This is a genomic window from Lentzea sp. NPDC055074 (assembly GCF_053608005.1).
The window spans coordinates 193739-307376 of sequence record NZ_JBSGUQ010000008.1 but is presented as its reverse complement, the minus strand read 5'-3'; the positions used below and the strand labels follow the sequence as shown (position 1 = coordinate 307376).

The 113638-nt window shown below is 69.0% G+C and carries 108 protein-coding genes, 4 tRNA genes and 1 pseudogene (2 of these 113 cut by a window edge); 68 read left to right on the top strand and 45 right to left on the bottom strand.

The features are described 5' to 3' along the window. The 3 genes from ACWF7A_RS21150 to ACWF7A_RS21140 form a co-directional block, all read right to left on the bottom strand. A protein-coding gene (locus ACWF7A_RS21150) for an aldehyde dehydrogenase family protein (RefSeq protein WP_452252156.1) crosses the window boundary here: on the bottom strand, window positions 1–1001 show its 5' portion. It extends 352 nt beyond the left edge of the window; only the first 1001 of its 1353 coding nucleotides appear in the window; the start codon lies at window positions 999–1001; its stop codon lies beyond the left edge, outside the window. A 542-nt stretch (window positions 1002–1543) separates the two neighbouring features. Continuing rightward, window positions 1544–2380 carry a DNA-3-methyladenine glycosylase family protein gene (locus ACWF7A_RS21145; protein WP_452252155.1) on the bottom strand — a complete coding sequence of 279 codons (837 nt, stop codon included), beginning with the start codon at window positions 2378–2380 and terminating at the stop codon, window positions 1544–1546. Between the two features lie 56 nt (window positions 2381–2436). Beyond that, window positions 2437–3045, bottom strand: coding sequence for a mycothiol-dependent nitroreductase Rv2466c family protein (locus ACWF7A_RS21140; protein WP_452252154.1), 609 nt, complete (start codon window positions 3043–3045; stop codon window positions 2437–2439). Window positions 3046–3206: 161 nt separating this feature from the next. On the opposite strand from ACWF7A_RS21140, the gene pepN reads away from it, so the two are divergent. From pepN to ACWF7A_RS21120, 4 genes are all read left to right on the top strand, one after another. Continuing rightward, window positions 3207–5768 carry an aminopeptidase N gene (gene pepN / locus ACWF7A_RS21135; RefSeq protein WP_452252153.1) on the top strand — a complete coding sequence of 854 codons (2562 nt, stop codon included), beginning with the start codon at window positions 3207–3209 and terminating at the stop codon, window positions 5766–5768. 75 nt (window positions 5769–5843) lie between these two features. Next, a complete protein-coding gene (locus ACWF7A_RS21130) occupies window positions 5844–7139 on the top strand; it encodes a hypothetical protein (protein WP_452252152.1) in 1296 nt (431 codons plus the stop codon). Then, window positions 7136–7552 (top strand): GNAT family N-acetyltransferase, encoded by a 417-nt coding sequence (locus ACWF7A_RS21125; RefSeq protein WP_452252151.1) that lies wholly within the window; start codon window positions 7136–7138, stop codon window positions 7550–7552. The genes ACWF7A_RS21130 and ACWF7A_RS21125 overlap by 4 nt, the downstream gene beginning before the upstream one ends. Further along, window positions 7549–8184, top strand: a complete 636-nt coding sequence (locus ACWF7A_RS21120) for a GNAT family N-acetyltransferase (protein ID WP_452252150.1) — start codon at window positions 7549–7551, stop codon at window positions 8182–8184. Before ACWF7A_RS21125 ends, ACWF7A_RS21120 begins: the two co-directional genes overlap by 4 nt. 41 nt (window positions 8185–8225) lie before the next feature. Here ACWF7A_RS21120 and ACWF7A_RS21115 read toward each other — a convergent pair whose 3' ends face one another. Genes ACWF7A_RS21115 through ACWF7A_RS21105 form a run of 3 tightly spaced genes read right to left on the bottom strand, consistent with a single transcriptional unit; the run spans window position 8226 to window position 10121 of the window. Beyond that, window positions 8226–8699 carry a DUF5130 family protein gene (locus ACWF7A_RS21115; RefSeq protein WP_452252149.1) on the bottom strand — a complete coding sequence of 158 codons (474 nt, stop codon included), beginning with the start codon at window positions 8697–8699 and terminating at the stop codon, window positions 8226–8228. Then, the gene (ctaJ, locus tag ACWF7A_RS21110) at window positions 8686–8931 is read right to left on the bottom strand and encodes an aa3-type cytochrome oxidase subunit CtaJ (RefSeq protein ID WP_319986738.1); all 246 of its coding nucleotides are present in this window, start codon (window positions 8929–8931) and stop codon (window positions 8686–8688) included. Before ctaJ ends, ACWF7A_RS21115 begins: the two co-directional genes overlap by 14 nt. Before the next feature lie 20 nt (window positions 8932–8951). Further along, on the bottom strand, window positions 8952–10121 hold the full coding sequence (locus ACWF7A_RS21105; protein ID WP_452252148.1) for an MFS transporter: 1170 nt from the start codon (window positions 10119–10121) through the stop codon (window positions 8952–8954). Between the two features lie 303 nt (window positions 10122–10424). Here ACWF7A_RS21105 and ACWF7A_RS21100 point away from each other — a divergent pair, with 303 nt between their 5' ends. Beyond that, window positions 10425–10796, top strand: a complete 372-nt coding sequence (locus ACWF7A_RS21100; protein WP_452252147.1) for a DUF2345 domain-containing protein — start codon at window positions 10425–10427, stop codon at window positions 10794–10796. A gap of 17 nt (window positions 10797–10813) precedes the next feature. On the opposite strand, the gene ACWF7A_RS21095 is transcribed toward ACWF7A_RS21100, so the two are convergent. After that, a complete protein-coding gene (locus tag ACWF7A_RS21095) occupies window positions 10814–11386 on the bottom strand; it encodes an HNH endonuclease (protein WP_229693928.1) in 573 nt (190 codons plus the stop codon). A gap of 247 nt (window positions 11387–11633) precedes the next feature. Between ACWF7A_RS21095 and ACWF7A_RS21090 the strand changes: the two genes are divergently transcribed. The 4 genes from ACWF7A_RS21090 to ACWF7A_RS21075 all read left to right on the top strand — a co-directional run bounded on the left by ACWF7A_RS21090 (window position 11634) and on the right by ACWF7A_RS21075 (window position 16820). Continuing rightward, window positions 11634–13730: a prolyl oligopeptidase family serine peptidase gene (locus tag ACWF7A_RS21090; protein ID WP_452252146.1), complete on the top strand. Its 2097-nt coding sequence runs from the start codon at window positions 11634–11636 to the stop codon at window positions 13728–13730. A gap of 35 nt (window positions 13731–13765) precedes the next feature. Then, window positions 13766–14647: a mechanosensitive ion channel family protein gene (locus ACWF7A_RS21085; protein WP_452252196.1), complete on the top strand. Its 882-nt coding sequence runs from the start codon at window positions 13766–13768 to the stop codon at window positions 14645–14647. Window positions 14648–14786: 139 nt separating this feature from the next. Next, complete coding sequence (locus ACWF7A_RS21080; RefSeq protein WP_452252145.1) at window positions 14787–15170, top strand: globin; 384 nt, start codon at window positions 14787–14789, stop codon at window positions 15168–15170. 57 nt (window positions 15171–15227) lie between these two features. Then, entirely contained in the window at window positions 15228–16820 is a 1593-nt protein-coding gene (locus ACWF7A_RS21075) for a glycoside hydrolase family 13 protein (protein WP_452252144.1), read from the top strand. A 57-nt stretch (window positions 16821–16877) separates the two neighbouring features. Here the strand turns inward: ACWF7A_RS21075 and ACWF7A_RS21070 are convergent, their stop codons facing one another. Further along, window positions 16878–17504 (bottom strand): hypothetical protein, encoded by a 627-nt coding sequence (locus ACWF7A_RS21070; RefSeq protein WP_452252143.1) that lies wholly within the window; start codon window positions 17502–17504, stop codon window positions 16878–16880. Next, the gene (locus ACWF7A_RS21065) at window positions 17497–17928 is read right to left on the bottom strand and encodes an acyl-CoA thioesterase (protein WP_452252142.1); all 432 of its coding nucleotides are present in this window, start codon (window positions 17926–17928) and stop codon (window positions 17497–17499) included. The genes ACWF7A_RS21070 and ACWF7A_RS21065 overlap by 8 nt, the downstream gene beginning before the upstream one ends. Window positions 17929–18013: 85 nt before the next feature. On the opposite strand from ACWF7A_RS21065, the gene ACWF7A_RS21060 reads away from it, so the two are divergent. Beyond that, window positions 18014–18511 carry a DUF2975 domain-containing protein gene (locus ACWF7A_RS21060; protein ID WP_452252141.1) on the top strand — a complete coding sequence of 166 codons (498 nt, stop codon included), beginning with the start codon at window positions 18014–18016 and terminating at the stop codon, window positions 18509–18511. A 58-nt stretch (window positions 18512–18569) separates the two neighbouring features. Here ACWF7A_RS21060 and ACWF7A_RS21055 read toward each other — a convergent pair whose 3' ends face one another. From ACWF7A_RS21055 to ssb, 4 genes are all read right to left on the bottom strand, one after another. Then, window positions 18570–23513 (bottom strand): NAD-glutamate dehydrogenase, encoded by a 4944-nt coding sequence (locus ACWF7A_RS21055; protein WP_452252140.1) that lies wholly within the window; start codon window positions 23511–23513, stop codon window positions 18570–18572. 392 nt (window positions 23514–23905) lie between these two features. Beyond that, entirely contained in the window at window positions 23906–28027 is a 4122-nt protein-coding gene (locus ACWF7A_RS21050; protein WP_452252139.1) for a histone H1-like repetitive region-containing protein, read from the bottom strand. Between the two features lie 18 nt (window positions 28028–28045). After that, a complete protein-coding gene (gene ettA, locus ACWF7A_RS21045) occupies window positions 28046–29722 on the bottom strand; it encodes an energy-dependent translational throttle protein EttA (protein WP_191302106.1) in 1677 nt (558 codons plus the stop codon). A gap of 273 nt (window positions 29723–29995) precedes the next feature. Next, complete coding sequence (ssb, locus tag ACWF7A_RS21040) at window positions 29996–30391, bottom strand: single-stranded DNA-binding protein (RefSeq protein WP_452252138.1); 396 nt, start codon at window positions 30389–30391, stop codon at window positions 29996–29998. A 251-nt stretch (window positions 30392–30642) separates the two neighbouring features. Between ssb and ACWF7A_RS21035 the strand changes: the two genes are divergently transcribed. Genes ACWF7A_RS21035 through ACWF7A_RS21025 form a run of 3 tightly spaced genes read left to right on the top strand, consistent with a single transcriptional unit; the run spans window position 30643 to window position 32974 of the window. Next, window positions 30643–31251 (top strand): TetR/AcrR family transcriptional regulator, encoded by a 609-nt coding sequence (locus ACWF7A_RS21035; protein WP_452252137.1) that lies wholly within the window; start codon window positions 30643–30645, stop codon window positions 31249–31251. Beyond that, the gene (locus tag ACWF7A_RS21030) at window positions 31244–32167 is read left to right on the top strand and encodes an ATP-binding cassette domain-containing protein (RefSeq protein ID WP_452252136.1); all 924 of its coding nucleotides are present in this window, start codon (window positions 31244–31246) and stop codon (window positions 32165–32167) included. Before ACWF7A_RS21035 ends, ACWF7A_RS21030 begins: the two co-directional genes overlap by 8 nt. Before the next feature lie 9 nt (window positions 32168–32176). Further along, a complete protein-coding gene (locus ACWF7A_RS21025; protein ID WP_452252135.1) occupies window positions 32177–32974 on the top strand; it encodes an ABC transporter permease in 798 nt (265 codons plus the stop codon). Here the strand turns inward: ACWF7A_RS21025 and ACWF7A_RS21020 are convergent. Further along, window positions 32971–34902, bottom strand: a complete 1932-nt coding sequence (locus ACWF7A_RS21020; protein WP_452252134.1) for a cytochrome c oxidase assembly protein — start codon at window positions 34900–34902, stop codon at window positions 32971–32973. The two genes, ACWF7A_RS21025 and ACWF7A_RS21020, sit on opposite strands and share 4 nt — an antisense overlap. A 35-nt stretch (window positions 34903–34937) precedes the next feature. Between ACWF7A_RS21020 and ACWF7A_RS21015 the strand changes: the two genes are divergently transcribed. Next, window positions 34938–35462 (top strand): hypothetical protein, encoded by a 525-nt coding sequence (locus ACWF7A_RS21015; RefSeq protein ID WP_452252133.1) that lies wholly within the window; start codon window positions 34938–34940, stop codon window positions 35460–35462. Here the strand turns inward: ACWF7A_RS21015 and ACWF7A_RS21010 are convergent. Beyond that, complete coding sequence (locus ACWF7A_RS21010) at window positions 35440–36603, bottom strand: MFS transporter (RefSeq protein WP_452252132.1); 1164 nt, start codon at window positions 36601–36603, stop codon at window positions 35440–35442. The two genes, ACWF7A_RS21015 and ACWF7A_RS21010, sit on opposite strands and share 23 nt — an antisense overlap. Window positions 36604–36675: 72 nt before the next feature. On the opposite strand from ACWF7A_RS21010, the gene ACWF7A_RS21005 reads away from it, so the two are divergent. Both ACWF7A_RS21005 and ACWF7A_RS21000 read left to right on the top strand, forming a co-directional pair. Continuing rightward, entirely contained in the window at window positions 36676–37755 is a 1080-nt protein-coding gene (locus ACWF7A_RS21005; RefSeq protein WP_452252131.1) for a LacI family DNA-binding transcriptional regulator, read from the top strand. A 129-nt stretch (window positions 37756–37884) separates the two neighbouring features. Further along, window positions 37885–37957: transfer RNA gene (locus ACWF7A_RS21000), tRNA-Arg, on the top strand. Window positions 37958–38025: 68 nt separating this feature from the next. Here the strand turns inward: ACWF7A_RS21000 and ACWF7A_RS20995 are convergent. The 6 genes from ACWF7A_RS20995 to ACWF7A_RS20970 form a co-directional block, all read right to left on the bottom strand. Continuing rightward, window positions 38026–38988, bottom strand: coding sequence for a site-specific integrase (locus tag ACWF7A_RS20995; protein WP_452252130.1), 963 nt, complete (start codon window positions 38986–38988; stop codon window positions 38026–38028). 189 nt (window positions 38989–39177) lie between these two features. Beyond that, entirely contained in the window at window positions 39178–39357 is a 180-nt protein-coding gene (locus ACWF7A_RS20990; protein ID WP_452252129.1) for a helix-turn-helix transcriptional regulator, read from the bottom strand. Next, on the bottom strand, window positions 39354–39677 hold the full coding sequence (locus ACWF7A_RS20985; protein ID WP_452252195.1) for a replication initiator: 324 nt from the start codon (window positions 39675–39677) through the stop codon (window positions 39354–39356). Before ACWF7A_RS20985 ends, ACWF7A_RS20990 begins: the two co-directional genes overlap by 4 nt. A 10-nt stretch (window positions 39678–39687) precedes the next feature. Further along, on the bottom strand, window positions 39688–39900 hold the full coding sequence (locus ACWF7A_RS20980; RefSeq protein WP_452252128.1) for a hypothetical protein: 213 nt from the start codon (window positions 39898–39900) through the stop codon (window positions 39688–39690). A 16-nt stretch (window positions 39901–39916) separates the two neighbouring features. Beyond that, the gene (locus tag ACWF7A_RS20975; protein ID WP_452252127.1) at window positions 39917–40192 is read right to left on the bottom strand and encodes a replication initiator; all 276 of its coding nucleotides are present in this window, start codon (window positions 40190–40192) and stop codon (window positions 39917–39919) included. Beyond that, window positions 40125–40328 (bottom strand): replication initiator, encoded by a 204-nt coding sequence (locus tag ACWF7A_RS20970; protein ID WP_452252194.1) that lies wholly within the window; start codon window positions 40326–40328, stop codon window positions 40125–40127. Before ACWF7A_RS20970 ends, ACWF7A_RS20975 begins: the two co-directional genes overlap by 68 nt. A gap of 5 nt (window positions 40329–40333) precedes the next feature. On the opposite strand from ACWF7A_RS20970, the pseudogene ACWF7A_RS20965 reads away from it, so the two are divergent. From ACWF7A_RS20965 to ACWF7A_RS20915, 11 genes and pseudogenes are all read left to right on the top strand, one after another. Continuing rightward, window positions 40334–41272 (top strand): annotated as a pseudogene (locus ACWF7A_RS20965) (IS3 family transposase); the annotation flags it as partial. A 369-nt stretch (window positions 41273–41641) separates the two neighbouring features. Next, window positions 41642–42349 (top strand): 7-cyano-7-deazaguanine synthase QueC, encoded by a 708-nt coding sequence (queC, locus tag ACWF7A_RS20960; RefSeq protein WP_452252126.1) that lies wholly within the window; start codon window positions 41642–41644, stop codon window positions 42347–42349. After that, window positions 42346–42987, top strand: coding sequence for a 7-carboxy-7-deazaguanine synthase (gene queE, locus ACWF7A_RS20955; protein ID WP_452252125.1), 642 nt, complete (start codon window positions 42346–42348; stop codon window positions 42985–42987). Before queC ends, queE begins: the two co-directional genes overlap by 4 nt. Further along, window positions 42987–43346, top strand: a complete 360-nt coding sequence (queD, locus tag ACWF7A_RS20950; RefSeq protein ID WP_452252124.1) for a 6-carboxytetrahydropterin synthase QueD — start codon at window positions 42987–42989, stop codon at window positions 43344–43346. Before queE ends, queD begins: the two co-directional genes overlap by 1 nt. Next, window positions 43343–44164: a GTP cyclohydrolase FolE2 gene (folE2, locus tag ACWF7A_RS20945; RefSeq protein ID WP_452252123.1), complete on the top strand. Its 822-nt coding sequence runs from the start codon at window positions 43343–43345 to the stop codon at window positions 44162–44164. The genes queD and folE2 overlap by 4 nt, the downstream gene beginning before the upstream one ends. Window positions 44165–44295: 131 nt before the next feature. Next, window positions 44296–45078, top strand: coding sequence for a hypothetical protein (locus ACWF7A_RS20940; protein WP_452252122.1), 783 nt, complete (start codon window positions 44296–44298; stop codon window positions 45076–45078). After that, window positions 45078–46217, top strand: a complete 1140-nt coding sequence (dbpB, locus tag ACWF7A_RS20935) for a DGQHR domain-containing protein DpdB (protein ID WP_452252121.1) — start codon at window positions 45078–45080, stop codon at window positions 46215–46217. The genes ACWF7A_RS20940 and dbpB (ACWF7A_RS20935) overlap by 1 nt, the downstream gene beginning before the upstream one ends. Continuing rightward, the gene (gene dpdA, locus ACWF7A_RS20930) at window positions 46214–47452 is read left to right on the top strand and encodes a tRNA-guanine transglycosylase DpdA (protein ID WP_452252120.1); all 1239 of its coding nucleotides are present in this window, start codon (window positions 46214–46216) and stop codon (window positions 47450–47452) included. Before dbpB (ACWF7A_RS20935) ends, dpdA begins: the two co-directional genes overlap by 4 nt. Beyond that, the gene (gene dbpB, locus ACWF7A_RS20925; protein WP_452252119.1) at window positions 47449–48612 is read left to right on the top strand and encodes a DGQHR domain-containing protein DpdB; all 1164 of its coding nucleotides are present in this window, start codon (window positions 47449–47451) and stop codon (window positions 48610–48612) included. The genes dpdA and dbpB (ACWF7A_RS20925) overlap by 4 nt, the downstream gene beginning before the upstream one ends. Continuing rightward, on the top strand, window positions 48609–49148 hold the full coding sequence (locus tag ACWF7A_RS20920) for a VUT family protein (RefSeq protein WP_452252118.1): 540 nt from the start codon (window positions 48609–48611) through the stop codon (window positions 49146–49148). Before dbpB (ACWF7A_RS20925) ends, ACWF7A_RS20920 begins: the two co-directional genes overlap by 4 nt. Before the next feature lie 100 nt (window positions 49149–49248). Then, on the top strand, window positions 49249–49632 hold the full coding sequence (locus ACWF7A_RS20915) for a hypothetical protein (protein WP_452252117.1): 384 nt from the start codon (window positions 49249–49251) through the stop codon (window positions 49630–49632). Here the strand turns inward: ACWF7A_RS20915 and ACWF7A_RS20910 are convergent. After that, the gene (locus tag ACWF7A_RS20910) at window positions 49608–50411 is read right to left on the bottom strand and encodes an NmrA family NAD(P)-binding protein (RefSeq protein ID WP_452252116.1); all 804 of its coding nucleotides are present in this window, start codon (window positions 50409–50411) and stop codon (window positions 49608–49610) included. The genes ACWF7A_RS20915 and ACWF7A_RS20910 overlap by 25 nt on opposite strands. 89 nt (window positions 50412–50500) lie before the next feature. Here ACWF7A_RS20910 and ACWF7A_RS20905 point away from each other — a divergent pair, with 89 nt between their 5' ends. Beyond that, entirely contained in the window at window positions 50501–51262 is a 762-nt protein-coding gene (locus ACWF7A_RS20905) for an AraC family transcriptional regulator (protein ID WP_452252115.1), read from the top strand. Here ACWF7A_RS20905 and ACWF7A_RS20900 read toward each other — a convergent pair. Continuing rightward, window positions 51219–52124, bottom strand: a complete 906-nt coding sequence (locus tag ACWF7A_RS20900) for a LysR family transcriptional regulator (protein WP_452252114.1) — start codon at window positions 52122–52124, stop codon at window positions 51219–51221. The genes ACWF7A_RS20905 and ACWF7A_RS20900 overlap by 44 nt on opposite strands. A gap of 52 nt (window positions 52125–52176) precedes the next feature. Continuing rightward, complete coding sequence (locus tag ACWF7A_RS20895; RefSeq protein ID WP_452252113.1) at window positions 52177–52968, bottom strand: DUF3152 domain-containing protein; 792 nt, start codon at window positions 52966–52968, stop codon at window positions 52177–52179. An 80-nt stretch (window positions 52969–53048) separates the two neighbouring features. Between ACWF7A_RS20895 and ACWF7A_RS20890 the strand changes: the two genes are divergently transcribed. Both ACWF7A_RS20890 and ACWF7A_RS20885 read left to right on the top strand, forming a co-directional pair. Then, a complete protein-coding gene (locus tag ACWF7A_RS20890; protein ID WP_452252112.1) occupies window positions 53049–53714 on the top strand; it encodes a response regulator in 666 nt (221 codons plus the stop codon). After that, window positions 53711–55423, top strand: coding sequence for a sensor histidine kinase (locus ACWF7A_RS20885; protein ID WP_452252111.1), 1713 nt, complete (start codon window positions 53711–53713; stop codon window positions 55421–55423). Before ACWF7A_RS20890 ends, ACWF7A_RS20885 begins: the two co-directional genes overlap by 4 nt. Here ACWF7A_RS20885 and ACWF7A_RS20880 read toward each other — a convergent pair. After that, the gene (locus ACWF7A_RS20880; protein WP_452252110.1) at window positions 55404–56219 is read right to left on the bottom strand and encodes an NAD(P)/FAD-dependent oxidoreductase; all 816 of its coding nucleotides are present in this window, start codon (window positions 56217–56219) and stop codon (window positions 55404–55406) included. The genes ACWF7A_RS20885 and ACWF7A_RS20880 overlap by 20 nt on opposite strands. A 50-nt stretch (window positions 56220–56269) precedes the next feature. Here ACWF7A_RS20880 and ACWF7A_RS20875 point away from each other — a divergent pair, with 50 nt between their 5' ends. Together ACWF7A_RS20875 and ACWF7A_RS20870 are read left to right on the top strand one after the other, a co-directional pair. Beyond that, a complete protein-coding gene (locus tag ACWF7A_RS20875; RefSeq protein ID WP_452252109.1) occupies window positions 56270–56830 on the top strand; it encodes a helix-turn-helix domain-containing protein in 561 nt (186 codons plus the stop codon). Between the two features lie 7 nt (window positions 56831–56837). Then, window positions 56838–57107, top strand: coding sequence for a DUF2277 domain-containing protein (locus ACWF7A_RS20870; protein WP_452252108.1), 270 nt, complete (start codon window positions 56838–56840; stop codon window positions 57105–57107). On the opposite strand, the gene ACWF7A_RS20865 is transcribed toward ACWF7A_RS20870, so the two are convergent. Then, window positions 57104–57361 (bottom strand): hypothetical protein, encoded by a 258-nt coding sequence (locus tag ACWF7A_RS20865; RefSeq protein ID WP_452252107.1) that lies wholly within the window; start codon window positions 57359–57361, stop codon window positions 57104–57106. The genes ACWF7A_RS20870 and ACWF7A_RS20865 overlap by 4 nt on opposite strands. A gap of 316 nt (window positions 57362–57677) precedes the next feature. Between ACWF7A_RS20865 and ACWF7A_RS20860 the strand changes: the two genes are divergently transcribed. Then, a complete protein-coding gene (locus ACWF7A_RS20860; protein WP_452252106.1) occupies window positions 57678–58328 on the top strand; it encodes a hypothetical protein in 651 nt (216 codons plus the stop codon). A gap of 193 nt (window positions 58329–58521) precedes the next feature. On the opposite strand, the gene ACWF7A_RS20855 is transcribed toward ACWF7A_RS20860, so the two are convergent. Further along, window positions 58522–59172, bottom strand: coding sequence for an HNH endonuclease family protein (locus ACWF7A_RS20855; protein WP_452252105.1), 651 nt, complete (start codon window positions 59170–59172; stop codon window positions 58522–58524). 403 nt (window positions 59173–59575) lie between these two features. On the opposite strand from ACWF7A_RS20855, the gene ACWF7A_RS20850 reads away from it, so the two are divergent. Further along, window positions 59576–61111 carry an amidohydrolase gene (locus tag ACWF7A_RS20850; RefSeq protein WP_452252104.1) on the top strand — a complete coding sequence of 512 codons (1536 nt, stop codon included), beginning with the start codon at window positions 59576–59578 and terminating at the stop codon, window positions 61109–61111. Here the strand turns inward: ACWF7A_RS20850 and ACWF7A_RS20845 are convergent. Both ACWF7A_RS20845 and ACWF7A_RS20840 read right to left on the bottom strand, forming a co-directional pair. Continuing rightward, window positions 61089–61400: an ArsR/SmtB family transcription factor gene (locus tag ACWF7A_RS20845; RefSeq protein WP_452252103.1), complete on the bottom strand. Its 312-nt coding sequence runs from the start codon at window positions 61398–61400 to the stop codon at window positions 61089–61091. The genes ACWF7A_RS20850 and ACWF7A_RS20845 overlap by 23 nt on opposite strands. A gap of 39 nt (window positions 61401–61439) precedes the next feature. Further along, window positions 61440–62249 (bottom strand): hypothetical protein, encoded by an 810-nt coding sequence (locus ACWF7A_RS20840; protein WP_452252102.1) that lies wholly within the window; start codon window positions 62247–62249, stop codon window positions 61440–61442. Window positions 62250–62399: 150 nt separating this feature from the next. Here ACWF7A_RS20840 and ACWF7A_RS20835 point away from each other — a divergent pair, with 150 nt between their 5' ends. After that, a complete protein-coding gene (locus tag ACWF7A_RS20835; RefSeq protein WP_452252101.1) occupies window positions 62400–63872 on the top strand; it encodes a CYTH and CHAD domain-containing protein in 1473 nt (490 codons plus the stop codon). Window positions 63873–63993: 121 nt separating this feature from the next. Next, window positions 63994–65559: a beta-N-acetylhexosaminidase gene (locus tag ACWF7A_RS20830; RefSeq protein WP_452252100.1), complete on the top strand. Its 1566-nt coding sequence runs from the start codon at window positions 63994–63996 to the stop codon at window positions 65557–65559. Here ACWF7A_RS20830 and ACWF7A_RS20825 read toward each other — a convergent pair. Next, entirely contained in the window at window positions 65556–66893 is a 1338-nt protein-coding gene (locus tag ACWF7A_RS20825; RefSeq protein WP_452252099.1) for an aldehyde dehydrogenase family protein, read from the bottom strand. The genes ACWF7A_RS20830 and ACWF7A_RS20825 overlap by 4 nt on opposite strands. Before the next feature lie 198 nt (window positions 66894–67091). On the opposite strand from ACWF7A_RS20825, the gene ACWF7A_RS20820 reads away from it, so the two are divergent. The 8 genes from ACWF7A_RS20820 to ACWF7A_RS20785 all read left to right on the top strand — a co-directional run bounded on the left by ACWF7A_RS20820 (window position 67092) and on the right by ACWF7A_RS20785 (window position 73150). Continuing rightward, complete coding sequence (locus ACWF7A_RS20820; RefSeq protein WP_452252098.1) at window positions 67092–68447, top strand: GAF domain-containing protein; 1356 nt, start codon at window positions 67092–67094, stop codon at window positions 68445–68447. 61 nt (window positions 68448–68508) lie between these two features. Then, complete coding sequence (locus tag ACWF7A_RS20815) at window positions 68509–69783, top strand: FAD-dependent oxidoreductase (RefSeq protein ID WP_452252097.1); 1275 nt, start codon at window positions 68509–68511, stop codon at window positions 69781–69783. Further along, window positions 69761–70303: a DUF402 domain-containing protein gene (locus ACWF7A_RS20810; protein ID WP_452252096.1), complete on the top strand. Its 543-nt coding sequence runs from the start codon at window positions 69761–69763 to the stop codon at window positions 70301–70303. The genes ACWF7A_RS20815 and ACWF7A_RS20810 overlap by 23 nt, the downstream gene beginning before the upstream one ends. Then, window positions 70300–70887 (top strand): uridine kinase, encoded by a 588-nt coding sequence (locus ACWF7A_RS20805; RefSeq protein ID WP_452252193.1) that lies wholly within the window; start codon window positions 70300–70302, stop codon window positions 70885–70887. The genes ACWF7A_RS20810 and ACWF7A_RS20805 overlap by 4 nt, the downstream gene beginning before the upstream one ends. A gap of 46 nt (window positions 70888–70933) precedes the next feature. Further along, a complete protein-coding gene (locus ACWF7A_RS20800) occupies window positions 70934–71479 on the top strand; it encodes an RNA polymerase sigma factor (RefSeq protein ID WP_452252095.1) in 546 nt (181 codons plus the stop codon). Continuing rightward, a complete protein-coding gene (locus ACWF7A_RS20795; protein WP_452252094.1) occupies window positions 71476–72198 on the top strand; it encodes a hypothetical protein in 723 nt (240 codons plus the stop codon). The genes ACWF7A_RS20800 and ACWF7A_RS20795 overlap by 4 nt, the downstream gene beginning before the upstream one ends. A gap of 10 nt (window positions 72199–72208) precedes the next feature. Then, window positions 72209–72493, top strand: coding sequence for a DUF6412 domain-containing protein (locus ACWF7A_RS20790; RefSeq protein WP_452252093.1), 285 nt, complete (start codon window positions 72209–72211; stop codon window positions 72491–72493). A gap of 39 nt (window positions 72494–72532) precedes the next feature. Beyond that, window positions 72533–73150 carry a YidC/Oxa1 family membrane protein insertase gene (locus ACWF7A_RS20785; RefSeq protein ID WP_452252092.1) on the top strand — a complete coding sequence of 206 codons (618 nt, stop codon included), beginning with the start codon at window positions 72533–72535 and terminating at the stop codon, window positions 73148–73150. Here the strand turns inward: ACWF7A_RS20785 and ACWF7A_RS20780 are convergent. Beyond that, entirely contained in the window at window positions 73132–74658 is a 1527-nt protein-coding gene (locus ACWF7A_RS20780; RefSeq protein WP_452252091.1) for a PucR family transcriptional regulator, read from the bottom strand. The genes ACWF7A_RS20785 and ACWF7A_RS20780 overlap by 19 nt on opposite strands. Window positions 74659–74752: 94 nt before the next feature. On the opposite strand from ACWF7A_RS20780, the gene pruA reads away from it, so the two are divergent. Then, on the top strand, window positions 74753–76378 hold the full coding sequence (gene pruA / locus ACWF7A_RS20775; RefSeq protein ID WP_452252090.1) for an L-glutamate gamma-semialdehyde dehydrogenase: 1626 nt from the start codon (window positions 74753–74755) through the stop codon (window positions 76376–76378). An 88-nt stretch (window positions 76379–76466) separates the two neighbouring features. Continuing rightward, window positions 76467–77390 (top strand): proline dehydrogenase family protein, encoded by a 924-nt coding sequence (locus ACWF7A_RS20770; protein WP_452252089.1) that lies wholly within the window; start codon window positions 76467–76469, stop codon window positions 77388–77390. Here ACWF7A_RS20770 and ACWF7A_RS20765 read toward each other — a convergent pair. Further along, the gene (locus tag ACWF7A_RS20765) at window positions 77377–79701 is read right to left on the bottom strand and encodes a hypothetical protein (protein WP_452252088.1); all 2325 of its coding nucleotides are present in this window, start codon (window positions 79699–79701) and stop codon (window positions 77377–77379) included. The genes ACWF7A_RS20770 and ACWF7A_RS20765 overlap by 14 nt on opposite strands. Before the next feature lie 268 nt (window positions 79702–79969). Between ACWF7A_RS20765 and ACWF7A_RS20760 the strand changes: the two genes are divergently transcribed. From ACWF7A_RS20760 to ACWF7A_RS20745, 4 genes are all read left to right on the top strand, one after another. Further along, window positions 79970–81613 (top strand): bifunctional 3'-5' exonuclease/DNA polymerase, encoded by a 1644-nt coding sequence (locus tag ACWF7A_RS20760; RefSeq protein WP_452252087.1) that lies wholly within the window; start codon window positions 79970–79972, stop codon window positions 81611–81613. 112 nt (window positions 81614–81725) lie between these two features. Beyond that, a complete protein-coding gene (locus tag ACWF7A_RS20755; protein WP_452252086.1) occupies window positions 81726–83105 on the top strand; it encodes a carbohydrate-binding protein in 1380 nt (459 codons plus the stop codon). 56 nt (window positions 83106–83161) lie between these two features. Then, window positions 83162–83233 (top strand) — tRNA-Val (locus ACWF7A_RS20750). Window positions 83234–83459: 226 nt separating this feature from the next. Further along, window positions 83460–84101 carry a helix-turn-helix domain-containing protein gene (locus tag ACWF7A_RS20745; protein WP_452252085.1) on the top strand — a complete coding sequence of 214 codons (642 nt, stop codon included), beginning with the start codon at window positions 83460–83462 and terminating at the stop codon, window positions 84099–84101. Here ACWF7A_RS20745 and ACWF7A_RS20740 read toward each other — a convergent pair. Next, on the bottom strand, window positions 84083–84910 hold the full coding sequence (locus ACWF7A_RS20740; protein ID WP_452252084.1) for a hypothetical protein: 828 nt from the start codon (window positions 84908–84910) through the stop codon (window positions 84083–84085). The two genes, ACWF7A_RS20745 and ACWF7A_RS20740, sit on opposite strands and share 19 nt — an antisense overlap. Window positions 84911–85057: 147 nt before the next feature. Here ACWF7A_RS20740 and ACWF7A_RS20735 point away from each other — a divergent pair, with 147 nt between their 5' ends. Genes ACWF7A_RS20735 through ACWF7A_RS20720 form a run of 4 tightly spaced genes read left to right on the top strand, consistent with a single transcriptional unit; the run spans window position 85058 to window position 88200 of the window. Further along, window positions 85058–85483: a hypothetical protein gene (locus ACWF7A_RS20735; RefSeq protein ID WP_452252083.1), complete on the top strand. Its 426-nt coding sequence runs from the start codon at window positions 85058–85060 to the stop codon at window positions 85481–85483. 16 nt (window positions 85484–85499) lie between these two features. Beyond that, window positions 85500–86075, top strand: coding sequence for a DUF3558 domain-containing protein (locus tag ACWF7A_RS20730; protein ID WP_452252082.1), 576 nt, complete (start codon window positions 85500–85502; stop codon window positions 86073–86075). Window positions 86076–86079: 4 nt separating this feature from the next. Then, entirely contained in the window at window positions 86080–87411 is a 1332-nt protein-coding gene (locus tag ACWF7A_RS20725; protein WP_452252081.1) for a PPE domain-containing protein, read from the top strand. Window positions 87412–87420: 9 nt separating this feature from the next. Next, complete coding sequence (locus ACWF7A_RS20720) at window positions 87421–88200, top strand: ESX secretion-associated protein EspG (protein WP_452252080.1); 780 nt, start codon at window positions 87421–87423, stop codon at window positions 88198–88200. A gap of 51 nt (window positions 88201–88251) precedes the next feature. Here the strand turns inward: ACWF7A_RS20720 and ACWF7A_RS20715 are convergent, their stop codons facing one another. The 5 genes from ACWF7A_RS20715 to rox form a co-directional block, all read right to left on the bottom strand. Continuing rightward, window positions 88252–89412, bottom strand: coding sequence for a lactate 2-monooxygenase (locus ACWF7A_RS20715; RefSeq protein WP_452252079.1), 1161 nt, complete (start codon window positions 89410–89412; stop codon window positions 88252–88254). Window positions 89413–89416: 4 nt separating this feature from the next. Next, window positions 89417–91582 (bottom strand): protein translocase subunit SecD, encoded by a 2166-nt coding sequence (gene secD, locus ACWF7A_RS20710; protein WP_452252078.1) that lies wholly within the window; start codon window positions 91580–91582, stop codon window positions 89417–89419. A 43-nt stretch (window positions 91583–91625) separates the two neighbouring features. Beyond that, window positions 91626–91949, bottom strand: a complete 324-nt coding sequence (locus ACWF7A_RS20705; RefSeq protein ID WP_452252077.1) for a hypothetical protein — start codon at window positions 91947–91949, stop codon at window positions 91626–91628. Next, entirely contained in the window at window positions 91949–92899 is a 951-nt protein-coding gene (locus ACWF7A_RS20700; RefSeq protein WP_452252076.1) for a tetratricopeptide repeat protein, read from the bottom strand. Before ACWF7A_RS20700 ends, ACWF7A_RS20705 begins: the two co-directional genes overlap by 1 nt. 65 nt (window positions 92900–92964) lie before the next feature. Then, entirely contained in the window at window positions 92965–94395 is a 1431-nt protein-coding gene (rox, locus tag ACWF7A_RS20695; RefSeq protein ID WP_452252075.1) for a rifampin monooxygenase, read from the bottom strand. A gap of 148 nt (window positions 94396–94543) precedes the next feature. On the opposite strand from rox, the gene ACWF7A_RS20690 reads away from it, so the two are divergent. After that, complete coding sequence (locus ACWF7A_RS20690; protein ID WP_452252074.1) at window positions 94544–95689, top strand: MFS transporter; 1146 nt, start codon at window positions 94544–94546, stop codon at window positions 95687–95689. On the opposite strand, the gene ACWF7A_RS20685 is transcribed toward ACWF7A_RS20690, so the two are convergent. Beyond that, a complete protein-coding gene (locus ACWF7A_RS20685; RefSeq protein ID WP_452252073.1) occupies window positions 95633–96025 on the bottom strand; it encodes an NUDIX hydrolase in 393 nt (130 codons plus the stop codon). The two genes, ACWF7A_RS20690 and ACWF7A_RS20685, sit on opposite strands and share 57 nt — an antisense overlap. Window positions 96026–96035: 10 nt before the next feature. Beyond that, a complete protein-coding gene (locus ACWF7A_RS20680) occupies window positions 96036–96617 on the bottom strand; it encodes an FMN-dependent NADH-azoreductase (RefSeq protein ID WP_452252072.1) in 582 nt (193 codons plus the stop codon). 82 nt (window positions 96618–96699) lie between these two features. On the opposite strand from ACWF7A_RS20680, the gene ACWF7A_RS20675 reads away from it, so the two are divergent. Beyond that, on the top strand, window positions 96700–97173 hold the full coding sequence (locus ACWF7A_RS20675; RefSeq protein WP_452252071.1) for a MarR family winged helix-turn-helix transcriptional regulator: 474 nt from the start codon (window positions 96700–96702) through the stop codon (window positions 97171–97173). Window positions 97174–97333: 160 nt separating this feature from the next. Here ACWF7A_RS20675 and ACWF7A_RS20670 read toward each other — a convergent pair whose 3' ends face one another. Continuing rightward, window positions 97334–98521 carry an NAD(P)/FAD-dependent oxidoreductase gene (locus ACWF7A_RS20670; protein WP_452252070.1) on the bottom strand — a complete coding sequence of 396 codons (1188 nt, stop codon included), beginning with the start codon at window positions 98519–98521 and terminating at the stop codon, window positions 97334–97336. A 92-nt stretch (window positions 98522–98613) separates the two neighbouring features. Here ACWF7A_RS20670 and ACWF7A_RS20665 point away from each other — a divergent pair, with 92 nt between their 5' ends. The 3 genes from ACWF7A_RS20665 to ACWF7A_RS20655 are packed head-to-tail and all read left to right on the top strand — an operon-like array spanning window position 98614 to window position 101792. Next, the gene (locus tag ACWF7A_RS20665; protein ID WP_452252197.1) at window positions 98614–98898 is read left to right on the top strand and encodes a hypothetical protein; all 285 of its coding nucleotides are present in this window, start codon (window positions 98614–98616) and stop codon (window positions 98896–98898) included. A gap of 53 nt (window positions 98899–98951) precedes the next feature. Next, window positions 98952–100451, top strand: coding sequence for an AMP-binding protein (locus ACWF7A_RS20660; protein WP_452252069.1), 1500 nt, complete (start codon window positions 98952–98954; stop codon window positions 100449–100451). Window positions 100452–100481: 30 nt separating this feature from the next. Then, window positions 100482–101792, top strand: a complete 1311-nt coding sequence (locus tag ACWF7A_RS20655) for a response regulator transcription factor (RefSeq protein WP_452252068.1) — start codon at window positions 100482–100484, stop codon at window positions 101790–101792. 234 nt (window positions 101793–102026) lie between these two features. Here the strand turns inward: ACWF7A_RS20655 and ACWF7A_RS20650 are convergent, their stop codons facing one another. Continuing rightward, a complete protein-coding gene (locus ACWF7A_RS20650) occupies window positions 102027–103265 on the bottom strand; it encodes a helix-turn-helix domain-containing protein (RefSeq protein ID WP_452252067.1) in 1239 nt (412 codons plus the stop codon). A gap of 28 nt (window positions 103266–103293) precedes the next feature. Between ACWF7A_RS20650 and ACWF7A_RS20645 the strand changes: the two genes are divergently transcribed. The 3 genes from ACWF7A_RS20645 to ACWF7A_RS20635 all read left to right on the top strand — a co-directional run bounded on the left by ACWF7A_RS20645 (window position 103294) and on the right by ACWF7A_RS20635 (window position 105582). Then, a complete protein-coding gene (locus ACWF7A_RS20645) occupies window positions 103294–103425 on the top strand; it encodes a hypothetical protein (protein WP_452252066.1) in 132 nt (43 codons plus the stop codon). 127 nt (window positions 103426–103552) lie between these two features. Then, window positions 103553–104035, top strand: a complete 483-nt coding sequence (locus tag ACWF7A_RS20640) for a PH domain-containing protein (protein WP_452252192.1) — start codon at window positions 103553–103555, stop codon at window positions 104033–104035. Continuing rightward, window positions 104032–105582, top strand: a complete 1551-nt coding sequence (locus ACWF7A_RS20635) for a PH domain-containing protein (RefSeq protein ID WP_452252065.1) — start codon at window positions 104032–104034, stop codon at window positions 105580–105582. The genes ACWF7A_RS20640 and ACWF7A_RS20635 overlap by 4 nt, the downstream gene beginning before the upstream one ends. On the opposite strand, the gene ACWF7A_RS20630 is transcribed toward ACWF7A_RS20635, so the two are convergent. After that, window positions 105561–106496, bottom strand: a complete 936-nt coding sequence (locus ACWF7A_RS20630) for a GlxA family transcriptional regulator (RefSeq protein WP_452252064.1) — start codon at window positions 106494–106496, stop codon at window positions 105561–105563. The two genes, ACWF7A_RS20635 and ACWF7A_RS20630, sit on opposite strands and share 22 nt — an antisense overlap. A 71-nt stretch (window positions 106497–106567) precedes the next feature. On the opposite strand from ACWF7A_RS20630, the gene ACWF7A_RS20625 reads away from it, so the two are divergent. Then, the gene (locus tag ACWF7A_RS20625; protein WP_452252063.1) at window positions 106568–107833 is read left to right on the top strand and encodes an MFS transporter; all 1266 of its coding nucleotides are present in this window, start codon (window positions 106568–106570) and stop codon (window positions 107831–107833) included. On the opposite strand, the gene ACWF7A_RS20620 is transcribed toward ACWF7A_RS20625, so the two are convergent. Further along, window positions 107765–109285: a helicase HerA-like domain-containing protein gene (locus ACWF7A_RS20620; RefSeq protein WP_452252062.1), complete on the bottom strand. Its 1521-nt coding sequence runs from the start codon at window positions 109283–109285 to the stop codon at window positions 107765–107767. The two genes, ACWF7A_RS20625 and ACWF7A_RS20620, sit on opposite strands and share 69 nt — an antisense overlap. Before the next feature lie 72 nt (window positions 109286–109357). On the opposite strand from ACWF7A_RS20620, the gene orn reads away from it, so the two are divergent. The 3 genes from orn (at window position 109358) to ACWF7A_RS20605 (ending at window position 111786) form a co-directional block, all read left to right on the top strand. After that, complete coding sequence (gene orn / locus ACWF7A_RS20615; protein ID WP_452252061.1) at window positions 109358–109963, top strand: oligoribonuclease; 606 nt, start codon at window positions 109358–109360, stop codon at window positions 109961–109963. Between the two features lie 66 nt (window positions 109964–110029). Beyond that, window positions 110030–110102 (top strand) — tRNA-His (locus ACWF7A_RS20610). Between the two features lie 58 nt (window positions 110103–110160). Next, window positions 110161–111786 (top strand): ABC-F family ATP-binding cassette domain-containing protein, encoded by a 1626-nt coding sequence (locus ACWF7A_RS20605; RefSeq protein WP_452252060.1) that lies wholly within the window; start codon window positions 110161–110163, stop codon window positions 111784–111786. Window positions 111787–111790: 4 nt separating this feature from the next. On the opposite strand, the gene ACWF7A_RS20600 is transcribed toward ACWF7A_RS20605, so the two are convergent. Beyond that, entirely contained in the window at window positions 111791–112924 is a 1134-nt protein-coding gene (locus ACWF7A_RS20600; protein ID WP_452252191.1) for a L,D-transpeptidase, read from the bottom strand. A 285-nt stretch (window positions 112925–113209) separates the two neighbouring features. On the opposite strand from ACWF7A_RS20600, the gene ACWF7A_RS20595 reads away from it, so the two are divergent. Together ACWF7A_RS20595 and ACWF7A_RS20590 are read left to right on the top strand one after the other, a co-directional pair. After that, window positions 113210–113283: transfer RNA gene (locus tag ACWF7A_RS20595), tRNA-Lys, on the top strand. 156 nt (window positions 113284–113439) lie between these two features. Beyond that, window positions 113440–113638, top strand: the start of a protein-coding gene (locus tag ACWF7A_RS20590) for a maleylpyruvate isomerase family mycothiol-dependent enzyme (protein WP_452252059.1). 575 nt of this gene lie beyond the right edge of the window; 199 of the gene's 774 nt are visible here — the first part of the coding sequence; its start codon is at window positions 113440–113442; its stop codon lies off the right edge, out of view.

The window sequence follows — 113638 nt, the reverse complement described above, 5'->3', positions numbered from 1 at the left end:
GGCAACGGCGCGTCCGGACCACCGGCCGCCAGCGTCGCGCCCTCCTCGACACCCTTGCGGATGTACCCGACGACCCGATCGCGCTGCGCCTTGGACACGGCCGGTCCGATTCGCGTGGACGGCTCCCCCGGATCAGCCGAGGTGTACTTCTTCGCGGCCTGGGCGGCGAGCTCGACGGCCTCGTCGTGCCGCTCGCGCGGGACGAGCAGCCGAGTCCACGCGCTGCACGCCTGCCCGTTGTTCATGAACGAGTTGGCGACCGCGATCTTCACCGCCCGCCCGAGGTCGGCGTCGTCGAGCACGATGCACGCGGACTTCCCGCCCAGCTCGAGCGCGACCCGCTTGACCGTCTCGGCGGCCACCGCCGACACCCGGCGCCCGGCCTTGGTGGACCCGGTGAACGACACCATGTCGACGTCCGAGTGCTTCGCGAGCGCCTCGCCGACCGTCGGCCCCGTGCCGTGCACCAGCTGGAACACGCCGTCGGGCGTGGCCTTCGCGACGATCCCGGCCAGCAGGTCGGCGGTGTGCGGGGCGAGCTCGCTCGGCTTGAGCACCACGGTGTTGCCCGCGGCCAGGGCCGGAATGACCTTCGCGACCATCTGTTGCAACGGGAAGTTCCACGGCGTGATGGCCGCGACCACCCCGATCGGCTCGCGGAAGATCAGCGAGTTGCCGATCTCCTCGGGCTCGAAGTAGCCGGCCTCGATCACCGTCGCGACACCCTCGGCGATGGCGATGGGGTTCGCCACCTGCACCTTCTGACTGAAGGTGAGAGGGGTGCCCATCTCGCGGGTCATGGTGGCGGCCAGCTCGGCCGCCTGCTCCTTCAGGCCGTCGATGATCGCCCGGACGGTCTTCGCCCGTTCCTCTGGCGAGGTCTCCGACCAGGCCGGGAAGGCTTCGACCGCCTTGGCCACGGCGGCGTCCACGTCGGCCGGGGTGGACTCGGCGAGAGTGCCGATCACTTCCTCGGTGGCGGGGTTGACGACCTCGAGCACGAGCCCTCCTAGCGGATGTGACACCACTTCGCTTACAGCGGGTCAGCCTGTCACATCTGGGGGCGGGGGTCACGTCGAGGAGGTGGTGGTGCTGGTGGGGGCGGGAGGTGCTGCTGGAGGTGCGGTGGGGTGTGAGAGCGGGTGGCGATGGATTGGTGGGCCGTGGGTTGGCGGGCCGAAGGTCGGTAACCGAGGGCCGCGGGTCGGTGGCCGGTGGCCGAGGGCCGAGGGCCGAGGGCCGCAGGCTGCGGGCGGTGAGGGGTGGGCCGCGGGGCGGTGAGGACGGGTGGCGGTGGGCTGGTGGGCGGCGAGTTGGCACAGCAGTGCGGTACCAGGAGCTGGGCTGGCGGCAAGTCGAGTCGAGGCGTGTCGTGTCGAGGCGAGTCGAGGCGTGGCGTGGCGTGGCGTGGCGAGTCGAGGCATGGCGAGTCGAGGTGAGGCGAGGCAAGGCGTGTCGAGGCGAGGCGTGTCGAGGCGAGGCGAGGCGAGGCGTGTCGAGGCGAGGCGAGGCGAGGCGAGTCGAGTCGAGGCGAAGCCGACGCTCAAGCCGACGCCAGCTCACCTCCCAGCCGCCGCTCCCGCAGCACCCGGAGATGCACCGCCGCCCAGGTCCGGAAGGGCCGCCAAGCCTCCGACACCTCGGCCAACGGCCGTCCGTACCGCTCCGCGACCTCGTCGGTCAGCCGGGACTCGTTGTGCGGCACCGCATCCGGGGCGTTGGCCCCGCGCAGCACCACCAGCTCGGCCGCGAACGGACCCAGCCCCTTGACCTGCTGCACCGCCAGCACCGCGGCGGCGGGCTTCATCGCGCGCAGCGTCACGCAGTCCAGCAGTCCGTCCAGGGCCGCCTCGGCCACCGCCCGCAGGTACTCGGGTTTGCGGCCTGGCAGGTCGAGGTCCAGGGCCAGGAGCTCCGCGGGTGTGGGGAAGACTCCGTCGCGCAGCAGCGAGGCCTTCAACGCGGAGGCTTGTGACATGCGGATTCGCTGCGCCAGCACCGACCACGCCGCCGCCTCGTACGGCGAGTAGAAGCCGCACGGCCGCAAGCCGGGTAAGGCAGCCTGGGCCGCTGCGATGACCGGGTCGCGCAAGCCGACTTCCGGCCAGGCTCGGCCGTCCACGTCCAGCGACAGGAAGCGGCACACCTGGGCTGCCGCCCGGTCCAGGTCGCCGGGGCCGGACAGGGACAGAACGGCAGTGGCGCCGCGCTGGGTCACGGAGACCTCGGCACGGCGCCACTCGCCCTCGACCAGGAACGTCGCCCGCAGCGCCCCTCCCTCGCGCGCGGGCAGTGCGGAGGGCGTGAAGCCCTCCCAGAACGCCCTGGACGTCGCCAACGACCAGGGGCCCTGAACTGCGATTTCGACTCGGTGTGCCACGCGGATGACGCTAGTGGGCACCCCTGACAGAAAACCGAGGCGAAGGCGCCAGGGCCTCAGCTGAAGTCGAGTTCACCCGTCCGGGTCCGCTTGAGCTCGAAGAAGTACGGGTAGCTCGCGAGCAGCTGCGCGCCGTCGTAGATCTTGCCGGCTTCCTCGCCCCGCGGGATCTTCGTCAGCACCGGGCCGAAGAAGGCGACGCCGTCGATGTGGATGGTCGGGGTGCCGACCTCCATGCCGACCGGGTCCATGCCGCGGTGGTGCGACGCCCTGAGCTCCTCGTCGTACTCGGTCGAGGTGGCGGCCTCGGCGAGCTCGGCCGGCAGGTCGGCGTCGGCCAGGGCCAGCTTGATGACCTCGTCGAAGTCCTGGTTCTTCTCGTTGTGGATGCGCGTGCCCAGCGCCGTGTACAGCTTCGGCAGCACCTCGTTGCCGAACTTCTGCTCCGCGGCGATCGCCACCCGGACCGGGCCCCAGCCCTTGGTCATGAGCTCCTTGTACTGCTCGGGCAGGTCACGGCCCTCGTTCAGCACCGCGAGGCTCATCACGTGGAAGCTCAGGTCGATGTCGCGGACCTTCTCCACTTCGAGGATCCAGCGGGAGGAGATCCAGGCGAACGGGCAGAGAGGGTCGAAGTAGAAGTCGACCTTCGCCTTGTCGGTCATGCGTGCCCCTTAAGTCACTGTGAGCGGTTATCGCCCCATCAGCCCAACGAGATCACCCTGTCATCTCTTCCCGCACGCCGGTTCCGTGATTGGATGCGGGAGTCATAACCATTCCCGACGACGTCAGCGCGTAACCACACGCGTGGCAGACGAGGTGACCAGTGGCCGCGCCCAACCTCACCCGCGACCAGGCTCAGGACCGTGCTGAGCTGCTGGAAGTGGAGTCCTACCGGATCGAGCTGGACCTGACCGACGGCGGCGGAAAGCCGGGTACGGACACGTTCCGCTCCACCACCACCGTGGTGTTCCGCAGCCGGACTCCGGGTGCTTCCTCGTGGATCGACATCGTGGCGGCGACCGTGCACCGCGCTGTGCTCAACGGAAGCGAACTCGACGTCTCCGGGTACCGCGAGGAGGACGGCGTACCCCTGCCGGACCTCGCGGAGACCAACGAGCTCACCATCGAGGCCGACTGCCGGTACATGAACACCGGCGAGGGCCTGCACCGCTTCGTCGACCCGGTCGACGGCGGTGTGTACCTGTACTCCCAGTTCGAGACCGCGGACGCCAAGCGCATGTTCGCGTGCTTCGACCAGCCCGACCTCAAGTCCGTCTACTCGATGAAGGTGACGGCGCCGCACGACTGGAAGGTCATCTCGAACGGCGAGATCACCGCCACCGAGGACGGCGAGGGCGGTTCGGACGTGCACACGTTCGCCACCACCAAGCCGATGTCGACCTACATCGTGGCCCTGGTCGCCGGCCCGTACGCCGAGTGGCGCGACGAGTTCGTCGAGGGTGACTTCAAGATCCCGCTCGGCATCTACTGCCGCGCCTCGCTCGCTCCTCACATGGACCACGAGCGGCTGTTCACGGAGACCAAGCAGGGCTTCGGGTTCTTCCACAAGGCGTTCGGCGTGCAGTACCCGTTCGGCAAGTACGACCAGTGCTTCGTTCCGGAGTTCAACGCGGGTGCGATGGAGAACGCGGGCTGCGTCACGTTCCTCGAGGACTACGTCTTCCGCAGCCGCGTCACCCGCTACCTCTACGAGCGCCGCGCCGAGACCGTGCTGCACGAGATGGCGCACATGTGGTTCGGCGACCTGGTGACCATGCGCTGGTGGGACGACCTGTGGCTGAACGAGTCGTTCGCCACCTGGGCGTCCGTGCTCGCGCAGGCCGAGGCCACCGAGTACCGCCAGGCCTGGACGACGTTCGCGAAGATCGAGAAGTCGTGGGCGTACAGGCAAGACCAGCTGCCGTCCACGCATCCCGTCGCCGCCGACATCTCGGACGTGCAGGCGGTCGAGGTCAACTTCGACGGCATCACGTACGCCAAGGGCGCGTCGGTGCTCAAGCAGCTCGTCGCGTACGTCGGGCTGGAGAACTTCCTGGCGGGCCTGCGGGTCTACTTCGCCAAGCACGCCTGGGGCAACGCCACGCTGGCCGACCTGCTCGGTGCGCTGGAGGAGGCGTCGGGCCGCGACCTGTCGTGGTGGAGCGCGCAGTGGCTGGAGACGACGGGCCTGAACCTGTTGCGCCCCAAGTTCACCGTGGACGCGCAGGGCAGGTTCACCGAGTTCGCCGTGCTGCAGGGCGGCGCGCGTCCGGGTGCCGGCGAGCTGCGCACGCACCGCATCGCGATCGGCGTCTACGACGACGACGGCTCGGGCAAGCTCGTCCGCACGCACCGCCACGAGCTGGACGTGACGGGTGACCGCACCGAGGTCCCCGAACTCGTCGGCGTGCACCGCGGCAAGATCGTGCTGGTTAACGACGACGACCTGACGTACTGCACGATGCGCCTCGACCCGGACTCGCTGGCCGCGCTGATCGACCACATCTCCGACATCGCCGAGCCGCTGCCGCGCACGCTGTGCTGGTCGGCCGCGTGGGAGATGACGCGCGAGGCCGAGCTGAAGGCCCGCGACTTCGTGAACCTCGTGCTCGGCGGCCTCGGCTCCGAGACCGAGGTCGGTGTGGTGCAACGGCTTCTGCTGCAGGCGCAGACCTCGCTGTCGTCCTACGCGGACGACTCGTGGCGCGCCGAGGGCTGGCGCCGGTTCGTCGCGAAGGCGCTGGAGCTGGCGCAGGCGGCCGAGCCGGGCTCCGACCACCAGCTGGCGTTCGTGAACGCGCTGGCGTCGTCGGTGCTCGACGACTCCACTGTGGACGTCCTGCGCGGCTGGTACGACGGTTCCGCAGGCCTCGAGGGCCTGGAGGTCGACACCGACCTGCGCTGGCGTCTGCTGCAGGCTCTCGTCGCGCACGGCAAGGCGGACCTGGCGGAGATCACGGCCGAGGAGGAGCGCGACCCGACCTCCACCGGTCACCGCCGCGCCCAGTCCACCCGCGCGCTGCGCCCGACGACCGAGGCCAAGGACGAGGCCTGGGACCGGGCGGTGAACGACGACGACCTGCCCAACGCGGTCAGCGAGGCGATCATCGCGGGCATCTCGCACCCCGGCCAGAAGGAGCTGCTCGCGCCGTACGTCGAGCGCTACTTCCGCGACGTGAAGGGCGTGTGGGACCGCCGCACCTCCGAACGCGCGCAGTCGATGGTCGTGGGCATGTTCCCGGCGTGGTCGATCGCGAGGTCCACTGTGGATGCCGCCGACGCGTGGCTGGCCGACGAGCACCCGCCCGCCCTGCGCCGCCTGGTGTCCGAGGGTCGCGCGGGCATCGTGCGGGCCTTGGCCGCGCAGGAGTTCGACCGCTCCTGACGTAGTGCTCGTGAAGCCCCGCAATGTGTTCGCGCGTTGCGGGGCTTTCGCGTTAGCGTCTCCTGGGGAGGTCCCGTGAGGTTTCGCTACGAGGTCGTGCGCTGGTGGCTCGTGGACGGCGAGTTCGTCGACGAGGTGCTGGCCCGGGTCGTGGACGTCGACGGTCTGTTCGCCGACCCCGTGGCGCCCGAGCGCGAACGGCTGGTGCTGCGCGGCTGCACGGCCGCGGTGACCGAGCTCACGGGCGACTTCCACCTCGGCATCTCCGGCTCGCAGTGGTGGCTCCTGGCCGATCTGGTCGTGCACGCCGAACTGCCCGGCGGTGATCTCGTCGCCAGCGCCTGCGTGACCCAGCTGATCGACGGCGACTTCCGCACCGCACCGACCTACACTCTCTACAAGGACCTTCGCGAAACCGGCACATGCCGTGTCGTGGAAGGGTTTCCGCGTTCTTTCGAGAACGTCTGGCCGCCGGTGACGCTCATCGGCTGCGACAACCCCGGCCGCATCCGCCCTGCCGAGCCCGATGCCGAACGAGGACCGTACGTGGGGCTGCGCGCGCTGGACCGCGACGGACGGGTCGTGACGCACGCCGGTGTCGCGCTGGACGTCGCGTCGGTGTGCGAGTCCGCTGCCGGTGAAGGCCTCTTCGACGTCGTGCTCGACCAGTCCCGCTACAGCGACGACTGGGTGGTGGGCCAACGCCCCACCCCGGCCGCGCGAGGTGCGTGGCGCGTCTGGATGGAAGGCGTTCCGGCGGAACGGAACCTGTGGGCGCCGCTGAGCCCCGAGGGCCGCATGTGGTGGAACGAGATCGCCGCAAAAGCACCGCGCACGCGTCCCACGGCCGGAGTGCACCACGTCGACGGCAGCCACGCCACGGACGAGTTCGGCCTGCACCTCGCGCTGAGCGAGGCGCTGGTGGGGCCCGGCCGGTTCCTGGGCAGCGTCTACGCCATCACCGGGATGTACGAGGAGTGGTGGTTCGTGCCGGGCATCACGCTCGTGTGGCACGAACCGGGCGTGGCGTTCCAGGCGATGCCCGGCTACTTCCTCGGACTGCTGAAGAACCTGCGGCGCAACGGGGTCGACGTGGTGCTGGAATCGTCCACACCGGACCTGGCCGACCGCCTCGACCGGTGCGTGGAGCTCGGCGCGTTCGTCGACCGCTGGATCGCCGGCTGGGCCAGGGCGGAGCAGGTCGAACCCCACGACCTGCTGGACAACTGGCACGTCTGGGCCGATCTGCCCGGCCGGGAGGAGGAACGGATCCTCGCCGGTGACGCGAACGTGTCGCAGCACGCCGAGGACGTCGAGCTCCAGTCCGTGCCGACCTGGCTGACGGTGGCGACGGACTCGCCGGACGGGTGACCCATGTGGTCGAGCAGGCCGGACTGGTCGCGCGCGGACGGGAGACGTTCATGCGACGCGGCCTCTTCGACCACCCCGCACCGAAACCTCCCGACGGCTACTCGGTGCGCGTGAGGCCGGAGGACGACGTGATCGAGGTCGTGGTGACCTTCGAGGGCGAGGAGGCGGCGAGCGGCCTGATCGCCGTGGTGGGCGAAGACGCTGTGCCGCACCGGATCGCGACGAGACCCGAGCACCGGCGGCGTGGGCTAGGCAGCGTCGTGATGGGTGTGCTGGCGAGGGAGGCGGTCAAGGCCGGGGCGAGCGAAGGGCTGCTGTTCGCCACCCCGGACGGCCTGCACCTGTACCGGAAACTGGGCTGGGACACGATCTCCGACGTCGTGATCGCGGCCAACGGCGAGAGGAAAGCATGATCGGTGAACTGGTGGAGCGCTGGCACCGCGGCTGGATCACGGCCGACGGGCTGACGTCCCAGTGGCGTGACGGCCACCTGGTCGTCCACGTGAACCGGTCGAAGCGGATGTTCGAGTGGATCGCCACGGACGACGCGGAGGTCGCCGCGCTGGCCGGGATCGTCGCCGCCACCGCGGAACCGAGCTGGCTCAGCGTTCCCACGCACTCGCCGCGGAAGGTGGCCGAGGAGGTCGAGGCGGCCGGGCTCGTCGTGGCACGCCCGGACGAGACGTTCATGCGGCGCCCGCTCGCCGGCCACCCGTTCCCCGAACCACCCGCCGGCTACTCGGTGGAGGTGACCAGAGACCCGGTGATCAGCGTCCGCGTGCTCGCGAACGGCGAGGTGGCGGCCAGCGGGCTAATGGCCGTCGTCGGGCAGGACGCCGTCGCGCATCGCATCGAGACCGCGGAGGCGCACCGGCGGCGCGGGCTCGGCAGCGTCGTGATGGGCACTCTCGTGCGCGAGGCGGTGGCCGACGGCGCGACGACGGGGTTGCTGTTCTCGTCGACGGACGGCATCCACCTCTACCGCAGCCTCGGCTGGGAGAAGATCTCGGACCTCGTGGTGGCCCGCAACGACGTCAGCGCGTGAAAAACGCCCCCGGCGGCGTGCCGGGGGCGTTCAGAAGAAGATCAGGAACGGTTGCCCGCCTGGTCGGTCAGCATGCGCAGGCCCGACACGAGGCCGCCCGCGAGGTCGCCCTCCTTGAAGGACGCCACCATGCTCATCACCGCGAGCTTGGCACCTCGGTCGGCGAGACGGCGGTGCGACTCCTCGCCCGTCACGATCTCGACGACGCGCTCGCCCGGCGACACGGCCACGAGGACGTGGTGCGACGGACGCTCGGTGGAGCCGTGCAGCTCCTGCGCGCGCTCGTGCGCGTTCGCCCCGAGCTCACCCAGGTACACGCTGAAGTCGAGGCCCGTGCTGCGGCTGGAGAGCGTCAGCGCCTCGTCCAGCTGCGCGAGCTGGGAGGGCGTGAACGGCAGGTCCGGCGCGTGCGGCTCGTACATCTTCGCCGCGGACACACGACCGCTGTTCGTCACGACAGCACCGAGCGGCAGCGTCGACGGGTCGACGGCCTCGATCGCCTTACCAGTTGCCACGTGCGCCTCCCTTGGCGGTCGAGCCCGAGGTACCGGACTCGGCGGCGCTGTGGTGCTCCGCGCTCAACCCAGCCGGGTTCGCGCTCCACCACACCGGGGCGTAGCCCCACTCCTGGCCGGGCCGGTACCGGGGAATCCGGGTGGCCTTTGGCCTCACCGTCAGCAGCGTGATCACGCCGTAAATGGCCAGCGGGATCAGCGCGAAGACGAGAACGGTCTCCACGATGGTCACGGCGGGTACGGTAGCCGAACTCAGCCGCGCACGAGCGGCCGGGCCAGCAAGATCGCGGTCATTCCCACTATCGAGCCCGCCACGACGTAGACGGTGCCGAGCGACGTCGCGTCCGCGAGCGGTCCGGCGAGCCCCGCGCCCAGGGGCGACAGGCCCCAGGCGAGCACCCGGTAAGCGCTGGTCACGCGGCCCATCATCGGGCCGGGCGTGAGCCGTTGCCGCCGGGTCGCGGACAGCACGTTCCAGCCTGCGGACGCCAGGCCGAAGACCGCGCACGCGAACAACGCCAAGGTCAGCCACGATGTGAGGCCGAACACCGCGAATCCGGCGCCGAGCAGCAGCAGGAACGCGGCCATGACCCGGCCGGCACCCCAGCGCGCCGCGAGTCTGGGGGACGCCCAGGCGCCTAGCAGAGCACCCGCCGCCATGCACACGACGAGCAGCGGAACCACCGGTTCGGCGAGGCCGAGTACCTGGATGGAGTAGAGCGCCAGCATGGCGTTGATCGCGGCCGCGCAGATCGCTGTGATTGCAACGGCAACTACCAGTGACCGCAGGCCAGGGGTCCGCACGAGGAACCGCGCGCCCTGGGCGAGCTGTCCGCGAAGATCACCTCCGGAGCGTTCGGGAGCGACGTCCGGCACACGCGAGACGAACACCGCCGCGACGACGAACGAGAGCGCGTCGAGGACGAAGCAGGCCGCCGGGGCCCACCAGAAGAGCGCCGCGGCGGCCAGCGGGCCGGCCAGGTCCATGCCGACGGTCTCGACCGCCACGAACCGGCCGTTGGCCGCCTCCAGGTCGCCGGGCCCCGCGAGTTCCACGAGCAGCACCTGGGAGGCCGAGTCCGCGAACGTCTCCGCGGAGGTCAGCACGAAAGCCGTGGCGCACAAGACGACGACCGTGGCGTGTCCGGTGTGGACGGCCAGGGCGAGCGAACCGGTCACCCCGGCGCGCACCCAATGTGCCACGACGACAACGGTTCGTGGTCTCCAGCGGTCCACAAGGGCCCCAGCGGGCAGCGCGACGAGCAACCAGGGCAACGTGAGCGCGACGGCGACGGCCGAGACGGCGAGCGGGCTGCGGGTGCTCGCGGCCGCGAACAAGGGCAACGCGACGACGCGCACGCCGTCGCCCACGAGCGACACCGCCCAAGCCCTGGTGAGCGCTCGGAAACCCCGTCCGTGCACGCCTTTTGCCGTATGACGCATGTCACGTTCCATCGGATTGCACGCTACAGAGCGTGTCCATACCGGCCAGTAAGGCCAACGAGTGCTCTCGTGCGGCGCAGCGGTTACACCCGGTCAGGCCTCACCCGGTCGGCGGCGAACGGGTGCCGGTTTGGGGTCTTGTTCCCGGAACACCCACCTCTTAGCTTTTCACCTATACGGGTCTTGCGCACCCGCCCCGAGCGAGCTGGAGGACACAAAATGTTCACGATGACCCGCCCCCAGGCCGTGACCTTCACTCTTCCGAAGTACAAGGACGATTCAGTGCGTATCACCGCCAGTGACTCCGTCCGGATCACGATGGACGACTCCGTTCGGATCACCGCGTCCGATTCGGTGCGCATCACCGCCCGCGACTCCGTGCGCATCACGATGGACGACAGCGTCCGCATCACGGCGCACGACGACAGCGTCCGCATCACGGCGCACGACGACAGCGTCCGCATCACGATGGACGACTCGGTGCGCATCACCGCGCACGACGACTCGGTGCGCATCACGATGGACGACAGCGTCCGCATCACGGCGCACGACGACAGCGTCCGCATCACCATGGACGACTCCGTGCGCATCACGGCGCACGACGACAGCGTCCGCATCACGGCACGCCGGAACGACTTCTCCCTCGCGGCCTGAACCCTCCGAAAGCCGGCTCAGGCCGCCGGTTCACCCAGGTACGGCAACCACTGCGGATCAGCCTCGGCCACCCCGGCGAGCAACCGCCAGTGCGGGCCCCGCGGCGCCGCCGGAACAACGCGCAGCCGCCAGCCCAGCTCGGACAGCAGCTTGTCCGCCTTGCGGTGGTTGCACTTCGCACAGCAGGCGACGCAGTTGGTCCAGGTGTGAGGTCCGCCACGCGAGCGCGGCACGACGTGGTCGATCGTCTCGGCCCGCCCGCCGCAGTAGGCGCAGCGATAACGGTCGCGGTGCATGAGCCCGGCACGGGTCATCGGCACGCGGCCGCGATAAGGAACTCGCACGTAGGAGCTCAGCCGGATCACGGACGGCACGAGCACCTCGGACTTCGACGAGTGCAGCACCAGCCCGGAGGCGTCTCCGTGCACGACTTCGGCTTTCCCGCAGACCACGAGGACGACCGCCCGGCGCAGTGACAACGCCGTGAGCGGCTCGAACGTGGCGTTCAGCAGCAGGACCTTGCGTCTTCCCCAGGGGAAAACAGCCGGCGTCGGACCGGGCCCTCCCCCATCTCGATCCCCATCCGGCACGACCCGCAGCTCGGGCTGATTTCGGCATGGGGGGACCGTCGGCGCAGCCTCGCCGTGCAGCGAGCCGCCGATAGGGGTCGGTTGTCGGTCTGGCACGCGACCACCTCCACCGGTTCAGCCATAGGAGACCACACTTACCAGGAAAAAATCACGTGTGATAAGTGACGTGTCACGGATGCGTGATCCAACCTGGGGTGAACGAACGCCTATCGGAGATGGTTTTCAAGAGCCCGCTACCCTTGACAAGGTGACAGAGGCACCCTCCACCCCACTGCCTGCGACGATCACCTACCCGATCGCCGAGCGGCTAAACCTCACCGAGCAGCTCCACGGGCGCGACGTCGCCGATCCCTACCGCTGGCTCGAGGACACGGCAGACCCCCGCACCGCGGAGTGGTCGCAGGCGCAGGACGTGCTCGCACGCTCCTGGTTGGACGCGATGCCCGGCCGCGCACGCCTGGGCGACCGTCTCGAGGAGCTGATGCGGACGGGTTCGGTGTCCACGCCGGCCTGGCGCGCGGGCAGGGCGTTCTTCACCCGCCGCGGCCCCGAGCAGGACCACCCCGTCGTCGTGGTGCGCGAGACCGACGGCACCGAACGCGTGCTGCTCGACGTGAGCGCGCTCGACCCGTCCGGCGCGACCACCCTGGACGGCTGGTCCCCCAGCCTCGAAGGCGAGCGCCTCGCCTACCAGGTGTCCGTGGGCGGCAACGAGCACTCGCTGCTGCACGTCCTGGACGTGACGACGGGCGAGCTCGTCGAGGGCCCGATCGACCGGTGCCGCTACTCCTCCATCGGCTGGCTTCCGGGCGGCGACGAGTTCTACTACGTGCGCCAGCTCGACCCGGCGCTGCTGCCCGAGGACGAGAAGCTGTTCCACCGGCGCGTGTGGCGTCACCGAGTCGGCACGGACCCGGAGACCGACCTCAACGTGCACGGCGACGCCGAGGCGCCCACCTTCTACTACTCGCTGAACGTCTCGCACGACGGCCGCTGGCTGGTCGTGAGCGGCGCGCCCAGCACGCTCAAGCACGACTCCGTCTGGATCGCGGACCTGCACGGCGACAGCGAGCTCAAGCCGGTGGTCCTGACCGAGGCGGGCGTGCAGTGCTCGGCGTCGGTCGCCCGCGACGGCAGGCTCTACCTGCACACCAACCACGGCGCGCCCCGGCAGCGGCTCTGCGTGGCCGACCCCGAGCGCCCCACCGAGTGGACCGAGCTCATCGCCGAGGAGCCGGACTCGGTCCTCGACGGCGTGCGCTGGCTGAACGGCGACCTGGTCGTCCTGCGCACCCGGCACGCGGTGTCCGAGCTGCACCTGCACGACGCCGCGACGGGCGCGCACCAGCGGGAGATCCCGCTGCCGGGCACGGGTTCGCTGCACGGCATGTCCGTTGTGGACGCGCTGACCACCCACGACCAGGACACGCTGTGGTTCGGGTGGACGGACTTCGTGACGCCGCAGTCGGTGTTCCGGTACTCGAAGGCCACCGGGGAGACGGTGCTGCACGAGGCCGCGCCGGGCCGGGTCGAGCTGCCGACCGTGACGACGCAGCAGATCGCGTACGAGTCCAAGGACGGCACGACGGTCCGGATGTTCGTCGTCAGCGGGGAGCAGAAGCCCGACCTGCCCCGTCCGGCGCTGCTCACCGGCTACGGCGGTTTCGCGATCGGCCGCGGCCCCGGCTACAGCGCGACCACGCTCGCATGGGTCGAGGCGGGCGGCGTGTGGGTGCACGTGTCGTTGCGCGGCGGCGACGAGGAGGGCGAGGACTGGCACGTCGGCGGCATGCGCGCCAACAAGCAGAACGTGTTCGACGACTTCCACGCCGCGGCGGAGCGCCTGGTGCGCGACGGGTGGACGACGCCGCAGCAGCTGTCGATCATGGGAGGCTCCAACGGAGGCCTGCTCGTGGGCGCCGCGCTGACCCAGCGCCCGGAGCTCTACGCGGCCGTGGTGTGCTCAGCGCCACTGCTCGACATGGTGCGCTACGAGAAGTTCCTGCTCGGACGGTTGTGGGCCGACGAGTACGGCAGCGCAAGCGTTTCCGAGGAACTGGGCTGGCTGCTCTCCTACTCGCCTTATCACCGAGTGGTAACGGACGTTGAGTACCCTTCGGTCTTGTTCACGGTGTTCGAGTCGGATTCTCGTGTGGACCCCAACCACGCCAGGAAGATGTGCGCAGCTCTGCAGCACGCTTCGTCAAGTGATCCGACCAAGCACCCCGTGCTGATCCGCCGCGAGACCGAGGTCGGTCACGCGGGCCGGTCGGTCAGCCGGACGGTGGCTCTCGCCGTGGACCAGCTGACGTTTCTCGCGAATGCCACCGGCATGGAGTTGTAGGAGGGCACGACCACGTGACCAGTCCCGTGGATGACATCGAGAACAGGACCGCCCAGGCGGTCGGCTTCTTCGAGAAGTACGGCCCCGACATCATCGCGGGCGGCATCAAGATCGTCCTGATCCTGATCGCCGCGTTCGTGATCAGGGCCATGCTCCGCAAGGTCATCGACCGGATCACGACGCCCGGCAAGGAAGGCAAGAAGCCGGGCCTGCTCAAGCCGTTGCGGGAACGCGCTCCGCAGGCGCTCGGGAACCTCATCTCCGAGCGCCGCGAGCAGCGCGCCCGCACGATCGGCTCGGTGCTGAAGTCGATCGTCACGATCCTGATCTTCGGAATCGCGTTCCTCGAGGTCCTGATCGTGGTGAAGCTCGACATCACGCCGGTGCTGACCTCCGCGGGCATCCTGGGCGTCGCCATCGGTTTCGGCGCCCAGAACCTGGTGAAGGACTTCCTCGCCGGCATGTTCATGCTGCTGGAGGACCAGTACGGCGTCGGCGACGTCGTCGACCTGGGTCCCGCGACCGGCACCGTCGAGGCCGTCGCGCTGCGCACCACCACGATCCGGGACACGGGCGGCACCGTCTGGTACGTCCGCAACGGCGAGATCCTGCGCGTCGGCAACTCGTCGCAGGGCTTCGCGGTCGCCGTCGTCGACCTGCCGCTGAGCTACGGCGCGAACCTCGCCGAGGCCACCCAGGTGCTCGACCGCACGGTCCGCGAGGTCGCCGACAAGGACCCGCTGAAGGCGGACATCACGGCGAAGCCCGAGGTGCTCGGCGTCGAGAAGTTCACGCCGGAGGGCATCACCCTGCGGGTCACCGTGAAGACGCGCCCCGGCCGTCAGTGGGCGGTCCAGCGCAACCTGCGCGCCCAACTGATGCCGGCCCTCGAGGAAGCCGGCTTCACCGCGAAGTAGCTCAAACGCGGGCGCCGGGTGAGTTAGAACACCCATTCGAGACAGTGATCATCCGGCGTCCTGCCAGTTCACACCCCTATGACCCCCCAACAGCCGGGGCGGCCTGCGCGCGGTGGCCCGCGTGAGTCAGGATGGGTGTGTGGGAAACCCCGTGAGCTTCTTCGAACAGGTCGGTGGCGAGGAGACGTTCCACCGCATCGTCGCGCGCTTCTACAAAGAGGTGAAGTCCGACGAGATCCTCCTCCCCCTGTACCCCGAAGAGGACCTCGGACCTGCGGAGGAGCGGCTGCGGCTGTTCCTGATGCAGTACTGGGGCGGCCCCCACACCTACTCGGACAACCGGGGCCACCCGAGGCTGCGGATGCGCCACGTGCCGTTCAAGATCGGTCCGATCGAGCGGGACGCGTGGCTGCGCTGCATGAGGATCGCCGTCGACGAGGCCGGCTTGGACGAGGCTCACCGCAAGCAGCTCTGGGACTACATGGAGATGGCGGCGAACAGTCTGATGAACAGCCTGTCCTGACCGACCATCACCCGATCGGGTCCTTTAGCAGCGAGACGAATGGCAGGATGACCCCCCGTGCGACGATCCTCCGACCTCAGCCCCGAGATCGCCGAAGAGTCCGCCTGGTGGCGTGACGCCGTCTTCTACCAGGTGTACGTGCGCTCCTTCGCCGACTCCAACGGCGACGGCGTCGGCGACCTGGACGGCATCCGCTCCCGCCTCGGCTACCTGGAGCTGCTCGGGGTGGACGCCCTGTGGCTCACCCCGTTCTACCGCTCGCCGATGGCCGACCACGGCTACGACGTGGCCGACCCGCGTGACGTGGACCCGTTGTTCGGCGACCTGGCCGCGTTCGACCGGCTGGTCGCGGACGCGCACGAGCACAACATCCGGGTGACGGTCGACCTGGTCCCGAACCACTCGAGCGACCTCCACGTGTGGTTCCAGGAGGCCCTTCAGGCCGGTCCCGGGAGCATGGAGCGCGCCCGCTACATCTTCCGCGAGGGCCGCGGCTTCGACGGCTCGCAGCCGCCGAACAACTGGGTGTCCGTCTTCGGCGGCCCCGCGTGGACCCGCGTGCCGGACGGCCAGTGGTACCTGCACCTGTTCGCGCCGGAGCAGCCCGACCTCAACTGGGAGCACCCGGAGGTCCGCGCCGACCTGGAGCAGACGCTGCGGTTCTGGCTCGACCGCGGTGTCGACGGCTTCCGCATCGACGTGGCGCACGGCATGGCCAAGCCGGAAGGCCTGCCGGACATGGAGATCCGCACGCAGGTCCCCGGTGTGCTGAGCGACGACGTGCACGACCCGCGGTTCGACAACGACGGCGTGCACGAGATCCACCGCATGATCCGCAAGGTCATGGACGGCTACCCCGGCACCATGGCCGTCGGCGAGATCTGGGTGAAGGACGACGAGCGCTTCGCCGCCTACGTCCGTCCCGACGAGCTGCACCTGGGCTTCAACTTCCGGCTGGTCGAGGCGGGCTTCGACGCAGACGCCGTCCGCACGGCCATCGAGCACTCGCTCGGCGCCGTAGCCCTGACCGGCACCCCCGCCACCTGGACGCTGTCCAACCACGACGTGGTGCGCCACGTGACGCGGTACGGCGGCGGTGCGGCGGGCGAGCAGCGGGCCCGCGCGATGACGCTGGTCGAGCTGGCGCTGCCGGGTGTCATCTACCTCTACAACGGCGAAGAGCTCGGCCTGCCGAACGTGGAGCTGCCGGACTGGGCCCTGCAGGACCCGACCTGGGAGCGTTCCGGGCACACCGAGCGCGGCCGTGACGGCTGCCGCGTGCCGATCCCGTGGGAGGGCACCAGCCCGCCGTTCGGGTTCTCGACGGCCGTGAACACCTGGCTGCCGCAGCCGAACGAGTGGGACCACCTCACGGCCGAGGCGCAGCTGGAGGACCCGGGCTCGATGCTCTCGCTCTACCGCGAGGCGCTGGAGCACCGGAAGTCCAACGCGGGCTTCGCCGGTGAGGAGCTGGAGTGGTACGGCGCCCCGGCCGGCTGCTTCGCGTTCCGGCGCAAGGGTGGCGGGCTGATCTGCGCCCTCAACACCTCGGGCGCGTCCGTGCCGTTGCCGCCCGGCCAGGTGCTGCTGTCGTCCGGTCCGATGGACGGCGACCAGCTGCCACCCGACACGGCCGTCTGGCTCGTCTGAGCCGCTCTGAAGTCGCTCTGAGGGGCGGTCACCACCCGGTGGCCGCCCCTCAGCGCGTCAGACGATCAGCGGCAGCATGGAGTGGCGGCGGCGGACCACCGCGCCGAAGCGGGCGTCGATGCGCAGCCACGAGTCCGTGGCGGTCACCCGCACCTCGCCGTCGTCGCCGAGGAAACCCATGCCCGACAACGCGAACAGGACCCTCAGCGGGATCTTGACGTCCAGTCCGGACCCGCTGACGGTCAGCACCGTCTGGTCCAGCAACGAGGCCGGCGGCGTGCCCTGCGGACCGGTGTTCTCCCGCGCCACCTCGACGCCCTCGTCCGCGAGCTTCGCGACGACCTCGACCGGCAGCAGGTCGACCATCAGCCAGCCCTCGGCGGGCGGCAGGGCCGTGCGCCACATCAGGTCCTTCGCGGGGCCCGGGTCGATGCGTTCGTCGCGCATGACCGCGAGGCCCGTCAGCAGCTCCGAGCCGGACACCGTGACGTCCGCCGGAGTCGCTTGTCCCGCAACGGTTCGCGTCGCGAGCGCGTCGAACGGCGTGGCCACCCACGCGTCGAGCCGTTCGGAGTCGCGGTTGCGCAGCCGCACGACGCTCTGCGCGTCGAGCCGCACCGCCCGCGCGGCGAACGCCCCCAGGTCGTCTCTCTCGGCCGCGTCGGCCAACACCAGCTCAGGCACCATTTCCCCCTGCACGCCACCCGGCGAGAAAGTCGCGCTCGGCCTCGGTCAGCCTGCGCGGTCGTGCTGTCGTCACGTTGTAGGGCGCCAGAAGCGTCTCCGCCCTGACCGCCACCGGGCTGTTCACGTCGCGGCCGGTGCGCACCACGTAGTCGAGCGTCAGCGAGGCCGCTTTCAGCTCCCGCACCGACATCTCCACCTGGACCTGCTCGCCGGTGAACACGATCGGCGCGAGGTACTCGACCACGAGCTTCGCCACGACCATGCCCTCGGCCAGTTCCTTGACCCCGTGGCGGGCCGCCTCGGTGAACAGCAGCTCGATCCGGGCGTCTTCCAGCAACGTCACCGTGTTCGCGTGGTTGACGTGGCCGAACGCATCCATGTCCGACCATCGAGGCCGCACACCCGTGACGAAGACTCCCATGCAGGGACCCTACCGTTCACGGACCTTCACAGGACCTCCACACCAGCCGATTGAAAATCGATAGGCAGCTCTCGATACTCGATTCATGTCTCGCGTAGTGGTGTTCTTCCTGCAGGCCCTGCTCGCCATGGCGTTCCTCGGCGGGGTGTTCGCGCAGGTCGCGATCATCCCGGGGACCGCCGCGAACGAGGTCGAGAACTTCCCGCCGTACGAGTCGGTGAGAGTGCCGTTCGTGGTGTCCGCGATCGTTTTCGTGGCGTGCCTTCAGGTTCTGGCGGTCGCGCTGGGCGGGATGCTGCACCGGGCAGGAGAGGGCACGGTGTTCGAGTCCGGTGCCCTCACTTGGACGAACGTCGCGATCGGCGCCATCGCCGCGGGAGCCCTGGTGCTCGCCTGGTTGTTCGTCTACGTCACGTTCACCGAGATCCCCTCCCCCGCGGACGGCATGGAGGTCCTGGGGCTGTGGATGGGGTCCGCCGTCGGCACGGTCGCGGCGGTCGGCGTCGCGCTGCTGGTCTACGTCGGACGGCAGTGGCTCGGCCGTGCGATCGCCCAGCGCGCCGAACTGGAGCAGGTCGTCTGAGAAGACGCCGGGGCGCCGCGGAGGGGATTCCGCGGCGCCCCGGTTCTCGTTGCTCGTTCTACCTGACCATGCTCCGCACCTGACGGGCGGCGACGGAGAGGGTCGCGAGGTCCAGCTGGTGGACCCGGTTGATCTCCTCCAGCGCGCCGCGCGCACGGGCCAGGCGGGAGGCGTTGGCCTGCTCCCACTTGGCGATCTTCTCGGTCGCCGTGTCATCCTCGTCGCTCGCCCGCAGCACGTCGACCGAGATGGCCCGCAGCGACGAGTAGAAGTCGTCGCGCAGTGCCAGCCGGGCCAGGGCGTGCCAGCGGTTGCCGCGCTCCAGGCTCGTCACCGAGTCCAGCATGTGGTCGATGTCGAGGTGGTCGGACAGCGAGAAGTACAGCTCGGCCGTCTCGCGGTGCGTGCGCTCCGGACCCGCTCCGCCGGCCGGACCGAACTCGCGCTCGGCCAGCTCGGCGATCTCGGTGACGTCGAGCAGGCCGTACATGTACAGCAGCGCGGCCACCTTGCGGGCGAGCTCGGCCGGGACGCCCTGTTCGACGTACCGCTCCGCCTTGCCCGCGACGACGGCCAGTTCCTTGCCCTGCAACAGTTCGAAGGCGAAGGGGCTGAGCTCCTCGACCACGCCGCGGAAGCGGTTGATCGTGGAGCCGACCGCGAGCGGCTGCGGGCGGTTGGAGAGCAGCCAGCGGGACGCGCGGTCCAGCAGACGGCGGGTCTCCAGCACCATGCTGTCCTGGACGTCCGTCGCCACCACGGTGTCGAGCGCCTGGATCTCGCGCCAGATCCGCGGCAGGTCGAAGACCTGGGTGACGACGGCGTACGCGCGGACCGCGTCCGTCGCCGACGCGCTCATCTCCTCGGCCAGGCGGAAGGCGTAGGAGATGCCGCCGCCGTCGACGACCTCGTTGACGACGACCGTCGTGATGATCTGCCGCGCCAGCGGGTGGTTCGGAATCGCGGCGCCGAAGCGTTCGCGCAGCAGGCTCGGGAAGTAGTCCGGGAGCTTGCGGGTGAACGTGTCGATCGTCGGGATGTCGCTCGCGAGCAGCTCTTCCTTCAGCGTGAGCTTGGTGAACGCGAGCAGCGTGCAGAGCTCCGGTGAGGTGAGACCCTCGCCGGCCTTCTCCAGCGCCTTGAACTCCGCGGCGCTCGGCATCGCCTCCAGCTTGCGGTTGAGCGCGCCGCGAGCTTCGAGGTCGGCCGTGAGACGCGCGTGCACCGAAAGCATCGGCGCGGCGTGCGCCCGGCTGACGCCGAGGACGTTGTTCTGCGAGTAGTTGTCCGCCAGCACGAGCTCGCCGACCTCGTCGGTCATCTCGGCGAGGACCTCGTTGCGCTGCTGCTGCTCGACCGACCCCTCCCGGACCAGGTGGTCCAGCAGGATCTTGATGTTGACCTCGTGGTCGGAGCAGTCGACGCCCGCGGAGTTGTCGAGCGCGTCGGTGTTGACCTTGCCGTTGTTGCGGGCGAACTCGATGCGGCCGCGCTGGGTCAGACCCAGGTTGCCGCCCTCGCCGACCACCTTGACGCGCAGCTCGTTGCCGTCGACGCGGATCGAGTCGTTCGCCTTGTCGCCGACGTCGGCGTGCGACTCGGTCGACGCCTTGACGTACGTGCCGATGCCGCCGTTCCACAGCAGGTCGACCGGAGCGAGCAGGATCGCCTTCTTGAGCTCCGGCGGGGACATCTTCACGACGCCCTCGGGCAGGCCCAGCGCGACGCGGGCCTGCTCGGAGATCGGGATCGACTTCGAGGTGAGCGGGAAGATGCCGCCGCCCTCGCTGATCAGCGAGCGGTCGTAGTCGTCCCACGACGAACGCGGCACGGTGAAGAGGCGCACGCGCTCGGCGAACGAGCTCGCCGCGACCGGGTCCGGGTCGATGAAGATGTGCCGGTGGTCGAACGCGGCCACGAGCCGGATGTGCTCGGACAGCATCATGCCGTTCCCGAACACGTCACCGGACATGTCGCCGATGCCGACGACGGTGAACTCCTGGGTCTGCGTGTCCACACCGAGCTCGCGGAACGAGCGCTTCACGCTCTCCCACGCACCCTTGGCCGTGATGCCCATGGCCTTGTGGTCGTAGCCGATCGAGCCACCGGACGCGAACGCGTCGCCCAGCCAGAAGCCGTAGCTCTGGCTCACGCCGTTCGCGATGTCGGAGAACGTCGCCGTTCCCTTGTCCGCGGCCACGACGAGGTACGTGTCGTCGCCGTCGTAGCGCACGACCTGCGACGCGGGCACGACCTCGTTGTTGATCAGGTTGTCGGTGAGGTCGAGCAGGCCCGAGATGAACATCTTGTAGCAGGCGATGCCCTCGGACATGAAGTTCTCGCGGTCGATGCCGGGGTCGCCGGTGGGGGCGATCGGCTTCTTGACGACGAAGCCGCCCTTGGCGCCGACCGGCACGATCACGGCGTTCTTCACGGCCTGCGCCTTGACCAGGCCGAGCACCTCCGTGCGGAAGTCCTCGCGGCGGTCCGACCAGCGCAGGCCACCGCGCGCAACGCTGCCGAAGCGCAGGTGCACGCCCTCGACCCGCGGCGAGTACACGAAGATCTCGAACTTCGGCCGCGGCTGCGGCAGGTCCGGGATGGCCTGCGGGTCGAGCTTGACCGACAGGTACGGCCGCGCGTTGCCGTCCGCGTCGCGGAAGAAGTAGTTCGTCCGCAGCGTGGCGTTGATCAGCGTGAGCAGGCTGCGCAGGATCCGGTCCGCGTCGAGGCTCGTGACGTCGTCGATGAGCTTGCCGGTCTCGACGACCATCGTCTCGGTGCGGTCGGTGCGCGTGCCGTCGTCGAGCCGCGGGTCGAACCGGGCCTCGAACAACGCGACCAGCGCGATCGCCACGGACGTGTGGCTGAGCACGGCGTCCTCGATGTAGTCCTGCGAGTACGGCGTGCCCGCCTGGCGCAGGTACTTCGCGTACGCGCGCAGCATCGCGGCCTGCTGCCAGGTGAGCCCGGCCTGCAGCACCAGCGAGTTGAACCGGTCGACCTCGGCCTCACCGCGCCAGACGGCGGCGAACGCGTCCTGGAACCGCACCCGCACGTTGTCGAGGTCGGCCTCGGACAGCTGCGCCAGCGCGGCCTTGTCGATGCGCAGGCCGAAGTCGTAGATCCAGCACTGCACGCCGTCTTCGCGGGCGATCTCGTACGGCCGTTCGTCGACCACGATGACGCCCATGCGCTGCAGCATCGGCAGCACGTCGGACAGCGTGATGCCCTCGCCGGTCACGAAGAGCTTGAAGCGACGCTCCCCCGGCTCGGCGTCCTCGGGCACGTAGAAGACCATGTCGAGGTCGCCCTCGACGAGCTTCTCGATGCGCCGGTAGTCCTCGAGGCCCGTGGAGGCCGGGAAGTCCTCCTTGTAGGCCTCCGGGAAGACCGTGGAGAACCGCTGCCCCTGCTCGGTGGCCGACTCCGCGCCGAGGTCTCCCTCGTCGCCCACGACGGCCTCGACCATGCGGTCGTCCCAGCTGCGGACGGCCTCGGCCAGCTTGGCCTGGATCGCCGCGACGTCCGGTTCGAGGGTGCGCGCCGGGTCCGTGTGCACCATGAAGTGCACACGCGCCAGAGCGGACTCACCGATGCGCGCGCTGTACTCGAGGTTCAGGCCCCCGAGCTCGGCGAGCAGCACCTCCTGCATCGCGAGGCGGCTCGTCGTCGTGTAGCGGTCACGCGGCAGGTAGACGAGGCAGCTGAAGAAGCGGCCGAACGGGTCGCGGCGCAGGAACAGCCGCAGCCGGCGGCGTTCCGCGAGCGCGATGACACCCGTCGTCGTCTGGTAGAGCGTCTCCGCGTCCACCGAGAACAGCTCGGTGCGCGGGTAGTTCTGGATGACCTCGAGCATCCGCTGGCCCGAGTAGGACTGCAGCGGGAAGCCCGCGCGGTGGATCACCTCGCGCACGCGGCGTTCGACCACCGGGATGTCGAGCACGTTCTCGTGCAGCGCCGTGGTGCTGAAGATGCCCAGGAAGCGGTGCTCGCCGGAGACGTTGCCCTCGCCGTCGAACGTCTTCACGCCGACGTAGTAGGGGTAGACGCTGCGGTGCACGCTGCTCTGCGCGCTGGCCTGCGTCAGCACCAGCAGGTCGGGGCTCAGCGCCTGGGCGCCGTTGTCCGGCCCGGCGGTGAGGCTGCGCGCGGCGAGGCTGTCCTGGCGCAGCACGCCCAGGCCGCTCGCGAGCACGGCCCGCAGCGCCGGTTCGCCGTCCTCCTGGACGAGCTCGTACTGCCGGTAGCCCATGAAGGTGAAGTGCCCGTCCGCGAGCCACTCCAGCAGGTTCGAGCCGTCCGAGGTGGCCTCGGACGCGTCCTTCTTGAGCTCCTCGGCCAGCTGCAGGGCCGTGGCGACCATGCGGTCGGTGTCCTCGACGACCTCGCGGACGTCGGTCAGCACCGTCAGCAGCCGCGTCTCGAGCTCGCGGGCACGATCGGGGTCGGTGATGAGGTCGACCTCGATGTTCATCCACGACTCGGCCAGCGCGTCGGCGGGCGGATCGGCCGGATCGGCCGTCGGCAGCACCTCGGTGCGCTCGCCGGTGACCGGGTCGCGCCGCACCACGACGATCGGGTGCACGACGCGCTGCACCTGCACACCACCCCGCGTGAGCTCGGACGCGACCGAGTCGACGAGGTAGGGCATGTCGTCCGTGACGACCTGGACCACGGTGACAGGACACTGCCACCCGTCGGTCCCGCGCGTCGGGTTCAGAATGCGCACCGCGGCGCGTCCGGGAACGCGGCTCTCGGCGAGCTGGTAGTTCGACCGCACCGCACCGACCAGGTCCACCGGGTCGTCGTCGTTGACTTCCTCGGCGGGCACGTGGCGGTAGAAAAGGCGGATCAGGTCAGCGAGTTCGGGGGCATTGGCGGCGGCCCGTTCGATCAGCTCGTCACGGACCTGCTCAGGACTGGCCGTTGGACTGCCATCACCCGCGGCGGGGGCCGCGGAGACGTCGTCGGTTCGGGTCGGGGCTCCAGTCGAGGTCATCTTCAGGCGACTCCACGCTATCCGGCACCTCTGTGTGCCGGGTCCGGCCCCACCATAGATGGGGTGGCGGGGATCACCGGCAACGGGAGGTGCACTGACGGGCCACTGAATCGTGGGCTGAATCGAGTCACATCATCAGTGGCGACAAGGCTTTCCGCTTCGGTGGACACGACAGGGCACCGGCTTGCTGCGCCGGCCCCGACACCCCGTCGATCCACAGGTTCATCCGATCATGGGCCCCACGGCGTCGTGACCACCGTGGAACCATCAGACAACATCGACCCGCCCACCGCAGGTCGCCGCCCGGCCACCCGCTCGAGCTCCTGCCCGACGCCGGGTCAGCGCCAGGCAGGAGGGGTTGGGCAAGGCTTGAGGTGTGGCGCTGGCCACCCTCACACCCCCGGCAGCGTCCAGCCGGGAGACCCGTCCGCCCGGACGGGACGAATCGGACCGGTGGTCTCGCTGTCCGACGACACGGGAGCGATCGGTCCGGTCTTCTCCTGCGCGGACTCGGCCTGACTGCCGAGGGCGTAGGAGTCGTGGCTCGACGGCTGTGCGGGGAAGCTCTGGACGGGGCGCAGCGAGCTCTCGGTGGAGGGCTCCGGTGAGGACTGCCGGGTGCCGAAGGACTGGCTCGCGCCGTACAGCGGGTCCGGAGCGGGCTCGGGCTCCGGCTGGGCGCCGAAGGGCCGGCTCGAGCCGAACACCGCGTCGGAGGAGTCCGCGGCGCCGTGCCGCGCACCCAGCGGCTGACTCGAGCCGAACCCGTCCGACGATCCCGGAGACTCCTGCTGCGCGCCGAAGGGTCGACTCGAGCCGAACCCGTCCGACGCGGTCGACAAGTCCTGCGTGCCGAAGGACCGCCCAGCACCGGACAGCGGATCCGGCGAGCCCGCGGAATCCTGCCGAGCACCGGAGGAGCTGCCCGAGCCGAACCTGTCCGACGAGGTCACGGCGTCCGGCTGCGTGCCGAACGAACTGCCCGTGTCCGACGACGGCGCGGCCTCCGAGTCCTGCTCGGTGCCGAAGGAGAAGCCCGACCGGAACAACGCCTCCGAACTCGACGGGTTCTCCTCCGCCGGGTCCTGCCGGGCGTCCGCGGACTGACCCGATCCGAAGAGTGCGTCCGAACCGGACGTGGCTTCCGCCACCGGCTGGGTCCGGAGGTCCGTGACCGCGCTGAACGCCTCCCCCGGCCGTGACGCCGGGTCCGTGGTAGCGGGTTCCGCGCCGGACGGGCTCGGCTCTGCCGCGGGGGTGTCCGGGGTGGATTCCGTCGCTGACCAGTCCGGGGCGGTCAGGTCCACGGCGTCGAGTTGTTCCTCGTCGGAGCGGCGGCCCGTCTCGTAGGCGACCAGTGCCTCGGCCAGCAGGTCGGCGAGGCTCAGTTCGCTCGGCCTGCGACGGCTGCTCGGGCGGCCCGTCCGGTCGGTGGACTCGGGCTTCGCGGTGCTGCCCGGTGTGTCTCGTGCCTGGGCCGGCTCGGTGGTCGACGCCGCCGGGTTCGAGGCGAAGAAGTCGTACGCCTCGGCCTGCTCCGGCTCGCCGACCGCGCGGAAGCCCGTCTCGGTCGGCGCCTCGGCGGCGGCCGGGAGCGGGTCGGTGCCGGCGCTGTGGCCGGGCTGGGTGTCGTAGGCCGGTGGGGTGCCGAAGGCCGACTGCGTGCCGAAGCTGGTCTGGGTGCCGAACGTCGGCTGGTCCGCCTGGGACTGCACGCGCACCGGGCTCGTGGGGACGTCCGCCGGGTCGTCGTCCACGTCCGCCGAGCTCAGGAACGTCGTCGTCATCAGGTCCGGTTCCGGGGCCGGTGGGACCTCGGCAGGGGCCGGTTCCTCCGGCGGGGCGGGGTTCTTCGGCTTCGGGGTGCTGAAGTCGAGGCTGCTGAAGTCCAGGTCCGGGAGCTTGCGCTCGTCGGGGTCCTGGGCGGCTGCCGGGAAGCCGCCCGCCGGGGTGTGCAGCGGGTAGGCCGGTTCGTCCAGGTGGGGGCCGAAGTCCGGGGCCGCCGGCGCACGGGAGAACGCCGCGGCCAGGCCAGAGCCGGGCGGGGTGCCCTGGTCGCCCAGGTAGTCGGGGCGGGACGTGTGGTCGCCGAAGCGGTCGGAGCGGGACGACAGGCCCGAGTCCGCGAAGTAGTTCTGCGACGGCTCCGAGGCCGGAGTGTCCTTGCGCAGGCCCGACGGGGGTTCGACTCGCCACGACGGGGTCCTGCCCTCGGGATCGGCGTCGCGGGCGCGGCGGCGGCCTCCTGCTCGCAGGCCCTGGGCCTTGAGCATGTCCAGCACGCTTTCCGAACCGGACGCCTCGTCGCGCGCGGCGCCCTCCGCACGAGCCGCTTCGTCGCGGGCCGCGGCTTCCTTGGCCGCCTCCTCGCGTTCCACGGCCAGGCGGGCGACCTCCTGGTGCGCCGCCTCCTGACGGGCCACGTCGCGGCGGACCGCTTCCTGGCGCGCTGCCTCGCGGCGGGCCTCTTCCTGGCGCACGGCCTCCAGGCGGGCCGCTTCCTGTCTCGCCAGTTCCTGACGAACGGACTCCTGGCGGGCGGCTTCCTGACGCGCCGCCTCCTCGCGAGCCGCGTCCTGGCGGGCAGCCTCCTGACGCGCCGCCTCCTCACGGGCGGCGGCCTGCCTGGCGGCTTCTTCGCGCTCGGCTTCCCGCCGTGCCGCCTCTTCGCGAGCGGCTTCGTGGCGGGCCGCCTCCTCGCGGGCGGCTTCCAGACGTGCTGCCTCTTCGCGGACCGCGTTCTGGCGAGCGATCTCCTGGCGTGCGGCTTCCTCGGCGGCCTGGGCTTCGCGTTCGGCCTGGGCGCGCTGTTCGGCGCGGGCCTGGCGCTCCGCCTCTATCTGGCGGCGCGCCTCGCGCTGCAGCTCCATGAGCTGCTGCTCGACCTTGCGCTTGCGTTCCTGCTCCACGGTCAGCTGAGGCCGGTCCGGCTCAGGCTGAGCGGGCTGCGGCTGGACCGGCTGCGGTTCGGGATCCGGAAGTGCCGGTGTGATGGGGATTTCGGCGATGGTGGTCGGCCGGTCGTCGTCGATCTCGCCGGCGGCCACGCGGGCGGCGCGGCGGCGGCCGCTCACCATCGCGCCCGCGGACGCGATCAGGCCGGAGGCGGGGACGGTGCGGTCGGAGGAAGACGAAGAGGAGGACGGCAGGGGTGCGGGTGGCGGTTCCACGGCTTCCGGGGTCTTGTCATCGGGTTCGCCGAACGGCTGGACCATGCGCCACCGGTCGGCGGCGTGTTGTCGGGCCGCGGACAAACCTTCCACGGTCATGTCTTCGGCAGCGCGCCGGACGCGCTGAACCTTCAGCCCTTCGCCCTTGCGGACCTGGACCGGGCGCCACTGCCGGAGTTGTTGCTTCAGTGCGGCGGACAGCACGCCGTCGGTGACCACCTGCATGCCCTCGACGGGACGGAGCACGCTCGCCAGCTGCTGGTGCAGGTCGGCCGGCTGGCGGTGGACGCCGGAGAACTCGGCGGCGAGACGGGCGCGCACCGCGTAGACGGCGCGGGCACGGCGGCGTTCGGCGGCGTGGGCGGAGCGCAGGTTCGTGAGCGCGTCGGCCAGTTCACCGGACACCTCGTGCACGTGGGCCAGCGCGAGCAGGCTCTCGGCGAGCAACGTGTCGAGCTGGTGGCGTTCGGCGCTCGCGGCGGCCTCGCGCAGCATCTCGCGGGCCAGCGCGACGCGGCCTGCGGGCAGGTGCACGCGCGTGGCCAGCGCCAGGCGGAGCCAGCCCGTCGTGGACGCCGAGGGCGAGCGCACCGGGCGGTCGAGCAGCGGCGCTCCGGCATCGCCCGCGTCGAGCAGGCGGTTCGCGTCCATCAGTGAGAGCACCAGCTCCAGCGTGAGCCGGCCGACGCCCTGACCGCTGTCCGCGCACGGATCGGAGAACCTGCTGAGCAGGTCGAGACCTTCGCGGGCGGCACCGATGGCGGCGGCGATGTCGCCCCACCTCCGGTGCTGCGCGGCCTGCACCGCGCGGATCAGGCCGCGCAGCAGCAGACGCGTGTCCTCGTCGAGCGTCGTGTCGGCGACGTAGAGCTGGTCCGCCTCGGCGAGCGCCCTGGTGGGCTCGTCGCCGCGGCCGACCGTGACGAGGCATTCGCTGGCCTGCACCAGCGCGGACGCCCGCAGTTCCGCGGGCACGTCCGGCGCTTCGAGCACCGGTGTGACCGCGGCGAACCCCGTCAGCGGGGCTCCCACGGACCGCGCGCACGCCGCGAGCTCGACTCGCAGCATCCACGCGGTCTCGTACTCGCCGGCGGCCTCCGCCGCCTTCAGGGCGTCGATCGCCCTGTCGGCGAAGCGGACCTCGCGGCCCATGCGGTTGCCCGCGAAGACCACGAGCGACTCCGCCCGCAGGCGGTCGGCTTCGTCGCGGCGGGTCGAGGCGAGCGCGACCGCGCGCTCACCCAGCACCAGAGCGAGCTCCGGTGCGCGCCAACGCAGCATCCAGGCGGGCACGACCAGCGTGCTCACCTCGACGTTCGCCTGCGTCTCGCCCCTCGCCGCCACGACGTCGCCGTTGCCCTCTCAGTCCCGTGTCAGCTTGCGGTACGTGACACGGTGCGGCCTCGCGGCGTCGGCACCCAGGCGCTCGAGCTTGTTCTTCTCGTAGCCCTCGAAGTTGCCCTCGAACCAGTACCACTTCGACGGGTCCTCGTCCGTGCCCTCCCACGCGAGGATGTGCGTGGCGACGCGGTCGAGGAACCACCGGTCGTGGGAGATGACCACGGCGCAGCCGGGGAACTGCTCGAGAGCGTTCTCCAGCGAACCGAGGGTCTCGACGTCCAGGTCGTTCGTCGGCTCGTCCAGCAGGATCAGGTTGCCGCCGAGCTTGAGCGTGAGCGCGAGGTTGAGGCGGTTGCGCTCACCACCGGACAGCACGCCCGCGGGCTTCTGCTGGTCCGGGCCCTTGAAGCCGAACGCGCTGACGTACGCGCGGGACGGCATCTCGACGTTGCCGACGTGGATGTAGTCGAGCCCGCCGGACACGACCTCCCACACGTTCTTCTTCGGGTCGATGCCGCCGCGGTTCTGGTCGACGTAGGACAGCAGGACCGTCTCGCCGACCTTCACGCCACCGGCATCGGGCTGCTCGAGACCGACGATGGTCTTGAACAGCGTCGTCTTGCCGACGCCGTTCGGGCCGATGACGCCGACGATGCCGTTGCGCGGCAACGTGAACGACAGACCGTCGATCAGGACCCGGTCGCCGAAGCCCTTCTTCAGCTTGTCGACCTCGACCACGACGTTGCCCAGACGCGGGCCCGGCGGGATCTGGATCTCCTCGAAGTCGAGCTTGCGGGTCTTCTCCGCCTCGGCCGCCATCTCCTCGTAGCGGTCGAGTCGCGCCTTCGACTTCGCCTGGCGGGCCTTGGCGCCGGAGCGCACCCACTCCAGCTCGTCCTTGAGGCGCTTCTGCAGCTTCTGGTCCTTCTTGCCCGAGATCGCGAGACGCTCGGCCTTCTTCTCCAGGTACGTGGAGTAGTTGCCCTCGTAGGGGTGGGTCTTGCCCCGGTCGATCTCCAGGATCCACTCGGCCAGGTTGTCGAGGAAGTACCTGTCGTGGGTCACGGCGAGCACGGCGCCGGTGTACTGCGCGAGGTGCTGCTCCAGCCACAGGACGCTCTCCGCGTCCAGGTGGTTGGTGGGCTCGTCGAGCAGCAGCAGGTCGGGCTTGCTCAGCAGCAGCTTGCACAGCGCGACACGGCGGCGCTCACCACCGGAGAGCTTGGTGACGTCGGCGTCCGGCGGCGGGCAGCGCAGGGCGTCCATCGCCTGGTCGAGCTGCGAGTCGATGTCCCACGCGTTCGCGTGGTCGAGCTCCTCCTGGAGCTTGCCCATCTCCTCCATCAGCTCGTCGGAGTAGTCGGTCGCCATCAACTCGGCGATCTCGTTGAAGCGGTCCAGCTTCACCTTGATCTCGCCCAGGCCCTCCTGGACGTTGCCGAGGACGGTCTTCTCCTCGTTGAGCGGCGGCTCCTGCTGCAGGATGCCCACCGTGTAGCCGGGGGCGAGGTAGGCCTCGCCGTTGCCGGGCGTGTCCAACCCCGCCATGATCTTGAGCACGCTCGACTTGCCGGCGCCGTTGGGACCGACCACACCGATCTTCGCGCCGGGGTAGAACATGATCGTGACGTCATCGAGGATGACCTTGTCACCGTGCGCCTTGCGCACCTTTTTCATGGTGTAGATGAACTCGGCCATGGCGGCGATCGTAGAGCGGTGCCCAGAGGCTCCTGACCTCGGTCGCCGACAAGCAGCCGCCCACCCCCGCAACGAGCGTCACGCGACTCGGTGACCAGCCCGTTCCGTTCGAACGTGAACGACCCTCGGCGATCGGTCCTCAGCGGCTCCGATCTACGAGCTTCCCTCCTTCTTCGTGGTTCGCAGTAGGTACATCTTGTCCGGCGCGTGGTGCCCGATCGGGTGAGTTCCCCGAAGTACGGCACTCGTTTGCCCCGAACGGCTCAAGTTCCATCAGAACGGAACCGGCTCCTCCGCCGGATCTTCGGCGGACCGCGGTTCAACGACGGCGGCGGCGCCCAGTGACTGCACCCGGCTCAGGTCCAGCCCGACGTGTGACGCGTCGACGCAGAACGCCTGCCGTTTCACGTCGTCCTTCTCGTAATGACGGATCCGCAGCTTGCCCTGGACGATCACGGGATCACCTTTGGACAGCGTGGTCTTCACGCTGTCGGCGAGCTTGCGCCAGCACGAGACGCCGAACCACAGGGTCTCGCCGTCCTCCCACTCGGCCGACGCCGTGTTGTACCGGCGCTCGGTCGAGCTGACGCGGAAGAACGCGTTCGTCCTGCCGTCCTCGCCGTGCTTGTACGTGATGTCGCTGACGACAGTGCCAACAACGGTGATCACGGTGGAATTCCAGGACATCGGTTCGCCTCCAGGTCGCGGGGTTCTGGTCCAGGCTGCTCCGGAGGCGGTGGGCCGGGACGGGGCGGCGGCGGATCTGTGGACAACTCGCGGGCTGTGGACAGGTCGAGATCTTGGACGGCTTCGAACCACGGAATTGTCGGGGGTGCGTGCTAGGCGGGCCTGGAGCGGAGTCGAGTGAGTGAGCGCCCACTCATTGACATGAGTGAGGACTCACTCATACAGTGGCGGACGTGTCAGAGGAACCTCGCCGCCGCCGCGCCCCCGCGATGAGCCCGGAAGATCGCCGCGAGGCGATCGTCCAGGCCACGCTGCCGCTCGTCGTGAAGTCCGGCGCGAACGTCACCACCAGCCAGATCGCCGCCGCGGCCGGGATCGCGGAAGGCACGGTGTTCCGCGTGTTCAAGGACAAGGCGGAGCTGCTCGACGCGTGCATCCAGCGCGCTCTGCACTCGGACGAGGAGGTCGCCCGCCTCGCGGCGATCCCGGCGGACGTACCACTCGAGGAACGGCTCACCACGGGCGTCGCCACGTTCAGCGGCTACCTCGACCGCATGTGGGGCCTCATCGGCGCGCTGCGCGAGTCCGGCTACCACCCGAACGACGAGGACCACAAGAAGCACAAGGGCCCGCCGATCGGCATGCAGCAGCTGTCCGAGGCGGTCGCCAGTCTCTTCGGCGACGCCGACCTGCGCGTCAGCCCCGACCTCGCCGGACGGATGTTGCTCGGCGCGGTCTTCACGAACCGGATGGGCTCGGGTTTCGGCCAGACCGAGGCGGAACCCGCCGCCATCGTCGAACTTTTCCTGCACGGCGCGCTCAAGGGGGAGACAAATGAGTGAGCTCATGATCGAAGCCCACGAGGTGAGCAAGAAGTTCGGTGACGTGAACGCGCTCGACGGCGTGAGCGTCACCGCGAAGAAGGGCTCCGTTCTCGGTCTCCTGGGCCACAACGGCGCCGGCAAGACCACGCTGGTCAACCTCCTCACCACGATGCTGCCGCCGTCCAGCGGCAGCGCGAAGGTCGCGGGGTTCGACGTCGTGAAGCAGAGCCACGAGGTCCGCAGCCGCATCGGCCTCACCGGCCAGTTCGCCGCCGTCGACGAGCAGCTCAGCGGCCACGACAACCTCGTCCTGATCGCCCGCCTGCTCGGCGCGAGCCGCGGGCAGGCCCACCAGCGCGCGGACGACCTGCTGGAGCAGTTCGACCTCACCGACGCCGCCAAGCGCAACGCCAAGACCTACTCCGGCGGCATGCGGCGGCGCCTCGACCTGGCCGCGTCCCTGGTAGGCAACCCCGAGGTGCTGTTCCTCGACGAGCCGACCACCGGTCTCGACCCGGCCAGCCGCCTCGCGATGTGGGAGATCGTCGAGAAGCTCGTCGCGGACGGCACGACCGTGCTGCTCACGACCCAGTACCTGGACGAGGCCGACCGGCTCGCCGACCAGATCACCGTGCTGTCCCACGGGAAGGTCGTCGCGTCCGGCACCTCGGCCGAGCTCAAGGCCCAGGTCGGCCAGCGCACGGTCACCGTCACGCTCGACTCGGTGTCCGAAGTGGACCTGGCGTTGAAGGCCGTCAACTCCGTGGGGCTCCACCCCGTCGCGGAAGGCCTCACGCTCACGACCCCCGTCAGCGCGTCACGCGACCTTGCGACGGTCGTGCGCGCGTTGGACGACAACGGCCTGGAGGCGCACGAGATCGGCCTCAAGGAGCCCACTTTGGACGACGTCTACCTCACGCTCGCCGCGAACTAGGGGGAAATCATGGCGACTTTGACCTGGCACGGCAGCAGCTACCCGACGCAAGTCCTCGTGCTGACTGGCCGTTCACTGCGCGCACTGCTGCGCACGCCCGCACTCGTCTTCTTCAGCATCCTGCAACCGTTGATCATGCTGACGCTCTTCAGCCAGATCTTCGGCAGCATCACGTCGACGGCGAACTTCCCAGCAGGCATGAGTTACATCAACTACCTGCTGCCCGCGATCCTCGTGAACACCGCGATGCAGTCCTCTCTCGCGTCCGGCATCGGGCTCGTGCAGGACATGTCGAACGGTGTGCTCGCACGGTTCCGTTCACTGCCCATCCGCCCGAGCACGGTTCTGTTGGCACGCAACCTGTCCGACGCGGTCCGCACCGCGTTCCAGCTGGTGCTGATGATCGCGTTCGGCATCCTGGTGTTCGGGTTCCGCCCGGACGGCGGCATGCTCGGCACCCTCGCCGCGCTGGGTCTGGCGCTGGTCGTCGGATGGGCGCTGAGCTGGGTGTTCATCGCGATCGCCGCCTGGGTCCGCAAGGCCGAGCTCATGCAGACCGTGGGCTTCCTGGCGATGTTCCCGCTGATGTTCGCGTCCAGCGCGTTCGTGCCGATCAACGGCCTGCCGGGCTGGCTGCAGGCGATCGCGAAGGTCAACCCGCTGACGTACGCGGTCGACGCCGCCCGCAGCCTGGCGCTCGCCCACCCCGTCACGGGAGTGGCCGGCGCGCTGGTCACGAGCGGTGTGATCGCGGCGATCGGCGCGTTCTTCGCGGTCCGCGGCTTCCGCCGTCCGCTGTCGGTCTAACCCTTCTCGGAGATCTTCCGCAGCATCGCGTTGTAGGCCTCGAGGTCGGCGTCCCCATCGGCGTCGGCCTTGCGGTCGTACCGCTTCGCGTCCCGGCCGTCCTGCCGCGCCCACTGCGTGAGCAGGGCGACCATGACCACGAGCAACGGGATCTCCCCCGCCGCCCACGCGATGCCACCGCCGAGCCGTTGGTCCTCCAGCAGGTTCTGCACCCACGGCAACGCCAGGCCGCGGTAGAACTGCTCGCCGATGACGGTCGCGGAGCTCATCAGGATGACGCCGAAGAACGCGTGGAACGGGATCGACGCGAACAACAGCCCCAACCGGCCGAGCGGCGGCAGCTTGTTCGGTGCGGGGTCCACGCCGATCACGGGCCAGTAGAAGACGTAGCCCGCGAGGATGAAGTGCGCGTTCATCGCGAGGTGAGCCCAGTGGAACGGCAGAGCGGCCTCGAAGAGCCCCGAGAAGTACAGGGCGTAGAAGGAGCCGACGAACAGGCCCAGCGCCACGAAGGGGTTCGTCAACAGCCGTGCGACCGGTGAGTGCACGAAGGCCAGCACCCACTCTCGCGGACCCGGCACCTCCTTGTTGACGGGCAACGCGCGCAACGCCAGCGTCACCGGTCCCCCCAGGACGAACAGGATCGGCGTCAGCATGGACAGCACCATGTGCGCTTCCATGTGGACGCTGAACATCGCCGGCGAGTACCGGCCCATGCCCGACGACGTCGCGAACAGCAGCGAGAAACACCCGCACAGCCACGCGACGGTGCGGCCCACCGGCCACTTGTCGCCGCGCTGGGTGAGCCTGCGCACGCCCAGGACGTAGAACAGGGCGAGTGCCAGCGCCGCCGTTCCGAAGATCAGGTCGAAGCGCCAGTCGAACAGGATGGCCGCGAGCGTCGGCGGGCCGTCGAGGTCGTAGCCGATCGCGATCTCCGTGCGGCTGGGCAGTTCGGTGCCGCCGCCGGGAGGAGGCGTGCGGGCCAGCGCCACGGCCAGGCCGATGGTGAACATCATCAGCAGGATCTCGATGCCGGCGAGCTTGAGCAGCGCGTGCGGCTTGCCGTCGGCCACGCCCTTCACGCCGCGTTCGCGCTGGAAGTAGCCGAACACGCCGAGCAGCAGCAGGCACGCCAGCTTGCCGAGCGTCAGCCAGCCGTAGGTGGACGTCACGAGGTCGACCGGCGTGATGCGCACCAGGGCGTTCACCACGCCCGAGACGGCCATCACGATCCAGCAGACCAGTGCGATCTTCGAGAACCTCGACGCGGCGAGAGGAAGGTGCGCGCCGCCACGCCTGCCGTGCGCGAGCAACGCGATCAAGCCGCCCACCCACAACACCGCGGCGATGAGGTGGAACAACAGGCTGTTCGTCGCCATGTCGTGCGAGCCACCGGACGACGAATGTCCCGTGACAGCAACCGGAACCAACGCGAAGACGGCACCGAACAGCAGAACCGTCGTCCATCCCCACGACAACACCAGACGGCAGCCCAGCGCGAGCAACGCCACGATGATCGCCGTCAGCAGCCACGCCTTCGACTGCTCCAGCAGCATCGCCGTCGCGACCATCTGACTGAACGTGAACGAGCTCACCGGACGGTCGATCGCGGCCGCTGTGTTGAACGGCACGGACAGCAGTGCACCCACGAGCCACACGAGCGCGAACCACCCGGCGGTGCGCATCGCCGCGTAACCGTCCGCTGCGAGAGTGCCGGACTTCTGCGGTGGCACGAGGAACGCCGCCAGCAACAACGAGCCGATGGTCACCACCGCACCCGTCTCGGTCAGCACGCGCACGATCAGCAGCCCTGCCGGAGGGTTGCTCTCGATCGAGCTCAGCGCGACGGCGGCGAGCGAGGCCACCGCGAAGCCGATGACGACGAGGGGCACCAAACCCGTTCTGGTGGAGCGTTCGATTGGCACGCCCCGGAGCCTACGACCCTCTAGTGTTGCGCCGTGTGAGACGTTCTCCCCTTCTCCTGCTCGTGCTGCTCTCGCTGACCGGGTGCACGTACTCCATCCAGGGCGAACCCGTCGCGGCACCGCTGCCACCGCTCGCGATCGCGACGGCGCGCAAGACCGCCGGGGTCGACCCGTGCGCCCTGGTGACGGAGAAGGACCTCAAGCCCCTCGGCACGCTCAAGTTCAAGCCCGTGCCGCGCACCGAGATCGCGAACTCGTGCCTCTACACCCTGAACGAGGGGCCGTACGTGCTGGTGGCGGTCCCCTACCGGTCGTTCGACGCGTCGAAGAAGTCGCAGCAAAAGGGCCGTGAGGTCGAGACGTCCAAGCACGCCACGTGGCTGAGCTGCTCCAAGCCGTCCGCGGACCAGGACCTGGTCTGCTCGGCCACCATCGCCGTGACGCGCGAGGAGTCGTTGCTGGTCACCCTCGGCATGCCCGGTGACGTCGCCGAGAGCAAGGCGAGCACGGCGCTGGAGCCGCTCAGCGTGGAAGCGCTCAAACGGATGCCGCCTGCCTAGCGGCCCTCCTGGCCAGCAGGGTCGTCGGAATGATCAGCGCCGTGACGAACGCCACGAACCCGAGCGAGACCACGAGTGAGCTGACGTGCGCGAGCCCGCCCACGATCGGCGGCCCCGCGAGGAACCCCGTGTAGGCGATCGTCGTCACCAGGCCGAGTTGGCGTTCGCCACCGCTGCCGTCCGCGCGTTTGCCGGTCTCGCTCGCGAGGTCCATGACCACGGGGAACGAGAACGCGAGCCCCAGCCCGGCCAGGCCGAACCCGAGGTAGCCGGCCACGGGGAGGGGCACCGCGACCGCGAGCGCCAGCCCCGTCGCGGCCAGGCCTCCCCCTGCGGCGAGCAGGCGGTGCGGACCCAGGCGGCGTTGGATCGGTTCGCCGAACCACCGTGCGAGCGCCATCGTCACGGAGAAGCCCGCATAGGCGTATGCGCCTGCCGCGTCGCCCATCCCACGCTCACGCACCATGAACAACGCCGACCAGTCCGCCGCCGCCCCTTCCGCGATGGCACTGCACAGCGCGACGCTCGCCAACAGCCAGAGGACAGGGCTCTTGAGCACGTTGGCGTTCTCCGCGACTTCTTCCCTATGACGCTCCCCTACTCCTCCGGGGATCGTCTTCGCGATGAGAGCGGTCACCAGTGCACCGACGAAGGCCACCAGTAGGAAGTGCTTCATGAGCGTCCAGTGCGCATGAGCGGCGGCGGCGCTTCCCAACGACCCGATGAGGCCGCCGACGCTGAACCCCGCGTGGAACTGCGGCATCAACGGCCGTTGCAGAGCGCGGACGACGACAACCGCGGCCATGTTCATCGACACGTCCATCGCGGCGATGCTCGCCCCTAGCGCCACGAGACTCAGACCGAGTTGCAGCGGCGACTGCGACAACGCGAGCACGGGCAGAAGCAGCGGACTGAGGAGGCTGCTCGCTATCAGGACTCCACGCGATCCGTAGAGCGCACACACCCGTGCCGCCAACGGCGCTGTGAACGCCAATCCGACGCTCGCCCCGAGCAAGGCCAGGCCGAGACTGCCGACCTCCGCGCCGACCTGCTCGGCGAGCGCGGGCACGCGGGAGGCCCAGGTGCCGAAGACGGCGCCGTTCAGCAGGAAGACGACGAACGTGGCCAGGCGTGGAGACATGCGCTCCAGCATGACTGAAGCGCTTCAGCAGCGCCAGCGATCAGGGAGCGATCTCTCGCATACGATGCGTCAGTGGAGTCCGACCGCCGACGCAGGCCGACGCTGGACACCGTCGCCGCGGCCGTCGGGGTCTCGCGGGCGACGGTGTCGAACGCGTACAACCGGCCGGACCAGCTGTCGTCGTCGTTGCGCGAACGCATCCTCGAAACGGCGCGCTCCCTGGGCTACGCGGGCCCGGACCCGGTCGCCCGCTCGCTGGCGACCCGCTCGTCCGCCGCCGTGGGCTTCATGCTGCCGCAGGGCCTGTCCGGCGCGTTCTCGGATCCGGCGCTCTCGATCGTGCTCGACGGCCTGGCCCAGACCGTCGACGGCCACGACCACAGCCTCGTGCTGATGCCAGGCGACTCCACGGGCGGACCGCGCCCATCGATCGTGTCGCGCGCACAGGCAGACGTGATGGTCGCCTACTCGCTACCCGACTCGGCCCCGGCCCTGGACGCCGTCGCCGCCCGCGGACTGCCGCTAGTGGTGATCGACCAGCCCGTCCTGCCGGGCTCGGCGCGAGTCGAGGTGCAGGACTACACGGGCACCTCGGCGGCCGCGGCACACCTGCTGGCCCTGGGACACCGCAGGTTCGGCGTTCTGACGTTCGCACTGCACCCGGACGGAGTATCCGGACCGGTGTCGCACGAGCGCCGTTCGGCCGTGCCGTTCCGCGTGAGCCGCGACCGCCTGGGCGGCTACCTCGACACTTTGGAAAAAGGCGGGGTGGAACCGGACAATGTTCCGGTGTGGGAGGCCCGCGGCAGTGATCGCGAACTCGGACGACTAGGCGCGCGGTGGCTGCTCACCCGCACGCCACGCCCGAGCGCCCTGCTGTGCGCGTCGGACCAACTGGCCTTCGGCGCCCTCCAGGCGGCCCGCGACCTGACGTTGACCGTCCCAGGCGACATCTCGGTCGTCGGCTTCGACGACGTCCCCGAAGCGGCCTACAGCGACCCGCCGTTGACTACCGTGCGTCAACCCCTGGCCGACAAGGGCCGCCGAGCCGGCGAACTGGCACTGAAATTACTGGCCGGCGGGAGACCGCCCCGGCCAACGAGACTCGACGTTTCCCTCGTGGAGAGAGCCTCGACGGCCCCACGAACGTGATTCGCATCACGTTTAGACAGTTTTCGTCACCCATTTGGTCGTAGGGCGGAAACAGTCGATCGACTCCGGACGATGTGTCCGGTGGGGGCACCGGTGGCCACGCGTCGTGGTCACTTTCGCACCCCTCCAGCCTCTGTAGCTCAGTGGAGAGAGCGAGGGACTTCTAATCCCGAGGTCGCAGGTTCGAATCCTGCCAGGGGCGCTGGATAGCTGGTAGATGAACTGGAGCCGGTCTCTTCGGAGGTCGGCTCCAGTGCTTATCCAGTGGTTTCAGTCGGTCGGCCTCAAACCTTCCAGGGCGTCCGCCGCCCTGTGACCCACCGACTTCCGGTTCATATACACGTCCTGGGTCATGCTGACCTGGGCGTGGCCGAGGTAGTCGGCGATCTCCCTCGCACTCAGTCCGGCCGCATGGAGCTGCGTCGCGACGAGGTGCCGGAAGGCGTGCGGGTGGAGGCCTTCCCACTCCGAACCCTCCAGGACGCTGCGCAGAGCCTTCCGTGTGTTGTCCGGGTCCCGCAGCGTGCCCGACGAGGACGGGAACACCCACTCGCTCTCCGAGTTCGGCCGGCGTCTGCGGAGAACGTCCATCGCCCACACCGGGATCCTCAGCGTCCGCATCCCGGCGACCGACTTCGTATGCGGCTGGACGAACAGCCCGACACCGGTCAGCCGGATGACCGTGCCCTCCAGCAGGATCACGTCCTGGTCCTCACGGACGCGGGTCCAGTCGAGCGTCAGGAACTCCCCGAGCCGCGGACCGACCGCCGCGTGCATGTCCACGAGGTCGACCAGGTCGAGGTTCCGCGCCCGCTCGTTGCCCACCAGGTAGGCCCGCAGCCGGAGGTAGTCGTCCCACTCGATCTTCGTGAGCTTCTTCCGCACCGGCCTGACCTTCTTGCTCTCCCCCAGCGTCCCGACCTCCCGGACCGGGTTGGTGCCGATCGCGTCGTACCGAACGTAGAGGCCCGTGATCGCGGTGAGCACGACCGTCGCGTGCTTGGCGCTCCCCAAGCCTGCCGTGTCGCGGATCGTCCGGAGAACACGTTCAGCTGTGCCCGTCGTGATCTCGCGTCCGGTGAGCGAGCCGACTGCGTCCTTGAGGTCACGGTCCCAGGACTCCCGATTGGTCCACTTGGTCCGCGCGGCCTTCTTCGACTCGTCCAGCTCCGTCAAGTACTTGTCCGCGACCTCGGAGACCTTCGTGCGGTCGGTGATCTCCTCCCCCGCCACTGCGAGCGCGGTCTCTCAGAGCTTCCTTCAGCCGGTTCTTCGCCGCGTTCTCCGTCTTGGCCGTCCGCTCGACCTGCCGCGTAACTCCGTCGTAGTCGCGGCAGTTGGTGATCGCACGGACCTTGCCGGCTAGAGTGCGGACGTACCAAATCTCTCCGTACGTCCCGAGCGCCATCGGTGGCCTGGGCATCATCCCGCTCCCTGCGGCTGCGACTCGAACCACGCCTTGACGTCCTCCGGGATGTAGCGCACGTACTTGCCGACCCGACGTCCCGACGGGCCGTAGTTCTTCGTCCTCCACTGGTACAGGGTCTGGGCAGGCACGCCGAGGAAGTCCGCGACGTCCTGAATGCCCCAAAACTTGCTCATGACGCGTTCTCCCTCGCGTAGGTGCGTTGGCGTTGTTCTCTCCTGCCTTCTGCGCTAGTCAGGGCGAGTTCTCGTTCTTCGGGGTTGGCGTAGCCGCTGGCTGCGTACTGCCAGTCGTTGACGACCACGACGAACTCCGGGTCGAAGCCGAGGCGGTCAAGCGTCTCGGCAGCGCGAAACTCCCGGCGTTCCTCGCGCAGGCGCTTGAACATGACCGGGTAGCGCTGCGACTTGCTCAGGAAGTGGCCGCGGAATGCAGCATGTGCGCCTAGCCTCGCAGCTTGAGGTCTTCGTAGAGCGGGTTTGCGCCGAACTCCCAGGCGGTCTGAATCATCCGGCGGTGGTCTTCGGACACCCGCAACAGCTCGATGTCCAGCTAGGACCGAATGAGCTTGTCCGCAGCTTCGCTCTTGCCGTGCCTTTAGTGGCGTACTCGGCGACGTACGCCGCTAGACGAGACTCGCTGATCTCGCCGTTCTCCTCGACCTGGTTGGCGTTGCTGGCCCGGCTCTGCCGGACGTCGACCTGCTCACCCCAGGCCACTCGCAGCACCTTACCGTCAGGGCGAGGCACCTCCAGCGCGACAGCGCGTGCGGCCTACCGGATCGAGTGCTCGAGCAACTCGGCCGTCGCCCAGGCGACGTCTCGTCAGCGGCACCGTCCGCCCGTCGATGCGTATGACGGCTTGGAAGTGCACCAGGCCCCGGCGTTGGTACTCGGCTACCTTGGCGTACGACACGCGCGCATGTCCGCGAACTCCCGGGCCGTCAGCCCACTGAGCGTGCCAGCGTGCGGCGCAGGGCTTGAGCGAAACGCGACCACAGAGCACCGACATTGGCCTGCCACAGAACGGATCCGCTGTAGTCGTAGGTGTCCGGGTCGAGCGGCGTCGAGACGTTCGGGTCCACCGGGTGGTGGTAGGCGCCGCAGGCACACCGAATGGTCTTACCGCGGGCGTTGCGGCGGACCATGTGCACAGCAGGAGAACGAGGTCCCGCGCCGGGCGACGGCGTATCTGTCGCAGGCGAATCTGCCGGGAAAGGCTTTACCCGCTCGTGAACGAACTCCCCGCCGACAGTGTCCCTGTCGCGGTGACGTGCCGGGTACTCGGGATCGCTCGGCAGCCGTGCTACCGGTGGCGTGCCCGGCCGGTCACCGCAACCGAGCTTGAGCGGGCATATGAGGCGAACGCGTTGTTCGACGCGCACCGCGACGATCCGGAGTTCGGCTACCGGTTCCTGGCCGACGAAGCCCGCGACGCCGGCCTGTCGATGGCGGATCGGACCGCGAGGCGGATCTGCTCGGCCATGGGCTGGCGGAGCGCGTTCGGCAAGAAACGCGGCCGCAACGGAGAGAAAGCCAGCCCGCCGGTCCACGACGACCTGGTCCGCCGTGACTTCACCGCCACCGCACCGAACCTGTTGTGGCTGGCCGACATCACCGAACACAGCACCACAGAAGGGAAGCTCTATCTCTGCGCGGTCAAAGACGTCTGCTCCACCCGGATCGTGGGCTACTCCATCGACTCCCGGATGAAGTCCCGCCTCGCCGGCACCGCGCTCACCAACGCCGTCGCGAGGCGTGACGAGGTCGCCGGCTACGTGGTCCACACCGACCGCAGATTGCGATTTCGATCAAGGAAATTTGTCCGTACGCTCGCACGCCACGGCCTGTCCGGCTCGATGGGGCGGGGCGGCTCCACGAGGGACAACGCCGCGATGGAGAGCTTCTTCGCGTTGCTGCAGAACAATGCCTCGACCCGCGTACCTGGTCCACCCGCGACGAACTCCGGACCGCGATCGTCACCTGGATCGAACGCACCTACCACCGCCGCAGACGCCAAGCCGCCCTCGTCCGGTTGACCCCTATCAAATACGAGACAACCATGGCTACGCCAGCCAGCCAGTCTGCGTGACTACCGCTGTCACCTACTCGTGCAGAAGACCCAACGCAAGACTGACAACTCGCGCGTAATGCAGACGTCGTCGTTCTGGCGACACGCGCCGCCAAGCATGCGACGACAGGGCTCATCGGGGACACGAACCGAAAACGTAGTGTTCGCTGATGGTGGCGGCCGGCTTCTTCGCACCGCAAGTCTGGTGAGTTGTTGCGCGAACACATGGAGTGATTGCCGAGACACGGCCTGGTGTCCCCAGGATCACGAGTTCCGGCGGTACAGTTTACGCGCGGGACAGTCGCCAAAAAGTGCACTGCTAGGATCTTGCGACCGTCACAGTTTGGCCGATCAGCTCGTTTGCGAGCAGGTCTGATCTTGGAGGCATCGGTGGACACCCCACGCAGGGCTGTTGTGCTGCTCAGCGGTGGCCTGGACTCGGCAACAGTCTTGGCCATCGCCAACGCGGAGGGCTACGAGACGTACGCGCTTAGTTTCAGCTACGGGCAGCGACACACCGTAGAACTGGACGCCGCGCACCGCGTTGCCGGGCAACTCGGCGCAGCACGACACATCGTGTTCGACCTCGGCATGCGGGCCATCGGTGGATCAGCGTTGACCGCAGACATCGACGTTCCGCACCACGACAGCGTCGACGATCTCGATTCGGGTTCGGCGCCGATCACCTACGTACCCGCAAGAAACCTGATCTTCCTGTCCGTTGCCGCCGGCTGGGCTGAAACCGTTGGTGCGACTGACATCTTCATCGGCGCCAACGCCATGGACTACAGCGGGTACCCGGACTGCAGGCGTCCCTTCCTCGACGCATTCGAGGAAGCCGCGACGCTCGGTACCGTCGCAGGAGCAGATGGTGGCATGAGGTTCCGCGTGCAGGCTCCGCTCGTGGATCTCACCAAGGCACAGACGATCCAGCGTGGGCTCGAACTCGGCGTCGACTACGCGATCACCCACTCATGCTATGACCCCTCCCCTTCCGGGCAAGCATGTGCGACCTGCGATTCCTGTTTGCTCCGCAAGCGCGGCTTTGAGGACCTCGGTCTCACAGATCCCGTTCTGTCCGGGTCGGTGTCAAGGTGACCTACCAGGTCAAAGAGATCTTCTATACGTTGCAGGGTGAGGGCTCACACGCGGGCCGACCAGCGGTGTTCTGCAGGTTCTCTGGGTGCAACCTCTGGAACGGCAGGGAATCGGGACGCGCCAAGGCCATCTGCCAGTTCTGCGACACGGACTTCGTCGGCACGAACGGTCCTGGCGGCGGCATGTTCCGGTCAGCAGAGGAACTGACTGGCGCCATCAGCCGTGCATGGTCTGGCCAAGTACATCCGCGTGCGAAGCGATTCGTCGTCTGCACCGGCGGCGAACCACTCATGCAGTTGAACACCGAACTGGTCGATGCACTGCACGATGCCGGCTTTGAAATCGCAGTGGAGACCAACGGCACTCAGACGGCTCCGGCTGGACTGGACTGGGTTTGCGTCAGCCCCAAGGCCGGGGCAAACATGGTCCTCACGTCTGGCGATGAGCTCAAGCTGGTCTTCCCACAGCAGGCGGCCCCACCTGAGATGTTCGAAGATCTAGACTTCGCACACTTCAGACTTCAGCCGATGGACGGACCTGAGGTCGAAGCCAACACGAAGTCCGCTGTCGAGTACTGCCTGCAAAATCCACAGTGGAGTCTCAGCTTGCAGACGCACAAGTATCTAGGAATTGCGTGATGGAGATCTTCCGCGAGTTCACCTTCGAAGCAGCTCACCGGCTGCCGAACGTGCCGGATGGCCACAAATGTGCTCGACTGCATGGTCACTCATACCGCGTGGAGGTCCACGTCACCGGTGACGTGGACCCCGTCGAGGGTTGGATCATGGACTTCGGCGATGTGAAGAGGGCGTTCGAGCCGGTTGACGCCCAACTCGATCACCACTACCTGAATGAAGTGCCTGGCTTGGAAAACCCGACCAGCGAGAACCTGGCACGCTGGATCTGGGACCGACTCTCCGCCGACCTTCCGCTGTCAAAGATCGTGGTTCGTGAGACTTGCACCTCCGGCTGCGTCTATCGAGGAGAGGCAGCATGACTCTGGAAGACGTCCAGAGCCGACCGGACATCCGCGGCGTCGCGCTCGACGAGGTTGGCATATCCGGCCTGAGGTACCCCGTACTGATCTCCGACGGTCCTGGCGCCAAGCAAGAAAGCATCGGCGCGTTCGCGTTCGCCGTTGCGCTGCCCGCTGAGGTCAAGGGCACCCACATGAGCCGTTTTGTGGAGATCCTGCACGAGTGCGCGTCCGAGATCAGCGCCAGCGGCGTACAGGCTGTGCACCGCGAAGTGCTTCGCAGGCTGACTGCGCCATGGGCGAAGGTGGCCGTTGACACCGAATTCTTCCGTGAGCGACTAGCTCCTGTAAGCGGTGCTCGGGCACTGCTTGGTCATCGCGTTCGATGGAGCGTCGTAGGTGGAGACCATGACAGCGCGGTCCGCGTTCAGGTGACCGTGCCGGTGACGAGTGTGTGTCCCTGCAGCAAAGCGATCAGCGACTACGGCGCCCACAACCAGCGTGGACAAATCACCATCGGTGTACTGATCGCCGCGCAGGCAGACGATTCCGAGCAGTTGACTTTGATCAATCTGTTCGACCTCGCGGAGTCTGCGGCATCGGCTCCCGTCTACCCACTGCTGAAGCGACCTGACGAACGCTTCGTCACGATGCAGGCGTATGACAACCCTGTGTTCGTCGAGGACATGGCGCGAACTGTTGCCGAACAACTGCGTACCGATGACCGTGTACTCGCGTTCCGAGTGCACGCCGCCAACGACGAGAGCATTCACGATCACGCGGCCTACGCGGTAACCGAATGGCCTCACCGTGGCGCGTACACGCTCGAGACGACGTGATGGGCGCGTCTCGCACCCACATCGTCGTCACCTGCACAAATCGCAAGCAACGCGTTGTCCCCGAGGAACTACAGGTACGCAGCCTGACTCAATTGGGCACTGCTGGGCGCTTCGACGCATGGATCAAACGCTTGAGCACCTCCGACGTTCCCGAGGTTCCGGCCGAGCAACTCTACGCAGGCGACCAGTGGCAGATCGCACGGAAGCTACACGCCAAGATCGACAACGCCAGCACGTGGATCTGCTCAGCGGGCTACGGTTTGGTGCCGTTGGAAGCAGAACTCCGGCCCTACGCAGCCACCTTCGCGACAGATCAGGCTGACAGCGTGGGCAACACCACCGCTAAGATCCAACAATGGTGGCAGTACCTGGCTACCTGGAGGATGCATGGCACGAGCACGCCACGTTCACTGGCTGCTCTCGCACACAGCGACCCCGAGTCCACGTTCATCGTCGTACTGTCCAGCAGCTATCTGCGAGCAGTCGGGCCAGACATCGCCAACGCCGCGAACCACCTTCACGACTCGGAACGGCTCTCGATCATCTCAGCCGGAGCCACGACCGCCGGCGACTGGGATCGATACCTCCTGCCGACTGACGCACGATTGCAGAACAGCCTCGGTGGTAGCCTCGGCTCGCTGAACGTGCGCATCGCCGCAGCACTACTGGAAAGCGGCGACCTGACCAGGCCAGCTCTCTCTGAACGTCTGGTACGGCTGCGTTCAAGCAGTGCACCGCGTCGCAAGTTCGAGCGGGTGCCGATGAACGATGCTGAAGTACTGGGCTTCATCGCGCAACGGCTGACTCCGAGGAGCACACACACATCCATGCTGCGCGAGCTTCGAGATGCTGGGTTCGCCTGTGAGCAGAGCCGGTTCAGGCAACTGTTCCTGAACTCGATGGAGGGAGCCTGATGGCAAACCCGTCATCGCTCATCATCAGCAGGCGCGCACTCCAGATCGCGCAGAGCGTGCAGCGACCGCTGTACCTCTTCACCCTGACGGCAGCCGAGATCCTCCAGGTCGCCGAGATCTCTCGAGTGAACCGCGACGACGCCGGGGATTTGATCGGCTACCAACGCGCTCCGGTGCGCGCCCACATCCAGGAGATAGTCGAGTACCTGGATGGCGACAACGTGTTGTTTCCGAACCCGATCATCCTGGCGTTGTCGTCTGACGTCCACTTCACCGGCAGTCGAGGGCCGAAGACCAACGATGGTGTCGCGACTGCCGGCACGATCGACATCCCGCTCGTGCCGCCGGACCGGCCGAAACCAGGCTGGATAGTGGACGGCCAGCAGCGCGCACTCGCGCTCGCGCAGGCCGGGAACAAGAACTTCCCCGTTCCAGTCACCGCGTTCATCGCTGATGAGGTGTCGGTCCAGCGAGACCAGTTCATCCGGGTCAACAACACTAAGCCGTTGCCTCGCAGCCTGGTTACCGAACTGCTGCCCGAGGTGACCACAGAACTTCCCCGCAGGCTGACTCTCAAGCAGTTGGCGTCGCAGCTGTGCAACATGCTGAACCAGGATGAGAAATCTCCGTTCCACGGGCTAATCAGCCGCTCCTCCACGGATACCAAGGCACGGAAGACAACAGTGATCACCGACACCAGCATCATCAAGATGCTGGAGGAGTCACTCAAAGACACCGGATGCCTGTTCCAGTACCGCAACATGAGCAGCGGCAACACCGACGTAGAAGGCGTGTGGCGCGCGTTGATGGTGTTCTGGACGGCGGTCAAGGACACCTTCCCCGACGCGTGGGGCAAGCCCTCGACCAAGAGTCGGCTGAGCCACGGTGCGGGGATCCGGGCGATGGGAAGGTTGATGGATCGGGTGCTCGTCGCAGTAGATCCTTTGCGCGACGATGCGCCGGAGCTCGTTCGCCGCGAGCTTGCGAAGATCGCTCCCGAGTGCCGGTGGACCAGCGGCACGTGGGAAGAGCTCGGCATGAAGTGGAACGCCATCGAGAATCTCCCCAAGCACATCCAAGAGCTGTCCAACTTCCTCATTCGCACCTACGTCACGAGTGGCAGGACGCCTACGTCATGAAGTTCTTCTTCCCTGACTCGCAGGATCAGATCGATCCTGCGTTCGACTTCATCACCGAAGAGAAGAAGGCGTTCCGCATCCGTCAGCGCGACGACCTGTACGCCCACGAGGCGTTGAACGAGCCGCCTTTCGACGGTCTGCTCGTCTCGAAGGCCATCGTGGACGGAACGATGAGCGGTACCGGAAAGTACACGGTCGCTCAGCGCCACAGGCTCTACCGTGAAGGCGCCGAACAGTTCTTCCGGCTCTCAGGCCAGAGCAGAGACCTGCAGATCATGGGTGACTGTGGAGCCTTCAACTACGTCGCCGAGGAGTACCCGCCCTACACGCCTGACGAGGTCATCGACTTCTACCAGGAAACTGGGCTGCACATCGGCATCTCCGTCGACCACGTGATCTTCGGCTTCAAGCCGGTCACCCCCGCTGACGAGCCGAAGCTGCCGGAGTGGACACGACGTCAAGAGATCACCTTGGACCTGGCCGCGGAATTCTGGAAGCTGTGCAGGCTACGCAAGGTTGATTTCACCCCTATGGGTGTGGCGCAGGGATGGGACCCCGACTCGTACGCTCACTCGGTGGCAGTGCTCCAGAAGATCGGCTTCAAGCGCATCGCGCTGGGTGGCATGGTGCCGCTGAAGACGGCAGACATCCTGCTGAGCTTGCGTCGAATCGCCGACGACCGCGATTCGAAGACGGAGCTGCACCTTCTGGGCATCAGCCGATGTGAGCAGGTCCTGGAGTTCGAGCGCTACGGGGTGACGAGCTTCGACTCCACCTCTGCGTTCCGGCAGGCGTTCAAGGACGACAAGGACAACTACTACGCGCTTGACCGGAACTACGTTGCGGTCCGAATTCCTCAGGTGGACGGTAGTCCCCGCCTGCGGAAGGAGATCAGCGCAGGCCGGATCGAGCAGGACCTCGCGTTCGATCACGAGCAGAAATGCCTTCATTTGGTGCGTTCCTACGCCGATGGCAACGCTGACTTGGACGAGGTCGTCGATGCGCTGTGCGCGTACGAGAAGTTGTACGACCCCAAGAAAGACCATCGCGCCGCGTACCGCGAGACGCTTGGCGATCGCCCCTGGGAGAAATGTCCTTGCGCGATTTGCAAGCGGATCGGTGTCGAGGTGATCCTCTTCCGTGGCTCCGAACGCAACAAGAGCCGTGGGTTCCACAATCTGTACGTATTCAGCAAGAAACTCGACCGAGAACTGGTAGCAGGGAGTATCGCGTGACCGCGACCGACAGCCTCATAGAGACCGAGCAGACGCTGCGGATCCCCGCTATCGAGGTCAAGCAGGGGCCCAATAGAACCCTCTACACGTTCGCGATCGACGGCAAGCAGTTGCCGAAGGTCGCCACGATCGCCCGTATCCGCCGTGACGAGGACTCACGACTGCAGGGGTACCAACGTACTGCAGTGACGTCGCACATCAACGCGATCAAGCGCTACATCGAGTCCGCTGACGCGATGCTGCCGAACGCACTCGTAGTAGCGTTCGACAAGCGAGTCTCATTCGAGGCGGCGAAGGGTGCGCCGGCTGACGGTCACAGCCGTGCAGGGATGCTGGTTATCCCTGTTGACGAGGAATGGAATGAGTCGGACAAGCCTGGGTGGATCGTCGATGGTCAGCAACGCAGTTCCGCCATCCGCCAGGCCCGTGTCGAGAGCTTTCCCGTGTGTGTCACGGCGTTCATCACAGACGATGCCGCTGAGCAACGGTCTCAGTTCATCTTGGTCAACAACACCAAGCCTCTGCCAAAGGGCTTGATCCACGAACTGCTGCCGACAGCTTCGGGTCAACTCCCGCTGCCTCTTCAGCTCCGTCAGTTTCCAGCGTTGCTTCTGGAGCGGCTCAACTACGACGAGGACTCCCCGCTCAAGCATCGCATCCACACGACGACGATGCCGGACGGCTTCGTGAAGGACAACTCCATCCTTCGCATGCTTGAGAACAGCCTCGACAACGGCGCGCTCCACGAGTACCGCAACGCCGGTGCCGGCGACGGAGATGTGGCCTCGATGCTGCGGGTGTTGAAGACCTACTGGAGGGCTGTCTCGAAGGTTTTCAGCTTGCCTTGGGACCTGAAGCCAACGAAGTCTCGCCTCACTCACGGCGTCGGTATCATCAGCCTCGGCTTTGTCATGGACGAGATCGTGAAGGTCAAGTCCAGCGATCAAGAGCTTACGGTTGAAGATTTCGAGGTCGAGTTGAAGGCGCTCGCGCCGATCTGCCGGTGGACTCAAGGCAACTGGGAGTTCAAGGACGGGTCTGCCCGCCGCTGGAACGAACTCCAGAACACCTCGAAAGACATCCAGTTGCTGACCAACCATCTACTCGACAGCTATCGCAAGCATGCGAAGAGCAAGAGAAAGCGACCTTCTTCCCGATGACACGGTTCATCCTTCTGCTCACGGTCGCCGCGTACGTCGGAACTGTCCTGCTGGCAAACATCGTTACCAGTCAGTTCGGCTTGATCGCTGCAGGATTCGGGCTCTTGGTTCCTGCTGGCACCTACACCGCAGCACTCGCTCTCAGCCTGCGGGACGCCGTGCAGGAGTTCGCCGGACGGTCGTGGGTCTGGGTTGGCATTGCAACCGGGACGATCCTGTCTGTTCTCGTTGCTGATGGTCGCATCGCCCTGGCTTCCGGCGCCGCGTTCGCGCTCTCGGAGTTTTTAGACATGGTGGTCTATACGCGCTTGCGGGAGCGCAGTTGGCGTCTCGCGCTCGTGTCGTCCAACGCAGTGGGTTCAGTCGCAGACACCATGCTGTTCCTGTGGTTGTCCGGCTTCGGCCTCACAGCCACTGCTGTCGCAGGACAGGTCCTCGTCAAGGCTGTGTGGGTGACAGGAGTGTGCCTGCTGCTTGGCGAACTGATGCGTCGGATCGCAGTCACTTACCGAAAAGACACGCTTCCGGCGACGTGACCATCCTTTGACACGCGCGGCACCTGCTCACAGCCCGTTGAACATTATTTATGTTCAACGGGCTGTGAGCGCTACCCGGCAGAAACGGAATAATCGGCTCGTGGACAAGACGCGGTTGGGCATCGGGCTGGTCATCGGTGTGCTCGTGGTGCAGACGGTGGCGAGTCTCGTGTGGAATCCGGACGCGACGCTGACCGGCATCGCCCTCGCCTTCAACGCCGTGGCCGCGGTGTCGACGTTCCTCTTCATCAGGCGCGGCGGGCGGGCGGCGTGGGTCGTCGGTGCGTGGTGCGCCGGGTTCTTCGGGTGGCACGTGCTCGGGCTCGGGGAGTTGGCCGGCTGGTGGACGACCGGGCTGGACGCCGCGTTCCTCGTGGGTGGCGGGTACCAGGCCTCGGTCGTCTACCAGGCGGTGATGGCGACGGCTGCTGGGTTTGCCGTGCACCTGTTGTTGCCTCGTCAGCGCCAGGTTTCGGAGACGTAGGCGTCGAAGCTCTTGGCCTGGCGGCCGAGCAGGCGGGCGATGTCGTCCGACGGGGTGGCGAGGTGGCCGGCTCGCATGCCTTCGAACATGCCGTTCAGTTCGGTGGCCACCTCTTCGGGGGCGCCCAGCGCCAGCAGGGCCTCGCGGTACTCGGCCGGGGTGAGCTTGACCAGTTCGATGGTGCGGCCGGTGGCTTTGGCGATCTTGGCCACGGCGTCGGTGAAGGTGACGCCTTCCGGGCCGCTCAGGTCGTAGGTCCGGGCCTCGTGGTTGTCGGTGGTGAGGGCCAGGACGGCTACCTCGGCGATGTCCTGGACGTCCACGAACGGTTCCGGGGTGTCGTCTGCGGGCAGGGAGAGACGGCCTGCCTCGATCTCGGGCTGCCAGACCTGTTCGGAGAAGTTCTGGTTGAAGTTGTTGGCGCGCAGGATGGTCCAGGGGACTGAGCCTTCGCGGACCGCCTTTTCGGCCGCGTGCATGCCCTGGAAGACGTTCGGCGGGGTCTTGTCGAGGCCCCTGCCCGAGAGCAGGACCAGGCGGCGCAGGCCCGCGGTTGCCGCCTCCTGCACGAACGGGGCCGCGGCGGACGGGTCCTCCGGGGCGATGACGTAGGCGGCGGTGGCGCCGTGCAGGAACGGCTTCCAGGTCGACTGGTCGTTCCAGTCGAAGCCGGTCGCTCGGGAGGCCTTGCGCGGCACCGCACCTGTGGCTTCGAGGGTGGTGACCACCCGGCGGCCCGTCTTGCCGGTGGCGCCCAGGACGAGGATCTCTTCGCTCATGTCCTCAAGCCAAGCCGCGCGGGGGCGCCAGGCACATGGGTGAGAGTTCATCGACGATGTTCGATCGTTCGGGCCGTATCGTGGGGCTCATGGAGCCGTTCGACGAACTGCTGCGCGGGGTGCGCGCGGATGGTGCCGGGGTGCGCCGGACCGAGATCGACGGGACTCGGGTGCTGCCCGGGCTGACGCTGTACGCGGTGGCTTCGGGCGAGATCAGCGTGCGCGGAGAGGTCGCCAGGGCCGGGGACATCCTGGTGGTGCAGGAGTCCGTCGCGGCGCAGGGGCGGGCGTCCGTGGTGAGTGGGACGTACGAGGTCAAGGGGGCTGTGGCACGGCGGCTCACGGCGGTGTTGCCCAACGCGTTGGTGGCGCCGGGTACCGATGGGTGCGCCGAGTTCTACGGGGCCGTGGACACCGACGCGCCGAGGGTGGTCACGGATCGGCTGTTGGACTGGTTGATGGTGTGCGCGCTCAAGGAGTGGTTCGACCGCGAGCACGGTGACGGGTGGCTGGGCGCTCAGGCGGACGCGGTGGTGGGGCCGGTCCTGAAAGCCATGCACGCACGGCCTGAACGCGCCTGGACGCTCGCGTTGCTCGCCAAGGAGGCCGGGGTGGCGCGGACCACGCTGGCGAGCCGGTTCGCGAAGCTGGTCGGGGTGCCGCCGCTGACGTACCTGACGGAGTGGCGGATGGCGCTGGCGGCCGACCTGCTGGCCGAGTCGTCGGCGACGGTGGCGTCGGTCGCGCGCAGGGTCGGGTACGCGGACGCGTTCGGGTTCAGCGCCGCGTTCAAGCGCGTGCACGGGTTCAGCCCGAGCGAGTGCCGCAGCCGGTGCGCCGCGAGCGCGTGACGTCGAGACAGCAGCGGACGAAGTCGGCGGCCGCGTCGCCGGCGTTCGGCAACCACGCCACGGCCACGTCGCTGGGACTCAGGCCGGTCACCGGCACGTAGACGATGTCCGGCCTCGAGTAGAAGTGGGACGTGGACGCCGGGACCAGGGCGACGCCGTAACCCGCGGCGATCGCGCTGAGGAACTCGTCGGGCTGCTCGGTCACGGCACCGACGCGGACCTCGCGACCGTCCCTTTCGGACAACGCCAGCCAGTGCTCGCGCCACGCGCCCTTCAGGGCCGGGGCGACGATGACCGGCTCGTCCCACAGCTCGCGGAACCCGACCGACGAACGGCCGGCCAGCGCGTGCCCGGAAGGCAGTGCCACGCAACGGGATTCGCTGAACAGCGTCCGCACGCCGAACGTCTCCTCGCCCGGGAACGGTAATCGCAGCAACGCGACGGGCACCTCCGCGCCGGCGAGGCCCGCCGTCGGATCCGACCACGGGGCCTGCCGCAGGTCCACGCGCCAGCCCGGACGCACCCTGCCGAACGCCGTGACGATCGCCTGCGTCGCGTCGTTCGCCGCACTGGCCAGGAAACCGACGCGCAGCACACGGGCGGCGCCTCGGGTCTCGCCCACCGCGGCGTCCCAGCCCGCGAGCACCGGCGGCACGCGCGCGGCGAGGGCGTGACCCGCCTCGGTCAGCCTCATCCCGGTGCTGGAACGGGTGAACAGCCGCACGCCGAGCTGTGACTCGAGGTGCTTGAGCTGCTTCGTCAGCGATGGTTGCGACACGAAGAGCCGGTGCGCAGCGCGCGTGAGGTTGCCCTCCTCGGCGATGGCGGCGAAATATCTCAGCAGCCTCGTGTCCACATCCATGCCGTCAGGTTATGGAGCCGGACATCAACCACAAGTGAGCACAGCCGAAAGGTCATGGATACGGCCACCCGTTCGGCGCACACACCTTCCCGTCCTGCGGGATGAACGCGCCCTGGGGCACGCCGCCGGTGATGCGGACGATCTCGTCGTTGGACACGCTGAACGTCTGCTGCATCATCACCGGCGCCGGACCACCGGCCACGCCACAAGGCGCGTGGCCCTGCCCGAACGCGTGCCCGACCTCGTGGTTGACCATGTACGTCCGGTAGGTGTTCAGGTCCGGCAGAAAGGCGACGGCGCCGCGGATCCAGCGGGCGGCGCTCAGGAACACGAAGTTGCCGTCACGGCACGAGACGTCGACCGGGATCTCGAACCCGCAGACGTTCCGCGCGGTCTGCTGCGACGTCAGCCGCACCCGCACCGATGCGGCGCCGGAGACGCGTTGCACCGCACGCGCGCCCCGTGCGGTCCAGCCGCGCGGGTCGGCGAGGGTGGCGTCCACGAAAGCGGCGAACGCCTGCTCGTCGACGGTGATGCCGTCCTCGACCTCGACGGCGTAGGTGCGCACCGGTCCCGTGCCGACGACCGGGCCGTTTCCCGGTACGACGTGGAACGTGCCGGCTCCGGCGACCGGGAACTCCGGGCCGTCGGGCAGGTCCGAGCTGGACGTGTACACGCGGGGCGGCGGCGGTGCGACCGAGGAGGACGGGAAAGGGACGGACGTCACCAGCGAGGGCGTGGTGGTCGTCGGGGCCGCCGCCGGGGACGTCTCGCCCGCCAGCTGGGCCGTCGTCAGCAGAACCGCCGTCAGGCCGACGGCCGCCAGAGCCAGGTGCGCCTTCATGACGGCAACGCTCGCCGGAACTGATGAAGAACCTGTTTACGTCCCGCTTGACTGTCGTGAAGGACTGCATACTTCGACCTGTGTGCGCCCACATTCTCGTCGCGGAGGACAACGTTCACCAGGCTGAGCTCGTCCGCCGGTACCTGGAGCACGACGGGCATTCCGTGGTCGTCGTGCACGACGGGCGGGCGGCGATCGACGAGACGCGGCGCCGCAACCCCGACCTGCTGGTCCTCGACGTGATGATGCCGCTGGTCGACGGCATCGACGTGATGCGCGCCGTCCGGTCCGAGTCGGACGTGCCGATCGTGCTGCTCACCGCGCGGTCCACTGAGGACGACGTGCTGCTCGGGTTCGACCTGGGCGCGGACGACTACATCACCAAACCGTTCCGGCCACGGCAGATGGTCGCGCGGGTGCGGACGATCCTGCGGCGCACCGGCCGTGCGCGCGAGACGAACGCCACGGTGCTGAAGGTCGGCGATCTGACGGTCGACCCGATCCGCCACGAAGTGCGCATCAAGGACGAGCTGGTGAGCCTCACGCCCGCCGAGTTCCGCCTGCTGGCCAAGATGGCCGCTCAGCCGCAACGGGTGTTCACGCGCGAACAGCTGCTGGAGGACGGGTTCATCACCGCACGCACGGTCGACGTGCACATGATGAAACTGCGCCGCAAGATCGAGCAGGACTCCCGCCGGCCGGAACGCCTCCTCACCGTCTACGGCATCGGATACAAGCTCGTATGAAAAGCCTCCTCGTCCGGTTCTTCCTGTTCTCCCTGGTGATCGCGGCCTGCTCGATCGCCGTCACGGCGTGGCTCGCGTCCCAGGCGACGACCGGTGCGATCCGGCAGGAGCAGGGCGAGGCGCTCGAGACGGACGCCGCGATCGTCGACGAGTTGGTGGAGTACGCGGCCACGCACAAGGACTGGTCGGGTGCGAAGCCCACGGCCGACGAGATCGCGCGGAAGTACAACCGGCGTATCGCACTGGCCGACCACAACGGCAAGAAGCTCGTCGACACCGGCACCGAGAGCTCGCCGCAGCTGCCCGTCACCCCGAGAGCGGTGGTCGACCCGTTGAACGTCAACGGCAAGATCGACCCGCGGGCGGTCGGCCCTTTCAAGCTGACCGACGAGGAGTACCGGCTGCTGCACGCCTACTCGGCACAGCTCACCGAATGCAACCGCTACATCACCATCGTGGACGCGCCGAACGGCAGGCCGAGGCTCTCCAACGACCAGCCCGGCAACCTGTCGAAGTGGGAGGACTGCACGGTCGGCGACCGGCTGTACACGATGACGGCCACGGAGACCGCCGCCTACGAGGAACTGCAGACCCTGTTCATGAAGTGCGTCGCCACGCAGGAGGGCGATCCATCCATTGTGGACAAACCGCCGGGCCGAGTGGCGCTCGACTGGGAGATCCTGACGGTCCGCGACTCCCCACCGGACGTCGTGAACTGCATGGACATCGCGCGCCGCGAGCAACTGAAGCCGTACGTCGCCGAGCCGATGCAGCTGTTCCTCACCCAGGTGACCGGGGACGAGCCGCAGCCGATCGACCTGTCGACGACCGGAGCCACCCGGATCACGTTGGTGGCGCTGGGGATCCTCGCGATCGCCGGCTTCGCGTCCTGGGTCACGGCGACGCAGCTCGTGCGGCCGATCCGCGCTCTCACCGCCGCCACCAAGCGCACGGCCGAAGGTGACCGCACGGCACGGGTCGACGGTGGCGCCGGCGAGATCGGCGAGCTGGCCAAGTCGTTCAACGCCATGTCGGAGAAGCTCGCCGAGACCGAACGCCAGCGGCAGGCCATGGTCAGCGACATCGCGCACGAGCTGCGCACGCCGCTGGGCAACATCACCGGCTGGCTGGAGGCGACGCAGGACGGGCTGGCCGAGCCCGACCCGCACCTGATCGGCATGCTGCTGGAGGAGTCCCTTCTGCTGCAACGACTCGTCGACGACCTGCACGACCTCGCGCAGGCCGACGCGGGCACGTTGCGGCTGCACCCCGAGCCGATCGCGCTCGACGACGTCGTGGACCAGGTCGTCAACGCGCAGCAGAACCGCGAGATCCTGCTGCGCGCCGAGACCACGCCGGTGCACCTCAGCGCGGACCCGGTGCGGCTGCGGCAGGCGCTCGGCAACCTCGTCGCGAACGCCGTGCGCTACACCCCTCCGGGCGGCGAGGTCGTCGTCAAGCTGTTCCAGTGGCAGGACAGGGCGGTCCTCGAGGTCGCGGACACGGGCACCGGCATCGCACCGGAGGACCTGCCGCACGTGTTCGACCGGTTCTGGCGGGCGGACAAGTCCCGCAGCCGCCGCACCGGTGGCAGCGGGCTCGGGCTCGCGATCACGCGGCACCTGGTGGAGGCCCACGGCGGCACGGTGTCGGTGACGAGCACCCTCGGCGAGGGGTCGACGTTCCGGATCAGCCTGCCTTCGGCATGAGGCCGAGCAGGTCCACGTTGATCATCGCGCCGGCCTGGGCTCCCTGGGCGGCGGCGACGATCACGATGGCCGTCGGGTCCGTGACGTTGCCCGCCGCGTAGACGCCGGGCACGCTCGTGCGTCCCTTGTCGTCCGTGCGCACGAACGGGCCCGCCATCGTCTCTGCGGTTTCGGCACCCAACGCCAGCAGGAACTCGTCACGCGGCTTGACCGGTGCGGAGTACACGAGCGCATCAGCCGGCACCCGCTCGCCGCCGGAGATCACCGCGACGAGCCGGTCGTCCTCGACCTCGACGGCGTCGACGGACGGCACGTGCGTGACGTCGTCGGACCACTGCCGGACCAGCGCGACCTTCATCTCCTCGCCGAACACCACGAGCTTCTGGTCGCGGACCTCGTAGCCGTGGCAGTACGGGCAGCCGAAGACGTCCCGGCCCCAGCGTTCGCGCAGGTGGTCCGGCACCTCGTCGACGAGACCGGTCGCGAACAGCAGGCGCTGGGCGTGCACCGTGCGTCCGGCGAGCTCCACCGCGAACCCGTCGTCGAGCTTCGTCACACCGCGGACCTCGTCGTTGACGATCTCTCCGCCGTACCCCTCGACCTCAGTCCGTCCGTGCTTGAGCAGCTCCAACGGCGAGAGGCCGTCGCGAGAGAGGTAGTTGTGCATGTGCGCGGCCGGGGCGTTGCGCGGCTCGGCACCATCGACCACGAGCACGCTGCGGCGCGCCCTCGTCAACATCAGAGCGGCGCTCAGTCCGGCCGCTCCCCCACCAATGATCACCACTTCGTAAGTCATGCCAAGAGCCTGCGCTCGACAGTCCAGTTTTGGCAAAGTAAGTTGCCGTTATGGCAACAACCGTGGGGCAACGGCTCGCCGCGCTGCGGGCCGAGCACGATCTGACGCTGGCGGCGTTGTCCGAGATGACGGGCATCTCGAAGTCGACGCTGTCGCGCCTCGAGACCGACCAGCGCAAGCCGACGCTGGAGCTGCTGCTGCCGTTGTCGCGGACCTACCAGGTGACGCTGGACGACCTGGTGGGCGCGCCCGAGGTGGGCGATCCGCGGGTGCAGATGAAACCGCGCGAGCTCGACCACGGCCGCGTCGGCATCCCGCTGACCAGGTCGATCGGGCCGCTGCAGGCGTGGAAGATGATCCTCTCCGACGCTGACCTGCACGAACCGCGCGTGCACGAGGGCTACGAGTGGTTCTACGTGCTGAGCGGACGGATCCGCCTGCGGCTCGGCGACAAGGAGGTCGTGCTGCGCGCGGGCGAGGTGGCCGAGTTCGACTGCCGTCAGCCGCACGCCCTGTGCAGCGCCGACGGACGGCCGGCCGAGATCCTCAGCCTGTTCGGCAAGCAGGGAGAACGCATCCACACCCGCGCGGCGCCGCCCAACAGGTCATAGTGGAGGCATGTGCCGAAACATCCGGGTGCTCCACAACTTCGAACCGCCCGCCACGTCCGACGAGGTGCAGGCCGCGGCGCTGCAGTACGTGCGGAAGGTGGGCGGGACAGCCAAACCGTCCGCGGCGAACCAGGCCGCGTACGACAAGGCGGTCGCGGCCGTCGCGGCGGCGACGCAGGAACTGCTGGACGCACTCGTGACCACGGCGCCGCCCAAGGACCGCGAGGTCGAGGCGGCGAAGGCGAAGGCGCGCTCCGCGGAGAGGTACGGGCGTTAGCTCCGCACGCGGGTGTCGAGGTAGATGCAGATCAGCTTGGCCGCGATGCCCGCGGAGCCGACGATGAAGGCCTGATCGGGCCCGAGGGTCACGGCGATGGCCCACAGCAGCAGCGCGATCAGCACGAGGATGACCGTCACCTGCATCGCGTGCGGCCAGTTGCCGGGGTGGACGAGCCACCTCTCCAGCTGCCGCGGCTGCGGAACCTCCACGTCACCCGCTCTATCGGGTGAACGCTCCGCCTTGACCGTCATCGTGCTCCCTCGCCGCAATTCTTCCTGACGAACTCCATTCTCCCGAGTTGATCTTCTACGGAGTGTTACTTCCGCTGGTCTTGCGGTGAGCGTTCGGTGAGCGTCGGCGAACGGCAGACGAACGGTCATCCGCGTGATCGGTTGCCAGTCCGTCACCGTCCGTTTACCGATTGCGATCTAGGTCGCAACTCTGCGTGTCACCCACTCAGGTGACCGTTTGACACAAAGTGACGGTTACGCCGTTCGGAGCAGTGCCGTTTTTGTCAGACCCCTTCGATAACGTCAGGTGAAGCTCGCGGTACGAGGGGAGAAAACGTTGCCGGACAACAACGTCAGCGTCACCGCACTGTCGTTCACCGAGTACGTCATGAGCGGTCAGCGTGGACGCATCAACATCGTGTCGGAACAGCGGGGGATGTACCTGGCCTCCGACACGCGGGTCTGCGGGTTCTACAACCCGATCCGCGACGCCATGCGACGAGCGGTCAACTCGACCGAACCCGAGATCGAGCTCAAGAAGGCGATCACGAACGCCAACCGCACGGGGCAGCCGCGGGCGTTCGAGGAGATCGCCGACGGCTTCCTGCCCTGGCTGGCGTCGTTCAAGGCGACGGGGGTGCCGGTGGAGGGGGCTACCTACCGCGCCGGGGAGCTCACGTTGAAGGTGCGGCCTCACCTGGGGCTGCGCAAGAAGGACGGCACGACGTACGCGGTGCTCGTGCACACCAAGGAGGCGCCGCTGATCAGGGAGGCGGCGAACGTCGGGCTGCGGATCCTGCAGCACACGGTGGCGGACACGCTGCCCGGCGCCGTCCCGATGGTGCTCGACGTGCGGCGCGGCAAGGCGTACCAGATGCCCGCGCGCACGAACCTCGGGAAGCTCGACGTGCTGATCGCCGCGGAGGCGATGGGGTACGTGACGCACTGGAAGCTGTCCGGCCTGTTCGAGTCCGTCCAGGTCGGGTAGAGGGGAAGGCCGACGCGGCCCGCCTGGGGGGTCGGGCCGTGTCGTCGGCACCGGACGAGGGATCGGCAGAGCGAGGATCTCGCCCGACGGTGCAGGGCGTGGGGCGGGAGCACGGCGGCGTGCCCGGAGAGAGACCTGACGACACAGCCGGGCCGCGCATGGCTTCCGGGAGCGGCGGATGCCGGGTTCTGACCTAGCAGGTCTTGAGCAGCCCGGCCAGCGCGTCGTGCTCGGCCTGGTCGACGGTCAGCTTGTAGCTGATCTTCACCGCGATCCAGTGCTGCGCGTACGTGCAGCCGTACGCCGCGACCGGCGGCTTCCACTTCGCCGGGTCCTGGTCGCCCTTGGAGCGGTTGGACTTCGCGGTCACCGCCAGCAGCTGGATGCCGCCGAGGTCGTTGGCGAACGCCTTGCGCTCGTCGTCGGTCCACTTGTCGGCGCCGGACCGCCAGGCTTCGGCGAGCGGCACGGTGTGGTCGATGTCGACCTCACCGGCCACCTTGATCACCACGCCGTCGTAGACGCTGTTCCAGGTGCCGGAGACCGCCTTGCACTCCTTGTCGGTCTTCACCTCGGCGCCCTGCTTCTGCAGCACGATCTCCCTGGTGTCACAGGAGTTTCCCTGCGAGGCCCAGTGCGGGAAGCGGTCGCGGCTGTAGCCCGCCATCTTGCCCTCGGGCGCGATCTTCAACGCGCCGAGATCGGACGAACCGGCCGGAGCGGACCCGGTGGGCACGGGCGTCGTGGGCGGATTCTCCTGCGATGACTGGAGATTCGTGAGGTACCAGCCCACCGCCACGAGCAGCACGAAGACCACCAGTGACGTCACCGCCGCGCGATTCATGCGCCAATGATCGACCATGCTGATCACGGACCGGTCACCCGGCCCGCGATCAGCGTGTCGGGACCGCGGGCGCGAGGTCAGGTAGCCACCCATGTTCTCGAGGTGCTCGTGCGCCTTCAGCTCGGTGTCATCGGCGGTACGAACCTCCTTGACCAGCAACGCCTCGGGTCTTGCCGTGCTGAGCTCCGGCGCCTGTCGCGCAGGACCGCTTGCGAAGCAAGCTCGGGGGGCCACCGAAGCCGTTGGCGTGAAAGCGATCCGGGACGACCTGCACGAGATGACGACGGCCGTGGGTGACGCGCACCACGCCCGCAACACCGACTGCTCCGGTGGTCGACGTCGGCCTGATCACGCAGCTCTGCCGCAGACCTCGTGCTGCTCGCGACCGCAGGACAATGACCGGGTGAAACTCGATCTCAAGCTGACGGGCTGCCGGGCCCTCACGATGGACTCGGCACACCCCGCCGCGCACACGATCGGCATCTGGCAGGGCCGCATCGCCGGGCTGGACGAGCAGGTCGCCGATCTGCCCGCGGCCGAGACCCTCGATCTGGGCGGCGCCGTGGTGCTGCCCGGTTTCATCGACGCCCACACGCACCTCGCGTGGAACGGCCGCCGCACCCTCGACATCACCGGCCTGGCGACGGTCGCCCAGGTCCTCGACCGCCTCGCCGGCGCCCCCGGCACGGGCTGGATCGAGGCGTCCGGCTACGACCGCCGGATCATGGACCGCCCGCTCACGGCACTCGACCTCGACCGGATCAGCGGCGGCAGGCCGGTCTACGTCGCCGACCTGTCCGGCCACGCGTGCGTCGTGAACTCACAGGTCCTCCAGCAGCTCCCGGAGATCACGAGCGACGGCTGGCTCACCGAGAACGAGCAGCTGGCCGCCCGCACGTTGCGGCTGCCGTACTCGCTCGACGAGATCACCGCCGAACTGCACACGAGCGCGCGGCAGGTGTTGTCCGAGGGCATCACGATGTGCGCGGAGGCGGGCATCGGCGCGGGCCTGATCGCCAGCAGCCCGCTCGAAGCCGCCGCCTACCAACGCGCGAAGCTGCCGATCCGCGTGCAGCTCATGGTGTCCGCGCACGTTCTGCACGACGTGGCCGCCGCACCGTTCGACGGCGTCCCTCGCGCGATCGACCTGGGCCTGCACACCGGTTTCGGCGACGACATGCTGTCGCTGGGAGCCATGAAGCTGTGGACCGACGGCGGCATGATGGCGCGCACGGCCGCGTTGTCCGAGCCCTACCAGGGCACCGACGGCTCGGGGCTGCTCGCCGAGTCCGAGGAGCTCATGCGCGCCGCGATCGTCGACGGCCACCACGCCGGCTGGCAGCTCGCGATCCACGCGATCGGCGACCGAGCGATCGACTTCGCGTTGGACGCGGTCCAGGAGGCGCAACGGCAACGCCCGCGCCCCCATGCCCGCCACCGCGTCGAACACTGCGGGCTCGTCCGCCCGGACCAGCTGAGCCGGATCGCGGCTCTCGGCATGATCCCGGTCATCCAGCCGACGTTCCTGCACGCGTACGGCGACGACTACAGCGAGATCATGGGCGAACGCCGGGCCCCGTGGATGTACCGCGGCCGCTCGTTCCTCGACCACGGCATCACGATCGCGGGCAGCTCGGACCGCCCGGTCGCGGACGGGGCACCGTTGCGCGCCATCGAGTTCATGGTGCGGCGCAGGTCGTCGGGCGGCAGGCCGGTCGGGCCGGACGAGGCGGTCACCGTCGAGGAGGCGATCCGCGCCTACACGCTCGGCGGCGCATACGCGTGCCGCAAGGAGCACGTGCTGGGCAGCCTCACACCGGGCAAGCTCGCGGACCTCGTCGTGCTCGGCGAGGACCCGCGCACGAGCGACGCGATCGCGGACGTCCCGGTGCTCGCCACGATGGTCGGCGGCACCCTCATGACTCAGCGATCTTCTTGATGGCGGCCAGCCGCTGATCCCACTGGGAGGCGAGCGAGGCCATCCAGGTGGCGGTGACATCGAGCGCGCCGGACCGGACCGAGAAGTTGTTCTCCCGGCCGGCCCGCTCGGACGCCACCAGCTCCGCCTTCTCCAGCACGGCCAGGTGCTTCACGACGGCCTGCCGGCTCACCGGCAGCTCGGCGGCGAGCGCGGACGCCGACGCGGCCCCCTTCGCCGCGACCAGGTCGAGGATCCGCCGGCGCATGGGGTCGGCGAGCGCGGCCAAGACGTCATCGACCTGACTCACGCGCACACCCCTTCTGCAACCCGACGGTTGCAGAACAGGCTACTGCAGGTGGAAGGTCGCGGCCAACGTCGTCAGGCGGTCGGTGATGTCGGCGTGGACATTGGTGCGGCGAACCCAGTTCTGGGTGCCGGACGACGCGGACGGCGGCGTGCCGAGCGGAGTGACGGCGTCCGTGACCCCGTACTCCAGCCGGTACGCGAGCACCGCGATCGCCGACTCGAGCCAGAACGACGGGTCCGGCGTCGGGATCTCCCCGAGCCCGACCCGGAACCAGACGGGCATCCGCGCGTACTGCGCGAGGGCCTCGGAGATGCGCCGCGCGGCCGCGTCCTTGATCTCGCCGCGAGCCTTGTCCCCCGCGAGCACGGCCTCGGTGCGCCACTCCTCGCCGACGGCGTCCTCGTCGGCCTCCAGCCGCTCGGCCGCCCGCTTCGCACTGGCCTCGTTCGCGTTGATGAGCCACTCCATCTGCCGCACCTCGTGCGACAGCGCGTCCCGTTCGAACCGGGGCACCCGCCCACCGTCCAGTTTGGACCGGGCGTCGTCCCGCCGGGCCTTGAGGCCGTCGAACTCGAGCACCTCCTGCCGCAGGTCGACCCTGGCCGGGTCGGCGAGGATCTCCTGCTCGGCGTCCCACCCCGCCCGCAACGCCTCGACCAGCGGCTCGACGTCACCGGACACGGCGTCGAGGTCGGCGAGCGGCCCGTCCCCGGCACCGGACAACCGCCGTTCCAGCACCGTCAGCCGGGCGGTGACGCGCTCGAGCTCGGCCGAGAGCTGACCGACGTGACTGATCAACGTGGCGACCTGCGGCTCGACCACGTCGAGCCGTTCCTTCTCCGTGGGCACGCGACCAGCGAACCGGACACTGAGGATCCACAAAATGGGTACCCGGTGAATACACGCATTGGAGGCGTGGTTCCGCCCGCCCGTGGCACCCACCCTCACGCACCGTCACGACACTGGGTGAACCCGGACAAAACGAGGTATTAATAGAAAATGGCGACCTCCGTTACTGAGACCGAACGCAAGTACGAGGCACCATCGGACGCGAGTCTGCCGGACCTCACAGAGATCACCGGCATCGCGACCGGCCCGGAGGAGTTCGACCTCGAGGCCACCTACTTCGACACCGACGACTACCGCCTGGCCCGAGCCGGCGTGACCCTCCGCAGGCGCACGGGCGGCAACGACGAGGGCTGGCACCTCAAACTCCCGGCGGGCGAGGACTCGAGGCAGGAACTCCGAGTCCCCCTGGGCAAAGGCACGAAGAAGCCCCCGAAGGACCTCTCCACGTTGGTCCGCGCCCACACCCGAGGCCAGTCCCTGTCCCCGGTGGCCGAGATCCGCACCAACCGCCGCCGCTGGCAACTGTCCAACGGCACCGGCGAGATGCTCGCCGAGGTGGTCGACGACGTGGTGACCGCACAGACCATGGGCTCCTCCACCACGACCACGAGCTGGCGCGAGATCGAGGTGGAACTGGGCGAGAGCGGCGACCGGGACCTCCTCGACACCGTCGAGCGCCACCTGGGAGACGCGGGCATAGTCCCGAGCTCCTCGAAGTCGAAGCTCTCCCAGGTGATCGGCGTGAAGCGCGACGCGGGCCCCACCCTGGGCAAGAAGCCGACGGCGGGCGACGTCGTCCTCGCCTACCTCTACGAACAACGAGCGGCCCTGCAGAACCAGGACCCCCGAGTCCGCCGCAACGAGGACGACGCCGTCCACCAGATGCGGGTGGCCACCCGCCGCATGCGGTCGGCCCTCCAGGCGTTCGGCAAGATCGTCGACCGCGACAAGACCCGAGCCCTGACGGACGAGCTGAAGTGGCTCGCCTCGGTCCTGGGCACCTCACGTGACTTGGAAGTACTCCGCGAGCGCTTCGAAACCGCCCTGCACGCCCTCCCACCGGAGCTGGCCCTGGGCGACGTGGCGGCCCGCATGACCCGCTACTTCGCACCACTGGAAGCCAAGGCGCACAAGGACTCCGTCGCAGCGCTGGACAGCAGGCGCTACTTCACCCTCCTCAACTCCATCGACACGCTTCTCACCGCACCGCCTCTCACGGCCTTGGCGTCAGGCAAGGCGAAGGACGTCCTCCCCCGCCTGGTGGAGAAGGCCCGTCACCGCCTGGACGTCCGAGTGCAGGCGGCGCTGGACGCCAACAACAACGACGAGCCCCTGCACGAGGCCCGCAAGGCGGGCAAGCGCCTCCGCTACTCGGCGGAAGTGGCGGAACCAGCACTCGGCAAGCACGCCAAGGCCCTGCGCAAGCGGGCGAAGGACGTCCAGACGCTGCTGGGCGACCACCAGGACTCGGTGGTGGCGCGCCCGGTCTTGCTGGAACTGGGCAGGGGCGATGAGAACGGCTTCACCTTCGGCCTCCTGTACGGCCAGGAGGTGGAGCTGGCGCACAGGACGGAAGCGGCGCTCCCCGCCTTGTGGCACAAGCTGAGCAAGGAACACCTCTGACACCGCGACCCCGCCCGCGAGCCGGGCGGGGTCGCGGAATTGGTCTGGACCTTGACACCGAATCGGCCTCCTGAAACGGTGGGAGAACGCCGCCGAGTCCCCCATGCCCGCGGAGGATGGCGTGAACTCGAAACGACTCCAGGCCGCACTGGCGGCCCTGGTGATCGCCGGATCAGGAGTGCTGGTGACCAACACAGCAGAAGCGGCAGCCCCGACCTCGCTGCAGGAACTGGTCCCCCAGCCGGTCCAGGTGCGGCCCCGCCAGGAGACCTTCACCCTGACCGCACAGGCCGAGATCCAAGTGGCCACCGCGCACGCACGCAAGCCGGCGGAGCTCCTGGCGGGTGTCCTCCGCAGGTCCACCGGCTACGCGCTGCCGATCACGGACGGGGTCTCCGGCGCGGGCGTGGTCCTCACATCGGGCGCGGACCCGAAAACGGGCCCGGAGGGCTACCAGCTCGACGTGACCCCACAGCAGGTGGTCATCCGGGCCAACTCGGAGGCGGGTCACTTCAACGGCATAGCGACCCTGCGCCAGCTCCTCCCGCCGAAGGCGGAGGCGAAGACGAGGCAGCAAGGCCCGTGGCAGGTCCCGGGCGCCAGCATCCTGGACCACCCCCGGTACCACCACCGCGGTGCGATGCTGGACGTCTCCAGGCACTTCTTCACCCCGGCCCAGGTGAAGCGCTACGTGGACCAGATCGCGGCGTTCAAGATCAACTACTTCCACCTCCACCTGAGCGACGACCAGGGCTGGCGCCTGGAGATCAAGTCCTGGCCCGAGCTCACCAGGATCGGCGGCAGCACGGAGGTGGGCGGCCGCACCGGCAAGCTCTTCTACACCCAGGCCGAGTACCGGGACATCGTCGAGTACGCCCGGGCCAGGGGCATCACCACGATCCCGGAGTTCGACATGCCGGGTCACACCAACGCGGCCCAGGCGAGCTACGCCGAGCTGAACTGCGACGGCGAGAAGCGCCCGCTGTACACCGGCACCGAGGTCGGTTTCAGCTCGCTCTGCATCAACGAGGACGTCACTTACAGGTTCGTGGAGGACGTGATCCGCGAGGTCTCCGCGATCACCCCGGGCCCGTACTTCCACATCGGCGGTGACGAGGCCCTGAGCACCCCCGACGCCGACTACGCGACGTTCATGAACCGCGTTCTGCCGCTGGTCCAGAAGTACGGCAAGACCACGGTCGGCTGGCACGATTTCGTGAAGACCACGACGGACACGGCCACGATCCCGCAGTTCTGGGGCACCACCACGACCGACGCGAACGTGGCCGCCGCGGCCAAGCGGGGCAACAAGGTCCTCATGTCCCCGGCGAACAAGATCTACCTGGACATGAAGTACGACAAGAACACCAGGCTGGGCCTCGACTGGGCCGGGCTCGTCGAGGTCAGGGACGCCTACGGCTGGAACCCCGGTGCCTATCTCGACGGCGTGGCAGAGGCCGACGTCCGCGGCATCGAAGCTCCACTGTGGACGGAGACCATCAGCACCTCCGCCGACATCGAGTACATGGCCTTCCCCAGGCTCCCGGTCGCGGCGGAGCTCGGCTGGGCCCAGGCAAGCGTCCACGACTGGGACGGGTTCGCCCCGCGCCTGGGCGCGCAGGCGCCGCGCTGGAAGGTCCAGGGCATCAACTTCTACGCGAGCCCGCAGGTGCCCTGGAAGCGCTAGAAGTACCCCTGCCCGCGGTCGGAGTAGCTGACCAGCAGGTGCTTGACCCGCCGGTACTCGGCGAGCACCGCGGTGTTCGCCGGGTACGCGTAGTAGTTGTTGACCCACACCCGCTCGGCGCGCAGGTCCTGGCCGACGTTGTGCGCCAGCGCGACGTCGCGGCACCAGATGCCGGCGCCGAGCTGGGCGGCGGCCTCGTTGGCGATCTTCAGCGCGTCGTCGCGGTCGTCGAAGCGGGTCACGGAGACGACAGGGCCGAGCACGTCGTCGGAGTAGACCGACGAGCGGTGGTCGCCCTCGAAGATCGTGGGCTGCACGTAGTGGCCCGAGGCTTCGCCGCCTACGACCAGACGCGCACCCTCGGCCTTGCCTCGCTCCACGTACGCAAGAACGCGATCGCGTTGCGCAAGACTCACGACAGCGCCGACCATCGTGTCCGTGTCGAGCGGGTCGCCCAGCCGCAACGCCTGCGTGCGCAGGGTCGCGAGGTGCAGCAGCTCCTCGTAGACGGCGGTCTGGATCAACGCGCGTGACGGGGCGGTGGAGATCTCGCCCTGGTTCGCCGTGAACATCGCGAAGCCTTCGAGGGCCTTGTCCAGGAAGCCGTCGCGCTGCGCGGTGACGTCGGAGAAGAAGATGTTCGGGCAGCGGCCGGCGACGACGGGGTGGTCGTCGGAGCCGGTGACGACGTTGACAACGCCGGGCGGCAGCAGGTCGGCGATCACGCCCAGCAGCACGTGGATCGAGGCAGGGGTCTGCAGGGCGGGCTCCAGCACGACGGCGTTGCCGGCGGCCAGCGCGGGCGCGAGCACCCGGCACGCGTGCATCAGCGGGAACGCCCACGAGATGCGCTCGTGCACGACGCCGAGCGGCTGGAACGAGCGGTAGTCGTACGAGTTGCGGCTGAGCTGCTCGACCTCGCCGACCTCGGCGCGGATGACGGCGGCGAACTGGCGGAACAGCTCGATCAGCATCGGCACGTCGGCGACCAGGGCCTCGCGGACGGGCTTGCCGTTGTCCCAGGTCTCGGCGACGGCGAGCTCGGTCGCGTGCTCCTCGATGCGGTCCGCGATCTCGCACAGCACCGTGGCGCGCTCTCGGGGCGTGGTGCTGCCCCACGCGCGCGCGGCGCCACTGGCCGCGTGCATCGCACGGGCGCGGTCGGCGTCGGTGCCGCGAGCGACCTCGGTGAACACGTCGCCGGTCACCGGCGTGATGTTCTCGACGTACTCGCCGGTCACGGGCGACACGTAGTCGCCGCCGATGAAGTGGTCGTACCTGGCCCGGTACGCGACCACGCTGCCGGGCTGCCCCGGTGCCGCGTACTGCGTCATTTCTCGTCTCCCTGCCAGAGCTGGCCCACCGGATACCAGAAGTGGGCGAAGTGAGAAAGTAGGCAGCAGAACGTTGCATGCTCGTTGCAAGCCGTGGATGGATCAGTGGCCCACGAACCCGGGCAACACGCACTGTTGCTGAGTCGAGTCAGAGATGCCGTGCTGAGTGGTACTCACACGGTTGATTTGCCACGCTCGGTGATTTCCGCGTCATGGCAACGGTCACTCGCCGCCAACGTCGATCCCGACCTGCACACCGCGCCGACCGTCTTCGCCGCCGACGAGCTCTCCGACCTGCGCGAACGGCATCCGCTGCACCCGACGCTGCCGTTGCTGCGCGAGACGTTGCTGGGCTTCGCGGAGGAAGCCGGGCACATCATGATCGTCGCGGACGCCCAGGGCCACATCCTGTGGTGCGAGGGCTCCAAGCACACCCGCGGCAGCGCCGAGGACGTCGGTCTCGCGGAGGGAACGCTCTGGTCAGAGGGTGCGGCGGGGACGAACGGCATGGGCACGGCGCTCGCGGTGAACTCCCCCGTCACGGTCCACTCGGCCGAGCACCTGGTGCGGACCTACCACCACTGGACCTGCGCGGCGAGCCCGATCCGCGACCCCGACACGGGCACCACGATCGGGGTCGTCGACCTCAGCGGCCCGATCGAGACCGTCCATCCCTCGATGGTGGCGCTCGTCTCCGCGTCGGCCCGGCTCGCCGAGTCGGAGATGCTCGCGCGGATGCACGCCCAGGACGAGGAGCTGCGGGCGCGCAACATGCGGCACCTGATCGCGTTGCGCGGGGAGCCCGGCGCGCTGCTCAGCCCCACCGGCCGGGTCGTCGCCGTGGAGCCGTACGGGCTGCTGCCCCCGCGCGTCGACGTCTCCGCGGACCGGGTCGAGCTCCCGGACGGTCGCGAGGCGGTGCTGGAACCGCTCGCCCACGGCTACCTGCTGCGCATCCCCCGGCAGCGGCTCGTCCGGCGCAGCGTGCTGTCGCTGTCGTTCCTGCTGCCCGAGCCCAAGGTCGTGCTGGACGGCCGCGAGGTGCCGATCTCGTTGCGGCACGCGGAGATCCTGGCCGCGCTGACGTTGCAGGGCCGGCTGACCGCGGACCAGCTCGCGCTGCGCCTGTACGGCGAGCGCGGCAACCCCACGACTGTCCGCGCCGAGCTGCACCGGCTGCGCGCGCAGCTGGGCGCGGACGTGCTCGCGACCAGGCCCTACCGGCTCACCGCCGACGTCGAGACGGACTTCCTGGCCGTGCGGGCCGCTCTGAAGGACGCGGACGTGCCGCTGGCCGCGAGCAGGTACCGCGGCTCGTTGCTGCGCCGTTCCGAGGCGCCGGTCGTGCTGGCCGAACGGGACGACCTGGCGTCGGGGGTGCGCAAGGCGGTCCTGCAGCGCGGCGACGCGAACGCGCTGTGGACGTTCACCCAGACCGACTCGGGCGAACACGACGTCGAGGCGCTGGAACAGCTGGTCAAGCTGCTGCCGCCGGACGACGTGCGGCTCGCGATCGCCACAGCCAGACTGAGAAGGCTCAGTCAGGACGATTGACACGAGTCTCACGATCTGAATATCTTCCTGACTAAGAGACTTAGTTGAGGGGGATAATTCCATGCGCGTACTCATCATCGGAGCGGGGACCGGTGGCCTGTGCCTGGCGCACGGGCTGAAGAAGGCCGGTGTGGACGTCGCGGTGTTCGAACGCGACCGCACGCCGCGCAGCATGTTGATCGGCTACCGGGTCGGCATCAGTCCGGATGGAAGCAAAGCGCTGCACAGCTGCTTACCCCCGGACGTGTTCGCCGAGTTCGTCCGCACCACGGCCCGGCCGCCCAAGCACATCGTCATGCGGACCGAGAAGTACAAGGAGCTCCTGGTCGGCGAGGTCGACACGGACCGCGACGACAGCCGCAGCGAGAAGTCGGTCAGCAGGATCGCGATGCGCACGGCGTTGCTCGGCGGCCTGGACGACGTCGTCCGGTTCGACAAGGCGTTCCGGCACTACAGCCGCAACGACGACGGCACGGTCACCGCGTACTTCGACGACGGCACGTCCGAGACCGGTGACGTGCTGGTGGGCGCGGACGGCGCGCAGTCGAAGGTGCGCAAGCTGCGTCTGCCCGACGCCGAGGTGGTCGACACCGGCATCACGTCGATCGCGGGCAAGCTGCCGCTGACCGACGAGAACGCGGCACTGCTGCCACCGCTGGCCGACGGCGGCATCACGTTGCTGTTCGGCACGCACGGCGAGTTCGTGATCATCCACGTGATGCGCTTCGACGGGACGGGCGTCGAGGACGACTACATCATGTGGGGCTACGCGGCCGCGCGCGACAAGTTCCCGGACATGAAGGGCATGAGCCAGGCCGAGCTCAAGCAGGTCGTGCTGAACATGACCCCGGGGTTCCACCCGGACCTGCGCCGGCTCTTCGCGCTCGCCACCCCGGAGACCGTGTTCGAGATCAAGATCCGCACCTCCGAACGCCTGCGGCCGTGGGAGCCGGACAACGTCACGATGATCGGTGACTCGGTGCACCTCATGACCCCCGGCCGCGGCATCGGCGCGAACACGGCGCTGCGGGACGCGGAGCTGTTGTGCCGCAAGCTCGTCGAGGCCCACCACGGCAAGGACACCGTGCAGGCGATCGGTGAGTACGAGAAGGAGATGATCGAGTACGGCTTCCAGGCGGTGGAGGCGTCGCGCGAGATGATGGACGGCCGGAGCCTCATCCACAAACCCGTGATCGGACGGGTCGCGGCCGTGTTCTCCCGGACGTTCTTGCGCGTGACCAACGCGGTGCCCGTGCTCAAGCGGAGGATGCTGGCCGAGGACGCCGCCGAGCGTGATCACGTAAGTTCTGCGCATGAGGTTGTTCACGCCCGGTGAGGTCGTGGTGCGGCGTGAGGTGCTGCACGGCAAGGTCTGGTCGGAGATGCCCACCAGGGTGGTCGTCGACGAGCCGGGACTGCTCGCGGTGTTCGTGGAGCCGGGCACCCGGCTCACCTACCCCGACCACCACCACCCGCACCCGTGGGACAAGCCGGAACGCGGTTTCTGGCGCGGCCACGGCAAGCTCATGCTGCACCGCCCGCAGGACGCCTACTCCGTCGACCTGTTCTGGAAGGGCGAGGACAGGGTGTTCGGCAACTACTACCTGAACCTGCAGGCGCCCTACCGCCGCGTCGAGGACGGGTTCGAGACCCTCGACCACGCGCTGGACTACACGCTGGCGCCGGACGGCACGTGGGAGCAGCGCGACCTCGACGAGTTCGAGGAGCAGGTCGCGTCGGGCAAGTACTCGGCCGTCGAGGCCGAGGAGATCAGGGCCCAGGGGCGCGAGATCGAGAAGATGCTGGCGTCCGGTGAGATCTGGTGGGACACGGCCTGGGCGGCGTGGACGCCTTGAAGGTGCGGCCGCTCACGTTCGACACGCTCGTCGCCGAGATCGTCGACCAGGTGTCGGAGATCGACGGGCGGGTGCGCGTCCTGGTCGACGGCGCACCCGCCGCCGAACCGCGCCGGCTGGCGGACGCCGCCGTGGAACCGTTGCGCGCCTTGGGTCGCGCGGTGCAACGGGTGTCGCTCGAGGACTTCCTGCGCCCGGCGTCGGTGCGCCTGGAACACGGTCGGACCGACTCGTACTCGTACCGGCACGACTGGTTCGACTACAAGGGACTGCAGCGCGAGGTGCTCGACCCGGCGATGGACGGCAGGGTGCTGCCGTCGTTGTGGAACGCCGCGACCGACCGGGCCAGCCGCGCAGAGTACGTCGACCTGCCGGAGAACGGCGTCGTGCTCGTGGACGGCACGCTGATGCTCGACCGCTGGCTGCCCGCCGAGCTGACCGTGCACCTGTGGCTCTCCCCCGGTGCCCTGAGGCGCAAGACCGCCGAGGAGTGGACGCTGCCCGCGTTCGACGACTACGAGCCCGTGGCCGATCTCCTCGTCCGCTACGACCACCCCGAACGGCCCGGTCTGGTCGAGGCGTGAACCGGACCTCCCCCTGCGGACATAGGCGGGGCAGAGAGGAGGGTCCGTGACCGACGAAGAACTCTGGGGGCAGGTCCGGGCCGGTGTGAGCGAGGCGTTCGGGCTGCTGTTCGAACGCCACGCCCAGGCCGTGTTCGCCTACTGCCTACGCCGCACCGGTACGTGGGCCGTCGCCGAGGACCTGGTGTCCGTGGTGTTCATGGAGACGTGGCGCAAACGCACGTCCGTGACCGTGGAGGACTCCCTGCTGCCGTGGCTCTACACCGTCGCACTCGGCGTCACCCGCAACCACCAGCGCGCCCGCACGCGGTACAAGGCCGCGCTGGGCAAGGTTTCGCCGCAGCACGCCGACGACGACCACGCCGATGACGTGGCACGGCGCGTGGACGCGGAGGCGAGGACACGAGAGGTGATCGCGGAACTGGAGAAGCTGCCCGCCGGGGACCGGGAGGTGCTGGAGATGTCCGCGTGGTCGGACCTGACCCAGGCGCAGATCGCGCAGGTCCTCGGCATCCCGGTCGGCACGGTGAAGTCCCGACTCGCTCGCGCGCAACGCACCGTGCGTGGCGCACTGGTTGAGGAGGCACTGTGATCAAGCCCGACATCCCGCGGATGGACCCCATGCGGCTGCAGGTGCGCAAGCACGCGCTGCTGAACGAGATCGACTCGAAGCCGTCGCGACGCTGGTGGCGCTTCGCGGTGCCCGCGACGGCACTCGTGGCCGCCCTCGCCGTGACGCTGGTGCTGTGGACCCCGACGAACCAGGAGGCCTCCGCGGCGTGGACCGCCGAACCGAGGGCTCCCGGCGACCTGGCGCCCGTGCTCGCGAAATGCGGGGAGTCGCTCGACCGGCACGACGCGGAGCGCGGGGTCGAGGGCCGGCCGGTGTGGCCCGCCCCGCGTGAGGTGTCCGTCACCGACCTCCGCGGCGACATGACGATGGTGCTGTTCACCGGTCCGCGGTCCGAGGCGCTGTGCTGGGGAACACCGGAGGGCGTCGGCATGAGCGCTCGCGGCGGCATCGCCGAACGCGAGCCGCTCGGTGACCGCCTGTTCGCCGACTTCGCCCCGCAGGTCGGCATGACGGAGGTGAGCAGCGGCACCAGCACGACCGTTCTGACCGGCCGGGTGAGCCCGAAGGTCGGCAAGGCGGTCATCGTCACCGAGGACGCGCTGGAGGTGACCGCGAGTCTCGGCGACGGCTGGATCGTGACGTGGTGGCCGAGTCTGGGCAAGCCGAAGCAGGTCCGGCTCTACGACGAAGCGGGCAGCCTGCTGGAGACCGCCCCGATTCCCGTCGAGCACAGGTAGTCTGCAAGGCATGTGGCGGCCGGAGACCAAGCAGCGAGCGATGCTGCTGCTCGCGGTGTTCTTGCCCGCCCTCTACGCCTTCACGCTGTTCTCGTCGCCCACCGAGGTCGTCGCGGCCGTGACCGCGCTCGCCCTCGCGTTGATCGTGGTCGTCGCGCTGGTGCCGCTGTCGGTGGCACCGGCGCGGTCGCTCTCCATCCGCGAACGAGCCCAGCGAACAGCACAGTTGCGGCTGCGAAACCCTGATGCCGCAGGCAAGTCCCGTCCTCGAGCACCGGGATGCCGGACGTTCTGACACGTCCGCTCACCCCAACTCAAGACGGAGAAACACCCCTTGTTCGCTGACCTGGGCGCTGCCCTGGCGAGCTTCGGCATGCCCGCGCTCGCCATCGTGCTGTTCACCATCGTCGTGCGGCTCGCGCTGCACCCCTTCTACCGCGCGGCCGTGCGCGGCGAGAAGGCCAAGGCCAGGCTCGCGCCGGAGATCCAGAAGCTGCAGAAGAAGTACGGCAAGGACCTGGTGCGGTTCTCGGAGGAGTCGCAGAAGGTCTACAAGCGCAACGGCATCTCGATGTTCGCGGGCATGCTGCCGATGCTCGCGACCGTCCCGTTCTTCATGGTCATCTACCAGGTGGTCACGACGCCGAACCCGTTGCTGGAGGGCACGTTGTTCGGCATCTCGCTCGGCACGCACTTCACGAACGGCTTCGCGTGGGTGTTCTTCGTGCTGTTCGGGCTGATGGCCGTGGTCGCCTATCTGACCGTGAAGTGGCAGCAGTCGCGGATGACGACCACGCCTCAGCCGGGGTTCATGACCGGGCTGGTCAAGGTGCTGCCGTTCGGGACGATCCTGGTGGCGGCCTACCTCCCGCTGGCCGCGGGGTTGTACCTGCTCACCACGACGACCTGGACGATCGCGGAACGGGCGCTGCTCTACCGCATCCTGAGCTGAAGCTGGGCGACGAGCCGGACGAGCGGGTCGTCCAGATCCAGGTCGATCCGCTTGAGCCGGTACCTCAACGTGTTCGGGTGCACGTGCAGCTTGTCCGCCGCGGCGCGCACGTCACCCAACGCGTCGAGGTAGGCCAGCAACGACTTCGCGAGTTCGGGGTCGAGCGCGTCGATGCGCGGGTCCCTGATGCGCGGGTTGTCCTGCAACAGCGCGAGGATCTCGCTCACCAGGACCTGCGAGCGGACGTCGGCGAGCGTCGCGACCTCGGCGTCGAGGTCGCGGGCCATCGCGTCGAGCACGCGTTCGGCCTCCTGGCGAGAGATCTGCGCGTCGTCCAGTGTGGACACCGTCGAGCCGACCGCGGCCTGCACCGCCGTGTGCAGGTGGCGGCGTGCGGTGGTGACGATCTCCCTGGTCAGGCTGAGGAGCTGGGCGTTCGGTGCGAGGTCCGGCAGCAGGACGTACGTGCGGCCGCCGGAGTCGCTGACCAGGGCGCTGCGCCGGTACGCCGCCGCGTGCACGGAGATCAGGCCGGTCATCTCGGCACGGCGGAGCTCGTGCTCGCTGCGGTCGCCCTCGGCGCCGCGGACCGCGAACACCACGACGGCGGCGGGTTTCTTCGGGTCGGCGCCGATCTGGCCGGCGACGGTGGCGGCGTCCATGCGGCCGGTGAGCAGGGCGGCGAGGAGGTTCTCGCGGAACCTCGACGTGGGCTGGTTGCGCTGCTGGATGAGGTGCGGGGCCGTGACGCGGGCGGCGCCGAGCAGCGCGCGTTCGGCCTGCTCGGTCAGCGGCTGGTCGCCCTCCTGCACCCAGATCGTGCCGAGCGGCTGCTGGCCCGCGTGGATGCCGACGGCGATGCGTCTCCGGATGCCCAGCTCGGGGCGTTCGTCGATGCGGACGACCTCCTCGCCGGAGCGGAGCAGGTTGTAGACGCCCCACTCGCGCAGCATCTTGAGGTACGGCTCGGGGCCCTGGCGGCCGAGGATCGAGAGCCTGCGCAGTTCGTCGACCTCGTCGGACGAGCGGGAGTAGGCGAGGACGCGGCTCGCCGTGTCCTCGATGCTGACGATGCCGCCGGTCAGGGTGGCAATCGTTTGCGCGAGCGAGAACAGGTCGCCGAGGACCTCGCCGTCGTCGGTCGTGGTCGTGAGAACGCTCTTGGCGAGCGACTCCAAGTGGCCCCAGCGGACCTCCGGCCGGACCTCGAGCAGCGCGACGCCCGCGTCGTTCGCGGCCTGTTCGAGCGCCTGGGACGACTCTTTCACCGCGACGACTGCGGCTTTCGCCCGCCCGGCAGCTCTGACCAGCGGCAACGCGGCCCGGCCCCGTGCTCCGATGAGCAGGGCGAGGTCTCCTGCCGCCACGTCCGGCGGGTCGTCCGGATCCATGATCACCACATCGCGCACGTCTACTTCCAGGCCGTGGGGGGCAACCTGGAGTTCGACGAGCGGGTCGCCGAGCGCGATGAGGACGTGGCGGAGGCTCGACACTGTTCGATCGTACATCTGACCTGGTGAATCTTGGCTTGTCGGACAACCGAGGCCAGGTCGCGCGGACTTACGGTGTGCGTACCGACGCTGATTCGAAGAGGAGTTGCGAGTGGACGCGGTCACCCAGGTTCCCGCCCCGGTCAACGAGCCGGTCCTGCAGTACGCCCCCGGTACCCCGGAGCGTGCCGAGCTGCAGGCCAAGCTGGCCGAGCTGCAGAAGGAGCCGCTCGAGCTGACGCTGACCATCGGTGGCGAGCAGCGCATGGGTGGCGGGGAGCGTTTCGACGTCGTCCAGCCGCACAACCACCGCTCCGTGCTCGGCACGCTGGCCGGCGCGACCCAGCAGGACACCGTCGACGCCCTGGCCGCGGCCCGCGAGGCCGCCCCGGCGTGGCGCGCGCTGTCGTTCGACGACCGCGCGGCGATCATCCTGCGTGCCGCCGACCTGCTCGCCGGCCCGTGGCGGCAGACGCTGAACGCGGCCACGATGCTCGGCCAGTCGAAGACCGCGATCCAGGCGGAGATCGACGCGGCCTGCGAGCTGATCGACTTCTGGCGCTTCAACGTGCAGTTCGCCCGCAACCTGATGGCCGAGCAGCCGATCTCCTCCCCCGGTGTGTGGAACCGCACGGACCACCGCCCGCTCGAGGGCTTCGTCTACGCGATCACGCCGTTCAACTTCACCGCCATCGCCGGCAACCTGCCGACCGCGCCCGCGCTGATGGGCAACGTCGTGCTGTGGAAGCCGTCGCCCACCCAGTCGTTCGCCGCGCACCTCACCATGCGGCTGCTGGAGGAGGCGGGCATGCCGCCCGGCGTGATCAACCTGCTGCCCGGTGACGGCCTCGCGGTGTCCGAGGTGGCGCTCAACGCCCCCGACCTCGCGGGCATCCACTTCACCGGTTCCACGCCGACGTTCCAGAAGCTGTGGGCCCAGGTCGGCGCGAACATCGCGAACTACCGCTCCTACCCGCGCATCGTCGGCGAGACCGGCGGCAAGGACTTCATCCTCGCGCACCCGTCGGCCGACCCGGACGTCCTGCGCGTCGCGATGATCCGCGGTGCTTTCGAGTACCAGGGCCAGAAGTGCTCCGCCGCGTCGCGCGCCTACGTGCCGCGCTCGGTGTGGAACAAGATCAAGGACCAGTTCCTGGCCGAGGTCGACGCCCTGACCTACGGCGACGTCACCGACTTCTCGAACTTCGGTGGCGCGGTGATCGACCGCCGCTCGTTCGACAAGCTGTCGGGCGTGCTGCAGGCCGCTCGCGCGGACTCCTCGCTGGAGATCGCCGCCGGGGGCACCGCGGACGACTCGGACGGCTTCTTCGTCCGGCCGACCGTGCTCCTCGGCACCGACCCCGCGAACTCCGTGTTCACCACCGAGTTCTTCGGCCCGGTGCTCGCCGTCCACGTGTTCGAGGACGCCGACTACCTGACCGTGCTCAAGCAGATGGAGAGCGCGGCGCCCTACGGTCTGACCGGCTCGATCATCTCGCGTGACCGTGCCGCCGTGGCGCACGCGCAGGAGGAGCTGCGGTTCGCCGCCGGCAACTTCTACGTCAACGACAAGCCCACCGGTGCCGTCGTGGGCCAGCAGCCGTTCGGCGGCGGGCGCGCGTCCGGCACGAACGACAAGGCGGGGTCGGTCCACAACCTGCTCCGCTGGGTCAGCCCGCGCTCCGTCAAGGAGACCTTCGTGGCGCCCACCACCCACCTCCACCCGCACCAGGGCTAGATCCGGCCCTCCTGAGTGAGGGGAACGTCGTTGCGCCACAAGCACTTCGACGTTCCTCTCACCTTTCACACCCTGAGGACGTGAACCTATGTTGCGCTCCAGCCTTCTCCTGGCGTCCCGCAGCGCGGGTGCCCGCAAGCTCGTCGAGTCGACGCCGCTGACCCGGCCCGTCGTCGAGCGGTTCGTCGCCGGTGCCGACGTCGACTCGGCGATCCACGCGACGGCCGAGGTGCTCGGCGACGGCCGCCTGGTGACCCTCGACCACCTCGGTGAGGACACCTTCGAGGAGTCGCAGGCCAACGACACCGTCGAGGCCTACCTGACGCTGCTGGCACGGCTCGAGTCGTTCGGGCTCACGCGGGGTGCGGAGGTGTCGGTCAAGCTGTCCGCCGTCGGCCAGTCGCTGGCGGTCGACGGCGAGAAGATCGCGCTGGAGAACGCGCGTCGCATCTGCACGGCGGCGGCCGTCGTCGGCACGACCGTGACGCTGGACATGGAGGACCACACCACCACGGACTCCACGCTGAGCATCCTGCGGGAGCTGCGCGTCGACTTCCCGTGGGTGGGCGCGGTGCTGCAGGCCTACCTGCACCGCACCGAGCAGGACTGCCGCGACCTGGCGTACGCCGGTTCGCGCGTGCGGCTGTGCAAGGGCGCCTACCAGGAGCCTGCTTCCGTTGCACACCAGGACAAGCACGAGGTCGACCTGTCGTACGTGCGGTGCCTGAAGATCCTCATGGAGGGTGACGGCTACCCGATGGTGGCCTCGCACGACCCGCGGCTGATCGCGATCGCCGCCGACCTGGCGTCCGCCCGGTCGAAGGACTCCTACGAGTTCCAGATGCTGTACGGCATCCGGCCCGAGGAGCAGAAGCGCATCGCCGGTGAGGGCAACCGCATGCGCGTGTACCTGCCGTACGGCGACGAGTGGTACGGCTACTTCATGCGCCGCCTCGCGGAGCGTCCGGCCAACGTGGCGTTCTTCGCGCGGTCGCTGCTCACCAAGAGCTGAGCTCCTCGGCCGTTTCGAGGGCGAACTGCAGTTTCACCGGCTCACCGGCCACGCGGAGGATCTCGACCGCGCGGCGGGTGAGCCGGAGTGCTTTCTCCGTCTCGAACTTCGTCTCCGCGCAGAGCCTGCCGTAGGTCGTCACCGCCTCGGCGTAGTCGACGTGCGCTTCGAGGTCGAGGCCTGCCGTGTGCCACAGCACGATCGCGATGTGGGCGGTGGCGCGCGCCTCTTCTTTCCGTTCCGCCGCACGGAGTCTGCGCACGTGCCGCTGGAGGGCCCCGAGGTAGACCGTGGATGCCGTCCTCGGCCGCAGCGCCCGGCAGATCTCGACGGTGAACTCGGACATCCTCAGCGCGCGGACGTGGTGGTCCGAATCGGACAGTGCGCGGGCCGTGTTCTGCAGTGGTGGCGCCAGTGTCGCGCCGAAGAACTCGACGAGCTGCGACGGCAGGCGGTGGCAGAGCTCCAGGCACTCGTCGGCCGAGTCCATCGCCTGGCCGTCCTGGCCGTGCAGGAGTTGTTGCCGCACCAGGGTCGCGAGGGCGATCACGAGGCTCGCCTGGTTCCAGACCAGGTCCTCGGAGACCAGGTCCCGGTACACCTCGACGGCTTCCGCGGCCGCGTCCACGTCGCCCACGACCGTGGCGACGTTGAGCAGGGCCGTGCCGAGGCCCTTGCGGTCCCCCGTCTCGCGCCAGAGCATCACGGCCTCGCGCGCGGTGAACGCGGCGTCGATGTCGTCGGCCAGCTCCAGCAACGCCTGGCTGCGCCGCGTCAACGCGTCGGCGAGCTCCGTGCCGAACGTCTCCGGGTGCGCGACGGCGAGGTGGCGGAACAGGTCCACGGCCTCCTTGAGCGTCTCGCTCGCGGCCTCGGCCCTGCCCAGGTCGAGGAACATGGTGCCCGCCGTGACGAGGTTGCGGGCGAGCTCCGGTTCGAAGCGCGGGTCCTCCTGCGCGACCACCCGCCAGTTCGCGATGGAGAGCTGCATCGAGTCGGCGGCGTGCTGCCCGTTGCCCTCCATGTGGAATCGGCGGGCCATCACGCCGGCGACCCTGGCGAAGTCGGCGCGGAAGAGCGCCGGGTGTGTCTTCGCGAGCTCCTGGAAGAGCAGCGTGGCGCGGCTGATGGCGGTCATCGCGTCCTCGTCGCGGCCGAGCGTCTGGTAGCGGTAGCTGATCTGCTCCAGGGCCGAGGCGAGCTGCGGAATCGTCTCCGGGTCGGCCTCCGCGATGGCGCGCCAGAGGTCGATCGCCTCCTCCGAGACGGCGAGCACCTCGTCGTTGCGCTGGGCGTTGATGAGCCGCAGGCCCAGGTCGCCCAGCGCGTCCGCGAGCAACGGGCGGTTCTCCGGGTCCTGCCTCGCGAGCTCGCGGTAGCACTCGACCTCGGCCTGGGAGGCCTCGACGGACTCCTGGCGCAGGCCGCACAACATCGTCCTGGCGCTGAGCATCCCGTACATCTCGGCGCGGTCGAGGGTCTCCTCGGCGCGGTCGATCAGGCGGCGGGTGAGGATCGACGGGATCGCGTCCGTGGCGAACCGCTCGTCGCGGAAGACCTCGCGGGCGATGGCCTCCACGGTGGCGAGCGACCCGATCTCCGCGGCGGCGCGGAGGCTGTCGCGGGCCATGTCGCGCACGACCGCCGGCGTGCCCGTGACCAGTTCGTCGAGCCTGGGGCGCAGCTGCGGCCAGCGTTGTGCGGCACGGGCGAGCAGGTCCGGGTCCGGTGTGGCCGGGGTGGCGACGGCCAGGTAGTCCTCGGCGATCCGGCCGGTCTTGCGGCCGTCGTCGCGCTGGAGCAGCTGCCGGACGAGCTGGGTGCGGTTCACGTCGCACGGGTCGCCGTGCACGACCGTCAGCGCGGCCATGTGCAGGTCGAGGACCGTCTCCTGGGCGATGTTGGGCGGCGGTTCGTCCGGGGCCGTGACGTCGAGCTGCTTGGCGAAGTGCTGGCAGGCGAGCGTGAACGACTCCTCTCGGTCCTCGAGCGTCGCGGCGAGCTCGACGGCCATGACCTCGTGGTCGAAGTCCGCGATGCGCTGACGGGTGGAGGACCACCACCAGCCCGTGGTCCGCGAGGCGAGCAGGACTCGCGTGCGGGACGGTCCGTGCCGGAGCGTGTCCTGCAGCCGCGCGAAGACGTCCTGCCACCGGAGCCGGTCGGCGTCGTCGATGACGAGCAGCCTTCCGTGCACGGCCTCGTCCCAGTGCTTCTCCTGGAAGCGCTGGAGCAGCCTCGTCTTGCCCGCGCCCGCCGGGGCGTGCAGCAACAGCGACGCCCGGGGCACGGCGCTGTCACGCCAGAGCACGAGTGTGTCCAGCTCGGATTCTCTGCCGTGAAAGGGGACCACCTGATGGGTGGGATCCAGCAATGCGGCGACGCTGAGTGCTCGGTCCACCACCTCATAGTCGGCCGCAGGTCAGGCCAGGGGTAGCAAGACCACACCATCGTGGCCTTTTCCCGTTTTTCCTTCACCCTGATGTCTACTGGCTTGGAGAAAGTCCACCGGCTACCCGCGCGGACGTCCGTTTCAGCCTGGACTGAAATTGTCAGACCCCCGTTGCACAATCTGAGGTGTGCTGGTCGCCCTCGTCCTCGACGCTGACGGCGCCGGCCGGTGGCAGAAGCTGCACGACGACGGGACTCCGGCGGGTCCCGCGATGACGGCTTCGTCGCCGGCGGCCGCCGTGGCGTCGCTGGAGCGCGCCCATCGGCCTCGCTGGGTGTGGGCGGACACCTCCGAGGTCTACCCGGTGCTGCTCGCGGCCGGGGTGCGGGTCGACCGGTGCTGGGACCTGCACCTGACCGAGGCGTTGCTGCTGGGCGTCGAGGGGCGGCACCGCGAGCCGAAGGAGCTCGCGGGAGCGTTGGCACGGGTGCTGGGGCTACCCGCTCCGGCGGACGTCGGGCCGCCGAAGAAGGACGACGCGCTGACGTTGTTCGGGCCGGAGCCGGTGGTGCTGCCGGGCGACACGGACCCGTTGGTCGCGTTGTCGCTGGTTTTCCAGGCGCAGCAACGGAATCCGGCGCTCGGGCTGCTGATCGCGGCGGAGTCGGCATCGGCTCTGGTGGCGGCGGAGATGACGTTCCACGGGCTGCCGTGGCGGGAGGACGTGCACAACCGGTTGCTGGAGGAGGTGCTCGGGCCGCGTCCGGCACCCGGTCAGCGGCCGAAGCTGCTGCAGGCGCTGGCGGACCAGATCCAGGAGGCGTTCGGCGGCCGGGAGATGAACCCGGACGCGCCGGCGAGCATCGTGAAGGCGTTCGCGCGGGCGGGCGTCGAGGTGCCCTCGGCTCGGCGGTGGGTGCTGAAGAAGGTCGACCACCCCGCGGTGAAACCGTTGCTGGACTACAAAGAGCGCGCACGGCTGTGGGTGGCGCACGGCTGGTCGTGGCTCGACACGTGGGTCGAGGACGGGCGGTTCCGACCGGACTACGTCGTGGGTGGTGTCGTCACCGGTCGCTGGGCGTCGCGGGGCGGGGCCGCGTTGCAGATCCCCCGGCTGATGCGGCAGGCCGTGATCGCCGACGAGGGCTGGTGCCTCGTCGCCGCGGACGCCTCCCAGCTCGAACCGCGGATTCTCGCTGCCCTGTCAGGGGATGAGCGGCTGATCGAGGTCTGCGGGGACGACGACCTCTACGCGGCGCTGGCGGAGGACTCGTTCAAGGGCGAGCGGCCGCGCGCGAAGATCGCGATGCTGTCGGCGATGTACGGCGGCACCTCGGGCGAGGCCGGACCGCTGCTCGCCGTGCTGCGCAAGAGGTTCCCGATCGCGGTCGGGTACGTGGAGGACGCCGCGCGAGCCGGCGAGCAGGGCCGGATGGTGCGCACGCGCCTGGGCCGCACGTCGCCGACGCCGTCCGCGGCGTGGCAGGAGCTGACCGGGGGCGCCGACGACTTCGGCGAGTCGTCGAGCTCGTCGCGACAGGCGGCGCGCAACTGGGGGCGGTTCACCCGGAACTTCGTGGTGCAGGGCAGTGCGGCGGACTGGACGGCCGCACTGCTGGGTGTGCTGCGGACCCGTCTGCCCGCGGACGCGCACCTGGTGTTCTTCCAGCACGACGAGGTGCTCGTGCACTGCCCGTGGGCCGACGCCGACGCCGTGGTCGAGGCGATCGCCGAGGCCGGGCGCGAGGCGACCCGGTTGCTCTTCGGCGAGACATCGGTGCGCTTCCCGATGAACGCGGTGCCCGTGACCTGCTACGCGGACGCGAAATAAGTCCAAACGAGACTGTCCGTTCAGCGGCGTTGGTCCGAACGGGCGCTTGTTCTTACACCGTGAGAGCGCTCTCATAAATGGACTGCACCCGTGACAAGGAGGTCACTCGCGCATGAAGCAACGCCGCCGCGTACTCGCGGCCACGACAGCGCTAATTGCCGCGGTACCCCTGGCGATCGCCGCCATGTCCGCCAACGCCTCGATCCCACCCCCTGCATCGGGATGGACGCAGGTGTGGGGTGACGACTTCAACGGTTCCAACGGGTCGTTGCCGTCGAGCGCCAACTGGATCATCGACACCGGCCACGGTTACCCCGGAGGACCTGCCAACTGGGGTACCGGCGAGATCCAGAACTACACGAACAGCACCAACAACCTGAAGCTCGACGGCAACGGCAACCTGCGCATCACCGCCCTGAAGGACGGTGGCGGCAACTGGACGTCGGCGCGCATCGAGACCCAGCGCTCGAACTTCAAGCCCGCGGCCGGCGGCAAGCTCGCCATCGAGGGTCGCATCCAGATGCCGAACGTCTCGGGCGAGGCCGCCCTGGGCTACTGGCCGGCGTTCTGGACCCTCGGCGCGCCGTACCGCGGCAACTACTGGAACTGGCCGGGCATCGGCGAGTTCGACATCATGGAGAACGTCAACGGCATCAACTCCGTCTGGGGCGTCCTGCACTGCGACGTCGCTCCCGGCGGTGCCTGCGGCGAGTTCACCGGCATCGGCAACTCGCGGGCGTGCCCCGGCTCGTCCTGCCAGTCCGCGTTCCACACGTACCGCTTCGAGTGGGACGACGCCGCGAAGACCTTCACGTGGTTCGTCGACGGCCAGTCGTTCCACCAGGTGACGCAGGCCCGGGTCGGCGTCAACGTGTGGAACGCGATGACGTCGCACGCCGGCCACTTCATCCTGCTCAACCTCGCGATGGGCGGCGCGTTCCCGAACGCGCTCAACAACAACCAGCCGACCCCTGTCGCAGCCACGCAATCCGGGCACTCGATGGTCGTGGACTACGTGGCCGTCTACTCGGCTGGTGGCACAACCCCGACCACCACCACCACGACCACGACGTCGAACCCCGGCGGTGGGGGTTCCGCGTACAACGACCTGCAGGCGGAGAGTGCTTCCGAGCGCTCCGGCGGGTCCGTTGCGCCCGGTGACGGTGGCTCGGGCGTGCATCAGATCGCGAACGGTGGCTACCTGAAGTTCTCCGGCGTGAACTTCGGCACCGGACCCGCGCGGCAGTTCTACGCCCGCGTGGCCTCCGGAGCAGGCGGCGGGGTGAGCGGCCTCGTCGAGGTGCGGCTCGGGTCCCGCACGGCCACGCCGGTCGGGTCGATCGCGGTGGGCAACACCGGTGGGTGGGACGCGTGGAGAACGATCCCCGCGAACATCTCGAACATCACCGGCACGCACGACGTGTACGTGACCTTCACGAGCGGGCAGCCTTCGCCGTACGTGAGCGTGAACTGGGTGAAGTTCGGAACCTGACCCCTGGGTTAGCGACCCGCTGGGCTTGTCCGCTAAGATGGCATCCGCACGACAACGGATGATTAGCTCAGCGGGAGAGCACTACCTTGACACGGTAGGGGTCACTGGTTCAATCCCAGTATCGTCCACTTCACTCGGAGCGAGTTGCGTTCGCGGAAAGCGCGAACCTGCTCGCTCCGTTGTGTTTTCCGGGGGTGCGACCCCCAGACCCCGCCCGGCGGGCTTCGCCCCCGGAACCCCCTGGGTGTCGACCTCTTCGGAAAGGCCCCCGGTCAGCTGACCGGGGGCCTTTCGTCGGTGCGGCCGTTGTTGGGGACAACGTTTGCAGGGACCGGAAACAGGTACGGTCGGGGCGTGTACGCCGAACGTCCTGCTCCTGCGGGTCTGGCCTGCCTGTGGACGCGCACGGTGGCCACGCCGACCGTGCAGCGCGTGGTGCCGGACGGCTGCACGGACCTGATGTGGACGCCTGCGTCCGGCGCACTGTTCGTCGCCGGCCCGGACACGTCCGCACAGCTCGCTTCCGTTGCCCCTGGGACGTTGTACGGGGTGCGGTTGCCGCCTGGCGCGTTCCCGTCGGTGTTCGGGGTGCCGGCGCATGCCGTTCGGGATCTGCGGGTGCCGTTGGCCGAGCTGGTGCCTTCGGCTCGGCTGGACTCCTTCTCCGCGATGGTCGAGTTCTGCGCCTCGCGGGTGGTCGTCGATCCGGCATTGGCCGCTACGGCCTCGTTGCTGCGGTCTCGTGATGTCGGGGCCGTCGCGTGGGAGATCGGGTTGAGCTCACGTCAGCTGCGGCGGCGATGTCTGGACGCGTTCGGGTATCCGCCCAAGGTGTTGCAGCGGGTGCTGCGGTTCGACGCGGCTCTGCGGCTGGCCCGGGACGGTGTGCCGTTCTCGGCCGTGGCCGTCGAGGCCGGGTACGCGGACCAGGCACACCTGGCCCGCGAAGTGCGTGCGTTGGCCGGCGTGTCCCTGGGTCAGCTGATCCGGCCGTAGCGGCGCAGCGTCAGCAGGGCGTCGACCGTGGCGATGGAACGCCATTCGAAGTCGACGACCGGGGTGAAGGCGGGGAAGCCGAAGTTCCAGCCGCCGTCTTCCTGCTGGCCGTTTTCGAGCTGGTCGAGGTCCTTGGTCAGTTCGTCCTCGGTGAACCAGGCGCGGGCGAGGCTGGTGGGCTTCTGGGCGTAGGCGTGCGGGTCGAGGCCCTCGCCCTCCGCATAGCCCTCGGTGCTCGGCGTGAGGCTCTTCAGCCTCTCGGCGGCGAGTTCGGCGCGGGCCCGGTCGGGCACCTCGTCGAGGAACATCGCCGCACCCCGCAGCTCGTACGGGTGGGTCTGGTCGAGCTGGTCGATGTGGTGCCAGCAGTAGTCGGTGGCCCTGTCGAGCCACGGGCCGGTGGCCTTCAGGGCGTGCAGTGCCGCGGCGATCTGGCTGGTCAGGAGGAGTCCGCCCTGGTCGTCGGCCTGAACCCACGGCGCCTTGGGGTGGTCCTTCGAGGTGGACAGGCCGAACGGGACGCTGCCGTCGGGGCAGGCGGCGTTCAGCCAGGTCAGGACCGACTCGGCGTGCTCGGGGGCGTTGACCTCGGCGAACACCTGGAGCGCGCGCAGGGCGTGCAGCGGCTGGCTGGTGGGCCCCCGGTGGTCGGGTTCGAGGCCGTGGCCGTACCCGCCGTCGTCGTTGCGGTAGGCCAGCACCGCCCTGACCACGTGCTCGGCCTTTCCGCCGTCGAAAGCGTGCTCGAACCAGCGTTGTTCCAGCGTGCGGGCGTTGAGCCAGAGGAAGGTCCTCGCTTGTCCGATCATGCCCCGAACCTATGCCGGTCGTGGGACGAGGTCTTGAACGAAACGGCCATGTGACCTGATCTGCTGATTCGTTCGCCTCCGCGGGGAACCGGTCCTATGCGAAAATCCTCTGAGTGGGGTGTGGAGTTCTGAGGGGAGCTGGCCAGGATGCTGATGTTCGACGCACTCGTACCCGTGAAGACAGCCGGGGCCGTCGGTAAGGGTGTCGGTGCGGCACTCGGCGCGTCCGCCGGAGCGGCGGCAGGCGCTGGCGGCGGCGGAGTCGCTAAGTTCAGCGTCGACCCTGACCAGGCGCAGAAGATGATCGACGGCCTGAAAGAGGCTCTCCGGGAACTGCTGAAGCTGCGAAGGTCGAGCGAGAAGCTCAAGCTCTCCGGCGCCCCCGGCCCCGATCCCTACAGCGGCTACGCGACTCTCGCCATGCGGAAGACCGCAGGTGCTGAGCCTGGCGGCTACCAGTGGGCGAACGATCAGGCCGTGAAGGCGCTCGAACAGACCATCAACAACATCGAGAAGGCCCTCGCCGAGTACCGGGCCACCGACGAAGCGGCGTCGACCGCGATGAAGGGCTGACAGGATCTTGAAGCGCATGACCGTTCTGCTCACCGCAGTGCTCGCTTCCGTGGCGTTGGCTGGGTGCACGGACAATCAGACCGGAGGCAGCCCGACCACAGCTGCTCCGACTGGCAACGGGCAGACGAGCAGCCAGCCCACCAGCGACGGCTCCGGCGCCGGGCTCAGCATCGCCAAGTTCGTCAGCGACCCGTGCAGCATCCTCACCACCAGCCAGGCCGCGACGCTCGGTTCTGTGCTGGCGCCTCAAGCCGGTACTGCCGAACTCGGTCCCAACTGCGTGTGGGACGGCAAGGACCCCATCAAGAACTCCACCTACGAGATCTCGGTGACCAAGGACAAGGACTTCGAGGCCCAGGTCGAGAACGTCAAGAACAACGGGGTCTTCGTAGACAAGAAACTGGACGGTGTCAGGGTCATCTCCACCGACCAGACTGACGGATCGATCAGCTGCCTGACCTCGATCCAGGCCTCCAAGACCGATTCGGTCACGGTGCAGATCTCCAGCGCCACGGACGAGCGCGCGACGAAGAAGCCCTGCCCGGAGACCGAGCGCGTAGCGCAGCTGATCATCACAAACCTGAAGGGGTAGCGAGATGGCTGGGGACGAGCCGAACATCACTGGTTTCGCCATTCTTCCCTTCGCGGGTGGCGAAACGATCTACAAGTGGTTCGAGAACGGCAAGGGGCCGAGCCAGAGCACCTCGCTGATGTCAGAGGGCTGGCGTGATCTCTCGAGCGGCCACGGCGACGTCGCCCAGCTGATCGAGAAGGCCGTGCGCGACTCCGGTGCCTCCTGGGAGGGCTCAGCCGGTGATGCGGCGCGTGGCGGGACCTCACCGCTGGCGACCTGGGCCACGGTCACGGGTGATTCGGCCACTCAGGCAGGCACGACCGCCGACACGGTCGGTACCGCGTATGCCGATGCCAAGAACTCGATGTCCAAGCCCCCGACCGTGCCGGACAAGCCGTTCCTCAACGACTACCGGCCGTGGGACACGGACTACGACAAGGCGCTGGAGAAGAACCAGCAGGTCAGCGAGCAGAACATCCGCGCGTTCAACCAGTACGCGGGTGCTGTCAACGCGAGCATGAGCAACCAGCCGACGTTCATCGCGCCCACGGCGACGGACGGCAGCGTCCAAGAGGGCACTGGCAACGACCGCCTGATCGACAAGGTCGGCACGCAGAGCCAGCCGCCTCCCGGCATCGGCAGCAACCCTCCGGGCGGCAACGGCACGGGCGACCGCAGCGGCGGCGGGGACACCGGCACGTCCGGCTGGAAGCCGCCGGGCACCGGCGGTGGCGACGACACCGGCACGTCCGGCGTCAACGACCCCAAGTTCACTCCCCCGCCCACCGACCCCAACCGGCCGCCTCCCAACATCGGTGTGCCGACGGTGCCGCCGGACGGCGTCTACAACCCGAACGACCCGCGGCGGCCCGGTGGGCCGCTCGACCCGAACAACCCCCGCAACCGTCCTGGCGGTCCCAACGGTCCCAACGGCCCTGGTGGTCGTGGTATCGGTGGGCCCGGCGGTGGCGGCGCGGGCGGTGGTGCCGGCGGCGGTCGCGGTGGCGGCGCCGGTGGTGGCATCGGTGGTCCCGGCGCTGGTGGCGGCCTCGGTGGTGCCGCGGCGGCCAAGGGCATGGGTCCTGGCGGCATGGGCGGTGGCTTCGGTGGCGCGGCCGGTGTCGCCGGTAGCGGTGCCGGTGGTGCTGGTGGCTTCGGGCCGTCCGGTGCCGGTGCGGCTGGTGCCGCTGGTCGCGGTGGCGCGGCCGGCATGGGCGCCGGCGGTATGGGTGCCGGTGGTCAGCGTGGTGAAGGTGCTGAGGACGCGGAGCACAAGTCCGCGTCGTACCTTCAGGAGACCGAAGACATCTTCGGCGACGGAACGATGGTCGCTCCGCCGGTCATCGGCGGATAAGGGGGAAACGTGCTGCGGAGCAGGGTCGCCATCCCTGTCACGGCGCTCTACCAGGCGTGGCAGGCCGCGGGCCTTCCGACGCTGCACCGTGCGCTGCTCGCTCAGGTCGACTTCGACGAGGGACTCCTCGAGTCGGGTGACGTGAGCGAGCTCGAACGGTTGCAGCGCTCGGCGTGGGCGCAGCTCGAGCAGTACGGGCTTGCGCGCGGCGGGCAGATCCACCCGGATCTGACCAACGCGCTGCGGCTCGTGGTCGAGGCGGGCGTGGAGTACTGGGCGTTCTTCAGCCTGAAGGACGGCCCGCAGCAGAGCGTGCTGGTCGTGTCGAACGGACAGGACGCCCTGCGGATCCTGCTCACGCCGGACCAGCAGTTCGTGCTCGAACCGGTGCGGCCGGAGGAAGCGCCGCAGGCGTTGGTCGGCGCACTGCCGCCCACGCCGGCGGGCCGGGGCAACCCGATCACGCTGCCCGAGGACGCGCTGCAGCAGAAGCGGCAGCCGTCCTACGAGGACACCGGCTCGTTCCTGCAGCAGAGCAGGCCGACGAGCACGACGAACGACCAGCTCGTCGCGCAGCTCAACGAGATCATGTCGCAGCCGCGCACCGGCGGCGGCCAGGTCTTCTCGGCCAAGCGCGACCACCTGGGGCGCAAGCAGCGCTGTGCCAACCCGCTGACGTACATCGACACGCCGAGCGGGCGGTACCTCGCGGCGAAGAGCGACGGCTGGCTGCGGGTGCAGCCGGCCGACTTCGGCACGCTGGCGCGGATGACCGCCACCATGCCGTAGGAGACGGAGAACGTCGGCCGGGTCGCAGTCGCGGCCCGGCCGACGTCGTCTTCAGGAGAACCGCAGCGCGTCCGGCCCCAGGTCGGCCGGGCTGCGGTGACCCGACAGCCCGAGCGTCAGGTCGAAGTCCGCGAGCAGGCCGCGCAGCACGTGCCGCACCCCGATCTGACCGCCGTGCGCCAGCCCGTACGCGAAGGGCCGCCCGACCATCACGGCCTTGGCGCCCAGGGCCAGCGCCTTCACGATGTCGGCCCCGGTGCGGATCCCGGAGTCGAACAGCACGTCGACCTGCTCCCCCACCGCCTCGACGATCGACGGCAGCGCGTCCAGCGACCCGACGGCACCGTCGACCTGACGCCCGCCGTGGTTCGAGACGACGACACCGTCCATTCCGTACTCGACGGCCTTGCGCGCGTCGTCGGCGTGCTGGATTCCTTTCAGGACGATCGGCCCGTCCCAGTGCTCGCGCAGGAACGAGAGCTGGTCCCACGACTTGTCAGTGCCGGTGAACAGCTGCACCCACTTCAGGATCGCCATCGGCAGGTCCTCCTCGGGCGCCTTCTCCAGCCCCGCGCGGAAAACCGGGTCGCTGAACGGGATCGCCGTGCCGACCGCGCGCAGGAACGGCAGGTACGCCTGGTCCAGGTCGTGCGGGCGCCACGCCAACGTCCACGTGTCGAGCGTGACGACCAGCGCCGTGTACCCGGCCTTGCGCGCGCGGTCCAGCAACGACGCGCACACGTCGGGGTCGTTCGGCCAGTACAGCTGGTACCAGCGCGGCCCGTCACCGCTGGCTTCGGCGACCTCCTCGATGGTGTGCGAGGAGGCGGTCGACAGCACCATCGGCAGGCCGAGGTCGGCGGCGGCACGCGCGGTGGCCAGTTCGCCGTCCGGGTGCAGGATCGACTGCACGCCAACGGGTGCGAGCATCACAGGCGCCGGCAGCTCGGTGCCCAGCACGGTGACGCCGAGGTGCCGCTCGGTCGCGTCGGTCAGCATCCGCGGCACGATCCGCACGCGGTCGAACGCCTCGCGGTTGGCCCGGACGGTGGCGCCCGAGCCCGCGCCTCCCGCCACGTACCAGAACGGACCCGGTCCGAGCCTGTCGCGCGCGGACTGCTCCAGCGCGTTCGGATCGGTGGTGAACGGCGGCACGGCGCCACCGAGCCCCTGGAGATAGATCTCGTTCTGGTACGCGGCGAAGGAGGTCATGCGCCTACTTTGCCCCGGATCGAGCCACCCGAGGAAGAGATCCTCGCGAAACCGCCCGCCTCGGCCAGCGCGACTCGAGCCAGATCGCCACGGGTGCGGCGGTGACCACTGTGGACACCGTGCCCGCCACCAGGCCGATCAGCAGCGCGACGGCGAAGTTCGCCAGCGAGCCGTCGCCGAGCACGAGCAGCGCCGACAGCACGAAGAGCACGCCGATGCCGGTGTTGACGGTGCGCGGCACGGTCTGGACGACCGCGTCGGACACGACGTCCGGGTACAGCGCCTTCAACCGGGAGCCCCGCAGCTCACGCAGGCGGTCGAACACGACGACCGAGTCGTTGACCGAGTAGCCGATCACGGTCAGCAGGGCGGCGAGGAACACGCCGTCGGCCGTCTTGCCCATCCACGCGAAGATGCCGATCAGCACGAGCACGTCGCTGAGCAGCGCGGCGACCGTGGCGAGGCCGAGACGCCAGTCGAAGCGCACGGCCAGGTAACCGAGCTGCGCGAGCACTGCGATGGCCAGGCCGATCACGGCGTTGCGACGCAGCTCGGACGAGAGCGACGGGCCGATCAGCTCGTTGCTGGACTGACGGGCGCCGCCGTCGACGGCCGAGGAGACGATCTGCCCCAGGCGCGACGAGGTGGCCTCGTCGATCGGGCTGGTGCGCAGCGAGACCTCGTTGCCCGAGGACGAGACGACGACCTCGGAGAACCCCGCGTCGGACAGGGCCGTGCGCACGCGGCCCGCGTCGACGGGACCGCCCGCGGTGAAGTCGAGCATGCGGCCGCCGGTGAACTCGACGCCCAGGTTCAGGCCCCGCGCGAAGAGGCCCGTGATCGCCACGAGCACCACGGCACCCGCGCTGATCAGCCACAACGACGGACGGCGGTACAGCAGGACGGTGAGGCGCTGGCGGACCCAGCCGACCGTGTGCAGGCCGCTCAGCCGAGGGCGACGAGCCACAAACCGAGAGCCGATGACCCACACCACGAGCACGCGCGAGAGCACCAGGGCGCTGAACATCGAGGCCAGCACACCGATGGTCAGGGTGACGCCGAAGCCCCGGACGGGTCCCGTGGCCAGCCAGAACAGCAGACCGGCCGCCAGCAACGTCGTCACGTTCGAGTCCGCGATCGCGCTCAACGCGCCGCGGAAGCCGCTCTCGGAAGCACGCCGGAGATTCGGTTTTCGGGCGTACTCCTCGCGCGCTCGCTCGAAGATCAGGACGTTCGCGTCGACCGCCATGCCGATCGCCAGCACGAAGCCGGCGAGGCCCGGCAAGGTCAGCGTCGCCCCCACCGCGAGCAGCCCGGCGTAGGCGACCCCCGCGTACCCGACCAGCGCGACGACGGCCAGGAACCCGGCCAGGCGGTAGGCGAACATCAGGAACAGCGAGGTCAGGGCGATGCCGATGATCGCGGCCTTGGCGCTGGCCTCGATGGCCTCGGCACCGAGGGTGGCGCCGACGGTGCGCTGTTCGATCACCTCGACCGGCACGGGCAACGCGCCGGAACGGATGACGAGCGCGAGCTCCTTGGCCTCCGGCTGGGAGAAACGGCCGGTGATCGTGGTGGCGCCACCGCCCTGACCAGCACCACACGGCGTGTCGAGGCTGACCTCGGGCGACGAGATCGGCTTGCCGTCGAGCACGAACGCGATCTGCCGGCCGGGCGTGCCGGACGGTTCGCAGGCCGCCTCGCCGGTGACCTTCTGCCAGGTCTTGGAGCCCTCGCCCTGGAACTGGATGTTGACCACGAACCCGGTGCCCTGCGGGTTGCGCGTGGACTGGGCGTCGGAGATGCCCTCGCCGGTCATGACGGTCTGGCCGTTGCGCTGCACGGTGAGCTGCGCGGTCTGGCCGAGGACCTTCACGGCCTCGGCCGGGTCCTGGACGCCGGGCAGCTCGACGACGATGCGGTTCTCGCCGGAGCGGGCGATCACCGGTTCGGCCACGCCCAACGCGTCGACGCGGCGCCTCAGCACCTCCATCGAACGGTCGGCGGCGTCGGCGTCGCCCTTGGCCTCGAGAACGATCTGGGTGCCGCCACGCAGGTCGAGGCCGAGGCGTGGATCAGTGGTGAGCAGCAGAAATGCGGATGCGACGAGGACCCCGAGCGCTGTGAGAGCACGCAGGAGGAGACCCCGTCGCGCGTTGTCGCGCGACATGGGTGAGAAGACCTTCCGGAGTGGGTTGCTGGAAAAGAGGACTTCAGCGACCGGAAGGCGGGGAACGGGCGGGCTGCGGGGTCCAGCGGATGCCCTCGGGCGTGCGGTGCACGCGCCGGGCGAAGGAGACGACGAACCGCAGCGGCATCGCGGGCTTCGCGACCGGCGGCACGTCGGAGGCGACCTGGGCCTGCGGCACCTGGGCGGCGTGGGGGTTGTGCGGCTTCGGCGCGGTGACCGGCAGGTTCGCGAAGTCGTGGCCGTGCCGGACGACGGAACCGGAGACAGCGGGCTCGGCGGGCGCGGCGACGATGAACAGCTGTCCGAGGAACAGCAGGAACGCGAGCGCGACCGCGTTGCGACGCATCACCGCTTCCTGCCTCCACCGACGTAGACGAGCGCTCCCCCCACGACAGCGCACAACCAGGAAAGCACAAGTGGCTGCATCGTCGTAGCCCCGAAGAACAACGCGACCGTCCAGCCGACCAGGACCGCGGCCGAAACGGCGAGCAGCGACACCGTCACGGCGAGCTTGCGCAGGCTGAAGAGCAGCTTGAACGGACGCAGCCGCAACGCCACGACCAGGCAGCACAGCACCAGCGCGCCGGTGAAGAACCCCAGGTAGGGCGTCGGCCGGGGCATGCCCGCGATCAACGCGAGTAAACCGCCGCCGATCAGCAGCAACGAGAGCATGCGCAGCGCACGCCACACCTGCACCTTGTTCAACTGCAGCTGCACGGGCTTCGACGACCGCCGCCGTTGCACGGTCGCGAGGTTCGCCTTGGAGTCCGCGTCGGACGGGTCGAGCTTGATCGCCGACCGGTACGCGTGCTCGGCGGTGCCCCAGTCCCGCATCCGCAGGGCCGCGTCACCCAGCACCTGGAACGCCCGTGCCTCGGTCGGCGCGAGCTGCGAGGCGTGCAGGGCGGAGTCGAACGCCTCGACTGCACCGTCGGGAGAGTCGGCCAGGACTTCGGCGAGCACGACGTAACAACGCCAGTCGCCGGGTTTGCGCCGCACGGACTCGCGCGCCGCGACCGCCGCCTCCTGGTGCCGGCCGAGGTCGCTCAACGCCAGCGCGGCGAGCCTCTGGGGCCACGCGGGCTCACCGTCGAGCACCATCGCGCGCTTGGCCGAGTCGAGCGCCTGGTCCGCCTCACCCAGGTCGAGGTGGGCGGCGGCGAGCCGGCACCACGCCTCGGCGTGCCGAGGGTTCGCCGCCACGAGGGGCCGCAACAGGTCGATCGCCTGCCGCGGCTTCCCCGAGGCGGTGAGGTCGGCGGCACGCAGGACCACCGCTGTCATCGGCTCGGACACGCCTCACAGTGTGACAAAGCGTCTCCGGCCCCCGAACGGGTGACCTCGGCGAACGCGCCGGGCGCTCAGCCGGTGGACTCCCCGAACCAGCGCCGCAGCTGTCCTTCCAGCCCCTCCTGGTCCTCGCCGGCCCACGCAACGTGCCCGTCCGGCCGCACCAGCACGGCGGGCGCGTCCAGCTCCTCGCTCACGTCGACGACGTGGTCGACCCGGTCCGCCCAGCCGCCGATGGACAACGTCCCTGCCTGGTCGAGCAGGATGCCGCGACCGGCGTGCATCTGCGCGTACAGCCCTCCGCGCTTCAGCGCGAGGTCCCCGATCCGCCGCCCGACCAGGTCGTCGTCCGACCCGAGGTCGTACCGGACCGAGACCGCGATGATCTTCTCGATCAGGTAGCGGTTGACCTCCTCGAACTGCACGAGCTCGGTGAACAGCCGCCGCACCGCCTGCGGACCGGGCTCGACCTTCATCAGCTCGATCTGCGCGCGGGTGTTGTTGAGCACCTCCTCGGCCACCGGGTGCCGCTCGGCCTCGTAGGTGTCCAACAGGCCGGAAGGAGCCCAGCCGTGCACGGCCGCGGCGAGCTTCCAGCCCAGGTTGAACACGTCCTGCACGCCCAGGTTGAGTCCCTGTCCCCCGGTCGGCGGGTGGACGTGCGCCGCGTCGCCCGCGAGGAAGACGCGCCCGGACCGGTAGCGCTCGGCCTGGCGGGTGGCGTCTCCGAAGCGGGACAGCCAGCGCGGCGAGTGCACGCCGAAGTCGGTCCCCGCGACCTTGACGAGCTGCTCCTTGAAGTCGTCGAGCGTCGGCACGGCCGCGCGGTCCTCGTTCACCCCCTCCGCGGGCACCACGACCCGGTAGGTCGCCGTGCCGCCGATCGGGCCGACGCCGAACCGCTTCTGGGTCTTGCGGACCTCCAGCATCAACGGCATCGCCTCCTCCCACGGGATGCCGATCTCCATCTCGCCCAGCAACGTCTCCACGCGCGACGGCTCACCGGGGAAGTCGATCCCCGCGAGCTTGCGCACGGTGCTGCGGCCTCCGTCGCAGCCGACCAGGTACCGCGCCCGCAACGAGGTGCCGTCCGCCAGGTCGACGGTCACGCCCTCGTCGTCCTGCGTGAACGCGGTGATGGTGCTGCCGCGCCGGATGTCGGCGCCGAGCTCGGCGGCGTGCTCGGCGAGCAGCCGTTCGGTGACGGGCTGCGGCAGCCCGAGGACGACCGGGTACTTCGTGTCGAGCTTCTCGGGTGCGGACTTGTCGATGCCCGCGAAGAACCCGGCGAGTGGGTGGGTCTGGCCGGCGTCCAGGAACCGGTCGGCGATGCCGCGCTGGTCCAGGATCTCGATGCTGCGCGCGTGCAGGCCGAGCGCCCGGACGACCTTCGTCGGCTCGGGGTCCCGTTCCAGCAGCACCACGCCCACGCCGTGCAGACGCAGCTCGCCAGCCAGCATCATGCCGGTCGGCCCGCCGCCGGCGATGATGACGTCGATCATGGAGTCTTCCCCATTTCCCCAGGTGGATGACGTTGGCCGGGAAATGATGGAGTACACCCGGGGTCTTGTGGCAAGACCCCGGGTGCGCTATATGTTGAAGTGGGAGGAGAGCGCTGCTCTCCTCTTTCGTCGTTTCTGGGGTCACGACGTGCGGTGGTACTTCGCCGGACTCGTGCTGTCCTTCTTCGGGACGAGCGCGATGATGCTGGTCTCCGGTGTGTGGGTGAAGTCGCTGACCGGCAGCGACGCGCTCGCCACCCTCGCCCTGCTGTGCGTCTACGCGCCGGGCGTGCTGTCGCCCTGGATCGGCCGGTTCGCCGACTCCTACCGCCGCAAACCGTTGCTGATCTGCACGGACCTCGCGATCGTGCCCGCGCTGGCCGTGCTGCTGTTCACCGACGAGATCTGGGTGATCTTCGTGGTGCTGCTGCTTTACGGCACGAAGGCCGTGCTCGTCAGCGCGGCGGAACCGGCGTTGCTGGTGGCGATGCTCCCGCCCGACCGGCTGGCCAAGGTCAACGGTCTGCGCATGTCGTTGCAGGAGGGCATGAAGCTCATCGCGCCGCTGGCGGGCGCGGCGCTGTTCGCGGCGCACGGGGCGTGGCCGGTGGTGGCGATCGACGCGCTGTCGTTCCTGCTCGCGGCCGGCGCCACGGCGATGATCAAGGTCGACGAACCGCCGCCGGCTCCGCGCGAGTTCGCGAGCCTGCCGCACCTCAAGGCGCTCAGGTGGCCGATCATCGGCACGGCGGTGGCGTTGTTCGCGTCCTCGCTGAACACGGCGGCGGCGTTTCCGCTGGTGGAGCACGGCCTGCACTACGGGCCTGAGTTCCTGGGCGTCCTCGCCGCTGCCCAGGGCGCGGGATCGGTGCTCGCGGGCCTGCTGGGCAGGCGCGCGAGCGTCACGGCGGGGCTGGTGCTGATGGCCGTTGCCGCGGCGGCACGCGTGTCGACGTGGTTGCCCGCGGTGCTGGCGTCGGGGTTCGTGAACGGCGTGGGTCTCGCCTGGACCGTGATCGCGGTGGCGACGCTGGTCCAGCAACGCACGCCGCCCGCCGTGCTCGGCCGGGTCAGCGCCACGGCGATGAGCATCGTGTTCGGTGCCGTGCCGCTCGGGCTGGCCGCCGGTGCCGCTCTCGTGGCGGGCGCGAGCTTCGAGGTGATCTACCTGGTCATCACGGCACTCACCGCTGCAACGGCGCTGTGGACAGGCGTTCGCGGCCGCGGTCCGCGAACGTCAGGACAGCACCCCGGTGTCCCGCAGGTGGGCGAAGATGATCCGGTCGACCGGTGAGATCCGGTCCGCGTCCGCGGTGGTGAGCCAGGCGAGCTCCTCGATCTCGGCCGACGCCACCGGTTCCCCGTCGAACGACGCGGTGTAGCAGGTCATCCGCACGGTCACCCCCGACGTGTGGCCGTGCGCCTGCGCTTCGAACGTCCCCAGGTACTTCGCCGACGCCGCGTCGATCTCGACGGACAGCTCCTCGCGGATCTCGCGCACGAGCGTCTCGACGTCGGACTCGCCCGGCTCGCGCTTGCCGCCGGGCAGGTAGTACGTGTCCTTGCCCGCCGACCGGGTGCCGAGCACGCGGCCGTCCTTCAAGTAGATCCAAGCCACCTTGTCGATCACGCGACCGACATTAGGCGCTGGCGAGTTCCTTGACCACGCGGTGCGCGTCGGCCAGCGACTCGACGGCGAGCTCGCGGAACTGGTGCATCTGCGGCACCACGTCCGCCAGCGTGAGCTCGGCGTGCACGAACTCCAGGTTCTGGTCGAGGCCGACCATCGACAGCACCGCGCGCAGGTACGGCTCCTGGAAGTCGAAGCCCTCGCGGGGCGTGCCCGGCTTGTACGAGCCGCCGCGGGCCGTCACGACGACGACGCGCTTGCCGCCCCACGCGAACGTGCCGTCCTCGCGGGCGAAGTTCGCGGACGTCGCGACCTGGTCGATCCAGGCCTTGAGGGTCGACGGGATCGAGAAGTTGTACATCGGCGCACCGATGAGGATCACGTCGGCGGCGTCGATCTCGGCGATCAGCCCGGCGGAAACGCCCTGGTCGGTGCCGTCCTTGTGCGGGATCGGCGACGCGTGCAGGTCGCGGTAGGTGTACCCGGAGTCCGGGTTCGCGGCGCGCCAGCTCTGCGCGAACGCACCGGAGACCTCGCGGGTCACGGACCCCTCGTACCGAATGCTCGTGTCGATGTGAAGCAGATTGGTCATACCCAGAACATACGAGTGAAGAACTTCCGAGTCAAGATGTTCCGAGCTGAGAACATCTCCTCCGGGATGTAGGATGGGACACATGGAGGAGCAGTCAGAACTCGTCGAAGCCTGCTTGGAGAAGTGGGACTTCAACTGGCTGCTGCACCGCGCCACCCAGCGCGTCGGCGGCGCGTTCGCCGAGGAGATCGCGAAGTTCGGCATCTCCCTGCGCGGCCAGCTGGTGCTGCAGGCGCTCGCCAACGAGGAGCTCCAGCGCACCCAGCTCAAGCTCGGCGCGATGCTCGGCCTCGACAAGACCACGCTGACGAGCGAGCTCGACAAGCTCGAGCGCGCCGGTCTGGTCCTGCGCGTCCCCGACCCGAACGACCGCCGCGTGCGCACGCCGGTGATCACGGACAAGGGCCGGGAGCTGCAGAAGGAGGCGGGTGAGGCGCTCGCCGAGGTGGAGCGCGGCTTCCAGTCCCGCTTCTCCCCCCAGGAGATGGCGATCATCCGCAAGGCCCTGCAGGACCTCTCTCGCGGCGAGGGTCCGATGCACGGCTCCTGCATCTAGGCGCTGTCCTGCAAGTCTCGTTGGGCGGCAGTGGCGGCCGAGGGACCCGGAGGCGGCACCGCCGCAACGCCCGAACACGCCCGGTATGAGGGCGTCGCGGCGGCACCGCCTCCGGGTCTCTCGCCCGCGCCTGTCACCGAACGAACTTGCAGGACAGCGCCTAGGCCAAAGCGCCCAGATCCGCTTCCCGCAGCTGTTCCGGCGTCACCGTCGCCTGCGCGTCCACCAGCGCCTTCAAGGCCGTGCCGTGGTCCCAGACGTTGACGTTCATCGCCGCCCGCAGCCGCCCGTCGCGCAGCCAGAACGCGATGAACTCCCGCGACGCCACGTCCCCGCGCACGACCAGCTCGTCGTCCGGGCCTGCGAGCCCGCGGTACTCCATGCCCAGGTCGTACTGGTCGGTGAAGAAGTACGGCGACTTCGTGTAGGGCTCGTCCAGCCCCATCAACGATCCCGCGACGTGCGTGCCCTGGTCCTTCGCGTTCGCCCAGTGCTCGACGCGGATCCGGTCGCCGTAGCGGGGGTGGTCCTGCGCCGCGATGTCGCCGGCCGCGAAGACGTCGGGAGCGGACGTGCGCAGCTGCGCGTCGACCGCCACGCCACCGGAGGCCAGCTCCAGCCCGGCGGCTTCGGCCAGTTCGAGTCGCGGTGTCGCCCCCACGGCCAGCACCGTCACGTCCGGCAGCAGCTCGGTGCCGTCGTCCAGCCGAACGCCGGACGGCGAGAAGCTCTCGACACCCGCGCCCAGCTTGAACTCCACGCCGTGCTCCTCGTGCAGGCCGCGGAACATCGCGCCCATCTCGGCGCCGAGCACGCGCACCAGCGGTTCGGCCAGCGGGTCGACGACCGTGACGCGGCAGCCGTGCGTGCGCGCGGCGGACGCGACCTCGCAGCCGATCCAGCCCGCGCCGACGATAACGACGTGCCTGCCCTCGCGCAACGCGGACCTCAACGCCAGCGAGTCGTCGATCGTGCGCAGCACATGTCCTTGTGCGCCAGGCAGGACACGGGGGCGGGAACCTGTGGCGAGCAAGAGCCGATCGTAGGAACGCACTGCTCCATCCGAGTCCACGATCGTGTGATCGCCGGGCCGCAGGTCCAGGACGGACACTCCGAGCCGGAGGTCGATCTCGTTGTCGGAGTAGAAGCTCGGCTCGTGCACCCACGCCGGTTCGGCGGCCTTGCCGAGCAGCACGTCCTTGGACAGCGCGGGAAGTTCGTACGGGCGGTGGCGTTCGGTGCCGAACATGGTGATCTTGCCGTCGTAGCCGCGATCGCGCAGAGAGCTCGCCGCGGAGGCACCGGCGAGGCCCGTGCCGACGATCACGATGCGTTGCGGTTCCGCCATGTTCACCCCTCCAGGTGACCTGTTCCCGTCCCACGTGCGACGCTAACCGCAGCTCGGCGCGGTCGCTGAACGGAGAGCTCGAAACCTCCGTCATGACCAACGGTGACGCACGTCTCTCTGACGTGAGCGCCGGCGGCACCGAGCCGGCGTGCCGAGTGAGCTGGAGGAAGAAACCCGTGGGAGCCAATGAGGAGTGGCAGGTGAGCTGCCGCGACATCGCTTCGCGCCGACGGGACATGACGGTGTTCGTCAGCCAGGGACACATCGTGATCACCGTGCCGCCGGGCGAGGCCGCCGTGCTGACACCACTGGAGGTAGGCCGACTGCGGGCGGCGCTGCGCGACGCCGTCGTGAGCGCGTCCAACACCGATATGTGACCGCCGCCACACCGTTACCTACTCGCTAGTAGGTAGATGGCAGAGTGGGCCTCATGGTGACCCGCGTGCTGCTGACCCTGGTCAAAGCCGGAGTGATCCGGCCGTTGGGCCCGCGTGGGCTCTCCGGCACCGTGCGCGGGTATCTGCAGTGGGACATCACGCTGGCGTGGGGGTACCAGACGGGCGCGGGCAGGCACCCGGACCGCGCGGCGATCATCGACGACGACGGTGTGCTCACGTACGCGGAGGTGAACGAGCGCACGAGCAGGCTCGCGCACTCCTTCCGCGCCAAGGAACGCGTCGGCCTGTTGTGCCGCAACGGCCGCGCGTTCATCGAGACGATGACGGCGTGCACGAAGATCGGCGCGGACGCCGTGCTGCTCAACACCGGGCTGAGCAAGGGACAGCTGGCCCAGGTCGCGCGGGACCAGGAGATCGACCGGATCGTCGCGGACCGCGAGTTCGCGGACGTGCTGCCCGACCTGCCCACGTTCTTCACCGACGAGCTCGAGTCGCTGATCACCGACGGGTCCACGGCCCCGCTGCCCCGCAGGCCTCCGCGCGGCCGGCTGATCATCCTCACCTCCGGCACGACCGGAATGCCGAAAGGCGCCCGCAGGCCGGAACCCGCGAGCCTCGCCCCCGCCGCCGCGCTGCTCTCCCGGATCCCGCTCCGGCACGGCGACGTCATCTCCATCACCTCCCCGCTCTTCCACGCCTGGGGCCTCGCCGCGTTCCAGCTCGGGCTCGTGCTCGGCGCGACCCTCGTGCTGCGCCGCCGGTTCGACCCGGCGCAGGCGCTGCAGGACGCCGGCAGGTGCACCGCGATGTTCGTCGTTCCCGTGATGCTGCAACGCATGCTGGAGACCGAGCACCGGCCGAAGCTGCGGATCATCGCGTCCAGCGGCTCGGCCCTGCCGCCGAAGGTCGCCGCCCGCACCCTCCAGGAGTTCGGGCCGGTCCTCTACAACCTCTACGGCTCAACGGAGGTCAGCTGGGCGAGCATCGCCACCCCCGAGGAGATGCTGCGCGAACCCGGCACGGCGGGCAAACCACCGCTCGGGACCAGACTGGCCATTGTGGACGACCAGGGCGAGCCGGTGGCGCCGGGAGAGACCGGACGGATCTTCGTCGGCAACGAGATGCTGTTCGACGGCTACACCAACGGCACCAGCAAGGAGTCGCTGGACGGCCTGATGTCGACCGGCGATCTCGGCTATCTCAAGGACGGTTTGCTCTTCGTCGCGGGCCGCGACGACGAAATGATCGTCTCAGGTGGTGAAAACGTCTACCCGCACGACGTCGAGGATTTGTTGTCGACGCTCGACGGCGTCACGGAAGTCGCGGTCCTCGGCGTTCCGGACGAGGAATGGGGCCAGCGTCTCGCCGCATTCGTCGTGGGAGCGGAAACCCTGACGGCCGAACACGTACGTGAACACGTGAAGGCGAACCTGGCGCGTTACTCCGTTCCCCGGGATGTTTTCTTCGTCAACGAGTTGCCGCGCAACGCAGCGGGAAAAGTGTTGAAACGTCAATTGCGCGAGCACCACTAGAGTCAGCCCTCGAAGTGAGGGGGCTTCACCATGACGGTTCCCGGCAGGACCGCGGATCCGCGGTCCAACGCCGTGCACAACCTGCGCGAGGCACGCATCGCCCTGGACGAGGGCAGGCCCGGCGAGGCGTTGGAGTACGCGGAGAAGGCGGTGGCCGCGTTCTCGTGGCTCGACGACGCGGAGGGTGTGGCCGAAGGGGTTCTGGCGCAGTCGGTGGCGCTGGGCAAGCGGGGACTGTGGCCCAGCGCGCTCGACACGATCGACAAGGTGCAGGCGATCGCGGCGGCGAACCGCCACATCGGACTCCAGGCGCGGTGCAGCTTTTCCCGTGCCGTGGTGGAACTGCGTCTCGACTCGCGGGAGCGGAGCTTCAACTCCTTCGCCCGCGCACTGGGCCTCGCGGAGCTCACCGGGGACAACGAGCTGATCGGCTCGGTGCTGTTCGAACAGGCACGGGTGATGCGGATGCAGTACCACGAGCACTGCATGATGCGCACCGAGGAGAACCGCTGCAGCCTCGACGGGGAGCCGTGCGTGCGCAAGCTCCGCCGCGCGGAGGCGTTGTGCGCCCAGGTGCGCGACCGCTGGAAGACGCTCGGCGACCCGGTGCGGATGGCGATGGTCAACGTGCTGCTGACACACGTGCGCATCGATCTGGGTGAACTTGACCGCGCGCACCGCAGCTGGCAGCGCGCTGACCAGTTGCTTGCCGGAAGGAACCGTCCCGTGGCACGGGCGGAGGCGTTGATGGCGCGGGCGCGGCTCAGCGGGGCGCGGGGGCGTCACCCCGAGCAGATCGCCCAGCTCTACCAGGCAGCCGAGCTCGCGATGAGCTGTCTGGCACGGGAGGTCGCGGTGCACGCGCACCAGCAGCTGAGCGCGGCGCACGAACGGACCGGCGACCTCGAACGGGCACTGCGCCACGCGCGGATGCAGCTGGAGCAGTACCGGTTGTGGGAACTGCAAGAAGGCCGCGACCTGTTGCGGATGCGCGAGCACGACCTGTCGTCACGGCTCGTGGAACAGTTGGCGCACAAGCGTTTCGAGCCCAAGCGGGAGGACGCGGTGGTGCGTGTCCCGCGTGTCGGCGAGCTCCACGAGACCGGTACCGCGGAACACACGAACACCCGGATCGCCCGCGCGTTGCGGGCGGGACTCACCAAGCGCGGCATCGAGGTGCTGCGGCTCGTGGCGGCCGGGGCCAGCACGGCGATGATCGCGGAGTCGCTCGGCCTGTCCCCCAAGACCGTGCAGAACCACCTCCAGCGCATCTACACGACCCTGGACGTCAACGGCCGTGCCGGCGCCATCGTGTGGTGGATGAACCTGACCACGACGTAGACATGCATTGTCACACTATTGACAACTGGTCCGACCAGACCGGTTGACCATCGCCCGTTCGGTCGCTTGCCGTTCACCGGCAACTGCCGGTTCCCGGGTTTTCTACCCATGTCCACGAGGTGGAATTGGGTGATGTGATGGGTAACTGGTCTGTGTCATGCTCCGTTAACAAGGTGTCCGGTCGGTGAGCGAGGGACGGTCATGGGGAGGCAACGCCGTCTGGCTCCCGGAGCGTTAGTGCTTCCGGAGCGCGATGCGTGCCACGTCTCGCCACAGCAGCGGGTCGACGCCCTCGGGGTCGATGTTCTCCAGCAGGGCCGCGAGCGCCGCCCGTGCCCCGGCACCGTCCTCCGGATCACCCTCGTCCGCCGCCCGCACGAGCAGCAGGTGGCACCGCAACCGCTGCTCGGCGTCGAGCCGTCCGGTCTCGAGCGCGGCCTCGGCGAGGGCGCGCGCCCGGTCGACCTCCCCGTCGCGCAACGCCAGTTCCGCCCGCAGCGCGCGGGCGTGCGCGAGCAGGCCGTCCTGCCCGTGCAGGGCCACCGCCGTCGTCTCCACCAGGTCCAGCAACGCGGCCACGTCGTCGAGGTTCGCTCCCGGCGTGCGCACCACGATGGCCGCCCCGGCCAGGCGGACGCGGCAGGCGTACCCGGGATCACCGTCGTGGCCACCGAGCATCCCGATGGCCTCGCGGATGCAGTGCGCGGCCTCCATCCGGTCTCCCAGGCGGTCCGCGACCTTGGCGCGCACCCACCACGTGGAGATCGCGAGCCGCTCGCGGCCGAGTTCGGGCAGCCGCACGGAAAGCTGGTCCACGACCTGTTCGGCGTCGGCAAGGCGCCCGGCCGCGGTGAGTTCGGCGCACAACGCGATGAGCGCGCGAGTGTGGACGCGACGCACCCGTTCACCGTCCCCGCTCGCCAGCTCGACGGCCTCGGTCGCGGCCTTCACGGATTCGGCCGTCCGGGCGAGGCGCCGCAACGAGGATGCGCGCAGGATCTCCACGAGCGCGTCCACCGCCGGACCGGGAGACCACGACTTGCGCAGCTTCGCCGCCGCCAGCAGCAGACCCTCGTGGTCGCGCTGCTTGGCGAGCATCACCAGGCGCGTCCAGCGCACGCACCAGCCGAACATCTCCTCGTCGGAGCGCATTCCCAGCGTTTCCAGCAGATCGACGGCGAGCACCAGGTCGCCGTCGTGGTACGCCATCAGGGCCTCGCACCACGCCAGTGCCTCGTCCTGCATGACGGTGCGGTCCTCGTCGACCACGAGCTCGGACGGGTCGACGCCGAGCACCTCGGCGAGCCTGCGGACGACGGTGGGCGACGGCACCCGTTCGCCGGACTCGAGCCGCGACACGTAGCTCATGGAGACACCGGGGCACGCGAGGTCCTTTTGCGACAGACCACGCTGCAGCCGGACCGCGCGCAGCCGCGCACCGAACCTGGTCAACGACTTCCTGCCCTCATCCACGGCCGCCACCTAACGAAGGAGCCCCTCAATGAAGTTGAACACTATCGCTCGAACCGTCGCGGCCGTGATCCTCAGTTTGGGGGCGTTGTTCGCGATGTCCGGTGCGGCGTCGGCGGACGAGACCGACTCCTTCACACCGCCGTACGTCGTCCAGCCCTGACCGGTTCGCGCTGACCGTGGTGGTCCTGCCTCCCTCGCAAGCAGGACCGCCCCGGTCACACCGACACACCAATTGACACACCTGACCACACCGGCAGGTGCGGGTGAGGCACCCTTGTGGGGTGACTCTGCAACTGCGCACGCCTCGTCACCAGGTGAGCCCGAAGTCCGTCCTGCTGTGGACGATGCAGGCCGCCGTCTTCTGGCTCGTGCTGTTCGTGCCCCAGCTGATCGTGTTCCTGCTGGTGGACACCCCGCCGACGTGGGAGCTCGTGCTCCTGGTCGCCACGGGCGTCGTCGGCGTCGTGCACACCGCGGTCGAACCGAGCTGGCGCTACCGCGTGCACCGCTGGGAGACCACGCCGGACGCCGTCTACACCCTCTCCGGCTGGCTGAACCAGGAGTGGCGGGTCGCGCCGGTCTCGCGCATCCAGACGATCGACACGAAACGCGGGCCGTTCCAGCAGATGCTCGGCCTCTCGACCGTCACGGTGACGACGGCGTCCGCGGCCGGCCCGGTGGAGATCGAGGGCCTGGAGCACGAGGTCGCGCAGAGACTCGTGGTGGAGCTGACGAACACCACCCAGGCCACGCCCGGTGATGCCACGTGACCACCCCGGCCGAGGTCCCGTCCGGGCTGCCCGCCGCACCGGAGTTCACCGAGCCGTTGCAGGAGTGGCACCGCCTGCACGTGCGGATGCTCGTCGTGCGGCCGCTCAACGAGGGCATCGCGATGCTGGTGCCGATCCTCGTGCTGCTGTTCACCGGCAACGGCGAGAAGTGGCGGCTCATCGCGTCCGGCGCGACGGTCGCGGCGATCCTCGCGTTCAGCTACCTCATCTGGCGCACCACGAGGTACCGCATCACCGACGACCAGGTCGAGCTGCACACGGGTCTGCTGACCCGCAAGCAGCTCGCGGTGCCGCGTGATCGCATCAGGACCGTCGACCTCACCTCCAAGCCGGGCCACCGGATCTTCGGGCTCTCGGCGGTGCGGATCGGCACCGGGCAGCAGGACGTGCCGGGCACGGACGGGCTCACGCTCGACGCCGTGACGCAGCAGGAGGCCGAGCGGCTCCGCTTGTTGTTGCTGCAAAAGGGAGTCGCACCGCGCCCCGCCGCCGCCGAGGGCGAGCACGCGGAACCACTCCCGCTGCCCGAGTCCGAGGTCATCTCGCAGCTCGACCTGAAGTGGCTGAAGTACGCGCCGCTGTCGTTGTCGGGTCTCGTCGCGATCGGCGCCGTGTTCGGCGTGCTGTCGAACTACGCCGACGACCTGGGCCTGCACCCGGTGCAGGACCTGTGGGAGTGGCTGTTCGAGAACCCGAGCCTCGCGCTCATCGCCGCGTTCCTCGTCGGTCTGGCCGTGGTCGGGCTGATCCTGTCGGTCCCGCTCTACATCCTCCAGTTCTGGAACTACCGGCTGACCCGCGAACCGGACGGAACCCTGCGCGTGCAACGGGGTCTGCTCACCACCCGCTCGGTTTCGGTGGAGGAGCAACGGCTTCGCGGCGTCGACATCCAGGAACCGCTGCTGGTGCGCGCCGGCAAGGGCGCGAAGCTCGCCGCGGTGACGACGGGCCTCGGTTCGAAGGGCGAGAGCAACCTGCTGCTGCCGCCCGCGCCGTTGTCCGTGGCGCACCAGGTGTCGCGGGACGTGCTGAAGGTCGGCAACGACCCGACGACGCTGAGGCTGCGCAAGCACCCGTTCGCCGCGTTGCGCCGCAGCATGTTCCGGCACACCGTCCCGTGGGTCGTGATCGCCGTGGGGCTCGCGATCTGGGCGCCGTCGTGGGCGTGGCCGATCCCGGTGGCGATCCTCCCGTTCGCCGCGCTGGTCGGCTGGGACAACTACCGGTCACTCGGCAACGCGCTGGACGAGCGTTATCTGGTAACGCGCAACAACTCCCTGGTGCGCAGCACCGTGGCGTTGCAGCGCACCGGCATCATCGGGTGGCGCATCCACCGGTCGTTCTTCCAGCGCCGCAGCGGGCTGGTGACGATCGGCGCGACCACCGCGGCGGGTGCGGGCGTCTACCACGTCACGGACGTCGGTGAGTCCCACGGCCTGGCGCTCGCGGACGAGGCCGTGCCGGACCTGCTGCGCCCGTTCCTGGTCGAGTCCGGTGTGGACGGTCAAGCCGAGCGGAACGTCTGACGGTAGGCGCTCGGCGAGACCCCGATCGAGGCGGCCAGCTGCTGTCGCAGAGCCGCGCCGGTGCCGAAGCCGGCGTGGTTCGCGACCTGGTCGATCGGCAGGTCGGTCGACTCCAGCAGGTGCCGCGCCCGGTCGACGCGCTGCTGCGTCAGCCACTGGCCCGGTGACATGCCGGTCTCAGCGCGGAACCGGCGGGTGAACGTGCGCACGCTCATCCTCACCTGCGCGGCCATCGCGGCGAGGTCGAGCGGTTCTTGGAGCCGCTCCAAGGCCCACTCACGGGCGAGCGCCGTCGAGGTGTCCGGGTAGCTCGGCACCGGCCGGTCGACGAACTGGGACTGGCCGCCCTGCCGCCACGCCGGGACGACGCAGTAGCGGGCGATCCAGTTCGCCACCTCGCTGCCGTGGTCGGACCTGATCACGTGCAGGCACAGGTCGATGCCCGCGGCGACACCCGCCGACGTGAGGACGTCGCCGTCGTCGATGAACAGCACGTCCGGGTTGAGCCGCACCTTCGGGTACAGCGCGCGGAACTGGTCCGTGGTGCCCCAGTGCGTGGTCGCGGGCCGGCCGTCGAGCAGCCCGGCGGCAGCGAGCACGAACGCGCCGGTGCAGATCGACATGATCCGGCGCGCGTTCGTCGTCGTGAGCGCCTCCAGCACCGCCGGTTCGAGCCAGCCCTCGCGCGCAGGTTTGTAGTGAGTGCCCGGCACCAGCACCGTGTCCGCGTCTTGGAGCACCTCCAAGCCGTGCTCGGGCGTGATGGTGAAGCCGCCGGTCGTGGGGATCGGGCGGCGGTCCGGCGAGCAGACGACCACCTCGTAGCGGTCCGCGAGCCGGGCGAACATGTGCGTGGAGCTGCCGATGTCGAACGCCACCGACTGCTCCAGCGCGAGAACGGCGATCCGGTGCATGGCCTGATTCTTTCACATGTTGGCCATCGGGCCACTGGTTGAAGTGTCGGCCTTCACCGAACCTTGTCGTCGTGAGACTCCATTGGGCCTGGGTTGTCGCAGGCGTGTCCTTCATCGCCCTGGTGGGCGCGGCGTCGTTCCGCGCGGCGCCGGGTGCGTTGATCGAGCCCCTGCGGGCGGAGTTCGGCTGGAGCACCGGCACGATCTCGCTCGCCATCTCGATCAACCTGTTGCTGTACGGGCTGACCGCGCCGTTCGCGGCCGCGCTGATGGACAGGTTCGGCGTCCGGGTCGTCGTCACGTACGCGCTGACGATGGTCGCGATCGGCAGCGGGCTCACGGTGTTCATGACCGCGTCGTGGCAGCTGATCCTGCTGTGGGGCGTCGTGGTCGGGCTCGGCACCGGGTCGATGGCGCTGGCGTTCGTCGCGACGATCACCGGACGCTGGTTCGTGAAGCACCGCGGCCTGGTCACGGGTGTGCTGACGGCGGGTGGCGCGGCCGGGCAGCTCGTGTTCCTGCCGCTGGTGGCGTGGCTGTCCGGGGCCTACGGCTGGCGGTACGCGTCGCTGGTCATCTGCATCGCCGCGTTCGCCGTCGTGCCGCTGGCCGCGTTCTTCCTGCGCGAGTACCCGCGAGACGTGGGACTGCTGCCTCTCGGCGCGACCGAGGACACTCCCCCGCCGCCGACCGGTGGCGCGGCCCGACGTGCTCTCGGCGCGCTGACCACCGCCGCGAAGACCCGGCCGTTCTGGCTGCTGGCCGGTGGGTTCGCGATCTGCGGAGCGTCCACGAACGGCCTGGTGGGCACGCACTTCATCCCCGCCGCGCACGACCACGGCATGCCGACGACGACCGCCGCCGGGCTGCTCGCACTGGTCGGCGTGTTCGACATCGTGGGCACGATCGCGTCCGGCTGGCTGACCGACCGCGTCGACTCACGGCTGCTGCTGGCGGGCTACTACGCGTTGCGCGGCCTCTCGCTGATGCTGCTGCCCCAGCTGTTCGACGAGTCGGCGCACCCGTCGATGCTGGTGTTCATCATCTTCTACGGCCTCGACTGGGTCGCGACGGTGCCGCCGACCGTGGCGTTGTGCCGCCAGTACTTCGGCATGTCCGGGCCCGTGATGTTCGGCTGGGTGTTCGCGTCGCACCAGCTCGGCGCGGCCATCGCGGCCTCGGCGGCCGGGCTCACCCGCGACCACCTGGGCAGCTACGACCTGGCCTGGTACGTCGCGGGCGCCCTCTGCATCGGCGCGGCCGTGCTGTCAGCGTCGCTTGCGCGAAGTCCCGAAGAGACCCCGCGTGATCTCACGCGCCAGGGCGCTGCCGGCTGACCGCAGGAACGACTTCACGGCGCTGTTGCCCAGCACCTTCTCGACCATCCCCGGTTCCTCCTTCTCCTGCCGGCGAGGAGGTTCCGGGGCCTGCTGCTGTTCTTCCTGCGGTGGCGCGACCTTCTGCATCAGCTGCTCGTAGGCCGACTCACGGTCGACGGTCTCGGAGTACTTGCCGTGGAGGTCACTGGACGACGCGGCCTGCTTGATCGCGTCGTTGCCGATCGTGTCCATCAACGAGCGCGGCGCCCGCAGCCGGGTCCACGCGACCGGGGTCGGCGCGCCCTTCTCGCTCAGCACGGTGATGACCGCCTCGCCGATGCCGAGCGACGTGAGAGCCTTCTCCAGGTCGTAGTGCGGCGTCGTCGGGTACGTCTTCACCGTGCGCGCCAACGCCTTCTGGTCGTCGGGCGTGAACGCGCGCAGGGCGTGCTGGACGCGGGCACCGAGCTGTGACAGCACGTCGTTCGGGATGTCGGTCGGCAGCTGCGTGCAGAAGAAGACGCCGATCCCCTTGGACCGGATGAGCTTCACGGTCTGGGTGATCTGGTCGAGGAACGCCTTGGAGGCGTTGGAGAACAGCAGGTGCGCCTCGTCGAAGAAGAAGACGAGCTTGGGCTTCTCAACGTCGCCCTCCTCGGGCAGCGTCTCGAAGAGCTCCGCCAGCAGCCACATCAGGAACGTGGAGAACAGCGCCGGGTTGCCCTGCAGCTCGGCCAGCTCCAGCAGGCTCACTACGCCCTTGCCGTCGCGCTGCCGCATCAGGTCGGCCGGGTCGAGCTCGGGTTCGCCGAAGAACCGGTCGCCGCCCTGCGCCTCCAGGTTGACCAGGGCCCGCAGGATCACGCCCGCCGTGGAGCTCGAGACACCGCCGATGCCCTTGAGGTCGGCCTTGCCCTCGTCGCTGGTGAGGTGCTGGATGACGCTGCGCAGGTCCTTGGTGTCGAGCAGCGGCAGGCCTTTCGAGTCCGCCCAGTGGAAGATCAGGCCGAGCGTCGACTCCTGGGTGTCGTTCAGGCCCAGCACCTTCGACAGCAGGATCGGCCCGAAGCTCGTGACCGTCGCCCGCAGCGGCACACCGATGCCGCCCGTACCGATCGACAGGAACTGCACGGGGAACGCCGTCGACTGCCAGTCATCACCGGTGTCCTGCGCGCGGGTTTTCGTCCGGTCGCTCTCGGCACCCTGCTGGGACAGACCGGACAGGTCGCCCTTCACGTCCGCCATCAGCACCGGGACGCCGTTGTTCGACAGCTGCTCGGCGAGCAGCTGGAGGGTCTTGGTCTTGCCGGTTCCCGTTGCGCCTGCGACAAGTCCGTGGCGGTTGACCATGGACAACGGGATGCGGACGTGCGCGGTCGACTCGACGGTCCCGTCGACCAGCACGGCGCCGAGCTCGATGGCCGCGCCCTCGGACGCGTACCCCGCGGCGATCTCAGCTTGAGCCGTCATGCACGGGGAGCGTAACCAGGTTGCTGCACGCCGCCACTCGAAGTTGACGCTCCGCGCAGTAATGTTCGGGGCGTGATGGATCGTCTGGTGTGGATCGACTGCGAGATGACCGGACTCGACTTGGGCAAGGACGCTCTGATCGAGATCGCGGCACTGGTCACGGACGCCGAGCTCAACGTGCTCGGCGACGGCGTGGACATTGTGATCCACGCGGATGACGACGTGCTCGCCTCGATGCCGGACGTCGTCATGGAGATGCATGCCAAGTCGGGCCTGACCGAGGAGGTGCGCGCGTCCGCCGTCTCCATGGAAGAGGCGGAGGCCGCCGTGCTGGCCTACATCAAGGAGTGGGTCCCCGACCCGCGGACCGCTCCCCTGGCCGGCAACTCCATCGCCACCGACCGCGGGTTCATCGCCCGCGACATGCCGGCGCTGGACGCGCACCTGCACTACCGCATGGTCGACGTGTCGTCGATCAAGGAGCTGTGCCGGCGCTGGTACCCGCGCATCTACTACGCGCAGCCGGGCAAGGGTCTCGCGCACCGGGCGCTCGCGGACATCGTCGAGTCGATCCGGGAGCTCGCGTACTACCGGCGCACGGCGTTCGTTCCGCAGCCCGGCCCGTCGTCCGAGCAGGCCCAGGCCGTGGCCGCTGAGCTGCTGAAGGACGTCAAGTAGGCCCCCGATTTCAATATCAGTAGCTACCGTTGCTATGCTTTCCTCGCCGGTCAACGACTGGCAATGGTGGGTGTAGCTCAGCCGGTAGAGCACTGGGTTGTGATCCCAGGTGTCGCGGGTTCAAGTCCCGTCACTCACCCTTTGTCGAAAGGCCTCCGCACTCGCGGGGGCCTTTCTTCACGTTTACGGGAGCCTTCATGACCACGCTCGTCGCCAAGGACCTCGCCGCCGGTCACGGTGACCGCGTCCTGTTCTCCGACCTGAACCTCGTCGTCGCTCCCGGCGACGTCATCGGGCTCGTCGGCGTGAACGGCGCGGGCAAGTCGACGTTGCTCAAGACCCTGGCCGGGCTGATCCCAGCCGAGTCGGGCCGCGTGACGATGAACCCGCCGTCCGCCAACGTCGGGCACCTCGCGCAGGAACCGGAACGGCTCGAAGGCGAGACCGTCCGCGACTTCCTCGCGCGCCGGACCGGTGTCGCGGAGGCCCAGAAGGCTCTCGACGTCGCCACCGAGGCGCTGACCGCCGGCAACGACGAGGGCTACTCGGAGGCGCTCGACCAGTGGCTCGCGCTCGGCGGTGCGGACCTGGAGGAACGTTCTCTCGAAGTCGTGGCGGACCTCGGGCTCACGGTGGGCCTGGACGCGTTGATGACCTCGCTGTCCGGCGGCCAGGCGGCGCGGGCGGGCATGGCGTCGTTGCTGCTGAGCCGCTACGACATCTTCCTGCTCGACGAACCCACCAACGACCTGGACCTCGACGGCCTGGAGCGGCTGGAGAAGTTCGTCACGGGCCTGCGCGCCGGCACCGTGCTGGTCTCGCACGACCGCGAGTTCCTGGCCCGCACGGTCACGAGCGTGCTGGAGCTCGACCTGCACCAGAACTCCGTGCGCCTCTTCGGCGGCGGCTACGAGTCGTACCTCGAAGAGCGCGCGCGGGCCCGTCAGCACGCCCGTGACGACTACGAGGAGTTCGCGGACACCAAGGCTTCGCTGGAAGCCCGTGGGCGCATGCAGCGCGCTTGGATGGACAAGGGCGTGAAGAACGCCCGGCGCAAGGCGACCGACAACGACAAGAACGCCCGCAAGTTCCGCGCCGACGCGACCGAGAAGCAGGCCTCGAAGGCCCGGCAGACCGACCGCATGATCGAACGCCTGGACGTCGTCGAGGAGCCCCGCAAGGAGTGGGAGCTGCGGATGGAGATCGCCGCGGCCCCGCGTTCCGGTGCCATCGTGGCGTCCCTGCGGGCGGCGGTGGTCGAACGCGGCGGCTTCCGGCTCGGCCCGGTGGACCTGCAGATCGACTGGGCGGACCGGGTCGCGATCACCGGCGCGAACGGGGCGGGCAAGTCGACGCTGCTGGCCGCGTTGCTGGGCCGCGTCGAGCTCACCTCGGGCTACGCGACGCTGGGTTCCGGCGTCGTGGTGGGCGAGGTCGACCAGGCGCGGGGGCTGTTCCTGGGCGATCTGCCGCTCGTGGACGCGTTCCAGGAGGCGGTGCCGGAGATGAACCCGGCCGACGTGCGGACGTTGCTCGCGAAGTTCGGGCTGAAGGCCGCGCACGTGATGCGGCCGGCGGCGTCGCTGTCACCGGGTGAGCGGACGCGGGCGGCGCTCGCGCTGCTGCAGGGCCGCGGGGTGAACCTGCTGGTGCTGGACGAGCCGACGAACCACCTCGACCTGGCCGCGATCGAGCAGCTGGAGTCGGCGCTGGAGAACTACCCCGGCACGTTGCTGCTGGTGACGCACGACCGGCGGATGCTGGAGGCGGTGCAGGTGAACCGTCACCTGGCCGTGTCGGGTGGCCAGGTGACGGTCTCCTAGTGCTCTAGCGGTTGCCCTGGACCCACGTGGCCCACGGCACCTGCCAGTCGCCGAAGCCGTCCCACGACTCGAGCGCCGGGCCGCCGGAGTTCGTGACGATGACGATGTCGCCCTGCTTGCTGCTGTCGTACACCCACTTGGCGTTCTCCGGCGAGAGGTTGAGGCAGCCGTGGCTCACGTTGCGGCGGCCCTGGTCGCCGATGGACCACGGCGCGCTGTGGAAGAAGATGCCGCTGTTGGACATGCGGTACGCCCAGTCGACCGGCGTCTTGTAGCCGCCGTTCTCCAGCGCGAGGCCGTACGTCGTCGAGTCCATGACCATGTGGTCGTGCTTCTCCATCAGCACGTACGTGCCGGTGGGCGTCTTGTTCGCGTCGTTGCCCATCGAGGTCGGCATGGTGCGCACGACCTGGCCGTTGACCTTGGTGGTCACCTGGTGCGTCTGGCCGTCGGCCTCGTGGATGACCTCGTCGCCGACCGTCGTGGTGATCGTGCGGTCTTCCTGGCCGTAGATGCCGTCACCGATGTGCTTGCCGTAGACCTTGATGTTCATCGTGATCTTGGTGCCCGACTTCCAGAACTTCTCCGGACGCCAGTGCACCTCCTTCTCGTTGAACCAGTAGAAGGCGCCCTCGACCTTGGGCTCGGTGGTGATCTCGAGCATCTTCTCGGCCGCGACCTTGTCGGCCACCTTCTCGTCGAAGTAGAAGGCGAGCGGCTGCCCGACACCGATCGTGGTGCCGTCCTGGGGGTTGGTCGACACGTAGGTGAGCGTGCGCGGCTTCACCGTGGTGAAGCTCGCCTCCTTGGTCTCCGTCTTACCGTCCGCACCGGTGGCCGTGGCGGACAGCTTGTACTGCTTGGAGTACCCGAGCGGCTCGGTGTTGGTCCACTGCGTGGACTCGTCGTTCATCTTGCCCAGGACGAACTTGCCGTCGGGGTTGGTCAGCTTGACCTCGGTGAGCTTGCCGTCCGCCGCCGTCGCGATGACCGGAAGACCGGGCATCACGTCGGCCGCGCCGTTGTTCAGCGCGAGCGTCAGCGTGACGGGCTTGGGCGGGGGCGGAGGAGCACTGCTCGACTCACCACCGGCACCGCTGGCCACGTCACCGCCACCTGAACAGCCTGCGATCAGCATCACAGCGATTCCCGCTGCGACCACCCCACGACCGCGCCTGCTCCACATCCCCATGGACGTACTTCCGATCTGCTTGTGTCCGCTCCCGAGACTGCCTGCACGAAGGCGTTTTGGCGTCCCCCGACTAGGTGACGACAGGAGGTGGCCCGAAGTTGCGCAAGTGGCCGGATCGTTACGTGGCCGATGCACCCCCAAACCCGTGCTGACCAGCCGATTGGGAGGGCGCGGAGGCGCTGTGCTAACGTTCTTCACGTCGGAACGAGCAAGCCTCCGGCACACAAACAAGCGCCGCTAGCTCAGTTGGTTAGAGCAGCTGACTCTTAATCAGCGGGTCCGGGGTTCGAGTCCCTGGCGGCGTACTCCAGAGAAGCAGGCAGAGATTCGTCTCTGCCTGCTTCTCTGCTTTTCGGATGCTCATCCGAATTCTCCCTTTCGCAGTTCCGGATCTCGCTCTGCCGGTCCCGGTGGTGTTGGTCGGTGGAACACATGCGTGGGCCGAGGAGTTGCGGGGTGGTATGACTCAACTCGTCGACCGCACGATCGCTGCCCTGCGTGCCGAGCACGACGTGCTCGCCGGTCTCGTCCGCACCCTCACCGACGAGCAGCTGGCGCTCACCAGTGGCGCCGCGGAGTGGACCGTCGCCCAGGCTCTGTCGCACCTCGGCAGTGGCGCGGAGATCGGCCGCGCGCCGATCGCCCGGGCCGCCGGTGAGA

Bases quoted from the DNA above. Each gene is read 5' to 3' on its own strand.
- ACWF7A_RS21140 (WP_452252154.1), bottom strand. From the start codon at position 3,045: ATGACCGACAAGGCGAAGGTCGACTTCTACTTCGACCCTCTCTGCCCG.
- ACWF7A_RS21120 (WP_452252150.1), top strand. From the start codon at position 7,549: ATGATCGGTGAACTGGTGGAGCGCTGGCACCGCGGCTGGATCACGGCC.
- ACWF7A_RS21065 (WP_452252142.1), bottom strand. From the start codon at position 17,928: ATGGGAGTCTTCGTCACGGGTGTGCGGCCTCGATGGTCGGACATGGAT.
- ACWF7A_RS21060 (WP_452252141.1), top strand. From the start codon at position 18,014: ATGTCTCGCGTAGTGGTGTTCTTCCTGCAGGCCCTGCTCGCCATGGCG.
- ACWF7A_RS21055 (WP_452252140.1), bottom strand. From the start codon at position 23,513: ATGACCTCGACTGGAGCCCCGACCCGAACCGACGACGTCTCCGCGGCC.
- ettA (WP_191302106.1), bottom strand. From the start codon at position 29,722: ATGGCCGAGTTCATCTACACCATGAAAAAGGTGCGCAAGGCGCACGGT.
- ACWF7A_RS21030 (WP_452252136.1), top strand. From the start codon at position 31,244: ATGAGTGAGCTCATGATCGAAGCCCACGAGGTGAGCAAGAAGTTCGGT.
- ACWF7A_RS21025 (WP_452252135.1), top strand. From the start codon at position 32,177: ATGGCGACTTTGACCTGGCACGGCAGCAGCTACCCGACGCAAGTCCTC.
- ACWF7A_RS21010 (WP_452252132.1), bottom strand. From the start codon at position 36,603: ATGTCTCCACGCCTGGCCACGTTCGTCGTCTTCCTGCTGAACGGCGCC.
- ACWF7A_RS20990 (WP_452252129.1), bottom strand. From the start codon at position 39,357: ATGAGCAAGTTTTGGGGCATTCAGGACGTCGCGGACTTCCTCGGCGTG.
- ACWF7A_RS20975 (WP_452252127.1), bottom strand. From the start codon at position 40,192: ATGTCGGTGCTCTGTGGTCGCGTTTCGCTCAAGCCCTGCGCCGCACGC.
- ACWF7A_RS20970 (WP_452252194.1), bottom strand. From the start codon at position 40,328: ATGGTCCGCCGCAACGCCCGCGGTAAGACCATTCGGTGTGCCTGCGGC.
- queD (WP_452252124.1), top strand. From the start codon at position 42,987: ATGGAGATCTTCCGCGAGTTCACCTTCGAAGCAGCTCACCGGCTGCCG.
- folE2 (WP_452252123.1), top strand. From the start codon at position 43,343: ATGACTCTGGAAGACGTCCAGAGCCGACCGGACATCCGCGGCGTCGCG.
- dbpB (WP_452252121.1), top strand. From the start codon at position 45,078: ATGGCAAACCCGTCATCGCTCATCATCAGCAGGCGCGCACTCCAGATC.
- dpdA (WP_452252120.1), top strand. From the start codon at position 46,214: ATGAAGTTCTTCTTCCCTGACTCGCAGGATCAGATCGATCCTGCGTTC.
- ACWF7A_RS20920 (WP_452252118.1), top strand. From the start codon at position 48,609: ATGACACGGTTCATCCTTCTGCTCACGGTCGCCGCGTACGTCGGAACT.
- ACWF7A_RS20910 (WP_452252116.1), bottom strand. From the start codon at position 50,411: ATGAGCGAAGAGATCCTCGTCCTGGGCGCCACCGGCAAGACGGGCCGC.
- ACWF7A_RS20905 (WP_452252115.1), top strand. From the start codon at position 50,501: ATGGAGCCGTTCGACGAACTGCTGCGCGGGGTGCGCGCGGATGGTGCC.
- ACWF7A_RS20900 (WP_452252114.1), bottom strand. From the start codon at position 52,124: ATGGATGTGGACACGAGGCTGCTGAGATATTTCGCCGCCATCGCCGAG.
- ACWF7A_RS20895 (WP_452252113.1), bottom strand. From the start codon at position 52,968: ATGAAGGCGCACCTGGCTCTGGCGGCCGTCGGCCTGACGGCGGTTCTG.
- ACWF7A_RS20885 (WP_452252111.1), top strand. From the start codon at position 53,711: ATGAAAAGCCTCCTCGTCCGGTTCTTCCTGTTCTCCCTGGTGATCGCG.
- ACWF7A_RS20880 (WP_452252110.1), bottom strand. From the start codon at position 56,219: ATGACTTACGAAGTGGTGATCATTGGTGGGGGAGCGGCCGGACTGAGC.
- ACWF7A_RS20875 (WP_452252109.1), top strand. From the start codon at position 56,270: ATGGCAACAACCGTGGGGCAACGGCTCGCCGCGCTGCGGGCCGAGCAC.
- ACWF7A_RS20870 (WP_452252108.1), top strand. From the start codon at position 56,838: ATGTGCCGAAACATCCGGGTGCTCCACAACTTCGAACCGCCCGCCACG.
- ACWF7A_RS20865 (WP_452252107.1), bottom strand. From the start codon at position 57,361: ATGACGGTCAAGGCGGAGCGTTCACCCGATAGAGCGGGTGACGTGGAG.
- ACWF7A_RS20855 (WP_452252105.1), bottom strand. From the start codon at position 59,172: ATGAATCGCGCGGCGGTGACGTCACTGGTGGTCTTCGTGCTGCTCGTG.
- ACWF7A_RS20835 (WP_452252101.1), top strand. From the start codon at position 62,400: ATGGCGACCTCCGTTACTGAGACCGAACGCAAGTACGAGGCACCATCG.
- ACWF7A_RS20825 (WP_452252099.1), bottom strand. From the start codon at position 66,893: ATGACGCAGTACGCGGCACCGGGGCAGCCCGGCAGCGTGGTCGCGTAC.
- ACWF7A_RS20815 (WP_452252097.1), top strand. From the start codon at position 68,509: ATGCGCGTACTCATCATCGGAGCGGGGACCGGTGGCCTGTGCCTGGCG.
- ACWF7A_RS20810 (WP_452252096.1), top strand. From the start codon at position 69,761: ATGAGGTTGTTCACGCCCGGTGAGGTCGTGGTGCGGCGTGAGGTGCTG.
- ACWF7A_RS20790 (WP_452252093.1), top strand. From the start codon at position 72,209: ATGTGGCGGCCGGAGACCAAGCAGCGAGCGATGCTGCTGCTCGCGGTG.
- ACWF7A_RS20780 (WP_452252091.1), bottom strand. From the start codon at position 74,658: ATGTACGATCGAACAGTGTCGAGCCTCCGCCACGTCCTCATCGCGCTC.
- ACWF7A_RS20770 (WP_452252089.1), top strand. From the start codon at position 76,467: ATGTTGCGCTCCAGCCTTCTCCTGGCGTCCCGCAGCGCGGGTGCCCGC.
- ACWF7A_RS20755 (WP_452252086.1), top strand. From the start codon at position 81,726: ATGAAGCAACGCCGCCGCGTACTCGCGGCCACGACAGCGCTAATTGCC.
- ACWF7A_RS20740 (WP_452252084.1), bottom strand. From the start codon at position 84,910: ATGATCGGACAAGCGAGGACCTTCCTCTGGCTCAACGCCCGCACGCTG.
- ACWF7A_RS20735 (WP_452252083.1), top strand. From the start codon at position 85,058: ATGCTGATGTTCGACGCACTCGTACCCGTGAAGACAGCCGGGGCCGTC.
- ACWF7A_RS20730 (WP_452252082.1), top strand. From the start codon at position 85,500: ATGACCGTTCTGCTCACCGCAGTGCTCGCTTCCGTGGCGTTGGCTGGG.
- ACWF7A_RS20725 (WP_452252081.1), top strand. From the start codon at position 86,080: ATGGCTGGGGACGAGCCGAACATCACTGGTTTCGCCATTCTTCCCTTC.
- ACWF7A_RS20715 (WP_452252079.1), bottom strand. From the start codon at position 89,412: ATGACCTCCTTCGCCGCGTACCAGAACGAGATCTATCTCCAGGGGCTC.
- secD (WP_452252078.1), bottom strand. From the start codon at position 91,582: ATGTCGCGCGACAACGCGCGACGGGGTCTCCTCCTGCGTGCTCTCACA.
- ACWF7A_RS20705 (WP_452252077.1), bottom strand. From the start codon at position 91,949: ATGCGTCGCAACGCGGTCGCGCTCGCGTTCCTGCTGTTCCTCGGACAG.
- rox (WP_452252075.1), bottom strand. From the start codon at position 94,395: ATGATCGACGTCATCATCGCCGGCGGCGGGCCGACCGGCATGATGCTG.
- ACWF7A_RS20680 (WP_452252072.1), bottom strand. From the start codon at position 96,617: ATGACCAATCTGCTTCACATCGACACGAGCATTCGGTACGAGGGGTCC.
- ACWF7A_RS20675 (WP_452252071.1), top strand. From the start codon at position 96,700: ATGGAGGAGCAGTCAGAACTCGTCGAAGCCTGCTTGGAGAAGTGGGAC.
- ACWF7A_RS20670 (WP_452252070.1), bottom strand. From the start codon at position 98,521: ATGGCGGAACCGCAACGCATCGTGATCGTCGGCACGGGCCTCGCCGGT.
- ACWF7A_RS20665 (WP_452252197.1), top strand. From the start codon at position 98,614: ATGACCAACGGTGACGCACGTCTCTCTGACGTGAGCGCCGGCGGCACC.
- ACWF7A_RS20660 (WP_452252069.1), top strand. From the start codon at position 98,952: ATGGTGACCCGCGTGCTGCTGACCCTGGTCAAAGCCGGAGTGATCCGG.
- ACWF7A_RS20655 (WP_452252068.1), top strand. From the start codon at position 100,482: ATGACGGTTCCCGGCAGGACCGCGGATCCGCGGTCCAACGCCGTGCAC.
- ACWF7A_RS20645 (WP_452252066.1), top strand. From the start codon at position 103,294: ATGAAGTTGAACACTATCGCTCGAACCGTCGCGGCCGTGATCCTCAGT.
- ACWF7A_RS20630 (WP_452252064.1), bottom strand. From the start codon at position 106,496: ATGCACCGGATCGCCGTTCTCGCGCTGGAGCAGTCGGTGGCGTTCGAC.
- ACWF7A_RS20620 (WP_452252062.1), bottom strand. From the start codon at position 109,285: ATGACGGCTCAAGCTGAGATCGCCGCGGGGTACGCGTCCGAGGGCGCG.
- ACWF7A_RS20605 (WP_452252060.1), top strand. From the start codon at position 110,161: ATGACCACGCTCGTCGCCAAGGACCTCGCCGCCGGTCACGGTGACCGC.
- ACWF7A_RS20600 (WP_452252191.1), bottom strand. From the start codon at position 112,924: ATGCTGATCGCAGGCTGTTCAGGTGGCGGTGACGTGGCCAGCGGTGCC.